Raw genomic sequence first — 115,343 nt, 5'->3', positions numbered from 1 at the left:
ACATAAAGCCTTCACCACCTTCCAAGCTAAATGGATTGCCCATGTGCGCGCCGAAGTTGGATTGCATACCGTGGAGTGTGATGTGACTGCGACCATTGATAGCTCAGATCTCAGTGAAATAACCCTGAAGACGAACGGTAGCTCGGCAGAATGTGATGTAGCCGTGACCGGCACAAACGCAGACGGCGAAACGCGCAGTTTGCCGTACCAAAAGCGCCCACTGGATATCTTGCAGTTTTATACCCAAGGCCCATTTTGCGACCCAGACTCACGCTTTCAGGGCTCTTCTACCTACTCACCACCCAGAGGAAAATAGCCCTCTAGCGGTTACTCCAAGGCGGGCCGCATCTACCCCAAGCGCGGTTTCATCTATGGCGGGTACGTTGTCCCCAAAGGCACAATCATTCAGGGCACCAATATCTATCGAGCCAAAAAAGCAGATGGCCTGCCTTATATATTGCGAGTTAACGATGTGATCGGTTTCGTCCGTCACAACTGGGGAGAGCCAGACCAAACCTTCGCGCCATCCGAACACAGCCAGCTCAATGGTCTCAAGGGGTTGATCGTAATTGATGTTCAAGGCTGGAACGACGCATCTGGCCATGTCACGCTCTGGAACGGAACAGCCACCGGCGACGGCAGCGACTACCAGAACCCCCGCAGCCATGCCTTTGACAATCCTGCAGTGTCGCCGAAACACATTTTGTACTGGGAGTTGAAATAGTGAAAAACGTCACTGTCAGCGGATGTCTGCTCGCCGCTCTGCTCATACCCCAGACTCAAGCTTTCGCGGCGACCATAGAGCAGGCTAGAACCTCACTCAAAATTATGGTTTTGTGCGCTGTCTCGACATGGCATACCAGGACAGCCAGCAGCTTGATGAAGACCTGGCCGCTGCCAGCGGCGCGTATCACTACATGGGCCGCGGTGCGCATTTCATAAAGCAAAACGAAGAGACTCTGGACGTAACCCACGACCCCTATCAAGCGACTGCAGACTTCATCGCCAAGGCCTACCCAAATACCTCAGCCCAGACTCAATCACAAGGACGCAAGAATCCCCTGATTGCTTGCCTGATCATCTACAACTCGGTTGAGTACAGTGACTTCATTGCTGGCCAGGACGCCTACATCAGCAACCCGGAAAAGTAGCGCCAAGCGGCCGTATCACTGCAAGTGCGGTTTCAAAATCTCATACAGCGCAGGGCGGTTGGCGGCGATTTCTTCGGCCGTTAGCCCCTCCAGCGAATGCGGATACTTCAGCCAAGCGTCGGTGCTGTGCAAGAAGTAATGCGGCTCCCAATCCACCTCGTTTCGGCTGGGTTTGTAGTACGGCACTGCCACCCGAATATCGTGTGGGGTATTCAGGCGCGCCTTGCTTTTCAGCTCCTGAATGATCGCCTCAACCGAACGGCCGGTATCAAACACATCGTCGACAATCAGCAGCGAGTCCTCGTGGGTCACATGCTTGACCAGATAATTCAGGCCATGCACACGCACTTCGCGGCTTTGCTGATCAATGCCGTGATACGACGAAGTACGGATTGCGATGTTGTCGGTATGCACTCCGTGGTAATCGAGGAACTCCTGCACCGCGATGCCCATAGGCACACCGCCGCGCCAGACGGCAATAATAAAGGTCGGACGAAAGCCCGAATTCAGCACCTGCGCGCCAAGATGAAAGGCATCTTCCAGCAGACTTTGTGCACTGAGGTATTGTTTATCTGCCATAAGACCGTTAGCGTTTGAGAATTCGCGACATAGTCCCACCAGACGGAGCCTTCTGGCAAGCCATGACCCAGCCCAGCGCTACACAACATCCTATCCGCACTCGCCGCTTTCTAGACGAAGACCAACTGATCGAAGACGCCTTCCGCCTCGGCGTACAGGTATTCGAGAGCGGTTTTCGACCCAATTTCATCGTGGGCCTGTGGCGCGGTGGCAGCGCCGTGGGCATTTATGTGCAGGAATGCTTGCAGACCCTGGGCGTGAAGACCGATCACATCGCCCTGCGTACGTCTTACCGAGGCATGGAGCATTACGACGCTATGGTTGCCTCGCCTGAGGCGGAAATTCGTGTACACGGCACCCACTATCTGCTCGACAACATCAATCAGGACGACCGCCTGCTGATCGTTGATGACGCCTTCGGCACCGGCCACAGCATGGCTGCGGTACTCGAAAAGCTCGGCAGCCAGCTAAAGCGCAACATGCCGAAAGACACGCGCATCGCGACGCTGTACCAACGCCTTGGCGCCAGCCAAACCAGCATAAAACCTGACTTTTGCCTGCACACCACCGAAGACTGGTTGGTGTTCCCCTATGAAATGAACGGCCTCAGCCGCGCAGACATTGATGAGCACAAACCCTATTTGAGCGAGATTTTGGATTCGGTAAAGTAACGCAGCACGCATCTCAACGACCAATACAAAAAGAAACGACGATGAAATTATTTATTGCAGCCCTACTTGTGTCTGCCCTGCCCCTTTCTGCAGCGGCCTCTGACCCTACAGCCAGTGGCACTGATACTTTCGATATTTGCCTTTTTTCAGGCACGCCAACAGCAGAAGTCCGTGTTGAGGAAATTAAATACATAAAAGTCGGTAAGGGATCGTACGGAAGCGTCAGAGATATACTTCCCGTTTTTGCGCGGCGCGCTCAGGAGACAGGAGCAAATGCCGTGATTAATTATGCAGGGTCGCAGCGATTCGGTTTTTGGCCTTGGCGCCTGGTAAGACCAGTAACACGAGGCACTGCGGTAAAACTGCACAACGATTCAAGCCTAAGCTGCGCTGAGATGGGCGGCGCTTCAGTCAGGGAAGTTATAGCGAGCAATAAAGCACCTTAAAGCGCCATTGATAACCTACACCAGCACTTGCCGCGTGTTCGCAATATAGTGATGTACTTGGCGTTCAATTTTGGTATCGATCATGGTTTCTGGTCGACGACCATTGGGGCAAGGCATGCGCGGCGTTGTGCCAAACAACCGGCAAATCAATGGGCGCTCCTCATACACCTCGCACCCATTGGGCCCCAGATGTACGCAGCTAAGCTCATTTAACGCCGCGTCATGCTCAGCGTCGGATTTAACCGGCAGCCGAGACATCTCCTCCGAAGACGTGGTCACCGGACCGCAACAATCGTGGCAGCCCTGCACGCATTCGAACGACGGAATACGCTCGCGCAATCGCGCAATAATTTCTCCGTTAGCGTACATTTTGATTCCTAATTCATTGATTCATTGATTCATTGATTCATTGATTCATTGATTCATTGATTCATACGGACTCAGAATCTAAACCCTTATCACTTGGTCGCAATTGATTTTGAAGACCCAGCAAGAAGTTTCTTAGCACCTGGTCCTTACACTCTCGATAATTCTTATTTCCAGGTTTACGGAAAAATGCACTCAACTCATGACTGCTTAAACGGAATTCTGCCAGCTCGAAAATTTCTAAAATATCTTCAGCCTTCAGATTCAGCGCGATCCGTAACTTCTGAAAAACCATATTATTGTTCAAACGTGCTTCTGGCTTTGGCTGCTCGCCCTCGCGCTTGCCACGTTTAAAGTTAATGAAGCCATTAAGAAACGCCGCAAACTCGACATCAGCCAGCTTGAGAAAAGCGTCGTCATCTTCTTTCTTTAACCAAGCAGCAACCTGTTCCTCGGTTGCGCTGAAATCTGCCATAGAGAAGATTTCAACCACAGTACTGTCTTTTAAATCAAAGACATAACGGATACGGCGCAAAACATCATTGTTAGTCAAAATATAGTTCCTAGTCTTAGGGAAACCCTGCAAAATCCGCTCAGTCGCAATTCGCTCCAGCTGGCCTTCTTCACGTACAAGGTCGCTAGCGGGGTGATTTTCACACCCCGAAATTCGCATGCCTGAGATATTGAAGAGACAGGTGAGATCAAATAGTTATGGCTAAACAGACATGAAAAATCCAATACCGCATGCTATGTGTCTGACGTTCTAGCAGGCCCAACGCAGATCCACATGCTAAACGGCCCGCATTACACCATTTACCGCGCTTTTTAAGCCAGTGTCATTTCAAGCAACACGTCAAGTTGTCTGGCAAACCCTGCATGGCGCGTTGAGACTCTCAGCAGCGTGCGCAAGCAAGGATCAGGGCGCCACCGAAACCTCGACCAGCTCACAAAATCCAGCTAGTCTTCATTTTGTAACACTCAAGACCACCTTATAAAAAATAAAAATATGATGATGCGTCGACTGCTTAAGCAGCGCTGCCGAGCATCGGCGACCGCTGCACTGACTGCCTTACTAACATGGCCTATTCCAGCCCATGCGCATGAGCCTTTACCTCTACTAAACGCGGGCTACATCACCTTTCCACCCATTGCCTATATGGATGACAACGGCAAGGCGCAAGGCACCATCATTGAGCTAACCAATCAGCTGGCTGCGGATAGTGGCTATCGGCTCAACTGGATCAACTACCCCATTAACCGTATCTACCACAGCCTAAAAAGCGGCGATATCGACTTCTGGCCCGGCTCACCCAACGTCCCTGCCCTGCAGGACTTCACCCTCTCATCCAAGCCGCTTGGCATTAGTGTCAAGCTGTGTGCGTTCTCGCTGGAAAACAGCAAAACCATTACGGCGATAGAGCAGTTGGGCGACAAACAATTGGTTCTGATCCGTGGCTACACTTACAGAGATCAGTTGAAAGCCATTTTCGAGAACAACCCACACCAACCCATAGTGGCTCCAAATCATCCGGCGGCAATGGAGCTCCTGCATCGTGGTCGAGGGGAGTACCTAATCAGCTACGGCCACCCCATGCAGGAGGCTATGAAGGATTACCCATTACAAGACGCGCACTGTGACACGCTGGATGACTGGCCGTTGGTGTATGTGATATCGCGACGCAACCCTAATGCGCAGTTGATCGCCGATACCTTTGATGCCGCCTATGAGCGGCGCTTGACGGAACACCTCTCGGCAGAAGCTGCGCCCAAAAATGACGCAGCACAGAGCTCCCTGCCCTAATTAATTCAGACGTCGCGCCGCCACACTTCCAGATTATTTATACGTTCCACGCGATAATCCCTGCCCAGGGGCACCGCCGCGCCAAGCCCTAGCTCATCCAATTGCCTCGTCAAGGCGCTGGCGGCGGTGTCCGACTGCGCGCGCACCACGTCCGTTGCTCGCTGTAGCAGGAATAGCAAATATGGCTCAACACCCACTTCTATTTCCGCTCCACGAAACTGCGTGTTGACCATGCCTATATGACGATTCTGCGGCTTATCTGTCACCGGCGTGCCATCGGCAGGATGCTGGCTGGCGACCCACTGATCCAGATACGCCAGTTTGTCGGTCAGCTCGGGAAAGATATCCGCAGAAATATGCGCAAGCACCGGCAGCAACGTGGGTGGCAACTCATCATTGGGCCAAAAATCAGCGCTGCAACCGGCGTACTCGACCACATCCAGACCCGGCGCCGTCATCCTCTCGACCCAACGATGCACCCGCGGTGCGCGGCGCTGCATAATGCCAAGCGGCACGGGGTCTCGTCCCAAATGCGCAAACATAGGACCAATCAAGCCATAGTCGGCAATCGAGGGGTGACCACCCAGCAAATAAGGCACAACGGCAAAGTGCGCCTCCAGCAGGTCCAGCAGCCGCTCAAAAGACTGCTCGATCAATGCAACGCTCTGCTCGTTAACGCCCAAGCGCGGTAGATAGGAGTTCATGCGGCCCATGATCTTCTCAGCCATGGCTTCGCCCGAGCCGCTAACAAAGGCATGGCGCAGAAAAGCTTCCTGCTCATCGCGGTAAGACCAGCGGTAATGCATGGCATGCTTAAGCATCGCCTGGCTGCCAAAGTACTCGATAATGACTGCTACCACGCTTTGCAGCGGCGTGGTCGGGTACGCCGGGTAAGGCACACCCTGCGCCTCGAAAAAGTCGATGATATCGATCGTGTCCTGGATGACCACGCCATCTGGCGTTTCTAATACCGGAATAATCCCACGACCGATCTGCGGCAAAATGCGCGCGGCAAAATCCGGGTGCGAGGTCGGCACTTCAACATAATCGATGCCCTGGTTACGCAGGTAGCAACGTGCCTTGCCGGTGTAAAGAGAGTGTGAAGCGCCGTAAAGGGTATAAGGAAGGGTGCCGGCCATAACGAATCCGTTGTTTTTGATGGGAATATAGCCAGACAAATTAACGAGGTTGTGCGATCACGGCAACCCCGCTACTGAGATACAACTATTGTCGCGTCAGAGGCCCTATTCCTTTAACTGCACCTGCCGCAAGTACGTGGCCGTCAGTACGGCAGTACTTGCCATAATGATCGCGCCGATCAGCGCATTGACATGCAATGCGGCGGCAAAACCATCTTGCACAACCAGCAACATGGCTTGCGCAGCTTCCGGTGGTAGCTGTTTGATAACGGCTAAAGCGCCGCCTAACGTGTCGCTTGCCGTCTCGATTTGACGCGGCGTGAGTCCGTCCGGCAAGCGCTCGGCGATATGCTGCTGATAAACAGCCGCGCCAACGCTGCCGATCACGGCGATGCCCAGCGCCATCCCCAGCTCAGTGGCGGTTTCTGAGGTCGCGGCGGCTGCGCCTGCCTTGGCGGCCGGTACCGAGCTGACTACGAGGTCCGTGCTCATAATCATCACCGGCATAATACCGACGCCCAACAGCATGGTGCCCAAGGCCATCAAGATAATGCCTTCTAGCCCCTGCCCCTGAACCAGCAGCAATAGCAAAAGCCCAGCAACCGATACGCCAAGCCCCACGCTCACAAAAACCGAGGGTCTGAAGCGGCGTGACAGGCGTGGCACAACCAACGAAGCCGCCGTTTGCAGGATAGCCGCTGGCAACATCACCAGCCCGGCTTCCAGCGCAGTCAAGCCAGCCACGCCCTGCAAATACTGGAAGATCATCAACCAGGCGCCAGAAAGCGCGAAAATCGCCATCAGCATGGCCAGCACTGAAACGCTAAAAGCGCGCTGGCTGAACAACGACAAGTCCAGCATCGGATCGGTAAGGCGACGTTGTCGACGGATGAAGACTACCCCCACTCCAAGGCCGATTATTACCGCGATTGCTGCACTCAGGTTAAGCCCGTCGCGAGCAGCGTCCTTCAACCCATAAATAACCAACAGCAGCGCTACGATGCAGAGCAATGCGCTCACCACATCGAGGCGCCCCGCCTGCTCGTCACGACATTCAGGCAGCAAAAACGGCCCCGCCAGCAACAGCAACGCCATCACCGGCACGCCCAGCAAAAACACCGAGCCCCACCAGAAAAATTCCAACATCAGCCCGCCCACCAGTGGGCCGATAGCGCTGCCAACAATAAAACCTGTCATCCACACGGTGATGGCCAGGGTGCGCTCGCGCTCAACATGAAACATGTTGCGGATCAGCGACAGCGTTGACGGCATCAAGGTAGCGCCGGCAATACCCAGCAGCGCGCGCGTCACGATCAACATGACCGACGAAGTGGAAAACGCAGCGGCAACTGAAGCCACGCCAAACGCCAGCGCGCCTAACAGCAACAGCCGCCGACGGCCGATACGATCACCCAGCGTACCCATGGTGATCAGAAAACCGGCCACCATGAAGCCGTAGATATCCAGAATCCACAGTAACTCTGCACTGCTTGGCTGCAAGTCGGCGCTCAGATGCGGGGCTGCCAGATGAAGAACCGTCATATCCAGCGCCAACAGCAGCGTAGGCAATACCAATACAGCCAGCCCCAGCCACTCCCGGCGGCTGGCAGGTTGCTGAGCTTGGTCAATATGCGCTGCGGTTTTCATCTAAAAGAGCTCTCTTATGTGAGCGCTTCTTATACGCTCGGGACAGGCAGGCGACAAGATACAGCTAGCCCACAGAGTTGCGGGACAGATTGGCAATGACTGAAGCTAACCAGGCAACGCTTGGATAGTCCTGACTGATGACCCCTGCCAGCCAAACAGGTATGATTACCGGCTTTCATCCGTTTACCCAATAGAAGCCGAGAACCCATGTCCAGCATTGCCCCATCTCGCCAGATCCTCGTTACCAGCGCCCTGCCCTACGCCAACGGTTCGATCCATCTGGGGCACATGCTTGAGTACATACAGACCGATATCTGGGTGCGCTTCCAGAAGCTGCGCGGCCATCAGGCTATTTATGTGTGCGCCGACGACGCCCACGGCTCAGCCATCATGTTGCGCGCCGAGAAGGAAGGCATTACCTCCGAGCAGTTGATCGACAACGTAAAGCTGGAGCATTCGACGGATTTCGCTGATTTTCTCGTCGACTTTGACAATTTCCACTCGACTCACTCGGAAGAGAACCGCGAACTCTCGTCGATGATTTACGAGCGTCTGAAAGACGCCGGTCACATCAGCACCCGCTCGGTCACCCAATACTTCGACCCGGAAAAGCAAATGTTCCTGGCCGACCGTTTCATCAAGGGCACCTGCCCCAAGTGCAGCGCAGAAGATCAGTACGGCGACAACTGCGAGAAGTGCGGCGCGACCTACGAGCCAACTGAACTGAAAGACCCGCGCTCAGCCATCTCGGGCGCAACACCCGTATTGAAGGACTCCAAGCATTTCTTCTTCCGTTTGCAAGACTTCAGCGACATGCTCAAGCAATGGACGCGCAGCGGCACTCTGCAAGAGGCGGTCGCCAACAAGATTGCTGAATGGCTCGATAGCGGTTTGCACGAATGGGACATCAGCCGTGATGCGCCCTACTTCGGTTTTGAGATTCCCGGCGAGCCCGGCAAATACTTTTACGTTTGGCTGGATGCGCCTATTGGCTACATGGCCAGCTTCAAGAACCTCTGCGCGCGTCGTCCTGAGCTGAGCTTCGATGCATTCTGGAAGGCGGACTCCACTGCCGAGCTGTATCACTTTATTGGCAAGGACATCGTCAACTTCCACACCTTATTCTGGCCAGCGATGCTAGAAGGCGCGGGGTTCCGTAAGCCGACCGCCGTGGCGGTACACGGTTATTTGACGGTGAACGGCCAGAAGATGTCCAAGTCGCGCGGCACCTTTATCAAGGCGCGCACCTATCTGGATCATCTGTCACCGGAATACCTGCGTTACTACTACGCAGCTAAACTGGGCCGTGGCGTAGAAGATCTCGACCTGAACCTCGAAGACTTTGTGCAGAAAGTGAACTCAGACCTGGTTGGCAAAGTCGTCAATATCGCCAGCCGCTGCGCCGGCTTTATTCATAAGGGCAACGCTGGCGTGATGGTCGATACCAATCCAGCCCCTGAGCTGACCGCCGCCTTTTTGGCCGGCGCGCCGTTAATCGCCGATGCGTATGAGAAGCGCGATTTCTCCCGCGCCATGCGTGAAATCATGGGCCTTGCCGACAAGGCCAATGCCTGGATCGCCGACAAGGCACCGTGGTCACTGAACAAGCAGGAAGGTAAGCACGATGAAGTACAGGCCATCTGCTCGCTGGGCATCAACCTGTTTCGCCAGTTGGTTATCTTCCTCAAGCCGGTATTGCCGCACTTGGCTGCCGATGCCGAAGCCTTTTTGAATGTGACGCCGCTGCGCTGGACTGACCACGAGACGCTGCTGGCCAATCATCAGTTGAATGCCTTCAAGCCACTGATGGCGCGAATTGAGCCAGCGAAGATCGAAGCGATGATCGACGCGTCCAAAGAAGATCTGGCCGCTGCTGCCGATGCCAGTGCGCCCGTTGCCACTGCTGGCAACGGCGAGCTGACCAAAGAGCCGCTGGAAGCCGAGATCAAGTTTGACGCCTTTGCGGCCGTTGACCTGCGTGTAGCCCTGATCGAGAAAGCCGAATTCGTTGAGGGCGCAGATAAGCTGCTGCGCCTGTCGCTGGATATTGGCGATGCCAAGCGCAATGTGTTCTCAGGCATCAAGAGCGCCTATCCTGACCCAAGCAAGCTGGAAGGCCGCCATACGCTGTACGTCGCCAACCTGGCGCCGCGCAAAATGAAGTTTGGCGTATCTGAAGGCATGGTGTTGGCGGCGGGTCCCGGTGGCGAAGAGATTTTCCTGCTTAGCCCCGATGAAGGCGCCAAGCCAGGCCAACGAGTCAAGTAAGTTAACACCTGATAACGATAAACCGGGAGCGGTTGCAAAGCCGCTCTGATTAGCCGGAGTCAGGCGCAGCTGCCATTAGAGTCGCGCGCCGAGCATTCCACACATGGGGTTGGGTAACATGGCTGAATTTGCCCTTATTCTGGTCAGCACCATTCTGGTCAACAACTTTGTGCTGGTGCAGTTTCTCGGGCTTTGCCCGTTCATGGGCGTTTCCGGCAAGCTGGAAACCGCCATCGGCATGTCGGCTGCGACCACCTTCGTGCTGACGCTGGCGTCCATCCTCAGTTATCTGACGTTCCAGTACATTCTGGTGCCGCTCGATCTGGAATTCCTGCGCACCATTTCCTTTATTCTGGTCATCGCCGTGGTGGTGCAATTCACCGAGATGGTGGTGCACAAAACCAGCCCTCTGCTGTATCGGGTGCTGGGTATTTTCCTGCCGCTGATCACCACCAACTGCGCCGTGTTGGGCGTGGCGCTGCTGAACACCAACCGCGCCGAACAAACTTTTATGAAGTCCGCCACTTATGGGTTGGGCGCGGCTATCGGCTTCTCATTGATTCTGATTTTATTTGCCGGCTTGCGTGAGCGCATCGCCATTGCCGACGTGCCCACGCCTTTCCGTGGCGCGGCCATTGGCATGATTACCGCTGGCCTGATGTCCCTGGCCTTCATGGGCTTCACCGGCTTGATAAGGTTGTAAGCATGTCGATGATCCTCACTGCCGTACTGGTACTGCTGGGCCTGGCGCTGATTTTCGGCGCCATTTTGGGGTACGCCGCTATTCGTTTTAAGGTCGAGGGCGATCCTATTGTCGATCAGATCAACGATCTGTTGCCGCAGACTCAGTGCGGTCAATGCGGCCACCCGGGTTGCAAGCCTTACGCCGAAGGCATCGCCAATGGCGAGCCCATCAACAAGTGCCCGCCCGGTGGCGAGTCCACTATTCAGGCGCTGGCGGATTTGCTGGATGTGGAAGTGCTGCCGCTGGATGCCGAACACGGCGAAGAGAAGCCCAAGATGGTCGCTTATATTCGCGAAGCTGAGTGCATCGGCTGCACCAAGTGCATTCAGGCCTGCCCGGTAGATGCCATTCTCGGCGCGGCCAAGCAGATGCACACGGTGATCACCGACGAGTGCACCGGCTGCGACCTCTGCGTTGAGCCTTGCCCGGTCGACTGCATCGACATGCTGCCCCTGCCAACCACGCCGCAAAACTGGAAGTGGGACTTCCCGCTACCGGGTGCCGCTGTGATTGCCACCGATGCCCAGCGAGGGGCTGCTTGATGAATGCTGTCAGTCCAATCCGTATCTGGGACATCCCCGGCGGCATTCACCCGGAAGAAAACAAGCATCAGTCTACGGCTCACGGTATAGAAACCGTGCCGCTGCCCAAGCAGCTGATTTTGCCACTGCAGCAACACTTGGGCGCACGAGCAGAACCTGCGATCGAGATCGGCGAACGGGTACTCAAGGGCCAGTTGATTGCCGAAGCCGCTGGTATGATCAGTTGCCCGTTGCACGCACCGACCTCAGGCACTGTGAGCGCTATCGGCCCAGCGCCCTACCCGCATGCCTCCGGCCTTGAAGAGTGGGCCATTACCCTGGAGGTAGATGGTCAGGAAGAATGGATTGAGTTGGCGCCCATTGCCGACTACCGCTCACTGGAAGCCGCCACTCTGTTGGAAGTCATCCGTCAGGCGGGCGTGAGCGGTTTGGGCGGTGCGGGATTCCCGACCTCAGTCAAACTCAAGGCGCGCCCAGAGCAGAAGACTCATACGTTGATCGTCAACGGTACCGAGTGTGAGCCTTACATTACGGCCGACGACTCTGCCATGCGCTACAAGGCTGAGCAGATAGTCGCGGGGATCGAGATACTCCAACACATCCTGCATCCCGAGCAGGTGCTGATTGGCATCGAAGACAACAAGCCGGAAGCCATCGCCGCCATGCGCAAGGCCGTCGGCGAGCGTACCAGCATGCAGGTCGTGGTATTCCCGACTAAATACCCGTCCGGCGGCGAGAAACAGCTAATCCAGATCCTCACTGGTAAGGAAGTACCCAGCGGAGGTCTGCCGGCGGATATTGGTATGGTCTGCCAGAACATCGGCACTCTGCTGGCGATTCATGACGCAGTGCTGCTAGGACAGCCGCTGATCAAGCGCATCACCACATTGACCGGCGACGCACTGCAACACCCAACCAACGTTGAAGCGCTGATCGGCACACCCATCAGCGACCTGCTGAGCTTTGCCGGGTTGCAGCCTGAACGCTTGTATCGCCTGGTTATGGGTGGCCCCATGATGGGTTTTACCTTGCAAAGCACGGCTGCGCCCATCATCAAAACCAGCAACTGTCTGCTGGCCGGCACCCAGGAAGAGCTACCCCCACCGCCGCCCGCCCAGCCCTGCATCCGCTGCGGCTTATGCGCAGAAGCGTGCCCTGCCGAATTGCTGCCACAACAGCTGCATTTCTTTGCGCTCGGTAAGGATTACGATCAACTCAAACGGCAGAACCTGTTTGACTGCATCGAGTGCGGCGCCTGTTCTTACGTCTGCCCCAGCAGCATTCCGTTGGTACAGTACTACCGCGCTGCCAAATCCGACATTCGTGCGCTGGACCTGCAGCAGCATAGATCCGATCACTCCAAACAACGTTTTGAGCACCGCCAGGAACGCCTACAGCGCGAGACCGAACAAAAAGAGCGCGACCGTCAGGCCCGCGCCGAGAAAGCTGCACGCATGAAGGCCGCCAAAGAAGCCGAAGCAGCCAAGCCAAACACGGATGCAGACGATAGCTCCAACGAACCCGATGTAGCCCGGTTGCAGGCACAGAAGCCCAGTGGCTTGAGCCCGGAACAGAAACAACTGAAGATCGCTGCGGCCACCGCGCAAATGGCGTTGAAAAAGGCCAATAAACAACTTGCCGCGAATCCTGAGAACACCGACCTGCAAGCGCAAATTCCTGAGCTGGAACAGACCGCACGTGATACCCAGGAAGCTTTCGATAAGGCGCAGGGCGAATTGGCAACGCAACCCGCTGCCGAGCCAGTCGCAGGCGCCGATGACGCCAAGAAGCTGAAAATTGAAGCCGCGATGCTGCGCGCCAATTTGCGCAAAGCGGAACGCGCAGCCGGCGACAGCCCGAGTGAAGAGCAGCAGGCAGAAATCGCCAAACTACGCGAAGAAGCCGAAGCCGCTGATGCGCGCGTGCCTGCCGCACCGGCGGTCAAGCAACCTATCGATGAGAATCTGAAGAAAGCCAAGCTGGATCTGGCCATGGCGCGTGCTGCCGTAAAGAAAACGGAACGCGAACTCACCAGTTCACCTGATGACGCCGACTTGAAAGCTCAGTTAGAAACTCAACAACAAACCTTCAACGCCGCTGAACAAGTGCTGCATGACGCTGAACTCAACAGCCTGATTCCGCCACCCGAGCGGCAAAAGGTCGATAAAAAGCCAGTAGACGAAACCGTACGCGAATTGAAAACCAACCTGGCCACTGCCAAGGCTGACTTCAAACGCGCCGAACGTGAACTGCAGGCCGCCATCGACGCAGAAACCGATACTGCACCCGCGCAAGACCAACTCACCGCTACCCGCGCCACACTCGACGCGGCCGCCAAAGCCTTCGCCGATCACATGGCCAGCAAGGAGACCCACTGATGGCGCTGGTTCGCATGACATCGCCGCACGCCAAGGGCAACAACCATACCCAGACCATCATGCTCTGGGTACTGGGCGCGACCCTACCCGGCGTATTAGCCATGACCTGGTTTTTTGGCTTTGGCACGCTGATCAACATCTGCTTTGCGAGCCTTGTAGCCCTGGCAGTCGAGAGCCTGATCCTATGGATTCGCAAACGCCCGATCAGCTTCTATCTGCGTGATGGCAGCGCCCTGGTGACCGCCTGGCTACTGGCGCTGGCCCTGCCCCCTTACGCGCCCTGGTGGTTAACGCTGGTGGCGTCAGCATTTGCTATCGTATTCGGCAAGCAGCTGTACGGTGGCCTCGGCCAGAACCCGTTCAATCCAGCAATGCTGGGTTATGCCGTGGTGTTGATCTCTTTCCCGGTAGAAATGACCAGTTGGCCTGCCTGGCGTGGCATCGAAGCTCTCATGCCCAACGTGCAGGCCACGCTGGGACTGTTTGAGGGGCTCTCGCGTATCTTCCTGCCCGCTACCCAAGCGATCGATGGCTGGACATTGGCCACGCCATTGGATGTCGTCAAGACCAACGCCAGTCTGACCATGACCGAATTACAGGCCAGCAAGCCGGTGTTTGGCAGTTTTGCGGGGCACGGCTGGGAATGGGTCAGTTTGGCTTATCTAGCCGGCGGCATCGCGCTACTCTACAAGCGCATTTACACCTGGCATGCACCAGTCGGTATGCTTGGCGCACTCGCGATCATGAGTCTACTGTTCTGGAATGGCAGCGGCTCAGGGTCTAACGGCTCGCCGCTGTTTCATCTACTCAGCGGCGCTAGCATGCTGGGCGCCTTCTTCATCGTTACTGATCCCGTCTCTGGCGCGACCAGCAAGCAAGGCAGGCTGATTTTCGGCGCCGGTGTGGGCATCCTGGTGTATTGCATTCGCGCCTGGGGTGGTTACCCCGATGCCGTCGCCTTCGCGGTATTGCTGATGAACCTGGCTGCACCGACCATCGACTACTACAGCACACCCCGCACCTATGGCCATCGCAAGGCCAAGCGCGGCATGGGCAAGACGGACTGAGCATGGATAACCCAACCACCACCCGCGGCTCCATACTGCGCAACAGCGTCATTCTGGGGCTGTTCGCAATGGCGACCGTAGGTTTGATCGCGGTGACCCAGCAAGGCACGGCCGAGCGCATCAGCGAAGCCCAGCGCCGTGTGCAACTCAGCGCCCTGAACGAAATTCTGCCGCACGAGCAACATGACAACGATCTGCTCGGTGATAGCTTCAGCGTCGATGATTATCCGCAGCTGCGTTTATCCGACGCCCGCGATGGCTATCGCGCCCGGCAGAACGGTGAGGTAGTGGCAGTGATACTGCCCGTGGTCGCCCCAGAGGGTTACAGTGGCCGCATTGACCTGCTGGTAGGCATTTACGCCGACGGCTCAGTGGCTGGCGTGCGTGCGGTCAGCCACCGCGAGACACCCGGCTTGGGTGACAAGGTCGAGATCGGTAAAAGCCAGTGGGTGCTGGAGTTTAACGGCAAAAGCCTGAGCATGCCGGTGCCCGAGAACTGGGCAGTCAAAAAGGACGGCGGTAACTTTGATCAGTTCACCGGCGCGACTATCACCCCGCGTGCAGTGGTCAAGGCGGTATACCAAAGCCTCGAGTACTTTGCAGACCACCGAAGCATTCTGCTCCAGCTGCCCGCCGAGGAGTCCACCAATGGCAACTAAAACGCTTTCTCAGATCACCGCTGACGGCCTCTGGCACAACAACCCAGGGCTTGTGCAGTTACTGGGTCTTTGTCCGCTCCTAGGCGTGAGTAGTTCGGTAGTCAACGCGCTGGGGCTGGGGATCGCCACCATGCTGGTATTGACCGGTTCGAACCTGGCCGTTTCGCTGATTCGCAGCGCCGTGACAGACGCCGTGCGCCTACCCACCTTTGTGATGATCATTGCCGCGCTGACCACTTGTATTGAACTACTGATGCAGGCTTTTACCTACGAGTTGTATCAGATACTCGGGATTTTCATTCCCTTGATTGTGACCAACTGCGTGATTCTCGGCCGCGCCGATGCCTTTGCTTCCAAGAACGCAGTGCTACCGGCAGTGGTAGACGGTTTCATGATGAGCTTAGGCTTTGGGCTGGTGTTGGTGGTATTGGGCGGTCTGCGTGAACTGATCGGCCACGGCACCCTGTTTGCCGGTATGGATTTGCTACTCGGACCTATGGCGGAAAGCTGGAAAATCGTTGTATTCCCGAACTACAAAGATGTTCTTTTCGTGATCTTGCCGCCAGGTGCCTTCCTGTTTATGGGCCTATTGATCGCCTTGAAGAATGTGATTGATGCCAAGGTCAAACAGCGCGCCGAAGCTCGGCTCACCAGACCGGCTGCGGGTAGCAAACGCGTTCGGGTAACCGGCACCATTAGCTGAGGCAAAAGGCACGGCATGAATCAGCAAAAGCGCTTTGAGATCTTCCGCCGTCTGCGCGAAGAAAACCCCCATCCGACCACTGAGCTGAACTTCAGCTCAGCGTTCGAATTGTTGGTTGCAGTCACCCTCTCCGCGCAGGCTACCGATGTGGGCGTCAACAAGGCTACCGCTAAGCTGTTTCCGGTCGCCAATACACCGGAAGCCATCTACGCGCTAGGTGTTGAAGGACTATCTGAGTACATTAAGACTATTGGCCTTTTCAACACCAAGGCGCGCAACGTAATCGCCGCCTGCAAAATGCTGGTAGAGCTGCACAACAGCACAGTACCGGACGATCGCGAAGCGCTAGAGGCACTCCCCGGCGTGGGCCGCAAGACCGCCAACGTAGTACTCAATACGGCTTTTGGTCACCCCGCGATGGCGGTTGATACGCATATCTTTCGTGTCAGTAATCGCACCGGTATCGCACCCGGTAAAAACGTGTTGGAAGTAGAGAAAAAACTCATGCGTTTTGTACCGCCCGAGTTTTTGGTGGATGCCCATCATTGGCTGATTTTGCACGGCCGTTATGTGTGCAAAGCGCGCACTCCACAATGTGGTAGCTGCCGTATTGAGGACCTCTGTGACTACAAACAGAAAACCGGCGATTAGCAATTCTCAGCGTTTATATGCATTTAATTGAAAAAATCTATTTCCGCAAAGCTCGGACTCCGTTTATAAGATGCGCAAATGGCATCTTCATTGCGGAGTTGAGTCATGGCCAAAGCAAAAAGCGACATTGAACTGGACGATGAAGACTTCATCGAAGAGGACGACACCCCCGAAACCGACAGCGCGCCCAATTCCAAGGCGAGTTTGACCAAGCGACGCTTGATCGATAATTACCTGGAAGAACGCCGCCTGCAGCGACAGCTGTCAGACCTGGATTTCGACTGAATCAATAGCCGTGGGCTGTGCCCGGCGCAACATGGCTAAACCATGCCACGCCGGGTACCTTTCACAACATCAATTTTCGTCAACTAAAAAGCGATTGAGCCGCTGCTTCAACATGCTATTTTCAGCGCGCAACTCGGTTAGCTCTTCAAGCAGCTCAAGCACCAACGGCATGTCAGCCCAATCTACCGACAGTTGATGATGCAAGCGTTCCGCCCTGCCGACGACCGTCAAGGCAATATGACTGAAACGCCACTCCTCGCGTTGCACTCCCGTTTCGGGTCTAAGCACCCCTTGCTCTACCAGGTCCATCACCTGCGCTTCACTCATGCTGACGCACTGGCAAAGCTCGCTAAAACTGATGTACACGCTGCTCATGATTGCTTGCTCCAGTCCGCGCGTGGATCGAAGTTCGCTTGCTCAGCCAACTCAGACCACAGGCGAGTCATCTGATCGTTGTTTTGTTCAGGCATGACGACCTTGAGCACGGCAAACAGATCACCACTGCCATGCTTACCCACCAATCCCTTGCCTTTAATCCGCAGCCGCTGTCCGCTCTGGCTATTGGGTTTAATGCTCAACTGAATTTTACCGGTCAAAGTTGGCACCGTAATCGAGGCACCAAGTGCCGCTTCCCAAGGGGCAAGCGGAACAGTAACGATCAGGTTATGGCCTTCCACATCAAACATCGGGTGCGGCACTAGGCGGATATGCAAATAGATATCACCGGCAGGCGCGTTGCCCGTGCCCGGAGAACCCTGGCCCTTGAGGCGAATTCGTTCGCCATCACTGACACCCGCCGGAATCTTGACCTTGAGCGATTTTTGCAGGGTCTGTAATTGGCCACGCGCATCTCGGTACTGCAACTCAAAACTCACCGGTTTGCTGGTTTCACTCAGCGTTTCTTCGAGAAAAACCGGAAGCTCAATTTCAGCGTCGCTACCTTTACGTGCACGCGGCTCATCGCGGGCTGAGCGGAAGCCACCTGAACCGCCTCCGCCAAACATGGAACTGAAGAAATCGCCGAAGTCATTATCCGCTTCCCCCGTCCCAGCATGGCCCGCACCTGCCCTGCCCTGATAACGCTGCCGCTGCTCGCGGGCCTGGAACAGCGATTCGTATTCAGCACGCTTGTCGGCGTCGTGAAGCACTTCGTAGGCCTCAGCGACTTCTTTGAACTTGTCTTCAGCCTGCGGGTGCTTACTGACATCCGGATGATATTCTCTGGCGAGCTTGCGGTAAGCGGTCTTGATCGCTTTGTCGTCTGCGTTGCGACCGACCCCGAGAACACTGTAATAGTCCTTAAAATCCATATGCAGTTCTGCCTTTTTCGGACGCCAATCATGAGTCTGGATGGCCTGAAAGCTAGGCGCCGTCTTTTCATCATAGCCGAATAGCGCGGCCAACATATCGCTGACGCACTGGTAGTTTTTGGCTGCAGATAAAACCCCGTTGCTGAGAAAAAACGCCGATTGAGTCCCACTATCAACGCAATGAGATTTTTAAGATTTGCGTTGCCAGATTGAAGCACTATCATTTGCAAATGCGAATCAGTTATATTTGTAAATACTTACTTGAGGTGTTCCATGTTAAAAACCATTACTTTCGCCTGCATGCACTTTTCCATCGCTTTTGGCGTGGTCTACTTGCTGACCGGCAGCATCTTGATTGGTGGCACGGTTGCCTTGGTGGAACCTGCGGTCAATACCGTGGCTTTTTATTTCCACGAAAAGATCTGGAAACGCTACGAGCGGCGCAAACAGCTTGTGCAGCGGGAAGATTCCTCGCTTTTGCAGGTATAACGACCCGATAGCGGTATTTAGCACTCGCCGTTACTGGCTATTTAGAGCACTTTGACAGCAATTTTAGGGAACTTTTCGACCGTTTCCGGGGTATAGTTCATGTAGCCACATGGAAATGTCTATGACCCGAATTAAGCCGTACCTCTCGCCCTACCTATTTGCAGGATTATTGTTTTCGGTTTCGCACTGCGTTGCAGCAGAACCCTTTGCCTATCCTGAAACCAATCCTTTCATGGCTACCGTCGCCGGTACCCCGGAAGACCTCAAAGCCCCCGTTCCTGATGAAATAGACGTACAGCAAGATGACCTGTCTGTGCGGGTATTACCGGATCGCAAACTACCGCCTGCGTTATCTCGTTACCGTGATCTGCAATTCAGAGTTGCCTGGCAGGATAAACCTGCGCCTTTGACATTTCTTATTGCCGGCACTGGTTCGGGATTCGACAGCGCACGCATGGATTATCTCAAGCGGCTGCTATGGCAGGCCGGCATGCATGTCATCGTGCTCTCGTCGCCGTCTAATTTTGACTTTATCGCCGCTGCTTCCAATAGCGGCATGCCAGGCGTAGGCGCAGAAGATGCGCGCGACCTGCACACTGCGATGACGCTGGCGCTGCAGGAGGCGCAGGACAAGAAAGGCTTTGAAGTGACCGAGTTCCGTCTCGCGGGCTTTAGCCTGGGTGCCTTGCATGCGGCCTTTGTTGCAGAGCTGGACTCACATCTCGGTCAATTCAACTTCAGCAAGGTGCTGCTACTGAATCCACCGGTTGATCTCTACTCCTCGGTTGGGCGATTGGACGAGTTGTCGTACACCCGTGTAGACGGCGTCAGCGACAGCGAGAGTTTTTACGAGCACATCTTCCAGAAGCTGTCCCGCCACTTTGCCCAAGGCGGCAACGGTGACATTCAGTCCAGCCTGTTTTACGAGATTCAAAACTCGCCTGAGGCGCTGACCGATCCTGAACTGGCCATGCTGATTGGCGCAGTGTTCCGTTTCTCCGCAGCCGACCTCAACTTTATGAGTGACTTGATCAATAACGGCGGCCGCTTCGCGCCCGTGGGCAAGGAAATCAAGGTTAGCACCTCGCTGACCCCTTATTTGCGCCGCGCTTTGTTTTGCGATTTTACCTGCTACATCAATAACCAGCTGTGGCCGGCTTGGGAAGCGAAGAACGCTGGACGCAGTATTGAAGACATGGCCTATGAGACCAGTCTGCGCAGTCTCAGCTCGTTTCTGCAGGGTAATCCAAATGTCGCGGCTGTCAGTAATGCAGACGATTTCATCCTGACCCGCGATGATTACCAGTTTCTCGCCGACACCTTTGGCGAGCGTGCCTACCTGTATCCGCACGGCGGACACGGCGGCAATCTCGACTACAAGCCGGTAGCAGACCGCTACATGACGTTCCTGCAAGGAGGCGCCCATGAATAAGGCTTGCCTGATCGGCCTGATGAGCTGCCTGTGTTACAACACCGCAAGCGCAGCAGAAGACACCGACTATGTATCCAGCGGCAAGAGCGCTAATGGCAGTAGCCTGAGCTTTCCTGCCTATCACGACCCGCTGACCGAGCTGGATCTCGACGAGCGTGACAACCGCTTCCAGTTCGAGCGCTCCAGCCTGGGCGCCCTCAACGTGCAAGATCCTTTGGAGGGCATGAACCGCCTAACCTATCGCTTCAATGCAGAGTTTGATCGTTTTGTTTACCTGCCGGTGGTGCGTGGTTATGTCTGGGCTACACCCGGTTTCGTGCGCACGGGTGTGTCTAACGTCACCAACAACCTGCGCGACATCCCTTACCTGGTCAACAACCTGCTGCAGCTGAAATTTGAGCGCAGCGCCCAGACCACTGCGCGTCTGTTGTTTAACAGCATCATCGGTGTTGGTGGCATGTTTGATGTGGCTAACGCCATGGGCTTGCCAGCACAGAAGGAAGACTTTGGTCAGACACTGGGGCATTACGGTGTGCCGGCTGGTCCCTATCTGGTGATTCCGTTTCTCGGCCCATCCAGCCTACGTGACGGCACTGGCTATGCAGTGGACTGGATGATCGATAACGGGGTCAACTATATGGAGCATCGCGACTACATGAGCGATCACCCCTACACCTGGGGCATTTGGGCTATCGATCTACGTTATCAAACGCCGTTCCGCTATGGCGCGTTAGACAGCCCATTTGAATATGACCAAGTGCGATATCTGTACACCAAACTGCGCGAATTTCAGGTCGAAAACTGAGTTTGCTGCGGGCGGCTGACCAGCCGTCCGCTTCTCTCAGCCTTGGAGCATCAATTTCTAACTTTCAACCCACGCGAAAGATGATGTGATCTTCCCAGTCGTCATCGTCAACACTGCCTTCAGCCAGCATCTGGCCCGACAGCGAAATACCAACCTTGTGCACTGCCTTGCGATCACCGCAGACCAGATGGTGCCAAGCCGGTAGATCAGCGCCATCAGCCACCAAACGATAACCACAGGTCGGCGGCAACCAGGCAAAATCACTTGCGGCACCCGGGGTCAGTTGAATGCAGTCCGGCACCTTGGCCTGACGATTCGGATAATCACTGCATTGGCAGCTCTGGTGATCGAGAAGTTTGCAGGCGATGCGCGTGTAATAAAACGCCTTAGGCTCGTCTTCGTCCTCCAGCTTCTGCAGGCAACACAGACCACATCCGTCGCACAACGACTCCCATTCCTGTTGGTCCATTTCGGTTAAGCTTTTACGTTTCCAGAATGGCACTACGCGCATCGCCATGCTTCAACCCTCCTCTGCCAGAACATCGTCCAGCCAGCTCATCAGACGATTCAAGTCGAAAGGGAAATCCAGCTCCGCGCCAGTATCCTCGCGGCGTAATACCGGTATCCGCAGCTGATACAGCGCCATCAGTCGCTCGGATTCAATGATGTCCACTTCGTGCAACTGTATGCCATTAGCTAACAGTGGCGTCAGCTCGGCCAAAGCCGCATCACAAAGATGGCAGGCGCTGGTGCCGTAGAGAGTAAGAAGCGTCATGCTGGGGTGCACCGCATTAGTTTGCTTGAAAAGGGCCGCCATACTACTCCTTTAGTACGCCCATGCCGACCACCACCGAGCAGCAAACAGCCTCACCTGCGGCCTTGGCAGCTGCTGCCGCATCCCACATACTCACCGCATTATTAGGGAGATCAGTATGGATTGGGAAACACTGCTTTGCCGCGAGCGGCTGGGTAAACCGCTGGCCAGCGCTGACGAGTTAGGGCGCACGCCCTTTCACAAAGACCATGATCGCGTTATTTTCTCCGGTGCCTTTCGCCGACTAGGTAAGAAAACCCAAGTACATCCGGTCTCCAGCAACGATCATATTCATACTCGTCTGACCCATAGTTTGGAGGTGGGTTGCGTGGGCCGTTCGTTGGGTATGCGCGTGGGCTCAATGCTGCGCAGCGAGTTGCCCGATTGGTGCGAGCCCGCCGACCTGGGCGTGATTGTCCAAGCGGCGTGCCTAGCGCATGACATAGGTAACCCGCCGTACGGCCACTCAGGCGAGGACGCCATTCGTCACTGGTTCCGCCAAGCAGCTGAAGGCGGTTTGCTCGATCAACTGAGCGACGCTCAACGCCAGGATTTTCTGAATTTTGAAGGCAATGCGCAGGGTTTCCGGGTACTGACGCAGATTGAGTATCACCAGGCCGACGGTGGCATGCGCCTCACTTACGCCACGTTGGGCGCTTACCTGAAATACCCCTGGACCGCGCAGCATGCCGATAGCCAGGGCTACAAAAAGCACAAATTTGGCTGTTACCAGGCTGAGTATCCTTTATTGCAGCAGATTGCCGACAAACTTGGGCTGCCCTCGCAAGGCGAACAAAGCTGGAGCCGCCATCCATTGGTGTATCTGGTCGAAGCTGCCGATGATATCTGTTATGGGCTGATCGACCTTGAGGATGGGCTGGAAATGGATCTGCTAGCCTATAGCGAGGTGGAGCAAGTGTTGCTGGACCTGGTTGGCGACGACGTGCCGGAAACGTACCGCCAACTGGGCCCTGAGGACTCACAGCGACGGCGCTTGGCAATCCTGCGTGGCAAAGCCATTGAGCATCTGGTGAATGCCGCTGCCGAGGCGTTCATCGAACAGCAGCCTGCTTTACTGGCTGGCGAGTTGCAGGGAGACCTGGTCGAGCACATGCATGGTGCTGCACGCCGTTGTGTCCTGGAGGCCAAGCAGATGGCGCGCAAACGGATCTTCCAGGATAAACGTAAAACCGTTGTCGAGATTGGCGCCTACAGTACGCTCGAGACCTTATTAAACGCCTTTTGTGGTGCGGTCAGCGAGCTCCACGCCGGCCAAAATCTGAGCTTCAAACACCAGCGCATACTGGATCTGCTGGGTCATACCATTCCGCAAGCCAACTGGGACCCCTACCGTAGTTACCTCAGAGTCGTCGACTTCATCGCCGGTATGACCGATTTATACGCCGCCGATCTGGCTACCCGCATTCGGGGTATCAATCAGCCCTAGAAGGGCTTTTCTGCATACTCATCGCCGCGCTACTGCGCTAGCAGCGCGGCAATGACCATCACCAAAACGAAGCACACACTTTTCCAAAACAGCAACGGGTTGCGCTCCATCAATGGTGGTCGCGTGCGGCTCAAAAAGGCTTGATTGGGCTTGCGCAAATCAAACACAAATTCCGACAGCGCTTCGTACCGCTTGTAAGGATTGGGTTGCAATGCGCGCTTGAGCACATCATCTATCCAGGCTGGAATCTCGCGATCCTCGTGCAGCACCGTCTGGTATACCAGCTTATTTTGCGCAGCACGGGTACGTGCCTTGGCCACCTGAGCGCCATAGGGCAATTTGCCGGTCAGCATCTGGTAAGTAATGCTGGCGAGCGAAAACAAGTCCGAACGTGGCGTGCCGCTTTCACCAAGAAAGTACTCAGGTGCTGAGTACTGCAACGTACCGAGCATCTGCTCCTGAATCTGCGGCGCTGCCATCTCAATCAAACCAGCCACCCGGGTTGAACCAAAATCAATGATCTTCACCGTGCCCGTGGTATCTATCATGATGTTCTCAGGGCGCAGATCCTGATGCAGCATTTCCATTCGGTGAAAGGCTTGCAGGCCCTTGGCGATCTGCTCGACGATGCCGCGCACCTGTTCCAGGCCGGGTGCTGGATTGTCGATCATCCATTGACACAGCGTTTGTCCTTCAACATATTCAGTGACTACGTAGAGGTAATTGCGCGGTCGCTCGACACTGCACGGCTTGAGCACGTGCGGGCTATTTAACCGCCGGGCAATCCACTCCTCCAACATAAAACGCTCGAGGTAAGCCGCATCACCGCCCAGATCGATTGACGGCGTTTTCATAATCACCTGAATGGCACTTGCCTCATCCAGCGCCAAGTACACATGACTACGACTGCTGACGTGCACTTCACGCATGATGCGATAGCCATCAAACACCATGCGGGGCTCCAGCACCGGCGGTAACGGCAACTGGGCAAAAGCCTGACTGGCCAGCCGGTTACTGGCTTCGTCCAGGCTTGGCAGGCTGTCTACTCGCACAACCTGCACGGTGAGGTTGTCGTCACTGCCTTGCGCCAGCGCCTCAACCACAATCAGCTTGGCGGCAGCGTTAAGGTCTGTCTGCTGCTCGGCAATGGTCTGAGTAATAAAGGCCGGGCTGACAAATTCGTAAACGCCGTCAGTGGCCAATAAAAAGGTATCGCCCTGCTCTACCGACAAAGCTTGGTAGTCGATTTCCAATTGTTGATTGATGCCCAGCGCACGCGCCAGGTGGCTTTGCTGCTGAGAGACCCACACGCGATGATCCTGGGTGAGTTGTTCCAGCCCTTTGCCAGCCACGCGGTAAATACGTGCATCGCCAACATGAAACAGATAGGCCGTGGTGGCCTTGAAAATCAGTGCACTAAAGGTGCACACATAGCCACGGTCTTTATCATAGCGATACTGGCTTTGCTGAGTCTGTGCATGCAGCCAGGAGTTAGTGGCAATAAGCACTCGTTGCGCCGACTTTTTTACGGTCCAGGCCTCGGAGGTACAGTAATAATCGGCGAGAAAGCCCGATATGGCGGCCTCGCTGGCAATTTGACTGACGCTGCTGCTGCTGATGCCATCGGCTAGCGCCACGGCAATACCCTTGGCGCTTAGCTGAGGCTCATCCGGAATCCAGACGCCGTGAAAGTCCTGGTTGATCTCCTTCACGCCTTTGTCTGAATACTGCCCAACACTGACCGTCAGTTGCTTTGACATACTTAAAACTCAAAAACCCCGGACCTTTTCAGAGCCGAGGTAGTTGCAAGGAAAGCGGACTTTTTACAGTACGCGCTTGGGTGCAGTACGGATGTGCGTGGTGTACAGCGTCAAACCGGTGAAGGCCAGGCCGCCAACCAGATTGCCCAGCGCAGTGGGGATTTCGTTCCAGATCATGTAATCCATGACTGAAAAATCACCACCCATGATCAAAGCTGAAGGAAACAGAAACTTGTTAACGACCGAGTGCTCAAAACCCATGTAGAAAAACAGCATTATCGGCATCCACATGGCAATCACCTTTCCGCTAACCGAGGTAGAGATCATTGCCCCGACTACGCCCATCGACACCATCCAGTTACACAACATGCCGCGCAAGAAGATCGTTGCCCAGCCGGCTGCGCCGTATTGAGCATAGCCCAAGGTACGTGCTTCACCGATATGCGAAATTTTCTCGCCAATAGCGCCCGGATCAGTTGAGAAGCCGTAGGTATAAACAAACGCCATCATGAAGGCGACGGCCAACGCGCCGCCAAAGTTGCCAACAAACACCAAGCCCCAGTTGCGCAGCATGCCGCCCACGGTCACGCCGGGACGCTTATCGAGCAGTGCCAGCGGAACCAGCATAAAAACACCGGTCAGCAAGTCGAATCCCATTAGATAGAGCATGACGAAGCCAACCGGGAACAGAATGGCGCCAATCAGCGGGTTGCCGGTCTGCACCGTGATGGCAATCGCAAATACCGCCGCCAACGCGAGGATGGCACCGGCCATAAAAGAGCGTATCAAGGTGTCGCGCGTCGACATAAATACCTTCGACTCGCCTGCATCAACCATCTTGGTGACAAACTCTGCAGGGACTAAATAGGACATGTGTAACTCTCTCTATGCATCTTTCGTTAAAGGTGGCAGCCACTTGTGCTTGGCAAGCGGCTGCCCGCCAGTACTACGCGGATTTATTCAGCCTGCATTCCCACTTCAACCAGGTCGCCGTTCAAACGCACTGGCCATACCCGTAACCGTTGCTCGGGATATTCAATACAACTGCCATCAGCCAAACGGAAATGCTGTTTGTACAACGGCGAGGCAATGACCAAGTCGCCCTTGAGATGACCCACAATGCCGCGGCCAATCACGTTGGCACCGGATTTTGGATCACGATTCTCTATGGCGAATAACTGCTCGCCGTCGCAGCTCTGTGGCAGATGAAATAGCGCAACCTGGGCGTCATCCAACAAGGCGACAACCCCTGAATTAGCAACCAGGTCTTGTCGGGTGCACAGCGGGCGCCATGCAGCAGCCACGTCATCGTGCTCAACGATTGGGGTACTTAGGGTCATCAGACAACCTCCTCAGCTACGGGAATAAGGTTCAGCTCATGGGCTTGCATAGGGCGACGTTGCTCACGCTCTTTGACGAATTGGATATCCGGATCGCCGCGCTCGTCATTGACAAAGGTACGGAAGCGCTTGAGTTTTTCCGGATCCTTAAGCGCATTGGCCCACTCGCATTCGTAACGATCGACGACTAGCTGCATCTGCGACTCCAGCTCGGCGCCCAGCGCCAGGCTGTCGTCAATGATCACGGCCTTGAGGTAGTCCAGACCGCCCTCGAGGCTTTCGCGCCAGACCGAGGTGCGCTGCAACCGATCAGCGGTGCGCACGTAGAACATCAGGAAGCGATCGATGTAGCGGATGAGGGTTGCGTCATCCAGATCAGTGGCAAACAGCTCAGCGTGGCGCGGGCGCATGCCGCCGTTACCGGCAACGTAGAGATTCCAGCCGTTCTCAGTTGCGATTACACCCACATCCTTGCTCTGCGCCTCGGCGCATTCGCGAGTGCAGCCGGATACCCCAAACTTGATTTTGTGCGGCGAGCGCAGGCCCTTGTAGCGATTCTCAAGCACCAATGCCATGCCAACACTGTCCTGCACGCCGTAGCGGCACCAGGTACTGCCGACACAGGATTTAACGGTACGCAGCGATTTACCGTAGGCGTGACCAGTCTCAAAACCGGCTTCAATTAGCTCACTCCAGATGTCGGGCAACTGGTGTAGTTCGGCGCCGAATAGGTCAATACGCTGGCCTCCGGTAATTTTGGTGTAGAGATCGTATTTCTTAGCCACCGCACCGAGCGCGATCAACTTGTCTGGGGTGATCTCACCACCAGCGATACGTGGCACAACGGAATAGGTGCCGTTGTTCTGCATGTTGGCCATGAAGGTATCGTTGGTGTCCTGCAGCGGCACCAGTGAAGGGTCGGTGATCGGCTGGTTCCAGCACGATGCCAGAACGGAGCCTACCGCCGGTTTGCAAATGTCGCAGCCGGTGTGTCCACGGCCATGCTTGGCCAGCAGCTCTTCAAAGCTAATGATGCCTTCAACCCGCACAATGCCGTACAGCTCCTGGCGGGTATGCGCGAAGTGCTCACACAGACTTTTGTCGACCTCAACGCCGCGGGCACTGAGTTCATGTTCAAACACTTGCTTGAGCAGCGCGCTGCAACCACCGCAACCAGTACCCGCTTTGGTTGCCAGTTTCAGATCACCGAGATCAGTGCAGCCGGTATCTACCTGACAGCAGATCGCTCCTTTGCTGACGTTGTGGCAGGAGCAAATAGTCGCCGTATCCGGCAAGGCATCAGCACCCAGTGCAGGAGCACCCTCGCCTGCTGGCAGAATCAGGCTGGCCGGATCTGCTGGCAGCTTGATACCGTTCTGCGCATATTGCAGCAAGGTGTCGTAGTAGCTGTTATCGCCCACCAACACCGCGCCTATCACCTGACTGCCATCCGGAGAGACCACAAGACGGCGATAGCTGGAGTTGACCTCGTCGTTAAACCGGTAACTCTTTGCACCAGGCGTTGCAGCGTGAGCGTCACCGATGGAGCCCACATCAACACCCAGCAGTTTCAGCTTGGTAGACATGTCGGCGCCGATAAAGCTTTCATGCTGCTTGCCTACCAGCAGCGCCGCCAGGTTGCGCGCCATGGTGTAGCCCGGTGCGACCAAGCCAAAGATGCTGCCGTTCCAGGAAGCACACTCGCCGATGGCGTAAATGTCGGGGTCGTTGGTGCGGTAGTCACTATCGATTACCACGCCACCGCGTTCAGCGATATCCAGGCCGGCGCTACGGCCCAATGCGTCCTGCGGGCGGATGCCAGCGGAGAATACGATTAGATCAGTTTCCAGCGACTCACCATCACTGAAGTTCATGCGATAGGCGTATTCTTCGCCAGCGACAATTTCACTGGTTGCGCGGTTGAGATGCACACGTACGCCGAGTTCTTCGATACGCGCTTTCAATGCCGCACCACCGTCTGGGTCAAGTTGCACCGGCATCAGCCGCGGAGCGAACTCGACCACATGGGCTTCAAGACCCAGCGACTTGAGTGCGTTGGCTGCTTCCAGGCCAAGCAGGCCACCACCGACCACAACACCACGACGACCGCCGTTGGCAGCAGCGCGAATGTCATCTAGATCATCCAGTGTGCGATAAACCAGCTTTGAATTACCTTCAGCGCCAGCAATCGGCGGTACAAAAGGATATGAGCCAGTCGCCAGCACCAGGCGGTCGTAGGGCTGGCGGCCCTCGCTAGTAACCACCTCTTTGCGCTCGCGGTCGATCTCCAGTACTGCCACGCCTAGGTGCATGTGCACCCCATGCTGTGTATAAAAATCGGCTTCGCACATGGCCAATGACTCGGCATCACGACCACCGAAATACTCCGAGAGGTGTACGCGATCGTAAGCGCGCTGAAGCTCCTCACCGAACACGTGCACTTGATATTGGGCAAGCGCACCTTGCTCGGTCAGTTGCTCGACACAATGATGACCGACCATCCCGTTACCAATGATGACCAGTGTTTCGTTCTTGATCGGGGTCACTTTCGAGTTCATCGCCTTTCCTCAGTCGAAGCCGCAGCCGGCACGGGCCGGCAAAAAAACAAAAAAAAAGCGCCTGGAGTCCTCTTCGGGACTCCAGGCGCCGTTGCCTGGTACTACTCAAATTGTGTTGTGGGCGCTAGCCTGAGCTTCGTTGCTCGGATCACCCGCTTCCCAGCCTTGCGGCAGATGGTCGACGATGACCACCGGAAGTTTAGGCTGCAAAAAACAGCCACTGAGCAGACAAAAGCAATTGGCGTGCCAAAGTTATACGAAGAAGGATTGAGGAGCAGATGACGGATTATTTAAATAAAATTAAATCAATTAATACATCACGCTACAGAGGAAACTTAATATTATTTATATACGAAAATTTAATGCCAACTAGGCCGTGATAAGCCAAAGCAGAATGAACCAGAAGAGTGCGGAATTGAGAGAAAACACCGTTTTGGTGCAAGGCCTCAGGCTTTACCCACGCGTTCGCGGGACGAGCCAGAAGCCACGACGAGCCGCTCGAGCAGCATGTCCACCAGCAGTAATTGAGCGCTGATCGCCCGCGTAGCAACCTGAAAGAACTCCACTGAATGCACTGCCGGAGACGGCTGGCGGTCCAGTAGTGTGCGAATGCGCTCGAGCAAGAGGTCCAGCGCATCCTCCGCGTCACGCACCGGCTGGCTGACCAGAATACGTAAATCCGGATCCGAGATCAGCCGCGCCAGAGCAGCATACGACTGCTCATTGATCTGCTTATTCAATACTTGCAATTGGTTACGCCAAATCGGCAGGTTTTGGCGATTGGCTGCGATACCGGTGCCGACAGCGCGGCTTTGACCCAGCAGCTCAATACTCTGCAGCAACTCAAACCACAACCCTTCCGCCTGCGGCGCCAAGCGCCCCAGACAGACTAAATCAAATCGGTTGGCCAAGGCTTCAATGGTCTGCAAAAGACAAGCAATCATATCGTTGTGCAGTGTCAGCAAGTGCTCGGCACTTTCGTGTTCGAAGCCACTTTCAATCTTTTGCCAGATATCCCGCGCTTGATGCCAACTGTCATACCAATACAGCGATGCCTCGTATTGGCCGATCGTCTTCAGTAACTGCAGCAGTTGCTGATGCACCGACCAGCGCCGAGGTTCCAGTGAATGCTCGCCAGACATCGCGCCGAAGGAAAGCCCACGGTGACGTTGCACCTGTTCCAGCAACTGACGCAGTAGTTGAATCTGCGTAATCGCCTGCTGTCGTTGCTCACGCGCGGCGCGCTTGCGCACCCGGCGCAAGCGAAACAAACCAATGGCAGAAAGCACTATTATAGAAATGCACAGCGTCCATATCATGCCAACACTTCCCTGAAGGCCCCGATCAGGCAGTTGAAAAAACACTCACGTTGCCGATACCGCGCTAAAAAGCGCACTACAGCAGGCGAACTGCGCTTTTTATGTTGCCCGCCTGGCCTATTTTCTCAGTAACCCGGAGGTTCTTCTAAGCTACTTTTTGCAGAGTAGCTCGATCCGATATCCGTCGGGATCTTCAACAAAGGCCAGCACACTCTGCCCGTGCTTCATCGGACCCGGCTCGCGCACCACCTTGCCGCCTGCCGATTTAATCTGCTCACAGGCTTTGTACACATCCAGTACTTCGATGGCGATATGACCATAGCCGCTGCCCAGATCGTACTCGTTGGTGTCCCAGTTATGCGTAAGCTCTAGCGCGGTGTGTTCTGCTTCGTTGCCATAGCCGACGAACGCCAGGGTAAAGCGCCCTTCCGGGTAATCCTTACGCCGCAGCAAGGTCATACCCAACACTTCAGTGTAGAAAGCGACGGATTTTTCCAGATTACCGACGCGTAGCATGGTGTGCAAAATACGCATATTCACAACCTTTAATTAGAAGCATCAAAGTAAAGCTACAAGCTTCAGACTCGTCTTGCCAGCCTGACAGCAAAACGCCCGGATGACCGGGCGTTTTGTAGATCACCGCGTAGCTCAGAGCAGCTTGCGACCCTTGTTAGCAGCAATGCGCATACGCAGCGCATTCAGCTTGATAAAGCCTGCTGCATCGGCCTGATCGTAGGCGCCCGCATCGTCTTCAAAGGTAGCGATGTTGGCATCAAACAGCGAGTCGTCAGACTTGCGGCCAACCACCATCACGTTGCCCTTGTAGAGCTTGAGACGCACGACACCGTTAACCTGTGCCTGGGATGCATTAATCATCTGTTGCAGCATCACCCGCTCAGGGCTCCACCAGAACCCGTTGTAGATCAGCTCGGCGTATTTGGGCATCAAGCTGTCTTTCAGGTGAGCGACTTCACGGTCCAGAGTGATGGACTCGATAGCGCGGTGACCTTTCAGCATGATGGTGCCGCCGGGGGTTTCGTAGCAGCCACGGGATTTCATGCCCACAAAGCGGTTTTCAACGATATCCAGACGACCAATACCGTTGTCGCCACCTACCTTGTTCAGGTAAGCCAGCACGGTAGCCGGGCTCATATCCTTTCCGTCGATGGCAACGATGTCGCCATTCTGGTAGCTGAGCTCAATGTAGGTAGCTTGGTCAGGCGCATTTTCCGGCGATACGGACCAGCGCCACATGTCTTCTTCGTGCTCGGCCCAGGTATCTTCCAGCACGCCGCCTTCAAAGGAGATGTGCAGCAAGTTGGCGTCCATGGAATAAGGCGACTTCTTCTTACCGTGACGTTCGATCGGAATATCGTGCTTGGCCGCGTAATCCATCAATTTCTCACGCGACAACAAATCCCACTCGCGCCAAGGCGCAATCACTTTAACGCCTGGCTTGAGCGCATAGGCACCCAATTCGAAGCGCACTTGATCGTTGCCTTTGCCGGTCGCACCATGCGAGATGGCATCAGCGCCGGTCTCGTTGGCAATCTCAATCAGGCGCTTGGCGATCAGTGGGCGTGCGATAGAGGTACCCAGCAGGTACTCGCCTTCATACACAGTGTTGGCGCGGAACATCGGGAACACGAAGTCGCGAACAAATTCTTCACGCAGGTCATCGATGTAGATTTCCTTGACGCCCATGGCTTCTGCCTTGGCACGCGCTGGCTCTACTTCCTCGCCTTGGCCCAGATCTGCGGTGAAGGTCACCACTTCGCAGTTGTAGGTTTCCTGCAGCCACTTGAGGATGACCGAGGTATCCAGGCCGCCGGAATAGGCGAGGACGACTTTATTGACTTCTGCCATGAGGTGCTCCCTTAACAAGACTGTACCGCCACTCACGCAGGAGCGGACGAAAGGCAGCTATTCTAGCGTCAAGGCACAAGGAATCACAGGGGAGCTACGGGGAGTTTTAGTGATACAGCAGCTGAAAAGTACGCTTATGCGCGGCTTATGCCGCGCTTAATCCTTCTCTAGACGTAACATGACCCGGCGATTAGCCGCTCGGCCTTGTGCCGTTCGATTGCTCGCGACCGGATAACGATCACCATGAAAGCGCATGGCAAACAGGTCTTCGTTCACGCCCTTTTCAACTAGATAATCTTTCACCGCCAAGGCGCGCTGACGTGACAACTCACGATTATCCAGGCGGTTACCCTGATTGTCGGAATGACCATCCAGCACGATCTCTTTGATCTCATCATCGGCCTTTATATACATAACCGCTGCGTCCAACATCGATTTCGCTTGGGCATTCAGCGTCTCGCCACCAGAACCGAAGCTAATCAAACTCTCCGAAATCTGGGCGTAACTGACTGGCAGTAAACCGCTGATACATTTTTGAAAATCTAACCACGCCTGCTGATAACCAACGCTCGACACCACCACGCGGACCGGCGCACCGCCTGCGTAGCCATTGCGCATAATCGTCGGTTGCAAGCCAGACGCCAGACCAGCAAGCATGCGACCTGCCTGCTGGTAGGGCACCTGCATCACGCCAGCACCTTGTTTCACGGTTACCTGCCCCACCGGGACAGCTGCCGTACCGGGGCGCCATGGCGGCGGCTCGTTGTAAAGTTGCGCAGCGCCAGAACTCATGGGGTTATCCCATGACGTCAACTCGAACGCAGCTGGCTCGCCCGCATGCCGCACAAAACTGGCCTCGCCATAACCAGCGACCGATTGGTTCAATCGACAGGCAAACTCATCGCCCGCAACCTGCCATTGCACATCTTCCATGCGCGTCTGAAAGGTCAGCGCCTGCGCAGGCAAAGCCAGCGCTAACAGAAGTACCGGGTACGTTCGCGTCACCACGCTTGTCACCTCTTCAACCGCCGGCTTCACGCCAGCGCAACTAATCGCTCTTGCCAGTCTCATCGGCTGCACGACGCTAATCTTTACCGGCAGATGCAGATAAATACCGAGCAATCCCCTGTACGGCGCTTAGTTCAAGGCGTTCAGACGTTGTCAAACGGTGTGAAAAAACCGCTGCTTACGGTAGCATTGCGGCATTACTCTGTTCTGGAAGCCCTACGCATGACTGACCGCCTCACGCTCACCCGGCCAGATGACTGGCATATTCACCTTCGCGATGGAGAGGTTCTCAGCCACACGGTTGCTGACGCCGCGCGTACTTTTGCTCGCGCGATCATCATGCCCAATCTGGTACCGCCGGTGAGGGATGCGCAGGAAGCCGCCAGTTATAAGTCCCGTATTTTGGCGGCTCGGCCAGCCGGCTCGCATTTTGAGCCGCTGATGGTGCTTTATCTGACCGATCACACCAGCCCCGAGATTGTGCGTGAGGCTAAGCAAAGCGGTCAGGCCATCGCCGCTAAGCTTTACCCGGCCGGCGCCACCACCAACTCACAGTCTGGCGTCACCGCACTGAATAAAATCTACCCGGCGCTCGAAGCCATGGCCGAATTAGGCATGCCGCTACTAGTGCACGGCGAAGTGACCCATGCCGCGGTGGATATTTTTGATCGCGAGAAGGCCTTCATTGATCAGCAGTTAGTGCAGCTGGTGGACCGCTTCCCTACTTTAAAAGTCGTCTTTGAACACATCACTACCGCGGACGCGGTGGAGTTCGTCAAACAGGCCCCGGACAACGTGGGCGCGACCATTACCGCACACCATTTGCTGTTCAATCGGAACCACATGCTGGTAGGCGGAATTCGTCCGCATCTATTTTGCCTGCCGATCCTCAAGCGCGAGAAACACCAGCAAGCGCTGTGCGAAGCCGTCGCCTCCGGTTCCAGTAAGTTTTTCCTGGGGACCGACTCCGCGCCCCACGCCCGCCATGCCAAAGAAGCAGCATGCGGCTGCGCTGGCTGCTACACCGCATACGCCGCCATTGAACTTTACGCCGAAGCCTTCGATGGCCTTGGCGCGCTGGACAAACTGGAAGGCTTTGCCAGCTTCCACGGACCTGATTTCTATGGCCTGCCGCGCAATACCGACCAAATCACGCTGATTCGTGATAGCTGGCAGGCGCCGGAACAGCTACCCTTTGGCGACCAGTGCGTGATTCCGCTACGCGCAGGTGAAAACCTGCAATGGCGTCTGGCCTGACCAACCCTCTTTGCGATGCTAAGGATTACGCGTGAGTGAGTTCGACTTTGACAGTGACACCGATGGCCTGGATGCCCCAACGTCCAGCAAACCCAAATCGCCTATGGCCTATCGGTTCCGGGGCTTTCTGCCGGTTGTCATAGATGTCGAAACCGGCGGATTTAACGCTGCGACCGACGCGCTACTGGAGATCGCAGCGACCACCATCAGCATGGATGATGAGGGCATGGTCTACGCTGACCAAACCCATTTTTTCCGGGTTGAGCCTTTCGAAGGTGCCAATATAGAGGCCGCAGCTTTGGAGTTTACCGGCATCAAGCTGGATCACCCGCTGCGCCAAGCGGTAAGCGAAGAGCACGCCATCACCGAGATATTCAAGCACGTGCGTAAAGCGGTGAAGTCAGCCGGCTGCAAGCGCGCCGTTCTAGTCGGCCACAACGCCTTCTTTGACCTCGGTTTTGTTAACGCGGCGGTTGAGCGCATCGATATCAAGCGCAACCCGTTCCACCCCTTCTCCTGCTTTGACACCGCTACCCTGGGCGGCCTGGCCTACGGTCAAACCGTCCTGGCCAAGGCCTGCAACGCTGCTGGTATGGACTTTGATGGCCGCGAGGCTCACTCCGCGCGCTACGACACCGAAAAGACCGCTGAACTATTTTGCACCATCGTCAACCGCTGGAGAGAAATGGGCGGCTGGCCACCGGTAGATTGAGCACTGCCTCATCTGCGCCTTTTAGCACCTCATCAGAGGGCAAAACACCCTCTGATGAGTGAGCTCCGTCGCACGTCTGTACCGCTCTGCTTGCCCATACGCAGATCGACGGGTATGTTCGGTTACAAGTGAAATCATCCACTACACTATTGATTCAGCACCTAGTCGCGCGAGTGCGGGTAAATCGATACATTGGACGTTAATTGCTTTCGGTGCTGTACAACGGCATTGAATCAACCACTTGGCTCGCAGTCTATCTGCCTGCAGTCATGAATAATCAGAAAAAAGGAGTCACTTCACATGAAGCGCAAATCCCTTGCCTTACTGTTCTCGGCCACCATTGGCTACGCCTCCCTCGCCGCAACCCCTGCCGTTGCTGAAGAATTCGTTACCATCGGAACTGGCGGACAAACCGGCGTTTATTACGTGGTAGGTCAATCTATCTGCCGCCTGCTGAATCGCAACAGCGAAGAGCACGGCATTCGTTGCAACGCCCCATCCAGCGGTGGCTCGGTTGCCAATGTCAACGCCATCCGCGGCGGTGAAATGGACATGGGCGTAGTGCAGTCCGACGTTCAGTACAAAGCCTACGAAGGCGTACAGAACTTCCAGTCAGACGGCCCCTTTGAAGGCATGCGTGCCCTCTTCGCTCTGCACGGCGAGCCGTTGACCATTGTTGCCCGCCGCGATGCCGACATCACCGGCGTCAAAGACCTAAAAGGCAAACGCGTTAACATCGGCAACCCCGGTTCTGGTCAGCGCGACACAATGGACGTGGTTCTGGAATCTCTCGGCTGGAGCGTCAAAGACTTCTCCCTGGCTTCCGAGTTAGGCGCGGCAGAGCAAGCAGCCGCTCTGGGTGACAACAACGTGGATGCCATGGTGTATGTGGCCGGCCACCCGAACGGCTCGATTCAAGAAGCCACCACGACTGTAGACTCTGTACTGGTCTCGGTCGACGGCCCAGAAATCGACAAGCTGGTTGCTGATCGCTCCTACTATGCCAAGGCAGTCATTCCCGGCGGTTTGTATCGCGGTAACGATGAAGACGTAAACACCTTCGGTGTACGCGCTACTCTGGTCGCTTCCGATGCGGTCAGCGACGAGACCGTGTATCAAACCGTGAAAGCGGTGTTCGAGAACTTCGACCGTTTCAAGCGTTTGCATCCTGCCTTCGCCACGCTGAAGGAAGAACAGATGATTTCCGAGGGTCTTTCAGCGCCTCTACATGACGGCGCAGTGCGCTACTACAAGGAACGTGGCTGGTTGTAAGCCACACCGCGAGCCGCCCCATCGGGCGGCTCGCTTGTTTCTGCACTCTTATTTTCGCTCTACATTTTTTGAAAAATTCCTTTCCGCTCGCCTTTTTTGCTAGCGGTTAATTGCAGTAACCGGTGCTCCACAAGAGCCTGCCGGTGTGCGGAGCAGACCTTCACCACGGTTCTGCCAAGTCAGCCGAAAGCGACACCATAAGATAAAAAAACAGGAGTAGCGCGCAGCCATGAGCCAATCAAGCGACGCATCAGACACTAGCAATACCAATCTTGAAGACCTGGTTGCCACCACCGATACCGGCGCCCGAAAACCAACCGGGATCGCGCGCAAACTGCTGCTATCGATTGCCGCACTCTGGTCATTGTTCCAATTATGGATCGCTTCGCCGCTCCCCTTCATGATCGGCGTCGGCGTGTTCAACAGTACCGAATCGCGTTCCATCCACCTGATGTTTGCGGTCTTTCTTGGCTTTATGGCCTACCCCGCATTCAAGCGTTCGCCACGGGATTACATCCCGATCATGGATTGGATACTGGCGTTGGTCGCGGCCTTTTGTGCGTCCTATCTGTTTTTTTTCTATGCCGAACTCTCTGAGCGTCCGGGCAAACCCATCACGCAAGATGTCGTTATCGCGGTTATCGGTCTTCTGACGCTACTCGAAGCCACGCGCCGAGCGCTGGGTCCGCCGCTGATGATAGTGGCACTGATTTTCATCGTGTACTCGGTGGCCGGCCCGCATATGCCAGGTATCCTCGCCCACCGCGGGGTAAGCGTTGAGTCACTGGCAAACCATCAGTGGCTAACCACTCAGGGCGTATTTGGTATTGCACTGGGTGTTTCTACCAGTTTCGTGTTCCTGTTTGTCTTGTTCGGCTCTTTGCTGGACAAGGCCGGCGCTGGCAACTACTTCATCAAAGTAGCCTTTTCAATGCTCGGTCACTATCGCGGTGGTCCCGCCAAAGCCGCTGTTGTGGCCTCAGGCTTGACTGGCCTGATCTCGGGTTCGTCGATTGCCAATACCGTGACTACCGGTACCTTCACCATCCCGATGATGAAACGGGTGGGCTTTTCTTCTGAGAAGGCCGGCGCGGTTGAAGTGGCGTCTTCGGTCAATGGCCAAATCATGCCGCCGGTGATGGGAGCAGCAGCCTTCCTGATGGTCGAGTACGTGGGCATTTCTTACGTAGAGGTCATCAAGCACGCCTTCCTGCCGGCCCTAATCTCTTACATTGCACTGATTTATATAGTGCATCTTGAGGCCGTTAAGGCGGGTATGGAGGGGCTTCAGAGCAGCAACCCGCCCAAGCCACTGGTACGCAAGGTGATCGGTTTTTTGACCGGCTTAATATTGCTGATGGCGCTGTCTTTTGCGGTCTATTACGGCCTCGGTTGGCTGAAACCAGCTCTCGGCGATGCCGCCAGCTGGGTTATCGCCGCAGGCCTTACGGCAATTTATGTCGGACTGCTCAAGATCGGCTCGCGTTACCCAGAACTCGAACTGGATGACCCCAACTCTCCGGTAGTACACCTGCCGCAGACCAAGCCCACGGTGATGTCCGGCCTTCACTACATTTTGCCGGTCATCGTACTGATCTGGTGTTTGATGGTGGAGCGCCTGTCACCCGGCCTATCGGCCTTCTGGGCGACCGTGTTCATGATCGTCATCATCCTTACCCAACGCCCCCTGATGGCGCTATTTCGCAAGCAGTCCAGCCTTACCGCTGACCTGCTGCAAGGTGCGGATGACCTATGGCAGGGACTAATTGCCGGCGCTCGTAACATGATCGGCATCGGCATAGCGACCGCTACCGCAGGCATCATCGTCGGCGCCGTATCGCAAACCGGTGTGGGGCTGGTATTGGCCGACCTGGTTGAAATTCTGTCGATGGGCAATCTGCTGTTGATGCTCGCGCTGACAGCGGTGCTAAGCCTGATTCTTGGGATGGGCCTGCCTACGACCGCTAACTATATTGTGGTCTCAGCGCTGTTGGCTCCGGTCATTGTTACCCTTGGGCAAGAAAGCGGTTTGCTTGTGCCGCTGATTGCGGTCCACCTGTTCGTGTTCTACTTCGGCATCATGGCCGATGTGACGCCGCCGGTGGGGCTCGCCTCCTTTGCCGCTGCTGCAATCTCTGGCGGCGACCCAATCCGAACGGGTTTCCAGGCGTTTTACTACAGCCTGCGCACCGCCGCGCTGCCTTTCCTGTTTATCTTCAATACCGATTTATTGCTGATCGACGTGAGCTGGGCGCAAGGCATCCTGATCTTCATAGTCGCGACTATTGCCATGCTCATTTTCGCCGCCGGCACTCAGGGCTGGATGGTGGTGAAGAGTCGCTGGTACGAAAGCCTATTGTTATTACTGGTCGCCTTTACCCTCTTCCGTCCCGGTTTCTGGATGGACATGGTGCACGACCCCTACCGCTCTGTACCGCCGGCGCAACTGGAACAGGCACTGGGTAACGTCGACAAAGGCAGCAACCTTAGAGTGCAAGTCAAAGGCGAGGACGACATCGGCCAGCCGCGCAGCTTCTTCGTGCTGGTCCCTGTACCCGATGGTGAAACAGCGCAAGAGCGTATGGACAGCCTGGGCCTGATGTTGATGGCCGATGGCGACCGCACCATAGTGGACATGGTCACCTATGGCAGTGTTGCTGCCGATCTGGGTTTCGAGTTCGATCAAGAGATAGTCGAGATCCTGGCTCCGGTTGATCGTTGGGCCAAGGAGTGGATGTGGCTGCCGGGTATAGCGGTCTTCCTGTTGGTTATCGGCCTGCAATGGCGTCGGCGTCCAACCGCCGGCACCAAAGCCACTCCAACCACTGCGTGAGGTAACTGTCATGTACAACAAGATACTGCTGCCGATCGACCTGAACCACAAGCAGTCGTGGAACAAGGCGCTGCCTACCGCGTTGAACTTCTGCCAGACCTATAACGCCTCGTTGCATGTAATCATGGTATTGCCTGATTTCGGTCTGCCGCTGGTCGGCGGTTTCTTCCCCAAGGAGTACGCCGACAAAGCCAAAAAAACCATGACTGATAACCTGCGTGAGTTCGTCAAGGAGAACGTTCCGAAAGACGTGAAGGTGCAGCGCATCGTGGCTGACGGCAAAGCCTATGAGGCCATACTGCGAGTAGCCAAAAAGATTGATGTTGACCTGATCATCATGGCCTCACACAAGCGCAAGCGACTGGAAGATTATCTGTTGGGCACCAACGCCCTGCGCGTGGTGCAGCAGTCCAAGCGCTCGGTCATGATAGTGCGCTGACTGGCACAGGCTTTGCTGGTGCTATACCAACATAGCCCCGTGACACGGGACACTCCACGACAACGGCGTCGTACCCTCGACTGGCAGCAGGCGGCATCTGCGGATAAGATGCGCTGCCGCCATCGGGCGTGCGGCGCTTTTTTAATGCAGCATCAGGACTGACAAATGAAGCAGACAGACAATCCGCGCGACGACGTACTCGCCTGGGTCAACGGCAGCGATGCCCCGGAAAAGCACATCTTGAACCTGGGCTTCATGCCACTGACTGATTCGGCTTCGTTGATCGTCGCTGCCACTCAGGGATTCTCTCAACCCTATGGTTTGACCCTCAATCTGCAGCGCCAACAATCCTGGTCGGCCCTGCGCGATCGCCTGCTCAACGGTGAGCTGGATGCCGCTCAGGGATTGTACGGCTTGGTTTATGGCATCCAGCTTGGGCTTGGCAGCGCGCAAACGCCTATGGCAGTGCTGATGGGGCTGAACCAGAACGGCCAGAGCATCAACTTGTCACAGCCGATGCTGGAAACCGGCGTGGATAGCAGTCAAGCGCTGGTTGAACGCGCTCTACTCGGCAATACCAAACTGTGCCTGGCGCAGACCTTCCCGACCGGCACCCACGCCATGTGGCTCTACTACTGGCTTGCGGCCAACGGCATTCATCCACTACGCGACGTTGATACCCGTGTGGTTCCCCCTTCATTGATGGTCGAACACCTGCGTGCGCGACGCATTGATGGTTTCTGCGCCGGCGAACCCTGGGGCGCTCACGCCATCGAAGACGGTATGGGTTATACCCTGGCGACCAGCCAATCAGTCTGGCCTAATCATCCCGAAAAAGTGCTCTGCGCCACCCAGCGTTTTGTTGAGGAGTGCCCAAATGCCGCCCGCGCGCTGATCATGTCGATTCTGGATGCCAGCCGTTTTATCGATGAGAGTGACGATAACCGCCGCAGCACCGCTCAGCTCATCAGCGGTGCCGATTACGTCAATGCACCATTGGCGTCGCTGCAGCCCCGCATGCTGGGCGACTACGTTGATGGTCGTGGTAACGAATGGCGTGACGCGCACCGCTTGCGTTTTCACGGTGACGGCGAAGTAAACATGCCTTACCTGTCTGATGGACTTTGGTTCATAACCCAATTCCGTCGCTGGGGCTTGCTACGTGAAGAGCCGGATTACCTGGCCATCGCTAGACAGGTGCAGCAGCTGGACCTCTATCAGCAAGCAGCCAACGCACTGGGTATAGACCTGCCGGCCAGCCCACTACGCAGCAGCACGCTGATGGACGGGCAAGTATGGGATGGCAGCGATCCAGCCGCCTACGCCAGCAGCTTCGATCTGCACTCTATGACCGACGCCGCCCCTGTACAGCAGGCTAACTGAACTTTTGTCATCAAGGATTGTTTGATAAATCATGCTGCGCATTCTGCTGATCAACGACACTGTTAAAAAAGTCGGCAAGCTCAAAGGCGCCCTGCTGGAAGCAGGCTTTGAGGTTATCGACGAATCTGGTTTGACCATCGACCTGCCGGCGCGGGTGCAGAGCGCCAAGCCCGACGTCATTCTGATTGATAGCGACTCACCCGGCCGCGACGTAATGGAGCAGGTCTGTCTGTTCAGCCGTGACCTGCCCCATCCAATCGCACTGTTTACCGACGAACAAGACCCAACGATCATGCGCCAGGCAATCCAGTCTGGCGTGAGCGCCTACATTATCGAAGGCGTGGAGAGCTCACGACTCAAGGCGATACTGGATGTCGCCATGGCGCGTTTCGAAACCGACCAGCAATTGCGTGCCGAGCTGCATGCGCGCGAGCAGCAGCTGAATGAGCGCAAGCGGGTAGAAAAAGCCAAAGGCCTGCTTATGAAAATGAAGAACTGCGATGAGTCCGAGGCACATACGTTAATGCGCCGCCAAGCCATGAGCCGCCAACAGAAGCTGATTCAGGTGGCGGAGCAAATTATCGCCATGCACGAAATGCTCGGCGAGTAGCCTGCATTCGTGCTCTGGCACATATCCTGCTTGGTCTGTAGCAGGTAGCCAACGGCGGTTACCTACACAGACAACGACGTCATCCTCAACCTGGAGTTACTCCGGGATAAGGGATGGCGTTTTTTTTTGCCCCTAAGTCGCGGGTAGTACATGCTGCAAAGTGCGCCCTGCGGCGCTGAGAGGACTGCCATATGAACAAAAGCTTCTGGAAAGCGGGACACACCCCAACGTTATTTTCCGCCTTTCTCTACTTCGATCTGAGTTTTATGGTCTGGTACCTGCTTGGCCCACTCGCGGTGCAGATTGCGACTGATTTGGACCTCAGCGCACAGGAACGGGGCATTATGGTCGCCACGCCTATTCTCGCCGGTGCACTGCTGCGGCTGGTCATGGGCTTTATGGCAGATCGTCTGTCACCGAAAACCGCCGGCATCATTGGTCAGGTAGTGGTTATCTGCACGCTTTTGCTGGCGTGGCAGCTGGGTATAGACACCTATCAGCACACGCTCATGCTCGGCCTTGGTCTTGGTTTTGCCGGTGCCTCCTTCGCCGTCGCGCTGCCGCTGGCTTCGCAATGGTATCCGCCGGAGCATCAGGGCAAGGCTATGGGCATTGCCGGTGCCGGTAACTCTGGCACTGTGATGGCAGCGATTTTCGCTCCGGGCCTCGCCTACCTGTTCGGCTGGCAGAATGTATTCGGTTTGGCGCTGATCCCGCTGGCCATTACCTTGCTCCTGTTTATCATACTGGCCAAAAATTCTCCCCAGCGCCCAGCTCCCAAATCATTGAAGGACTACTCCAAGGCGCTCAAGGATGTAGACAGCTGGTGGTTCATGTTCTTCTACAGCGTAACCTTCGGTGGCTTTATCGGCCTGGCCAGCGCCCTGCCTGGCTACTTCAGCGATCAGTACGGCCTGAGCCCAGTGACCGCCGGTTACTACACTGCGGCCTGCGTGATGGCCGGCAGCCTTATGCGTCCCCTGGGCGGCGCACTAGCGGACCGCATCGGCGGCATTCGCTCGCTGCTATTCATGTATGGCATTGCTGCCGTGTGCATCGCCATCGTCGGTTTCAACCTCTCCAGCTCGTACGCGGCACTGACCTTTTTTGTGACCGCCATGTTGGGCTTGGGCGCGGGCAACGGCGCGGTATTCCAGTTGGTGCCACAGCGCTTCTTCCGTGAAATCGGCGTTATGACCGGCTTGATCGGTATGGCAGGCGGCGTAGGTGGCTTTATCCTTGCTGCTGGCTTGGGCGCCATCAAACAGCACACTGGCGACTACCAGATCGGTCTCTGGCTGTTTGCCAGCCTCGGCATTCTGGCCTGGTTCGGCCTGCTGAACGTCAAACGCCGCTGGCGCACTACGTGGGGCGCGTCGTCCATGACCGCTGCGCGAGTCTGATATGGCGCTACAGCTGAGCATCAGCGAAGCCAGTGATAAGGGTCCGCGCGCGCAGAATCAAGATGCTGTGCGCGTGGTCACTCCCGCCCCGCGGCTGGCCGCCAGTAAAGGCCATTTGCTGGCCGTGGCTGATGGCGTAAGCCAATGCCAAGACGGTGGCTTGGCCGCCAATGCCACACTCCAAGCGTTGGCATTGGATTACTACTCAACGCCGGAAACCTGGACCATACCCCACGCATTGGACAAGCTGCTGACCGCGCATAACCGCTGGTTGCGTGCCAACGGTGGTGGACAGCCCCTGCTGACCACCCTGACTGCGCTGGTGATGCGCGGCTGCCGCTATACCTTTGCACATATTGGCGACTGTCGAGCCTACCTGCTACGGGGCGGCAAGCTGCGCCGCCTGACTACGGAACACGTATGGGAACAGCCAGGCATGGAGCACGTGCTCAAACGCGCGCTTGGCCTGGATGAACATCTACTAATGGATTACATCGAAGGTGAACTGCGCGTTAATGATCAGCTGCTGATCGTCAGTGACGGGGTTTGGGCTTCACTCAAAGACAGTGAAATCCACAGCATCCTGCACGAGCAGGCGTTTGACGAAATCTGCCGCACTCTACTGGAGCGCGCGCACCGCGCGGGGAGCCAGGACAATGCGAGTGCTCTACTGGTACGCGTGGACGCATTACCTGAATCATCGCTCAGCGACGCTTTAGCGCCGCTGGATGAACGCGCGTTACCGCCACAGCTGAAAACCGGTCAGCAATTTGAAGGCTGGGAAGTGGTTAACGTGCGCGCCGAGTCTCGGCAGTCGGTGCTTTACCGTGTGCGTGACCCACTGAACCAGACCTGGCTGCTGAAAACCCTGCCGGCCAGCCTGCACGACGACGAGCAGGCACGTCACGCTCTGGTGCTTGAAGAGTGGTTTATGCGCCGCGTTGCCAGTGCATTCACGCCTGAACTGCATCCATTGCCACAACGACGCCACCTGTACTACGTCATGCGCGAGTACGCGGGCGCAACCCTTGAGGAACAACGTCGCCAACAGGGACTGCTGAGCATTCCTGCCTGGCGCGAACTGGCAGCGCAGTTGATCAAAGCCGTCGGCAAGCTGCATCAGCGCAACTTAATTCACCGCGACATCAAGCCCGACAACCTGCTGCAGGGTGAGGACGGTCAATTGCGCGTACTCGACTTCGGTCTGACCTTTTGCCCCGGCCTGACGCAGCAGGAAAACGGCAACGCCCCGGGCACGCCAAGCTATATGGCGCCGGAAGTGTTGAATGGCGCCGAGCCAAGCACCCAGCAAGATATCTACAGTATCGGGGTAACGTTGTACTTTCTGCTCACGGGTCACTACCCCTACGGCGAAGTAGAAGCCTTCCAGCGACCCCGTTTTAGCAAGCCAACGCCACCCAGCCGCTATCGCCCGGACGTGCCGCCTTGGATCGATGATCTGTTGTTGCGCGCCGTCGCAGTGGAGGCCAAGGAGCGCTTTGAAACCGCCGAAGAGTGGCTGCTCGAACTGGCCCAGGGTGAAAGCCGGCCGCTGCACAGCAGTCATCAACCACTGCTCAATCGCGATCCGCTGCGGTTTTGGCGCTACTTCGCCCTTGGCTCTCTCGCGCTCAACCTGCTACTGGTGGTCCTGCTGCTGGATCAATAGTCCGCCCCACGGCAGTGCGAGACGCTACATGACAGTGCACCTGGCAGACCAAAAATCTTCGGAGGTGCCGCCCAAGGCCACCAATATCATTGGCGGTAGCACCTTGGCACAGAACCTGCTTTGTACTCAGCATCGTTAATCAACGAATACAATGCGGGGCTGTCAACGGCGATGACCCTGCCTTCCTGATCGAACAGGACCTGGACAAAGGCGTCCCTACTGCGTGAGCAGAAGGGGCGCCTTTTTTTGTTTTCAGCTTCAGGCGGAGCACGCACAATGCAAAAGCTCAAACTCGTATTGATCGGTAACGGCATGGCCGGGGTACGCACCCTGGAAGAACTGCTCAAACTGACCCCCGACCTTTACGACATCACCGTATTCGGTGCCGAACCACACCCCAATTACAACCGCATCATGTTGTCGCCGGTACTCGCAGGCGAGCAGGAATTCAGCGACATCATATTGAATGACCTCGATTGGTATCACAGCCACGGCATCACCCTGCACACCGGCAAACGCATCGTCACCATTGATCGCCGGGGCCGTAAGGTAGTTGCAGAGGATGGCACGGAGGCTCACTACGACCGCTTGCTGCTGGCCACTGGTTCTAATCCGTTCATGCCGCCGCTGCCTGGCAACCACCTAACGGGCGTGATTGGCTATCGCGACATCGATGATACCCAATTGATGATGGACACCGCCCTGACCCACAAGCACGCCGTTATCGTCGGCGGCGGTCTGTTGGGCCTTGAAGCGGCCAACGGTCTTACGCTGCGCGGTATGCAAGTGACCGTCATTCACAAGGGTCAATGGTTGCTCGATCGCCAACTAGACGAGCGCGCCGGCCAACAACTGCAGGCCGCCCTTGAGCAACGTGGCATTCAGTTTCGGCTTGGACTGCCGCCTGCACAGCTACACGGCGATGCGCAGGACCGTGTTTGCGCGCTGGACTTCAGTGATGGCAGCCGCATTGCCGCTGATCTGGTGGTCATGGCTGCGGGCATTCGCCCCAATATCGAGCTCGCAGAGCGAGCCGGATTGGCCTGCAATGGCGGAATCTTGGTCAACGACACGCTGCAGACCTTCGACCCGCGCATCTATGCTATCGGCGAATGCGTAAGCCACAGAGGCATAGCCTATGGTCTGGTTGCGCCGCTGTTCGAGCAGGCGAAGGTCTGTGCCAACCATCTGGCCAGACTGGGCCATCAACGCTACCAGGGTTCCATCACCTCTACCAAGCTCAAGGTCACCGGCATCAATTTGTTCTCGGTGGGTGACTTTATGGGCGCAGAAGGCACCGAAAGCATCACGCTCAGCGACCCGATCTCCGGCATATACAAGAAACTGGTGCTAAAAGACGATCGCCTGGTCGGCGTCTGCCTGTATGGCGATACCGGCGATAGCAATTGGTATCTCACGTTACTGCGCGAAGGCCAGAACGTTAGTCAGCTGCGCAATCATCTGATGTTCGGCCAGCCTGCTCAAAACGACGAAGCTCAGTATCACCAGGCTGCCGCATGACGCGCACGCAAACAACTGCCTCCACCTGCTGCTATTGCGGCGTCGGCTGCGGCGTGCTGATCGAGCATGACGGGGAGCACGTTCTGAATGTGACTGGCGATCCCAATCATCCGGCCAACCTCGGCCGACTGTGCAGTAAGGGCTCTACCCTGCATAAAACCGGTGATTTGGCTGCCCGCGCGCTCCACCCGGAGCTGCGCTTGGGCAAAGGCCTGTCACGCAGCCGCACCGACTGGGACAGCGCCATGGGCCACGCCGCTGAAGTGTTCGGCCGCACTATTGCCGAGCACGGACCTGACAGTGTCGCCTTTTATATCTCCGGCCAGCTGCTGACCGAGGATTACTACAGTTTCAACAAGCTGGCGCGTGCGCTGATCGGCACCAACAACATCGACAGCAACTCGCGCCTGTGTATGTCCAGCGCGGTGGTTGGCTACAAGCGCAGCTTGGGCGCTGACGCACCGCCCTGCTCCTACGAAGACATTGAGCAAAGCGATTGCCTGATGATCGCCGGCAGCAACATGGCCTTCGCCCATCCTGTGCTGTTTCGCCGGCTGGAAGCCGCCAAGGCGGCCGACCCTAACAAGCGCATCATCGTGGTCGATCCACGGCGCACCGACACCTGTGAAATCGCCGATCTGCACTTGGCCATAGAGCCCGGTACCGACGTGGCCCTGTTCCACGGTATTTTGCACATCATGCTGAAGGAAGGCTGGATCGACCGCGCCTTCATCGACGCCCATACCGACGGCTTTGATGACCTGAAGAACCTGGTGCGCGACTACAGTCCGGCGATGACCGCCCAGTTGTGCGGCATCAGCGAAGACGACCTGCACAGCGCCGCCAAACTGATCGGCACCGCACCCAGCTTTCTATCGCTCTGGTGCATGGGTCTGAATCAGTCCAGCTCTGGCAGTGCCAAAAACAACGCGCTGATCAATCTGCACCTGGCCAGCGGCCAGATCGGCAAGGTCGGCAGCGGTCCTTTCTCGCTCACCGGCCAACCCAACGCCATGGGCGGCCGTGAGACAGGCAGCCTGTCCAATTTGCTGCCCGGACACCGCGAAGCCGCCAACGCAGAGCATCGCGCCGAGGTTGCCGACTATTGGGGCGTAGATCATCTCCCTTCGAATGTCGGCCTGTCTGCCGTCGAGCTCTTTGAAGGCGTGCGCAGCGGCCGCATCAAAGCATTGTGGATTGCCTGTACCAATCCGGCGCAATCGATGCCTAACCAAACACTGATCCACGAGGCCCTGGCCGCCTGCCCGTTCGTGATAGTGCAGGAAGCTTTCTTTACCACCGAGACCTGCCGCTACGCCGACCTACTATTGCCAGCCGCCAGCTGGGGCGAGAAAGAAGGCACCGTTACCAATTCCGAGCGCTGCATCAGCCACGTGCGCTCTGCTGTTCCGGCGCCGGGCGATGCCCGCCCCGATTGGGCTATCGTGTGTGACTTTGCTCGTCGGCTAGAAAAACAACTGCGTCCTGGCCAACCCAGCTTGTTCGACTTCGGCTCGCCCTCGGTTATTTTCGACGAATACAAGTGGCTGACAGCAGGCCGCGACCTCGACTACAGCGGCCTTAGCTATCAGTTGATTGATGAGTTGGGTCCCCAACAATGGCCGTTCAACGCACAAACTCGCCAAGGCACGCCGCGCCTGTATACCGATGGCCGCTTTGCTACCGAGAACGGTAACGCGCGCTTTATTGCCGAACCTTACCGCGCACCGCAGGAAAAATGCGACACGCGTTTCCCGCTGATGCTCAACACCGGGCGTTTGCGCGACCAATGGCACGGCATGAGCCGTACCGGCACCGCTGCTCAACTATTTGGCCATGTTGAGCAAGCACTGCTCAGTTTGCACCCCGACGAGCTGAGCAGCCGCAACCTGAACGATGGCGATCTGATACGCGTCAAAAGTCGCCGCGGGGAACTGATACTGCCGGTGCACTCGGATGAGCAGCTTCGTCCTGGGCAAGCCTTTCTGCCAATGCACTGGGGCGACCGCTTCCTGAAAGGGTTGGGCTGCAACGTGCTGACCCAGCCGGCCTTCGACCCCATTTCCAAGCAGCCGGAGCTCAAACAGAGCAGCATCAATATTCGCCGCGCAGAACTGCCGTGGGAGCTATTTATTCTGGCAGAAGGCAAGGTACAGGAGCGCTTCGAGGCCATTCGCCCCCTGTGTGAAAGCCTTGATTATCTGGGTATGGGCCTGACCGGACGTGAGCGCCCCGCCCTGTTGATACGCGCAGCCTCCGCACAAGCGCCGGACGCCGCACTGCTGGAGCAAATTGACGCCTTGATAGGCCTGGATAGCGGTCCAGTACTAAGTTACGACGATCCCCAACGAGCTATTGGCAAACGCGTAAAAATCGAAGATGGCCGCATCACCGCGATTCGCCTGACCGGCGAAACCGCTGCACGCAACTGGTTACGCAGCGTCTGGCAGAGCGGTGAAGCCGATGCCGATCTACGCCGCTGGTTTCTTGCACCTATCAGCACCCCAACGGGTGGCTCCAGTAACCAGGTGGACAGAACCCTGTGCAACTGTATGAACGTCAGCCAAAACCAGATTTGCGCCGGTATTGAACGCGGCCTGAACCTGGACGGCCTCAAGCAGGAACTCGGCTGCGGTACGCAGTGCGGCTCCTGCGTCCCCGAAATAAAGCGCCTGCTCAACAGCGTGGCGGTGCCCGCATGAAGACCATCGAATCCAAGGAGCACACATCCATGAATCCAACAGTATGGCTGGTTGGCGCCGGCCCAGGCGACCCTGAACTGCTCACTTTGAAAGCAGCCCGAGTACTCAGTCAGGCCGAGATCGTCATGGTGGATGATCTGGTTAACCCGGAGATACTCGAACATTGCCCGCAGGCGCGCATTATCCGCGTTGGTAAACGCGGCGGCTGCCGCTCCACACCGCAGGCTTTTATCAACCGTTTGATGCTGCGTTATGGCCGCCAAGGCAAGCGCCTGGTGCGGCTCAAGGGCGGGGATCCCTGCATCTTTGGGCGTGCCGGTGAAGAGGCCATTTGGCTACGTGAACGGGGTGTGGAGTCGGAGATCATCAATGGCATCACCGCGGGGCTTGCCGGCGCAACTCAGTGCGGCATTCCGCTGACCCTGCGTGGCGTCAGTCGCGGCGTTACTCTAGTCACGGCCCATACGCAGGACGACAGCGAATTGAATTGGCAGGGTTTGGCGCAAGGCGGCACCACTTTAGTGGTCTACATGGGCGTCGCGCGCTTGCAGCAGATTCAACAAGGCCTGCTAAAAGGCGGCATGCCCGCCAGCACCCCCATTGCTATGATCGAGCAAGCTAGCTCACCCCAGCAACGGCAACACGCCTGCCGCTTGGACGACCTATGCCAGCAGGCAGCTGCCTTTGCACTGCAAAGTCCAGCGGTACTGGTGATTGGCGAGGTGGTGGCTGCTGCACTGGAAAGCGGCCAGTTGAGCAACCTGCTTGGCCAAACAGCGGTTAACGCGCCACTGGCCGTAGCCAACTGACCGCACGCTCCACTTCGTTTACGGAGCGTGCGTCGTCTAAACGAAGTCTGAGAACTCAGCCCTTGGGCTTCATCGCTTCCAGCATACGACCCATGGCAGCATGAATGGCGTTCACGGCTTTCAGCGGCCGCACCATGACTTTGAAATCAATGATCTGACCGGCGTCGTTCCACTGGATCATATCGATACCATTGATGGTAATGCCGTCGATTTCAGTCTGAAATTCCAGCACTGCGTTGTTGCCATCGACCACTTCACGCAGGTATTTGAAGTGACCCGGCGCATTCAGAGTCTGCATGGCAGCGGCCAGATACAGACTCGTGATCCGCTTGCCCACTTGTGGCGTATGCACTACCGGGGAATGGAAAACCACCTCATCTGCCAGTAATTCATCCAGGCCTTTGGCATCCTGCTTTTCAACAATGCGATGCCACTTTTCAATTACGCTGCTCATGATGGGTCCTTTTAATCTTTGTTATGTTTGCGAGTGGGACCATTCTTCAACCGAACCCTTGGCACCGCAAGTGAGATTCAGCCGGTGAATCAGGCATCAAGCGGATCAGACTGTTCGCGTTGTTGGTCTGCCCATAAACGCGCGTAAGCGCCGTTCAATGCCAGCAGTTCATGATGGCTACCCTGCTCCACTACCTTGCCCTGATCCAGCACCAGAATGCACTCAGCATGCACAATGGTCGACAGCCGGTGAGCAATCGCCAGGGTAGTACGCTTGCGCGCCACCAGATTCAAGGCATCCAGAATGCGGCGTTCAGAGTGACTGTCGAGCGATGAGGTTGCTTCATCAAGGATCAAAATCGGTGGGTCTTTGAGCAAAACCCGGGCAATCGCGATGCGCTGTTTCTCGCCACCGGACAACTTCAGCCCGCGCTCGCCCACCGGGGTAGCCAGTTGCTTCGGCAGACTGCGGACAAAATCCTCCAGCTGCGCCAGACGCAGCACCCGCCATATTTCCTCATCACTGGCGCCCGGCGCGCCGTAAGCGACGTTGTAGCCAATGCTCGCGTTGAACAGCACTGTATCTTGCGGCACCACTCCTATCGCTTGGCGCAGGCTGTGCTGAGTCACTTGGCGAACATCCTGGCCGTCGATTTCTATGCTGCCCGCCGCTGTATCGTAAAAACGAAACAGCAAGCGCGCCAGGGTTGATTTGCCTGCACCACTTGGCCCAACGATGGCCAGCGTATGGCCCGCCGGGATACAGAAACTGACGTTATGCAGAATCTCTCGGCCTGCCTCATAAGTGTGGGCAACCTGGTTAAACACCACCTCGCCACCCTGCAGCTTCAGGGCGGTTGCCTGAGGTGAATCCACTATTTTTGTGGGGGCATCCAGCAGGCCGAACAGGCGCTCAATATTGGTTAGCGCCTCACGGATTTCGCGGTAGATGAAACCGAGAAAATTCAGCGGCACAAAGAGCTGAATCATATAAGCATTGATCATCACCAACTCGCCCACCGTCATGCTGCCGCCACTCACCTCGCGCGCCGCCATCACCATCATGAGCGTCACCGCACCGGCAATGATCAGAGCTTGCCCGGAGTTAAGCGCCACCAGCGACAGCCGGTTTTTCATCCGCGCCGCTTCCCAGGCTTGCAGGTTCTGGTCGTATTGCTGCGCTTCAAAGGCCTCGTTACCGAAATATTTAACTGTTTCGAAGTTCAGCAAGCTATCGATAGCGCGGGTATTGGAGCGGTTATCCAGTTCGTTGCTCTCGCGCACAAAGCGATTTCGCCACTCGGTACACCAGATGGAAAAACCGCTGTACAGCACCACTGCACCCAGTACCGCTACCGCATACCAGACACTGAAATTGACCAGCAGAATCACCGTGATCAAGCCAATTTCAATCAGCGTTGGGAGGATGTTAAAAACCATAAAGCGCAGCAGAAAACTGATACCCGTGGTGCCGCGTTCAATGTCACGCGCCAGGCCGCCGGTGCGACGCGACAGGTGAAAGCCAAGATCCAGCCGGTGCAAGTGCTCAAATACCCGCAGAGATATACGTCGCATGGCGCGCTCGGCTACTCGCGCGAACACCGCATCGCGCAACTCGCCAAAAAACACCGACGAGAAACGGAATATACCGTAGGCCGCCAACAGGGCCACCGGCACCAAAACCAACGCATCTGTGGCCGAATCAAAATGATCGACGATCAACTTCAGCAACCAAGGCACCGCCACGCCGGCCAGCTTAGCGATCAGCATGCACAGCATGGCAATCAGCACTCGGCCACGGAATTCATTCAGGTAAGGAAGCAAGCTGAGGATGATCCGCCAGTTGGTCGGACCACCGGCATATTGACTATCAGAACTGGGGCGCACGGCGGCTCTCATTACAAAAACAGGGGGGCTGAAAAGCATGTGGGCCTGAACGCCGCAGCGCCAGGCCCACACAGTATACCGCGAGGTCGGCAATCAAGCCGTTACTGGTATTACTCCTCGCTTGGGATTGGATCGCTGTTGCGATCCCAGCCGACCATAACCAGGGTGGCAATTACACCTAGTGCCAGGCCAGTCCAGGGATCGAAGAACGCCAGGCCCGCACCGATCAGCAGCACGGTACCGCGCGAGGTGTTGTTACGTGGAATCGACATGGCCACGTAAGCGCAGGCAAACGCGGTAAGCATCAAGGTTAGTGCCAGTGCCACATACAGTAGCGGCTGCAAGCCGGTGAGCAAGGGCTTAAGAAAGAAGAGTATTGGAATACCCATCATGTAGTAGGAGATCAAGCCGCTGTGCAAACTGTCCATCGACTTTTTACCCTCTGCCCAGCGCTGCACAATGATCACCTGCACACCGGTCCACATGGCGCCCTGAGTGGGGAAGAAGGGAGCAAACAGGCCCAGCAAGCCGTTACGGATACCGACCGAAAGGTGGGTGCGCGTGGGGTTAATGTCGATGTGCTCGTCGTTACGCTTGGTCATGCCGTCACGAATGACTTCGTTGCCCGTCACAATGTCGCCGAACAGGATGACATAGGTAATGACCGCCAACGGAATGGCTTGCACAAACATCTCAACACTCGGCCAACCAATCGCAAAAGGTGACATCTTGGCAAAGGCATCGGCTACCGGTGGAAACAGAATCCCCCACTGAATGTCATAGTCGATCTCGCCCACCATGGGGCCGACCAGCGCCGCGATGAAGAAACCGGGCAACAAACCCAGCGCCGCCACCATGGCAACCGCGCGATACTTTTCTTTGAGCTTCTGCAATGGCAGCGAGAACGAAAAGATCAGGCACACGCCACAGGCGAGAATAATGCTGATGGGTTGGTGAGACAGAACCGAAGGGCTACTTTCATCGCCCACAAACACCCGGTAGACCGCAGCGATGGCGGCACCGAGAATGATGCCGGCCTTGAGCGTATCCGGCAGCCAAATGACGAACTTTTTCCCTAGCCCGGTAATGCCGAGCAAGATAAGTATCACCGCAAAATTGAGCGACAGCGCCGTCATCGCCTGAAAGCGACTGACCGGGTCTTCATAACCGGTCAGTACAAACGTTAGCACCAAGGGAAGCGCTGGAGTAATCCAGCCTGGGGCGTAGGGTTCGCCGAAGAAAATCAACGCAGAACCGATCAGCAAGGAGTGAATCATCGAGACCGCGATGGCCTCTTCAAAGCTAAGACCAAAAGCGCCAATCATGATGGGCACGAGTGCCAGGCCCGTTGCCGCAGCAACGAAGAAACCCTGTACGGCCTCCTGCCAATGAAATTTGGTGTGGTAGAAAGGCATCCGAAAGGTAAAGGGGCCCCAGCGCCAGCCGGGCTGTTCGGGTTGAGACATTGCATTCTCCGTAGTGGTCATTTTTTGTTTTTGTAATGGGCGATCAAGCCGCCCTCTTTCCCGCATTATGCCGAGTCGAAACCCTCTACGTCAGGCATTGTGGCGCATATCACCCCGCCCAATGACATGACGTTGACCGCACTTATAACAACACAGCCAAAGCAACCTATTCCGAGTGCACTTGTCCGCCCTGCTCTGCGGCTAAACGTTTAGCCGTGGCGTCTGGCGATCCAGTTCCGCGCGCGAGCAAACTGTATAGCACGGGGATGACAAAGAGCGTCAGTATCATCGACATACTGACGCCCGAAATGACCACAATACCGATCACCGAGCGGGTTTCTGCTCCCGCGCCAAAAGCCAGCACCAACGGCACTGCGCCTGCCACCGTGGTGACACCGGTCATTAAAATAGGGCGCAGACGTAACACGCTGGCTTCCATCAGCGCCTGATCAAAGTCCATGCCCTGATCGCGTAACTGATTGGCGAACTCGACGATCAAAATGCCGTTTTTAGCGGCCAGGCCGATCAGCATCACCAAGCCAATCTGACTGTAGAGATTAAGGCTGTTACCCGTCAGCCATAACCCCAGTAGCGCGCCACCGATGGCCATAGGCACACCCAGCATGATGATCAGCGGATGTACAAAGCTCTCAAACTGCCCAGCTAGCACCAAGAACACCACCAGCAAGCCCAGAACGAAAATAAACAGCATGGAGCTACCAGAATTGCGCAGATCGCGAGAATCCCCTTTGTAGTCCAGCACCAGGGTTTCAGGCAGCAGCTCACGCGCCATCTGCTCGACTTTCTCCAATGCCAAACCCAAGGGCACGCCTTCGGCCAGCGAAGCACTGATAGTGATGGCACGGGCGCGGTTGTAGCGGTTCAGCGTGGTGGAACCCGCTTGATCACGCAGGCTAATCAGGTTGGATAGCGGAATTAGTTCGCCGCTGGTATCTGAGCGCACGTAGATATTATTCAGGGCTGTAGGGCTGCGTTGGCTGTTGCGCTCACCCTCAAGAATGACGTCATACTCCTCGCCATCGTCGATGTAAGTAGTCACTCGCCGGGAACCCAGCATGGTCTCCAATGTGCGCCCCACTACGCTGACATTGACGCCTAAATCGGCGGCACGATCGTAGTCGATGTCCACCTGCAGCTGCGGCTGGTTTTCCTTGTAGTCGGTGTCGATGTTTTCCAGTCCGGGATTATCTTGCTGGATCCGCGCCAACAACATGTCACGCCACTCAGCCAGCTCGTCATAACTACCGGCGCCACCGATGACCAACTGAAACGCTTGCAGCTGTTGTCCGCCGAAGCCCTGGCGCATGATTGGGAACACCCGCACGCCCGACAGATCGGCCATATCCTGCTGCACGCTTTGCATGATTTCCCAACCGGAACGGCGTGCCTCCCAGTCATCCAGCACCACGATAACCATACCGGTGTTAAACGTGGTCACGCCGCCAAAGGAGCGCGGCGCACGCACCAGCATACGTGTCACTTCACCGCTATCGATGTAAGTCGACATGCGCGATTCGATCTCATTCATATAATCGTTCATGTACTCAAAAGTCGCGCCTTCCGGACCATTGACGATGATAAAAAAGGTACCGCGGTCTTCGCGTGGGGTGTACTCGCTGGGAAGACTTTGAAACAACCAGCCGGTACCTGCGGCCAGCAGCACGAATACCGCCAGTGCCAGCCAACGCAAACGCAGTACCATCAACAGCATCCGTCTGTATACCGCGCGACTTTTTTGCAATATATGCTCTACCGCACGACTCAAGCGGCCTTCGTCATGCGGCTTGAGTAGCTTGGCGGCCAGCACTGGCGATAACGTCAAAGCAACAAAACTGGAAAACGCCACCGCAGCAGCCATGGTCAACGCAAACTCGGAGAACAATCGACCCACATCGCCCTGCAAAAAAGCGATAGGTACGAATACTGCGATCAGTACCAAAGTGGTGGAGACCACTGCGAAAGCGACCTGCCGGGTGCCATAGAAGGCCGCCACCAAAGGCGTTTCACCTAGTTCATCAATGCGTCTGCGCACGTTCTCCAGCACTATGATGGCGTCATCCACCACCAAACCAATCGCCAGCACCAGCGCCAACAAGGTAAGCAAATTGACGGTAAAGCCGAACATCAACAGGGCAATAAAGGTCGCCATGATGGACACCGGCAAGGTCACCGCTGGCACCAGAATCGCCCGTGGACTGCCAAGAAATACGAATATAGCGATTACCACCAGCACCAATGCGATCAGCAGCGTGCTGTACACCTCTTTCACCGCGCCTTCAATAAAGATAGCACTGTCGTAACTGGGCAGAATCTGCATGCCTTCGGGCAGCGTCGGGTTAAGCTCGGCGACCAGTTGCTTGGAGCTGCGCGAGACTTCCAGCGTATTGGCGGTGGACTGTCGCGTCAGACCCACGCCCACCATAGGCACACCATTGCCGCGGAACAGGTTACGGCTTTCTTCCGTGCCACGCTCTACCCGTGCCACCTCACCCAAACGTACCAAATAGTTGTTCGCACCACGGGAAACCACCAACCGGCTGAATTGCTCGGCGTTGTTGAACGCGCGGGTGACGCGCACGGTGAACTGTCGATTGGTCGACTCTACCGAGCCTGCTGGCAACTCGACGTTCTCGCGACGTAGCGCCTGCTCCACGTCTTCGGCAGTCAGGTTACGTGCGGCCAGTGCTTCGGCATCCAGCCACACACGCATGGCAAAGCGCTGAGAACCACCGACCCGCACTCGCGCGACGCCGTCCAGCGTGGAGAATCGATCTACGAGGTAGCGTTCTGCGTAATCCGTCAGCTCGGGCAGGCTCATACGGTCGCTGGTCAGATTCCACCAGACGATCACATCTTCATTGGCATCGAGCTTTTGTACTTCCGGAGGCTCCGCTTCGACCGGCAGATTACCCGCCGCGCTGGAAACCCGATCACGGATATCATTAGCGGCTTCGTTGATATCGTTATCAATAGCAAAGCGCACGGTGATCTGCGAACGACCATCTTCACTTTGCGCTTCGATGAACTCGATGCCTTCAATTCCAGCGATGCGCTCTTCAATCACTTGGGTGATCTGTGAGTCCACCACGCTCGCCGAAGCGCCGACGTAGTTGGTTTCGATGGTCACCACCGGCGGATCTATGTCCGGATACTCGCGCAGGGGCAACTCGAAAAAAGCCACCAGGCCAAAAATCACCAACAAAATGGACAGAACTGTCGCAAAAACCGGACGCAGTACCGCGGTATCTGAAAGGATCATGGGTGAACCCGCATCATGGTGCTTCTGAGGCACTGAGCGCCGCGCGAACTGATTCGCCAGCGGCTATCTCAGCCTTTATCCGCACTGGCTGCCCCGACGCTAAACGAAAGCCGCCATGGGTCACTACTTGCTCGTCGATCGCCAAACCAGAGGTAATCTCCACTATTCCGGGCAGACGTTCGCCGATTTCAACCCGCACACGCTGAGCGTAGGGAGCATCCGCGGGGCCTTCCAGCCGCATGACAAACTGCTTATCGCCCAAGGGCAAAAGCGCTTCTTCGGGTATCACCAGCGTCTGGCGCGGTGCACTGGCCACACTCACTGACATCAACATGCCCGACCGCAGCACCCGTTCGCCGTTGTTCAATATCGCTCGCACACGAATAGCGCGGGTGACCGGGTCTACCTGGTTATCTAGCGAAATTATATTGCCTACAAAGGTGCGACCTGGGAATGCAGCTGCCGTGGCGAGTATGCCAAGACCAGGGCGCAGCTGGGCCATAAGGGTTTCCGGAATACTGAAATCCAGCTTCATGACGCTGTCGTCCAGCAAGGTCGTGACCTGCGTACCCGGTGACAGCAAGGTACCAATGCTGATCTGACGTAATCCAACTACACCAGCGAATGGGGCCTTAATCAGGCGATCTGCGAGTCGCGCTTCTACGGCACTCAACCGCGCTTGAGTCACCTCGAACTCTCGCTGGCGACCATCTAACTCCTGAGCCGACACAAAACGGTTATCCACCAATTTCTTGGTGCGCTGCAACTGCCGCTCAGCGTCAGCCAAGGCAACTCTGGCCTCCTCCAGTTCGGCAACCTGCTCATGATTGGTTAGTTCAACCAGAACCTCACCGGCCTTTACCCGTTGGCCATCATCGAAATGAATGCGCGAAATAATGGCTGAGATGTGACTAGTCAGATGTGCTGTTTCGTTCGCCTGAAGGGTGCCCAATGCTTGAATATCACTATTCAGCGTACGCTCTTCGACCGGCGCGACTATCACCGGCAGAGGCGCATCTTGAGCGGCAAGCGAGGTAGAAAAAAGGCAAGCAAGAAAGAATAACATTAGAAACTTTTTCTTATAAAACATTGGCCTGCCTATTCTTATTAATGTCTTACACTAATTTTTTTCTGCACAGAAACGCTTTATCAAGGTATCAATACTTCATTAAAGAACTGTCGCATGGCGCCAAACGCACGCTTCGCCACCAACGGGTGATACTCGGCTTTTCCGGTCATCGTTGCATAGGGATCGGAAAAGGAATGCACTGCGCCACCGTAGCTGATTAGCTGCCAGTCAACCTTGGCATTGCGCATTTCATCTTCAAAGGCGCTCACTTGCTCTTGAGGTACAAAGGGATCATCAGCGCCATGCAACACCAAAACTGGCATCTCGATCGCATTTGCATCCGCCGGATTTGGGGTATCCAAATTGCCGTGGAATGACACTACACCCTGGATCTCGGTGCCCGAACGGGCTAACTCCAAAACCACGCCGCCGCCAAAACAAAAACCAATGGCAACCAGGTTATCTGTCTGCAGAGGCACAATGTCTGCCTGGTCACGCAACACACTCAAAGCAGCACTCACGCGATGGCGCATCAGCGGGCGATCAGAACGCACCACCGTTGCAGCAGCGCCGGCTTCGTCTGCGTTTTGTGGGCGAATGTCTTTGCCATACATATCGGCGACAAACACAACGTACTCAGAACCCGCTACCTTGGCCGCCTTCTCTGCCGCCTGCTCGGTAACACCCATCCAGTTAGGCACCATCAACACACCCGGACGTGGTGTGCTCACACTGTCATCGAATACCAGCACACCCTGAAAAGGCTTGCCATCAATTTCATAAGCTACGTTTTGTACTGTCATATCAGCTTGCGCCATGGTCGCGAGGCCAGTCATAACCAGTGTGCTCAGAGTCTTTTTCATGCGCTATCCCCTTACAGCTTCACCAAGAAAGGCCCAAGCATAACCCTATACGCATAAAAAAAGCCTGCTTGCGCAGGCCTCTTTCGTAACATTCTTTCTTCGTGCTCTTTTCTCAATTTTTATCCGCTGGCAAACCACCCTAAGGTAGTTTGCCGGGGGATGCTCAGCTGCTTAATTCTACCAGCAAGGCATTGAGACGACGCACGTACGCAGCTGGATCTTGCAAAGACTCGCCAGCAGCCAGTGCCGCTTGATCAAACAGGATCTGACTGAGGTCAGCAAAGCGCGATTCATCTTGCTCGCTGTCCAGCTTGTCGAGCAACGGATGGCTGGTGTTGATTTCTAGAATCGGCTTACTCTCAGGCGCCGGTTGGCCAGTAGCTTCCAGAATCTTGCGCATCTGCAGGCCCATGTCATCTTCGTTGATAACCAGCACCGCTGGCGAGTCAGTCAGACGATGGGACACACGTACTTCTTGCAGCTCATCTTTAAGCACAGCCTGAATACGCTTAACCAGGTCAGCCTTGGCCTCGGCCTGCTTCTCCTGTTCCTGCTTGTCTTCCTCACCTTCCAGCTTGCCCAGATCCAGATCGCCACGGGCGATATCAATAAACTGCTTGCCGTTATAATCGGTCAAGTGGCTCATCAACCACTCGTCGATGCGGTCAGTCAGTAACAGGACTTCAATACCTTTCTTGCGGAAAATCTCGAGGTGCGGGCTGCTCTTAACCTGGTTGTAACGCTCACCTGTGAGGTAGTAAATCTTGTCCTGGCCTTCAACCATACGTTCGATATAGGTGTCCAAGCCGACTACTTCACTGTCATCATTTTGCTGAGTAGAGGCAAAACGCAACAGACTGGCGACCTTCTCGCGGTTGGCGAAGTCTTCCGCCGGACCTTCCTTCAATACACTGCCGAAAGCTTTCCAGAACGTGGCGTACTGCTCTGGTTCCTTCTTGCTCAGCTTGCCGAGCATATCCAGCGTGCGCTTGGTCAACGCCGACTTCATGCTATCGATGGCCGGGTCTTTCTGCAGGATTTCACGGGAGACGTTGAGTGACAGATCGTTGGAATCAACCACACCCTTGACGAAGCGCAGGTACAGCGGCAAAAACTGCTCGGCGTCATCCATAATGAAGACGCGCTGGACATAAAGCTTCAGACCACGCGGAGCTTCACGCTGGTAAAGATCAAAGGGCGCGCGGCCAGGAACGTAAAGCAGGCTGGTGTACTCAAGCTTGCCCTCAACCTTGTTGTGGCTCCAGCTCAGTGGGTTCTCAAAGTCATGGGCTACATGTTTGTAGAACTCCTGATACTCCTCGTCTTTCACCTCGGTGCGCGGACGAGTCCACAGGGCACTGGCGCGGTTGACGCTTTCCCACTCGGCTTCAGCTGGCTTATCCGCCTCTTCACCGTGATGCTGTTTAGGCAACTCAATCGGCAGAGAGATATGGTCTGCGTATTTGGTGATCACGTTGCGCAGACGGAAGCCGTCAGCAAACTCAGACTCAGTTGGCTTCAGGTGCAATACGATGCGCGTGCCCCGCTCAGGCTTTTCAACAGTGGCGATACTAAACTCACCTTCACCAGCTGATTCCCAATGCACGCCTTCCGCAGCGCTCAGGCCGGCACGGCGGGTAAAGACCTCAACATTGTCCGCAACGATGAAGGAGCTATAGAAACCCACGCCGAACTGACCGATCAGGCTGGCGTCCTTTTTTTGGTCGCCAGACAGCTGTTGCATGAACGCCGCGGTGCCGGATTTAGCGATAGTACCGAGGTGGTCGATCACTTCCTGGCGCGACATGCCGATGCCATTGTCTTCGATCGTCAGGGTGTTGGCCTTTTCGTCGGCGCTGATGCGAATACGTAGGTCAGGTTGATCTTCCAGCAGCGCTGGATTGGCAATGGCTTCAAAACGCAATTTGTCGGATGCGTCGGATGCGTTGGAAACCAGCTCGCGCAAGAAAATTTCCTTGTTCGAATACATCGAATGGATCATCAGGTGAAGCAGCTGCTTCACCTCTGTCTGGAATCCAAGCGTTTCCTTTTTGCTTTCCACTGTCATGTCGAATTGTCTCCATAGCGTTCAGTTAAAACGTGGCCCTACTATTAATAATAGTGCCGGCAATGGAGAGAAAATGGGGGCGGTATGATCTTTTTCAAGGCTCAGCATGAAACACAGCGACAAATCTATCGGCGCGGCCGCGTCTCCAAGCGTTGAATATCAACCGGGTGGAATTGAAAGTCTACCTGGTTAGCGCCCTGCGGCATTGCGAGCACGACCCGCTTCTCGGCCGTTACCGCTTTGAGCACACCGACAAATTCTTTACCTGAGGTCGTGGTCAAGCGCACCGCCTGGCCCACAAACACCCGAGGCTCATCAAGCAGTGCGAGCAGGCTGATTTCTTGCCAATCGAGTGAAATGACAGGTGCCTGAGGCAGCTGCGGCGCTTGCTCCACTGCCGCCGGGACGGCTGCCGACTTGCCAAACCACTCTGGTTGGCTGTTCAGCAGCACGCTGCCACTGAGACGAGTGCCATACTCAGCTGGCAAGTGCAGGTGCACTATCATTTGAGTTTGCTCGTCACCCTGCGCCGCCAGCGACAAACTCATACTGTAGGCACTATCCAGGCGGCGCAGGCCTGGCGGCTCAAGCGCACCTGTGTACCACTGCAATACCAGCTCTGGCCAAGGCCCAGCGTCGCCGGGCAAGAGGTCTATCGCAGTGCCCTGAAGCAACGCTTCGGCGCGATCAAATTTAACTACCAGTGATCGCCGTGTGCGCTCACCCGCCTTTTCTGAAAAAATCAGGTGGTTGCCCTGCCAGCGCACATCGTTGGGAACAAAAGGCTGCTCCATCAATGTACCGCTCAGCGCGCTGTCAGCCGGTTGCTCAACCCAGCGGCCAGATACCAACTGATCAAACTGTTCCGGCTGCTCTCGGTACAGCAGCCCCAAACCACTTAAGCTGATCACTATCCCCAAGAGCAACAACAGCCGTGCTGGCCTTGAATAACCCTTGCGGCGCAGCACCAGGGTCAAAACGGGAGCGACCAGCGCCACTACAAAAAGACCGACCGACATGGCGCGGCTAGCTACCGCCAGCCAAACCCAGGCACACAAAAAGACGACCACGCCACCCAGTATCAACAAGGCTTCCATGTCTCTGCACTACTCCTTCCGGATACTAATCGAGTTTGAAATGCGCCCGTGCAGTAGCAATTGGCTCTTTGGAGCGCGTCTGCCAAGCCGTGATCGCCACGTTTCCAACACGCCGGCCCTGCCGCCAAACCTGGCACGTAGCGTAGGTATCACGGTACAGCCCGGCACGCAGGTAATCTACCGAGAAGTCGATGATTTTTGGAAATACCGCACTGTTCATAAAGATCATCAGATGCAGCATGGCCGACTGCTCCATAAAGCCCGCAATGACTCCGCCATGCAGTGCGGGTAAAACCGGATTGCCGATGTTGTCTTCTGATTTGGGTAGATGAAAAACAGCCTCATCACCCAAGCGGGTTACGTGCATACCAATCATGCTGGCGTAGGGAATCAGTTTTACCAGAGGACTGTAATCGCCGCTTTGATGCGAGCTGGCAACCACCTGCTGAACTTCCAGTTCATTAAGACTCATACTTTGCCCCCGTCTACCTTGCCGCCCAACTCAGCTTGCCCGGCCGCTTTTCCCATACGCATAAAAGTGCCCACCACATGGGCAATCGGTTGTTCACGATCTTCCTGATAGGCCACACCACGGGTGAAAATGATGGTCGGCGTCACGCGGTAGCATTCTGCAAAGCCGAATATCGGCTTGCCCGGTTCAGCGGGGCGCATGTAATCGATGCGCAGGTCCAGCGTGGGACAAATTTCAAAGGTGGGTAGGTAACAGACGGTGGAAATACCGCAGCACGTATCCATCAAAGTGGTTATAGCCCCGCCGTGGATTAACCCCGTCACTGGGTTACCGACGATTTTGTCACTGTAGGGCAGCTTTATGATGAGCCCCTGCTCATCGGCCTGCTCTATTTGCATGCCAAGGTGCTGACAATGCCTCAGCACCGATAAGAAGTTGTGCGCCCGTTCTCGAATACTACTCATCTTTTATCCCGCTTCCCGATGTGCCAATAGCGACTAAGCTGAGCATAGTACCCAGATCACAAGTTCTACTCCAGAAACCGCAGCCTATGGAACTTCCCATAAAAAGTGCGGCCTATATACCTGACATTCAATATCGATATCATCAGTATGGAGAATTACGATGAAAAAATTAGCCGCAGCAGCTATCTTATTGGCGGGTATGGGTCTGTTGGTAGGTTGCCAGGACGAGCCGGAAGACAAGATGGAAGATGCATCAGATTCCATGTCTGACGCTATGGACAACATGGGCGATGCCGCCGAAGAAACTGGCGACGCTATCGAACAGAAAGCCCAAGAAGCACAGTAATATTAATAACAACCGAAAAGATGAGCCTATTTTCATCATCAAGGAGATTTAGATGAAAAAACTGTTAGCAGCTGCAATGCTGGTCGGCGCCTTTGGCCTGGTAGCAGGTTGTCAGGATGAGCCGGAAGACAAAATGGAACGCGCTAAGGAAGACGTCTCCGAAGCTATGGACAACATGGGCGACGCCGCCGATGAAGCCGGCGCAGCAACAGAGCAAAAAGCTCGTGAAATGACCGGCAACGAAAAAACCACTGGCGAAGTCATTGAAGACAAGATGGACGCCGCCGGTGAAAATATCGAAGAAGCCTATGACGCTTCAGCCGATTATGTTGAAGACAAAGGCGAAGCAGTCAAGGATTCTGCGGTAGAGTCCAAGAATTCGATGGAACGCGCCATCGAAGAGTAAGACTCACGGGCATGCCTTAGGGCATGCCCGTTTTCTCTTTATGTTTCACGCGCGGGACCCTGCGCTTCCAGACTGAATTTTCATTGCTTCCCCGCTCGGCCTATCAAGTCTGCCATCCCAATCAACTATCCCCGAACGACTCAGCGTCTTAACGCAGTGCTGGCAGTATCAGCATCACCAAACAACTGATAAATCCTAAGCCCCAAACCAGGCTTCTCAGCGTTGGGCGGTCAGCCAGATACAGCAACGTGTAGATTACTCGCGCGACGATAAACACCCCGGCAAGCAGATTCGCTAGCATGCCGATGCTGCCTGATACCTGCACGACTAGAACCGCCGCCGCAAATAACGGAAAGGCTTCAAACATATTAGCGTGCGCTGCCATAGCGCGAGCCCCCCAACCGGTCAGGGCAGCCTGTTGTGCACGTGGATGAGCATTGTCGTAGCCCTTATCGCCACTACGCGCCATGGCTAAAGCAACAGGCACTTTGGTCAACACCAGTAACAAAGCCGCAAAAAACAAACACCAAAGCGGAAAACTCATTCGGTTTTCTCCTGAACAATAGGGGGCGCAATAGGGGCCGGACTGAACATCATAATTTCCAGCACCTTCGAATGAAACTCGCGCCTGTAAAGTACTAGCACCACGCCTGCCGTAGTCAAAATATATAGCAGCGGGTTGATAAACCAGGTAAGCGTACCCAACGCAAAATAATAAGCTCGCAGCCCGAGGTTGAACTCATTGCCGGCAAGCGACAGCACTCTGGCCATACGCTCGGCGTAGGCTTTTTTCTCTGCCTCCGTTACATTTTTCTCCCCAAGCAGTGGCGCCGACCCCAACAGTACAGATGCAAAGTTATACTGCCGCATGCCCCAGGAAAAAGTAAAAAAGGCATAAACGAAGATAGCCATTAACACCAGAAGCTTGAGCTCAGAAATCTCACGGCTCACCGGTGCTACAAAAGGCAGTTCATGGAGTAGATTTTGCGCGCGATCGGTTGCGCCCAAAACGGTAATCAAACCCGCCAGAATAAGTAACGTGCTGGACGCAAAAAACGACGTATTGCGCTCCAGATTACCAATCACGCTGGCATCCGACATACGCTGCTCGCGCAGTAAAAGGCGGTTCATCCAATCACGGCGGTAGAGGTGTAACACGCTGGCCAAGCATGCCGTGTCACGACCTTTATGCTGTGCGTAATAGGTATAGCCTACCCAGCAAAGCAGAAACCAGCTAATGGCCAACAAGTTGACCCAAAGACTACCCGCATCCGGAAACGACAGCATTTACACTCCCTGCGATTGATTAAAATAGCGTTCCTACTGTGTTAAGTCCGCCTCTGCTAAGTGCTGTCTGCTCTGTGCAGGAGCACTACGCGGGTCAATCGACCTTGGCCCGCAAGCGGCCGAAGCGCAAGTACTCTGTCAGTATAGCCAGCACTAGCGTAAAGAGAACCGGCACCAGCCAACCAAGGCTCTGACCAGCCAAAGGCAGTGCATCAAGCCAGGTAAGTTCAGTCGCCAGCAAACCTGCCGCCTTTAACCCATCGATCACGCCGAACACCAGAGTAACCAGCATCACCGGGCGCAGAATATTTTGCGGTCTCGCCCAGCTCTTACCCAACAGGCTCAAACAGACCAGCACAATTGCCAACGGATACAGACCCACCAGTACCGGGATAGACACCCGAATCAAGGACTCTAGCCCTTGGTTGGCCGCCAGCATGCTAAAAATGCCGAACATCCATACTACCTGCGCATAACTCACCGGCAGTAGCTTACTAAAGAACTCACCACAGGCAGTCAGCAACCCTACCGCCGTTGTCATACAGGCCAGGATAATCACCACGGCAAGCAGCAAACTGCCCGCCGTACCAAAGCGAAATTGCACATAAGCGGCCAAAATTTCACCGCCGTTGGCATCTGCACCCACCAACTCAGCACTGGTCGACCCCAGATAGAACAGCGCCAGGTAAACCAGAGACAAGCCCAGCGCAGCGATCAGCGCGGCCATCACCGTGTAACGAGTAATCAGACGCTCGGTGTCGACCCCCCGGTCACGGATAGCCGTAGTGATAACGATGCCAAACACCAAGGCGCCTAAGGTATCCATTGTCAGATAACCCTGCACAAAGCCCTTGATCAAAGCGCCATCGCGATATTCACTCGCCGCGCTAGCCATTTCACCCGCCGGGAAGAAAATAGCTGCCGCGCCCAGCAGCACCAGGCCTACTAACAGGATGGGGGTAATGTACTTACCTACGCGATCAACCAACTGTCCCGGTTTCAACGCAAGGAAAATCACCGCAGCAAAATACAGCAGACTATAAAGCAGCAATGTCTGCCAGCTGTCTTGCACGAAAGGCGCCACGCCAAGCTCATAGGACACTACCGCAGTGCGCGGTGTAGCGAACAGCGGTCCGATAGCCAAATAGACCGCTACGCTAAGCAGCAACCCGGGCCAATATCCCAGCGGGGCAGTTAATTCCGCCATACCGCCGCCTACCCGAGCCAATGCGATCAGGGTCAACAGTGGCAACCCCACAGCAGTAAGCATGAAGCCGATGGCTGTTGGCAGCATCTGCTGACCAGCAGCCAGTCCGGCACTCGGTGGAAAAATAACGTTCCCAGCACCCAGAAACAAAGCGAAGGTCATAAAGCCCAACGCCATCACATCGAACGATTTAAGTGTCTTAGTCATAAGTGATCAATTATCTGTTCGCAGCACGAGCCAACCATCCCTGCGCCTCGAACGCATTAAGTAAAACCCGGCCTAATTACAATTATCCTGCTGCCAGGTCGTGGTAGGAATTCGTACCCCATTCACCATCAGATCGCGCTGTTGCTTCACCTGCATCTCAACCTGTCCTTTGATCAGCGCCTCAAATAAGATTTGAGCACCGCTCCTAGGTGGGCATCCTATGGTGTTCAGATCGATACGCCCGAGGGAGTCCCAATCTCCATCGCCTGTCTGCTGCCATAAAACGCCAAAGGGATGCGCAACTGGCGGTCGGCGGCTCAGGAGCACGTACTCGTCGGGGCCTTCCGGACGCAGCTTCAGTTGCCAGATCAGACAGGCGTTCGTCGCCGCAAGATCAACTGAACAGTCGGAGAGCTCAGGGTATGTCGCCAGTTGCTCCTGCAACCCGCGCGGCAGGCTAACCCCGGCAGGAAATATCGGCAAGTTGGCGATCACTGCGTCGGCATCGCCAACTTGATTGTCAGGCCTCTCCAGCGCCCGCTGGGCCATCGCGGCGCGCTCAGCTTCAAGGCTCCCCGCAACTCCCTCTTGCTTGGCTAACTGCCACAAGGCTTCCGTGCCAAAGCGGCCGCCATCGCGGGCCAGAAAGCCAATCAATGCGACGGCATCCACCGTGGAATCATGCTGCAGCCGAGCGATCTGGCTGGCGACACTAATACGCCGTGGATCCAGTGGTCCAGCCAGCATGAGCAAGATGCCAAGCACCACTACTACCGCGGTGAATGCATTAGTCGATGCAATCCACGAGCGCGATGCATCACGCACCTGCTGCACCGAATGCAGCAAGTAACCCAACACCATCAACATCAGCACCAGATTGACAAAGGCCGCCCAGACACGCGTCGGAGTCAGACCGTACTGGTCAATACGCAAACCCAGAGCATAGGCGGCCACCAGCGTCATCGGCAGCAGTGCGAGCGTACCCAGCAGCGCAAGCCAACGGAGCCAGCCGGCGCTCTGACTGGACTGCACTCCACCTTGATTCGCCATATTGAGCAGCAACAGGCTGAGCGTGGCAAACCACAGCAACAAGTTGGCGGCATGCCCTGTCGCCAACAGGGTATCAAGCCCCTGTACCAACCAACTGAGCACAAAGCCTAATCCCAGTATGGCGGCCATTGGATAAAGCCAACTGCATAACTGCCCTGCTCGCTCAGACAGGTAGTCCACAACATTATGGTTGCGCACTGCCAAGGATACGCCATGGGAGAAAACCAACACACTGAGTGGTATGGAAAACCAACTGCGTTCAATCAGGTTCTGCATGAAGTGCAAATCGATCAACCCAAACAACGCCGCCGCCGTCAGCAACAAAGCCCAGAAGAGCCCGAGCACCAAACTGGCTTGCAACAACAGCTGCGCATTCTGATGCAGTGATAGCATCCAGCGCCGATAATCCACGCGCCACGATCCTTGGTAAAGCGCAAGCGCGGGCACCAGCAGAAACAAAGCCAGACCCAGAATCAATGCTGGGATCAAGTAATCACCCAGGCTAACAGGCGACCAATTGGGCTCCATAACTGTGCCACCGGACGCCCAACCACTGACTGTCAGGCCCTGATACAACCCGACACCGGCCGCCAACAGCGCAATAGCAAAACTGATCAACCATCGCCGTACAGTCAGGGCGTTGTTCGCGCAGTAGAACGCAAAAGGAAAGAACAACATCAACATGAACAGAGGGATAAAGGCCGCTGCGTGAGTTGCCGGCCACACCCCGTGATCCGCTGCTTCATACAAGCCATAGGCAAGTACAGCCTGAAAGCTGCCAACCATCAGATGCAAACTGTTGATGCGATCAAAACTCTGCATAACGTCGTCCTTGCCTGTCGATCCGCTGCCACGGCTGCAGTATCTGCTCGTTACTCTGGCAGTTCGGCACAAACCGCACTGCAACTTGAAATTCGCTTGGCGAAAAAACAAAACCCCGCCTTAGCGGGGTTTTGCGTAACAACTGATTAAATCAGATGTTTACTTCATTGCCCAACCGGTCAGCTCAGACAGAGCCTTGCCGATATCAGCCAAAGAACGCACGGTTTTAACACCGGCATCTTCCAGCGCGGCAAACTTCTCATCCGCAGTACCCTTACCACCGGAGATGATCGCACCAGCGTGACCCATACGCTTGCCTGCCGGAGCAGTTACACCAGCGATGTAAGACACAACCGGCTTGGTGACGTTGGCCTTGATGTACGCAGCGGCTTCTTCTTCCGCGCTACCACCAATCTCACCGATCATGACGATCGCTTCAGTGGCTGGGTCTTTCTCGAACATTTCCAGAATGTCGATAAAGTTGGAGCCAGGAATCGGGTCGCCACCGATACCGACGCAAGAGGACTGACCGAAACCAGCATCAGTAGTCTGCTTGACCGCTTCGTAGGTCAGAGTGCCGGAACGAGAAACGATACCAACCTTGCCTGGCAAGTGAATGTGACCGGGCATGATGCCGATTTTGCACTCGCCTGGGGTGATAACGCCTGGGCAGTTAGGCCCGATCAAACGAACGCCCAGCTGGTCACAGACGACTTTGCAGTCGAGCATGTCCAACGTAGGGATGCCTTCGGTGATGCAGACGATCAGCTCGATGCCGCCGTTGGCTGCTTCCAGGATCGAGTCCTTGCAGAACGGAGCAGGAACGTAGATCACGCTGGCAGTAGCGCCGGTTTTCTCGACCGCTTCGCGAACGGTGTTGAATACAGGCAGGCCCAGGTGCGTAGTGCCACCCTTGCCTGGAGTTACGCCGCCGACCATCTTGGTGCCGTACTCGATGGCTTGCTCAGAGTGAAAAGTACCCTGTGCGCCAGTAAAGCCCTGGCAGATAACTTTGGTGTCTTTATTGATCAGGATGCTCATTATTTACCCTCCGCGGCCTTGACGACTTGCTGGGCAGCGTCGGTCAGACTGGTTGCTGCGATGATGTTCAGACCACTTTCCTTCAATACCTTGGCGCCCAGTTCGGCATTGTTGCCTTCCAGACGTACAACTACAGGTACTTTCACACCCACTTCTTTCACTGCGCCAATGATGCCTTCGGCAATCATGTCGCAACGAACGATACCACCAAAAATGTTAACCAGAACGGCCTTAACATTGGTGTCGGACAGGATGATCTTGAATGCTTCGGTAACGCGCTCTTTAGTAGCGCCGCCGCCCACATCCAGGAAGTTGGCAGGCTTGCCGCCGTGGTGGTTGACGATGTCCATGGTACCCATGGCCAGGCCAGCACCGTTGACCATGCAGCCGATGTTACCTTCCAGCGCAACATAGTTGAGCTCGAACTTGGCAGCGTGGGCTTCACGCGGATCGTCCTGTGACGGGTCGTGCATGCCACGTAGCTTAGGTTGGCGGTACATGGCGTTGCCATCGATGCCAAGCTTGGCGTCCAGGCAATGCAGGTTACCGTCTTCCTTGATCACTAGCGGGTTGATTTCCAGCAGAGCCAAATCATAGTCGGCAAACAACTTGCCCAAACCAACGAAGATGTTGGTGAACTGCTTGATTTGGTCGCCTTTCAGGCCCAGCTGGAACGCCAGGTCACGGCCCTGGTATGGCTGTGCGCCAACCAGTGGGTCAACAACGGCTTTGATGATCTTCTCGGGAGTCTCTTCAGCAACCTTCTCGATTTCTACGCCACCTTCAGTAGAAGCCATGAAAACGATGCGGCGGCTGGAGCGATCAACAACGGCGCCCAGGTACAATTCCTGAGCGATATCGGTGCAGGACTCAACCAAAATTTTGGTTACGGGCTGACCAGTAGCGTCTGTCTGATAGGTCACCAGACGCTGACCAAGCCATTTTTCTGCGAAAGCCTTGGCTTCTTCTTTACTCTTGATCAGCTTAACGCCGCCAGCCTTACCACGGCCGCCTGCGTGAACCTGAGCCTTGACGACCCACATGTCGCCGCCGATCTTGTCACAGGCTTCTGCCGCGTCTTCCGGAGTGTCAACCGCAAAGCCCTTGGATACTGGAAGACCGTATTCAGCGAACAGCTGCTTCCCCTGATATTCGTGAAGATTCATGCTTATCTACCGTTTTGATCGTGTAGGAATTACTTTCTAGCCGCCACTCTGCGAGTTGCCGCCACCAATGCCGCCCTGCCGGAAGCCTGTCAGCCAGAACATGGTAAACACTGCGTGCCATTGTAGGGTTACATTTTGTAACCACTGGTGCAGTACTCGCTCCGGGAAAACCAGTTTCCAGTCAGACGGGCTGACCACCTCGTTGTGGCCTGACCGATCTCTCGGTCAAAGTTGTTCTTTGCGCGAAAGACCCAACGGTCAACTATTAACCGTTGGGTCAACTGGTCGCTATATTAACGCTTCTTGCGGTTAGCCACATGGATCGCGTGACCATTGACTGCCAAAGCGGCCTCGTGCAGCGCTTCCGACAGCGTAGGATGCGAGAACACCATCATGCCCAAATCTTCGGCACTGGTGCCAAACTCCATGGCAATCGCACCTTGCTGTACCAATTCTGCAGCGCTTGGCCCAATCACGTGCACACCGAGTACGCGGTCGGTTTTAGCATCAGCAATCATTTTCACCATACCGCCGGTGTCATTGGCTGCGACCGCACGACCATTGGCCGCAAAAGGGAAAACGCCGACGTTATATTCGATGCCTTCAGCCTTGAGCTGCTTCTCGTTCTTACCAACCCATGCTATTTCCGGGTGGGTATAAATGACCGAGGGAACGAGATCGTAGTTCATTGCCGCCTTGTGGCCTGCAATGCGCTCGGCAACCATTACGCCCTCTTCCGAAGACTTGTGGGCCAGCATCGGACCACGGACCATATCGCCCACGGCGTAGACACCGGGAACGCTGGTTGAACAGTAGTCATCCACAAACACCATGCCACGCTCGTCCAGATCAACGCCGCAATCGGAAGCCAGCAGGTTCTCGGTATACGGACGGCGGCCAACGGCCACGATCAACTTGTCAAACGTCAGTTGCTGCTCGCCTTCAGAATCAGAGAAGGACACGACAACCTGCTTACGCTTGATCTCGGTACCCGTAACACGGGCACCCAGTCGAATTTGCATACCCTGCTTGGTAAAGGTCTTGAGAGCTTCTTTGGCAACTTGTTCGTCAGCCAAACCGAGGAACGTATCCAGCGCTTCAAATACCACCACTTCCGCGCCCAAACGACGCCATACCGAGCCCAGCTCCAGGCCGATAACGCCAGCGCCAATGACGCCCAGCTTCTTGGGTACTGAGGCAAAGTCGAGCGCACCGGTGGAATCAACGATGATCTCGTCGGTCAGCGGCGCAGGCGGAATGCTGATAGGCACTGAGCCGGAGGCCAAAATCACATTTTCCGCATCGATAACAGTAGTGGTGCCATCGGGTGCAGTGACTTCCACTTTCTTACCGGTAAGCAGCTTGCCGTGGCCTTCAATGCTGGTCACGCCGTTCGCCTTGAACAGCGTGGAAACGCCACCGGTGAACTGCTTAACGATCTTGTCTTTGCGATCAACCATCGCCGGGACGTCAATACTGATGCCTTTGACATCAATACCGTGGACTTTAAAGCCTTCTTTGGCTTCATGGTACTTCCAGGTACTGTCGAGCAGCGCCTTGGATGGGATGCAACCGACGTTCAAACAGGTACCGCCGAGTGCTTGCTTACCGTCCTTACCGATATATTTTTCGATACAAGCGGTTTTCAAACCCAGCTGTGCTGCGCGAATAGCCGCGACATAGCCGCCGGGACCCGCACCAATGACTACCACATCGTATTTCTGACTCATAAAAAAATCCTCTGTTGGCAGCAATAATCCGAAGGCTGCTCAGCGCATTTCTGCGTAGAGCAGCGCCTAGTTGCCGCTGAAAGCGTGCAGCTTTATCAGACGTCCAGAATCAAACGTGCTGGGTCTTCCAGCAAATCTTTGATGGCGACCAGAAAGCTAACCGCTTCTTTGCCATCGATCAGACGGTGATCGTAGGAAAGGGCCAAATACATCATCGGCAGAACAACCACCTGGCCATTCTCGGCCATCGGCCGCTCCTGGATCTTGTGCATGCCAAGAATCGCAGCCTGCGGCGGATTGACGATAGGTGAAGACAGCAGAGAACCAAACACGCCGCCGTTAGAGATGGTGAACGTACCGCCCGTCATCTCTTCCATAGTCAACTTGCCGTCACGCGCCTTGCGGCCGTATTCGGCAATAGTGCCTTCAATCTGAGCCAGGCCCATGTGTTCAGTATTACGCAGAATCGGCACAACCAGGCCACGGTCGCTGGAAACGGCAACGCCGATATCCTGATAACCGTGATAAACAACGTCGTTGCCATCGATCGAGGCGTTAACTGCAGGGTAGCGCTTCAGCGCTTCGGTTGCCGCCTTGACGAAGAAGGACATGAAGCCCAGACGCACACCATCGTGCTTCTTCTCAAACAGGTCCTTGTACTTCTTGCGCAGATCCATGATCGGCTTCATGTTGACTTCGTTGAAGGTCGTCAACATCGCCATGCTGGACTGAGCATCAACCAAGCGTTCGGCGATGCGCGCACGCAGACGAGTCATGGGCACGCGCTTCTCAACACGATCCCCTTCAGCGGTAGTAACGGCTGCTGCAGGCGCTGCAGCTGGCTTGGCAGCCGGCGCCGCTGGCGCGTTCTTCTCGGCTTCGATGGCGTTAAGCACATCTTCCTTAGTGACGCGACCACCCTTACCAGTGCCGCCGATGTCTGTCGGCGCAAGGCCGTTTTCTTCTGCCAGTTTACGCGCAGCAGGCGACAGCATGGGCTCTTCAGCTGACTCTGTCGGTGCAGGCGCGGCCTCGGCCTTGGCGTCTGCCGACTTGGCTGCAGGTGCTGCAGCGGCTTCGCCATCTTTCAGAGTACCCAGCAACTCACCGCTCAGTACGGTTTCACCTTCGGCTTTGGCAATATCGCCCATCACGCCGTCGGCTTCGGCCAATACTTCCATCACCACTTTGTCGGTTTCGATATCGACGATCAATTCATCGCGCTTTACTGCATCGCCCGGTTGTTTGTGCCAGGTAGCGACTGTGCCGTCAGCAACCGATTCCGGAAAAGTAGGGGCCTTGATTTCAATAGCCATTGTAGATCCTTATAAATTCTCTGTTGTCGCCGGTGCTCAGGCAGTAAAAGCGTCTTGCAGGAGCTTTTCCTGCTGTTCCGCGTGCATTGAAGGATGGCCGCAGGCCGGCGCGGCAGAAGCCTCCCGTCCAGCGTAGTCCAGATACAAATTTTTGGTCTTGTGTTCAGTGAGCACACGACGCATATGGTGCTGACTGCAATACCAAGCGCCTTGGTTCATTGGCTCTTCCTGGCACCAGACCATCTTCTTAAGATGCTTGTACGGCGCCAGAACCTCGGCCAAATCGTCCTCCGGGAAGGGATAGAGCTGTTCAATCCGCACGATGGCGACGTTATCCAGCTCTTCCTTACGACGCTTCTCGAGCAGGTCGTAATAAACCTTGCCGCTACACATCACAACACGGTCAACTTTTTTAACATCAAGACTGTCGACTTCTGGGATCACCGTCTGGAACGAGCCATCGGCCAGTTCTTCAAGAGTGGAGGTAGCCAGTTTATGGCGCAGCAACGACTTAGGCGTCAGCGCGATCAGCGGCTTACGCAGCGGACGAATCACCTGACGACGCAGCATGTGATAAACCTGCGCTGGCGTCGATGGAACGCAGACTTGAATATTGTGTTCCGCAGATAGTTGCAGGAAGCGCTCCAAACGGGCTGAGGAGTGCTCAGGGCCCTGCCCTTCATAGCCGTGTGGCAACAGCATAGTCAGACCGCACAAGCGACCCCACTTGTGCTCGCCGCTGGTAATGAACTGATCCACAACCACCTGAGCGCCATTGAAGAAGTCGCCAAACTGGGCTTCCCAAACAACCAGCACGTTCGGCATCGTAGTCGCGTAGCCATATTCGAAAGCCAGTACGGCCTCTTCAGATAGCAGCGAATCATAGATATCGAAGCGTGGCTGGTTATCGCTCAATTTGCGCAATGGCACATAGGCGCGGCCGTCGTTCTGGCTGTGCAATACCGCGTGACGGTGGGAGAAAGTACCGCGACCCACGTCCTGACCGGTAATACGAATCGGGTGGCCTTCGTGCAACAACGTGGCATAAGCCATCGTTTCGGCGAAGCCCCAGTTCAATGCCAATGCGCCGGCGGCCATCTTACGACGGTCCTCAACGATCTTGTTAACTTGGCGCTGCAATACCAGACCATCAGGCAAATCGGTCAGATTATTGGCCAACTCCTGCAGGGTCTTGAGGTCAAAACTGGTGTCATGACGCGCGGTCCACTTGTGATTCAGGTAAGGCGCCCAGTCGACAAATGAACTGCTATCCGGTTCTTTAACCAGGCTCTTAACTACGTGATCACCGTTATCCAGCGCGTCACGATACTCTTCGAAGTAACCCTGCACTTCATCTTTGGTCAACACGCCCTCACCGATCAGGCGCTCGGCGTAAATGTCGCGCGTCGTCGCATGCTTGGTGATGATGTCGTACATCAGCGGCTGGGTGCCAGACGGCTCGTCAGCTTCGTTGTGACCACGACGGCGATAACAAACCAGATCGATCACCACATCGCGCTTGAACTGCATGCGATAGTCGACGGCTAACTGAGTAACAAACAACACGGCTTCCGGATCATCGCCATTAACGTGGAAAATTGGCGCCTGAATCATCTTGGCAACGTCGGTGCAGTACTCGGTTGAGCGCGCATCGTCCTGACGGCTGGTGGTAAAGCCGACCTGGTTATTGATAACGATGTGAATGGTGCCGCCCGTTTTGTAAGCACGGGTCTGTGACATCTGGAAGGTTTCCATGACCACGCCCTGCCCAGCAAAAGCAGCGTCGCCATGAATGCTGATCGGCAGCACTTTGTCACCAGCAGCGTCTAGACGGCGGTCTTGACGTGCGCGTACAGAACCTTCCACCACCGGAGAAACGATCTCCAGGTGCGAAGGATTGAACGCCAGCGCCATGTGTACTTCGCCACCAGAGGTCATAACGTTGGATGAGAAACCCTGGTGGTACTTGACGTCACCGGAGCCCATATCAACTTTCTTCTTGCCTTCAAACTCGTCGAACAAATCGCGCGGGTTCTTGCCAAGGGTGTTGACCAGTACGTTCAAGCGGCCACGGTGGGCCATGCCCAACACCACTTCCTGGGTGCCGTAGGAGCCCGAGCGCTGGATAATCTCGTCTAGCATGGGGATCAGGCTCTCGCCCCCTTCCACACCAAAACGCTTGGTGCCGGGGTACTTGGTACCCAGATACTTTTCCAGACCCTCTGCAGCAGTCAGACGCTCCATCAGGTGTCGCTTGGTATCTGCACCTAATTGTGGACGTCCGCGCACGCTTTCCATGCGTTGCTGAAACCAGCGACGCTGGCTGGAATCAACGATGTGCATGTACTCGGCGCCGAAGGTAGAGCAGTAAGTCGACTTAAGACCTTCCAGCGTGTCGCGAAGGGTCGCTTCGCCAGTACCGAACTGCAGTTCACCGGTACGAAACACGGTGTCCAGATCAGCTTCAGTAAGGTCATAGTCAGACAGCGTAAGGTCCGCAATTTCTTCCCGCTTCCACAGCCCAAGCGGATCTAGCTTGGCAGCTTGGTGACCGCGCATACGGTAGGAATGGATCAGGCGAAGAACGTCGACCTGTTTTTTCTCGTGTTCACGGCTGACCTGACCAGCGGACGCTTGGGGCCGGCGGTTGCTTTTGGATAGCAGAAGAAAATGGTCGCGTATAGCGGAATGAGGAACATCTGATCCGGCATGGCCATTGATCTGAGGCAGCTTTTGGAAATAGCTGCGCCATTCTTCGGCAACACTGTTCGGATCTTGCAGGTAGAGCTCATAAAGCTCTTCAACATAGGAGGCATTCCCACCGGATATGTGAGACGTGCTCCACAGCTGCTGCATTTCGCTGTCTGGCATGCTTGGTCACCCTTAAGTAGGGGACACCATCTGGCGCGAAGACCATTAATTGGCAAAGGGTAACTCTGCCATCCGCGCAGAATATGTTGGGTGGTCTCGGGGGCAGTGTCGCTGCCTCCTACCTTGCTGCCACATATTCCGTCATACGGAAAATTGCCGGCCCCGACAGATAGTTCGGGTGTTACCCGATTGCCCCTGTTGGTTTAGGTACATACGCGCCGCGGCTTTTTGAGCTAGCGGCTCGTCTTTAAAACTGTCCGACTCCCTATAGCAGGAGTCAGTTCAGTCCAACTTAATGCAATTACAGTCGATCAGGTACCGCTCTGCAGCAACATGTTACGAATATGGCCAATGGCACGGGTCGGGTTAAGACCTTTAGGGCAAACATTGACGCAATTCATGATGCCACGGCAGCGGAATACGCTGAACGGGTCATCCAATGACGCTAAACGCTCATCAGTCTTCTCGTCACGGCTATCCGCTAAAAAGCGGTAAGCCTGCAACAGACCAGCAGGACCGATAAATTTATCGGGATTCCACCAGAATGAAGGGCAGGAAGTGGAGCAGCATGCACAGAGAATACACTCGTACAGACCATCCAGCTTTTCCCGCTCCTCAGGAGACTGCAGACGCTCAATTGCCGGCGCCGGCGTGTCATTCTGCAAATACGGCTGAACTTTTTCGTATTGCTTGTAGAAGATGCTCATATCTACAACCAAGTCACGAATTACTGGCAAACCAGGCAAAGGACGCAAAACCAGCTTGTTGTTTTTGACAACATCGGACAGCGGTGTAATACAAGCCAAGCCGTTTTTACCGTTGATATTCATACCATCGGAACCGCACACACCTTCACGGCACGAGCGACGGTAGGCCATACCTACGTCTTTTTCTTTAACCAGAGCCAGCACGTCAAGAACCATGATGTCCTTGCCGCCGGTATCGATCTGGAAGTCCTGCATGAACGGCGCGCTGTCCGTTTCGGGGTTATAGCGATAAACACTTACTTGCAACATATCGGTCACCCTTAGTAGGTACGCACTTTAGGTTCAAAGGTCGGAACTGTCTTCGGCGAGAAGTTAACTGCCCGCTTTTCCAGCTGCTTGGTTTCAGGCATGTACAGGCTGTGGCACAACCAGTTCACGTCATCGCGATCTTCGTAGTCTTCACGTGCATGTGCGCCGCGGCTTTCGGTACGGGCTTCTGCAGCAATCGCAGTGGCTTCAGCCACTTCCAGCAGGTTTTGCAGCTCCAGAGCTTCAATACGCGCAGTGTTGAACGCCTGGCTCTTGTCGTCGATCTTGGCGTTAGCAATACGCTCGCGCAGATCAGCCAGCTGCGTGATGCCCTTCTGCATGAACTCACCGGTACGGAAAACACCGAAGTAGTTCTGCATGCAGTTTTGCAGTTCTTTACGCAGCGGTGCAACGTCTTCGCCTTTAGTTCGCTCGTTCAAGCCAGACAGGCGTGAGAGCGAAGCTTCAATATCGGATGCCGAGGCATCGCGGAGTTCGATGCCATCTTTCAAAGAGCTTTCCAGGTGAATACCAGCAGCACGACCGAATACGACCAGGTCAAGCAGGGAGTTACCGCCCAGACGGTTAGCACCGTGCACAGAGACGCAGGCCACTTCGCCAACCGCAAACAAACCTTCAACGATCTTGTCGTTGCCAGCCGCATCACGGCTGATTGCCTGACCATGAATATTGGTAGCAACGCCACCCATCATGTAGTGACAAGTCGGTACAACCGGGATAGGCGCAACCACGGGATCAACGTGAGCAAAGGTCTTGGATAGTTCACAGATACCTGGCAGGCGGCTGTGCAGCACTTCTTCACCCAAGTGATCCAGCTTCAGCATCACGTGGTCGCCATCGGGACCACAACCGTTACCGGCAAGAATTTCCTTAACCATGGAACGGGCCACAACGTCACGACCGGCAAGGTCTTTCGAGTTGGGCGCGTAACGCTCCATGAAGCGCTCGCCGTGCTTGTTGATCAGATAGCCACCTTCACCACGGCAACCTTCGGTCACCAGGGTACCCGCGCCGGCAATACCGGTCGGGTGGAACTGCCACATCTCGATATCCTGGACCGGCACACCAGCGCGTAGCGCCATGCCGATACCGTCACCGGTGTTGATTAGGGCATTGGTAGTAGAAGCGTAAATACGACCCGCGCCGCCAGTCGCCAGCACAGTGGCCTTGGCACGGATGTAAACGGTCTCGCCGGTTTCAATGCAGATCGCAATCACACCAACAATCGCGCCGTCCTGGTTCTTGACCAGATCAACCGCGTACCACTCATTAAGGAAGGTAGTGTTGTGCTTAACGTTGTTCTGATACAGCGTATGCAGTAGCGCGTGACCAGTACGGTCAGCAGCTGCGCAGGTGCGTGCCGCCTGAGTAGGGTTATCCGGACCTTTAGACTGGCCACCGAATGGACGCTGATAAATACGGCCCTGCTCGGTACGGGAGAACGGCAGACCCATATGTTCAAGTTCGAATACCGCTTCTGGACCTACAGAACACATGTACTCGATAGCGTCCTGGTCGCCGATATAGTCGGAGCCCTTAACGGTATCGTACATGTGCCAGCGCCAATCATCGTTTGGATCAGCCGAGGCAATCGCGCAAGTGATGCCACCCTGAGCAGATACAGTGTGCGAGCGAGTCGGAAACACCTTGGTTACGACGGCTGTCTTGTGGCCGCCTTGAGCCAGTTGCAGCGCAGCGCGCATACCAGCACCACCACCACCGATGATGATCGCGTCAAAGGTCAAAGTACGCATATTAGACATTTATCGAATTCCCCACAGAATCTGCACGCCCCAAGCGAAAAACACAAACATGGCAAGACCGCAGACCGCCTGGAACAGGAAGCGGACGACAGTGGCAGATTTGCCTAGAGCCATGGGAGTCAGGTAGTCGGTTGAAATGGTCCACATGCCAACCCAGGCATGTACGCTCAAAGCAACCAGCGTGAGCAGACTGAAGATGCGCATCCAGCTCTGACTGAACAAACCCTGCCATTCGGCGTAGGTCAGGCCAGGGTGAGCGATCAGATAGCCGAGCAGAAACAACACGTAAGCAGCCAATAGGACGGCGGACACACGCTGCGCCATCCAATCATAAAGGCCGCTGCGAGAAAGGTTGGTGACGTTAGTTACCATATCCACACCCCCAGAAGAACAATCAAAATGGCAGAAACAACAAGTACTATCTGTGAGCCACGCTTACCACTTTCGAGCCCTTCACCCACGCCAGCATCCATTACCAGGTGGCGCACGCCGGCGACCAGGTGATAAAGCAGTGCAGCGAGGATACCCCAGACGACCAATTTGGCCAGGGGGTGCTGAAGGCAGCTTTGAACTTGCTCGAAACCGCTTTCCGAACTCAACGAGGTGTCCAGCATCCATAGCAGAATCGCGATGGAAACGAACAGAATCACGCCAGAAATGCGGTGGAGAATTGACGTATAGGCTGTGACAGGAAGTTTGATTGTCCTGAGGTCTAGGTTGACGGGTCTTTTGCTATTCACGGCTATATTCACACTCATGGCCCTGTGGGCAGGGCTTGGATTATAGGAAGGTGCGTAACCCTGTGCTGCAGCCCCTGCGAGAGGCCCTCTGAGTCACTTTGCCGGTCAAGGAGTATAGAGACTTAGGTCATTAATTACAATGCAACAACGTGTTGCAAAGCGCTCTAAATCACGCATGCCGGCACGTGGCAAAGCACATTTACCTATGTAATTAAAGCTTTTAATTACCCCTATTCCCTTTCACTATAAGTACAATTGACAAACCAATTTATCACCTTATAGTGATGCGGGCCCTGCGTGGGGGGTCACCTTTTCGATACAGCAAAACAGGAGGCCATCAATGGCTGACAAAAAAGCGCAATTGATCATCGAGGGCGCTGCCCCCATTGACCTACCAGTCTATTCCGGGACCATGGGTCCCGACGTCGTGGACGTTCGTGGCCTCACTGCAGAAGGCGTGTTCACTTTTGACCCTGGCTTCATGGCCACTTCATCTTGTGAATCCAAGATCACCTATATTGATGGCGACAAGGGTATATTGCTGCATCGCGGCTATCCCATTGATCAGCTTGCGGAAAAAGCGGACTTCCTGGAAACCTGCTTTCTTCTGTTGAAAGGTGAACTTCCCACCGACGAAGAAAAAATCAAGTTCGATAGCACCATCAAGAACCACACCATGGTGCACGAGCAACTGAAAACTTTCTTCAACGGCTTCCGCCGTGACGCACACCCAATGGCCATCATGTGTGGCGTAGTTGGCGCATTGTCTGCCTTCTACCACGACTCGTTGGACATCAATAATCCCAACCATCGTGAAATTTCTGCAATCCGCCTGATCGCTAAAATGCCGACATTGGCAGCCATGGTGTACAAATATTCCATGGGGCAGCCCATGATGTACCCACGCAACGAATTGAGCTATTCAGAAAACTTCCTGCACATGATGTTCAATACACCATGTGACGAGAAGCCAATCAGTCCGGTTCTCTCCAAGGCTATGGACCGTATTTTCGTGCTGCATGCTGATCACGAGCAGAACGCGTCAACCTCTACTGTCCGCCTGGCAGGCTCCTCCGGCGCCAATCCTTTCGCCTGTATCGCAGCTGGCATCGCTGCTCTATGGGGCCCGGCTCACGGCGGCGCAAACGAAGCAGTATTGCGTATGCTGGATGAAATTGGTGATGTTTCCAACATCGACAAATTCGTTGCCAAAGCTAAAGATAAAGATGACCCGTTCAAGCTGATGGGCTTTGGTCACCGCGTCTACAAGAACTTCGACCCGCGCGCCAAAGTAATGAAAGAGACCTGCGACGAAGTACTGGCTGAGCTGGGTATCAATGACCCGCAGCTGGAGCTGGCGATGAAACTGGAAGAAATCGCCCGGAACGATCCTTACTTCAAGGAACGTAACCTGTACCCGAACGTCGACTTCTACTCCGGCATCATCCTTAAGGCAATCGGCATTCCAACTGAGATGTTCACCGTCATTTTCGCCACCGGCCGCACACCAGGCTGGGTAGCGCACTGGAACGAAATGATCAGCGGCCCGTACAAGATTGGTCGTCCTCGCCAGTTGTACACCGGTCCAGCTCAACGCGATTACCCTTCCAAGTAAGTCGCCGTAAGCTAATAAAAAACCCGCCTAGGCGGGTTTTTTATTAGCTGCAATTGCAACACTGTACAGGTCAATCCTAACTTGGCTGTACCGCTTCAGCCGCGTGAAAACATGTTTGTATGGGCTGCCTACTTTTATACGCCGGAGCCCGTTACACCATGTCCCCCAGAGATCTCGGATTCGCCATGCTGGTTATTCTGGTGTGGGGACTTAACTTTGTGGTTATCAAAGTTGGCTTGAATGATCTACCGCCGATGCTGCTGGGTGCCATGCGGTTCACTTTGGCCGCTATTCCTGCGGTATTTTTTATTCGCCGTCCAAAGATTCCCCTGCGCTGGTTACTGGCCTATGGCTTGACCATTTCTTTCGGCCAATTCGCTTTTCTGTTTTCTGCCATGTCTGTCGGCATGCCGGCCGGCCTGGCGTCTCTGGTTCTGCAGTCACAGGCATTCTTCACCCTGCTGTTCGCTGCCATGGTATTGGGCGAACAGGTACGCATACATAATCTGGTCGGACTCTGCGTCGCTGCAGGGGGCTTGCTCTTGATCGGCCTGAACAGCGGCGTTGGCATGACGTTGGCAGGCTTTGCACTGACCATTTGCGCAGCCGCAATGTGGGCCATGGGCAACATCATCACCAAGCGTGTAGGTAAAGTAGACCTGGTCAGCCTGGTGGTCTGGGGTAGTCTGGTGCCACCCCTGCCCTTCTTTGCCATGTCACTGCTGCTGGAAGGGCCGCAACAAATCGGCAACGCGCTGGAAAACATCAGCCTGAATGCGGTCCTGGCGCTGTTTTATCTGGCCTTTGGCGCCACTTTGCTGGGCTACAGTCTATGGAGTCGCTTGCTGTCGCGTTACCCAGCGGCCCAGGTAGCGCCGTTCTCGATGCTGGTACCAATCATTGGCTTGAGTTCGGCAGCCTGGCTACTGGACGAGCAACTCAGCCAACTGCAGATGCTCGGCACGCTGCTGGTAATGGCCGGACTGGCGATCAACGTGTTTGCCGGGCGACGACGCAGGCTCGCAATTGCCGCTGGGCAAAGTAGCTAAAAGCAGCTCAGGCGGTTTCGCCTTCCAGCCAACCAATAATCCGCAGCGCCTCTTCAGCGTTATCGCCGCAAACACTGGCTTCCGCTTTGAAGCCAGCACAGACTGCAGGGCGCTCCGACGAATAGAAGATTGCGCAGCGCATATCTGACTGTAAATGCAGGCAGCGCTCACCCGCTGGCTTGCCATTCGGCATGCCCGGTAGCGGCGAACTGATGGATGGCGCGATACAACACGCGCCACAAGCCTCTCGGCACTGCATGGTTAATCCCCTGAAATGCACACCTACGGTGTGCCGGCGCGCATTCTAGCAGGCTGTTGAAAATTATCAGCGCTTGAGTCGCGCAATCAAACTGGACGTGTCCCAGCGCTTGCCGCCCATGGCCTGCACATCAGCATAAAATTGGTCCACCAATGCGGTAACCGGCAACTGCGCACCATTGCGCTGCGCCTCAGCCAAGACTATCGCCAGATCCTTGCGCATCCAGTCCACCGCAAAACCGTGCTCAAAATCACCTGCCAACATGGTTTTATGACGATTCTCCATCTGCCAGGATTGCGCTGCGCCTTTGCTGATAACCGAGACCACCGCCTCACCGTCCAGACCCGCTTTCTGCGCGAAGTTTAGCGCTTCCGACAAGCCCTGTACTAACCCGGCAATGCATATCTGGTTAACCATTTTGGTCAACTGTCCGCTGCCAACCGGCCCCATCAACTGCACCATACGGGCGTAGTTCTTGATAATCGGCCGCACCAAATCGAATACCGATTCATCACCGCCAACCATGATGGTTAATTGGCCCTTTTCCGCACCGGATTGACCACCCGATACAGGCGCATCCAGGAAGCCCACGCCTTGCTTTGCCGCTAGCGCAGCCAGTTCACGCGCCACATCCGCCGATGCCGTCGTGTGATCCACCAAAACCAGGCCACTGCGCGCGCCTTGAAGCACGCCATCTTCCCCGGCGATCACTGCACGCAGATCATCATCGTTACCCACGCAGAGTAATACATAGTCCTGATCGACCGCCGCCAGCGCAGGCGTATCTGCGGCGCTGCCGGCGTGCTCGGCTACCCACTGGCGCGCCCTGCTAGCGGTGCGGTTATAAACGGTGACGTTGTGTCCGGCACGCTGCAGGTGCCCGGCCATGGGATAGCCCATCACACCCAAACCAATAAAACCGATATTCGCCATGTTGTTACTCCTACCCTAAAAGCCGCCAACGCGAGCTGTATTCGATTCAAGATAAATTAGTGCCGCTGGTAATTGCGAGAACCATTGCCCGCTCGGCATAATGGCGGCCCTTTTCCTTCCAGGAGTATGCGCCGTGTTTCAGGTAAATCAGTATTTTGACGGTAAGGTCGCTTCTATCGCTTTTCAGCAGCCCGAAGGCAGCGCCACCGTTGGCGTTATGGCTCCAGGTGAATACGAGTTTGGTACCAGCCAACTGGAAATCATGCACGTCATCAACGGCGCTTTGGTCGTTAAGCTGCCAGACAGCGACACCTGGACTACCTACGCTGCCGGCGAGCAGTTTACGGTTGCCGCCAACAGCCGTTTCAACCTCAAAGTTGAGCGCGATACTGCGTATTTGTGCGAGTACCGCTAAGCGCTAATTAGGGCTGTCTTCGGTCAGCCCTTTGCCATACTGATCGATGAATATTTGCGGCATCCGCTTCGGACGCCCAGTCGTCAACTCGATACACACAAAGGTAGTACGTGCACGCAACAGCGTCACGCCATCAGCCTTGCGGCATAGCTGGAAATGGCGCGTCATGCGTAGTTTTTTGTCCCAGTGAACGATCCAGGTTGCCATCACCAGCTCATCGCCTTCGTAGCCAGCAGCCAGGTAGTCGATCTCATGGCGTAACACCGCCATGGCACGATTCAGCTCCCGATACTGCTCAAACCCCAGACCCAGCGATTGGGAGTGCTCCCAGGCGCAGCGCTCCAGCCAGCTGACATACACCGTATTGTTGGCATGTCCCAGCTCGTCGATATGCTCGGCACCGACCAGAATATCCACCGTGTGTGGGTTTTGTAGATCCCAGTTCAAAAGCACGTCTCCTCAGCTGTTACTTTGGTATGGCTGTATTGGCCTGACTACCTTGACCGAATCACCTTGGTTGGATGTTCGATGGTACTACAAAGACACAGCCAAACATCCAGCGACGTAGGCAAGATAAGGCAATCTGGCTTAGGCTGGGGGCTCACTCACAGGTACACAGGGAAGCCATGTTCAAACATCTGAATTTTCCCATTTTGGTGATCAATCCCGCCATCGGCCTGCATAACGTGGCGGGCACCCAGCTCGATGCGTTGTTCAAGGCGCTCGACGGCGAAGGGTTTGAGGTGCTGGGCGCCGAATCACTCGATGAAGGGCGGCTGATTGCCGAAGCGCATCGCGGGCTGTCTTGCATTCTTTTCACGCCAGATGCCGAGGTATCACTGCACGAGGTTGAAGCCCTGTTTAGCGCAGCCCATAGCCGCTCGCCGGAGTTGCCTATCATGGCGCTCAGCACGCGCCAGTCGATAGCGCCCGAACTGCTGGCACAACTACGTGAATTGCACCAGATACGCGGCATCATCTATTTGTTTGAAGATACATTGCCGTTTATCGCCGGCCAGATTGCCCGCACCGCGCGCAGCTACCTGAACCAACTACTACCCCCCTTTTTCAAAGCGCTACTCGATTACACCGCAAGCTCCAGCTACTCCTGGCACTCGCCCGGCCACGGTGGCGGAGTCGCGTTTCGTAAGAGCCCGGTTGGACGTGCTTTCCATGATTTTTTTGGTGAAAACACGCTGCGCTCGGACTTATCGGTCTCTGTGCCGGGGCTAGGCTCGTTGCTCGATCACACCGGCCCGGTGGCCGAAGCCGAAGCCAATACAGCACGCACCTTTGGCGCTGATCACAGTTTTTACGTAGTTAACGGGACTTCTACTTCAAACAAAATTATCTGGCACGCGTACGTCACACGAGACGATCTGGTACTTGTCGATCGCAACTGCCACAAATCTATTCTTCACGCCATCATCATGACCGGCGCTATCCCTATTTACCTCAGCGGTTCGCGCAATGATTACGGCATCATCGGGCCAATCGGTCGCGAAGCATTTGCGCCAGCAGCGCTACAACAGTTGATCGATGAGCATCCGCTGCTCGACGGCAGCAAGCGGCAGATTAAGCTGGCAGTGCTGACCAACTCCACCTACGACGGTCTCTGCTACAACACCGAGATGATCAAGGATCAGTTACAAGATAGCGTCGATGTGCTGCATTTTGATGAAGCCTGGTACGGTTACGCCGCCTTTCATCCCTTCTACCACGGGCGTCACGGTATGAGTGAAAAGGTGGCAGCACCGCGTGCCAAGCACCCGCTGGTGTTCGCCACCCAGTCACCTCATAAGGTTCTGGCAGCGCTGTCGCAAGCTTCAATCATTCTCGCCAAAGACAGTGCCGAGCAGCAGCTGGACCGCGAGCGCTTCAACGAAGCCTACATGATGCATACCTCAACATCGCCGCACTACGGCATCATCGCCTCAATCGACGTCGCCACCGGCATGATGGCTGGCCCGGCGGGTAAATCGCTGGTACAGGAAACGCTCGACGAGGCGTTATCGTTCCGCCGCGCCATGCAGCAGACTGCCGAACAATTGGCCGAGGAGGAATGGTGGTTTGATGTCTGGGAGCCGGAAGTCGCATTGGCACAACCAGAACTGAAGGCCAGTGACTGGACACTGGATGACCATGCCGAATGGCATGGCTTCGGGCATATGAGCAATGACTTTGCCATGCTCGATCCAATCAAAGTCAGCCTGCTCACACCTGGCGTAGAAGAAAAGGGACGGCTGGCCAAAAGTGGCATTCCCGCCGCTCTGGTTACCCGCTTTCTGGCCGAACGCGGCTTAGTGGTCGAAAAGACCGGCCTCTACTCCTTTCTTATTCTATTTTCGCTGGGCATCACCAAGGGCAAATGGAGCACGCTGCTGTCCGAGCTGCGTGAGTTTAAGCGCTTGTATGATCAGGACGCGCCACTGGAGCTCACCTTGCCCAGCTTGGCGCAGCACCCGCGCTATCAAGGCCTCGGCTTGCGTACCCTGGGGGAGAGACTGCATCAATGCTACAAGAAGCACAGCCTGATTAAGCTGATGCGGCAAATGTACACCACTCTGCCGCAAATCAGCCTGCGCCCCGCCGACGCGTACCAGCAGATGGTGCGTGGAGAAGTCGAGTCCGTACCGGTCAGCGCACTGGCCGGGCGCCTGAGCGCGGTAATGCTGGTGCCCTACCCACCTGGCATTCCAGTGATCATGCCGGGCGAACGCTTTCCGCATGACAACAACAGCATTGTCGATTATCTAGCCGCCGCGATTGAGCTGGAGGAGCAGTTTCCCGGCTTTGCCAACGATATTCATGGCCTGCGTATGGAGAGGTTTGAAGGCCAGCTGAATTGGCGCGTGGATTGTTTGGTGGAGACGCCTTAAACCGCGTCATTGAGACAGGTCGGATCGGCAGCAAGCTGCAACCGATCCGACCTGACCAAACGCAATGACATGACCTTACTCAGCTACGCGGCCGGCCAGTTGCTGATATGCCATTGTGCCCCACAGCGGCACCGTTGAGAGGCTGTGTTTAAAGCTGCCTGAAGTCTCTTTGGTGGAGTACGAGAGGTACATCAAGGTCTGATTCTCAGAGTCAAAGATGCGCCGCACTTTCATCGTTTTGAAAAACACACTTTTGGATTTTCTGAAGACTATTTCGCCGGAATCGCTCTTATCAATCTGCGCGATCATGTCGGGCGTTATCTCACCCGTTTGGCGGCAAGAAATAGCGCTATCACTGGGATCAGAAAAACTAAGATTGGCTTCAACTGAGGCGATATGACAGGTGACGCCCGTCACAACCGGATCAACCAAGGTGTTGAGCTTGATGTCCTTCAGAGTGAAAACACCTAAAGACACATCGCCCACTTCATTATCAGAGCAGCCTGCAAGCAGGGTAACTACGCCTACGGCCGCGAGTAATTTCTTCATTTATCACCCCAGTTTTTACATTAATAAAAGAACGTAGCCAATTGAATTAAATCATTTTAAAAAGCAGTGCTCAGTTCCGATAACGTTATCGATAAGACCCTTACATGCAGCATTTGTTAGTTAGTCGGCCTGCATCTTAAAACAAAAAAGCTGTGCTCCGATCTCCGGAGCACAGCTTTGAGTGAAGCCAGCCGAGCTTACATGCTTAGCGCCATGCTCACACCCGCCATGCTGATCAGCGCACCCAGAATCTGGACCGCACGCTGCCAGTGACGCGCCTGCAGCCACTGGCCACCGACCAAACCCATGCCATGCAGCGCGGCAGTAGCCACCGCAAAACCCAAGGCGTAGGCCGCAGCACCGGCTGCGGCAGGCATCTCTGCTCCGTGCGCATAACCGTGGAACAACGCGAAGCCGCTGACCAGCAGCGCGGCAGGCAGAGTAGCGCCGCTGCGGGCAAAAATCAGCAACATACCCAGAACGATGACCGAGGCAACAATCCCCAACTCAACGCCCGGCAGATGCACACCAGCCATCGCCAAACCACCGCCCGCAAGCATAACGCCAACAAATAGCAGCGGCAGCAACCAGCGAGCCATACCACCCAGTTTGGCAGCGCACAGCCCTACGGCAACCATTGCCAGCAAGTGATCCAGGCCAAGCAACGGATGACTTAGGCCACTGACCAGCCCTGAGGTGTCATGGCCTGGATGTGCTTGCGCCAGTGAAGGCACCAGAACCAAACCGACAAACAATGCGAGATTATTGCGAAGTGAAGACATGTCAGGCTCCTTGCTGAGTTTTGTCAGTGTCTGGCAGGGCTTTAAGCATGCCCTGCCGAACGATGAATTCAATGATGTCTTCCACACCCTGACCACTTTTCAGGTTGGAGAAAACGAACGGCCGCTCGCCACGCATCTTCTTGGCATCGCGGTCCATAACCCCTAAATCAGCCCCTACTAAAGGCGCCAGATCGGTTTTATTGATGATGAGCAGGTCGGAGCGAGTGATACCCGGCCCGCCCTTGCGTGGAATCTTGTCACCAGCAGAGACGTCAATTACATAGAGCGTGAGATCAGAGAGTTCCGGGCTAAAAGTTGCGGCCAGGTTGTCGCCGCCGCTTTCCACAAATACCAGCTCCATCTCGGGATGCGCTTGTTGTAGTTCAGCAATAGCCGCCAGATTCATCGATGCATCTTCGCGGATTGCCGTATGCGGGCAGCCACCAGTTTCCACCCCCAGAATGCGATCTTCCGGCAAGGCGTCATGGCGCAGCAGGAAGTCGGCGTCTTCACGGGTGTAAATATCGTTGGTAATCACGCCCAGGTTGTAATGCGGATACAGGCGCTCGCAAAGAATACGTACCAAAGCAGTCTTGCCGGACCCAACCGGTCCGCCGATGCCTACGCGCAAAGCAGGTCTGGAAGTCATGGGGTTATAGCTCCTTATGATCGAAACAATCGGGTGTATTGGTTTTCATGCCGGGCGCTGGCAAAGGCCAACCCTGGCAAGCCGGCGCCGAGCTCATCACCGGGGAGCTCGCGTGCTATTTCAACAACAGCAGGCAAGCTCGGCAAAATACGGTCAAGCAGACGCTGGGCATCGGTTTGCCCCAGCGGTATCAATTTGGTGGCTGCGCCAACCTGGTTTTCCAGCCAACTCCAGAGTGCTCCCAGCGCCAGCGCGTGCGCGCCGGTATGCCAGTGCTGGCCCGCCATGGCCAGGCCGGTCATCAGCGCCAAGGGTTCGCCAGTTGGCCACTCTTGCGCCGCAGGCACGCCGAGCGAGCACATCAGCCTTAACAAAGCGCCGCCTTGCTGGCTGTCTTCGAGATACAACTCAGCCGTCTCGCGGTTGGCCAACAGCCAGTCATTCCAGGAAAACAGCGCACCATCGTCGGCACGCTCCAGCGCATCGTACTGACGCAGCAGCACGGGCAGGTCCAGGCGCGCCAAGGAATGCTCAAGCAAGCCGCCTAGCCAACCGGCAGCACTGTCGATATCCGTTACCCAGCCCTGCTCGATGGCGTATTCAAGCCCTTGCGAGTAGGCATAACCACCAATCGGCAACGCCGGGCTAGCCAGCTGTAGCACGCGCAGCAGCGCCAGGTCAGTCATCACTCTGGCTTCAACCACGATCATGCCCTGCCAGGCGCAGGAAAGGGGCTGCCGGTGTAGCAACACTGTGACTGTGGTTGTGATAAGCACCAGACTCAGGGTTAAAGGGTGCAGTCACCTCTTCTACTTCCAGGCCAAAGCCGCGCAGCATGGCGTCCAGCACGTGATCACAGAGATAGCGCAGCTCGCCCGTACGCACCTCCAATGCCACATGGCGATTGCCCATGTGGTAGGCCGCACGCGCCAGCAGCAACGCATCGTCGCACTGCACGCGGGAGAGCTTTTCCGGCGCAGCGCTGATCATCAGCACGCTGCCGTCGCTGCATTGCAATCGCTCGCCCTGCGCCAGCACACGGCCACGTGGCAAAAACAGGCCGACATCCAGCCCCGCTTCGGTAACGGCACGCAGGCGGCTGCGGGTGCGCAGCTCGTAGGTCAGTTCAAGCACATGCTCGTGACCACCCTCGCCCTCCAGCCATTCATGACATTCCAGCATTCAGTCCTCCTGAAACAGTTCGAATCCAAATCAAAAAAGGTAGTAACGCTGGGCCAACGGCAGCTCGGTTGCTGGCTCGCACAGCAGCTCGACGCCGTCCGCCTTAACCACATAGGTCTGCGGATCAACGCTGATATCGGGCAGATAATCATTGAGTTTCATATCGGCTTTGCTGATGGTGCGGGTATTACGCACTGCTTCCAGCCGACGGCTCAGGCCTAGCTTGTCGGCAATCCCGGCGTCGATGGCAGCCTTGGAGACAAAGGTCACACAAGTGGTATCCATCCCCTTACCAAAAGCACCAAACATCGGCCGGTAATGCACGGGCTGAGGTGTCGGGATCGAAGCATTGGGGTCACCCATGGGCGCCGCAGCAATCGAGCCACCTTTGAGAATAAGGCTGGGTTTGGTGCCAAAGAAAGCCGGTTTCCACAGCACCAGGTCGGCCAGCTTGCCAACCTCTACTGAGCCCACTACATCCGACAGCCCCATGGTGATAGCCGGATTGATGGTGTACTTGGCGATATAACGCTTGGCCCGCGTGTTGTCGGACCATTCATCATCACCCTCCAACGGGCCACGCTGCACTTTCATCTTGTGCGCGGTCTGCCATGTACGCGTGACCACCTCACCCACGCGGCCCATGGCCTGCGAATCAGACGAGATCATGCAGAAGGCACCGAGGTCATGCAGGATGTCTTCAGCGGCAATGGTTTCGCGGCGAATACGCGAGTCAGCAAATGCCACGTCTTCCGCGATGGCCGGATCAAGGTGGTGGCAGACCATCAGCATGTCGAGATGCTCGTCCACCGTATTGACCGTGTAGGGCCGCGTTGGGTTGGTCGACGATGGCAGTACATTGGGCTCGCCGCAGGCCTTGATAATATCCGGCGCGTGGCCGCCACCGGCACCTTCGGTGTGGTAGGTATGAATCACCCGGCCCTTGATGGCCGCCAGCGTATCTTCCACAAAACCCGACTCGTTCAGGGTGTCGGTATGAATCGCGACTTGCACATCGTAGGCGTCTGCCACGCTCAGGCAGCAGTCAATCGCTGCAGGCGTGGTACCCCAGTCTTCGTGCAGCTTGAGGCCCATCGCGCCGGCTTCAATCTGCTCTTCCAACGCATCCGGCAGACTCGCGTTGCCCTTTCCAAGAAAGCCGAGGTTCATCGGGAAGCATTCAGCGGATTGCAGCATTTTGCCGAGGTGCCAGGCACCCGGCGTGCAGGTAGTGGCATTGGTGCCGGTCGCCGGGCCGGTGCCACCGCCAATCATGGTGGTAATCCCCGACATCAGCGCCTCTTCGATCTGCTGAGGGCAGATAAAGTGGATGTGCGCATCAATGCCGCCAGCGGTAAGAATCATGCCCTCACCAGCAATAATCTCGGTGCAAGGTCCGATGATGATATCGACACCCGGCTGAATGTCTGGGTTACCGGCCTTGCCGATCGCTTGGATGTTGCCATCCTTGAGCGCGACATCCGCCTTGATAACGCCCGACCAGTCGAGGATCAGCGCATTGGTGATCACGGTATCCGGGGTTTCTGCACGGGTGCGCTGGCTCTGCCCCATGCCGTCGCGGATGACTTTGCCGCCGCCAAACTTCACTTCTTCGCCGTAGCGTGTCATGTCCTTTTCGACGCTGATCCAGAGTTCGGTATCACCCAGGCGTACCCTGTCGCCGGTGGTTGGGCCATACATTTCGGCGTAGGCCTGTCTGCTGATTTCCATTGTTCGCTCCTGTCAAAACTCGCTATCAGAGACTGCCCATGACGTCGCCACGGAAGCCATACACCTTGCGCTCGCCAGCCAAGGCAACCAGTTCTACTTTGCGACTCTGCCCCGGCTCAAAGCGCACCGCCGTTCCGGCTGCAATATTCAAACGAAAGCCGCGCGCGACAGCACGGTCAAACTGCAGCGCTGGGTTAGTTTCAGCAAAGTGATAATGCGAGCCGACCTGCACTGGCCGGTCACCGCCATTAGCGACACTGATCACGACGGTTTCGCGCCCTTCGTTAAGCTGCAATGAACCCGGCTGGGTCTGCACTTCTCCTGGAATCATATTGGCTCTCCTCAGGGAATCGGGTTATGAACAGTGACCAGCTTGGTGCCGTCCGGGAAGGTTGCTTCTACTTGCACTTCGGCCAGCAGTTCCGGAATACCAGACATCACCTGCTCGCGGGTCAGCAGCGTGCGGCCGTAGCTCATCATTTCCGCCACACTGCGGCCGTCACGGGCGCCTTCCATAATGGCGGCGCTGATGTAGGCCATGGATTCGGGGTAATTCAGTTTCACCCCACGCGCCAGACGACGCTCGGCCAGCAGGGCTGCGGTAAACAGCAAAAGTTTATCTTTCTCGCGCGGGGTCAGCTCCATGAAACGGGCTCCATTCAGGTATTCCAGATACGGGGTGGGCAGGCATCACGGCCGTTGATCAACGGTCGAAGGTGCTGCCACAAACGAATAAAAGTATTACGTGCATGTTCGGCCTCAGCGCCGATATAACGGCCAATCAACAAGCCATTGCGCTGGGTCAATGCCAGCTGGGGATAATCGGCAAAAGTCTCACGCAGCTCATCCATCTGCTGACGACCCAGCTGCAGTGTAGCCAACCAAGTGCCACTCACGCCGGCGCCAGCCAAACCCCAGTGGGCGTCCAGCAGCGGATCGCCACCGACAAAATGATTACGTTCAATATAGATCGGGCGACCATCGCGCCACACATCAAGCCGCTGCTCTACCGAGCCGTAGCTGAAGCGCTCGTCCGCTGCGGGGCGGCCGAGGCAGAGCAAATCCCAAGCGCAACAACGGGCGTCCTCGCCGAGATCAATACGGGTGATCAGCTTGGCGTTACAGCCAGCAAAGGCGATAGTGTCCTGCGGCAAATACTCCAGACTGCTGCCAGCAGCGAGAGTAAAGCGGTTGTGCTGCACCTGAAAAGTGCCGTTGTCGCGGGCGCGGTAACATTTACCTGAGGACGGCGTGGTCAGCAGCGCATTGGCGCCCTCTCCCACATCAGCCTGCAATCGCAGCGTATCGCCACTCACCAGCCCACCGGGGGGGTGCAGAATGTAAAGATGCGGGCAATCTGCACCTTCAGGGTAAAAAGGCCGCTGTATGCGTAACGGTCCACGATGGCTCATGTGCGCCAACTGGGTGCGTTCTCCACTACGGGAGAAACCCAGGCTCAGCCCAGCCTGCCAGTTGAGCGGGCTGTCGTGTTGTTCAAGGTGCCAGGCTACGGTCATATCCTACGGGTTTCCAACCATGCGATTAGCCAATTACAGAGCAAGTGCCATGCCACCAAGCCGTGCTGACTTTTCGCGGCGTGCCCGACAACAGAACACGGCCTTGCGCACCAAAATGGATCACTGACCATTTGGACAGCATTTCAGCGCACCGATATCGGGCATAATTTGAAACCTATTGGCGGTTGTAACCAGCCCCCGATCTGGTAACGTCAGCTGACCAGCGTCCTGCTGGGCAAACATTTTAGTAACCCCAAAATAGTTTTAATTAGACTCTAATCAAGGAGTAATGCCGCTCGCCATGAACAAATCACCTGCCATCGTAATGACACGTCTGGATGTACAGCGCCTGGAGAAGGTGCTCGACAACATGCAGGCGCCACTGGACCTGCTCGAAGCGCTTGAAGATGAAGTGCTGCGCGCCCGTGTGGTCAGCCACAAACGCATTGCTAGCGATGTGGTTACAATGAATTCCACAGTGCGATTTACCGATGAGGCCAGCGAGCGGGAGTTCGTGCTGACACTGGTCTACCCCGAGCAGGCGGGTCGGCCGGGCACCATCTCCATTCTAGCGCCGGTGGGTATTGCCCTGCTGGGTTTGAAAGTAGGCCAGAGCATCAATTGGCAGGGGCCGCAGGGCCGCCCGTTAAAGCTAAAAATCATGGATATTGTGTATCAGCCGGAAGCCAGTGGTGACTATCACCTCTAGGCAAAATAGCGCTCGCGGCCGTCTGCGAGCGCTGCTTGCAGAATGAGTTATTTGCTGGGGTCAGGGCTATCGTGTCCTAACTCCAGACTTGCACGATCAGTCCACTCTTCACCCAATTCCGCTTTAACTGACACTCCCAACTCTTTGAAATCATTAACTTGCTTAACAAGGTTCGCGCGCCCGCCTAACAGCTGGTCCTTGGCTTTTTTATAAGCATCCGAGGCCTTGTCGAGGCTTTTCTCGATGTTATCCATACTACCCAGGAAGGTACGCAGCTTGTCGTGAATCTTGCTTGCACGTTCAGCCAGTTCAGCCGTATGGCGATTCTGATCTTCAAAGCGCCAGAGCTGACGCACTATGTTAAGACTAGTCAGCAGCGTGGTTGGTGTGGCGACGAGTACGTTCTGCTCGATGGCTTTCTGAAACAGGGTTTCATCTGCCTTGAGTGCCTCAACAAAAGCCGACTCGATCGGGATGAACATGAACACCATCTCCGGTGCATTCAGACCCGGCAAATCAAAATAGTTGCGATCCGACAGCTCACGAATACGCTGGCCAATGGCGTGTACATGCTCGCTCAAGGCTATGCGCCGCTCGGTATCGTCTTCACTGTTGATATACCGCGTATAGGCATTCAACGACACCTTGGCATCGATGATCAGGTGTTTGTCTTGCGGCAGGTAAACCAGCACGTCTGGCCGCTGGCGCTGCCCTTCGCTATTGGTCATGCTGACTTCCCGCTTGAAGTCTACGCCCGCACGCAAGCCGGAGCGCTCCAGCACGTTCTCCAGAATCAGCTCGCCCCAGTTTCCTTGAGTCTTTTTCTGGCCGCGCAGAGCTGTACTCAGATCATGCGCTTCTTGAGTGATCTGGCGGTTAAGTTCTTTGAGGTTATTCAGTTCTGCAGCCAAGGTCGCCTGCTGCTGAGTATCCTTGTGGTGAATGTCTTCCACCTTGCTGCGAAACTGGTCGATCTGCTCACGGAAGGGTTTGAGCAGCGCGTCCAGCGATTGCTGGTTCTGCAGAGAGAAGGCTTGGCCCTTAGCGTCGAATATCTTGCCGGCCAACTGCTCAAATTCCATTTTCAGCTGATCACGGCTGTCTTTAAGCAGTTGCTGCTGCTCGCTGAAATGCTGTTGCCGATGCTCGAGGCTGCTTTGCAGGGTGGAATGTTCAACCTTTAACTGCTCATGCTCGTGTTGCAGCGCATCCAAACGCACGCGCAGCTGATCGCGTTCACCACGCAGGTCGTCCACCTGCCTGCCTTGCTCGCGGCTCAGCGTCTGCGCACGCTCAGCTTGCAACTGCCATTCCTGGCCCTGACTTTGCGCGCTACTCAAGCGCTCTGCTTGCTGCAGTTGCTGCTGACGCGACTCCTGCTGAGTTTCCTGCAGATGCTCGATCCGTGCATACAATCCACTGTGCTGTGCGTTTTGCTGGTGCAGCTCTAGTTGTGCTTCCTGCAGTTGCTCACGCAAAACATCCTGCTGCTGTTGTGCCTGCTCCAATGCATTGCGCAGTGCAGTCTGACGTCGCAGCAGCAGCGTGGCGGTCAGCGCCCAACCGACCAACAGGGCGAGACCGATAATAGGATAAAGATTAGGTAGGTCAGACAGGGGCATGCACTTCTCCGTTTAAGCTCGGCATATTATCCACGCCCCGCCACCGCAATGAAAACGCTGTGAGATAAATGGGCTGGCGATCAGCGATGGCCAGTCCGCTGTTACTTACTACGCAACGAACCCAAAATCCCCCGCACGATAGCCCGGCCTGCCTGCGTGCCCACCGAACGCATGGCGCTGCGACCAAAGGAGCTAAACATCTCACTCAGCTCCTGCCCAACCGACTTGCCACCACCGGAACGCTTTCGTGCCTTGCTCTGCGGTTTGACCGTCGGCTTCTCGGCTGAGAGTGACTTATCCGCTCGCTCCTGCAACACCTCATAGGCCGATTCGCGATCCACTGCCTGATCGTAGGCGCCAGCTAGCGGCGACGCCTTGATCAGCTCGGCGCGCTCAGTCTCATTGATCGGCCCCATTTGGCTATCCGGCGGGCGAATCAGCACCTGCTGCACAATGCTCGGCGTGCCTTTGGCATCCAGCACCGACACCAAGGCCTCACCCACACCCAGCGCCATAATTACGCTTTCTGTGTCCAGTTCAGGGTTGGCACGGAAGGTTTGTGCAGCCGCCCTTACCGCTTTCTGATCGCGCGGGGTAAAGGCACGCAGCGCGTGCTGCACGCGGTTACCGAGCTGCCCCAAAATGCTATCGGGAATATCCAGCGGGCTCTGGGTTACAAAGTAAACGCCTACGCCCTTAGAGCGAATCAACCGCACCACCTGCTCGATGCGATCGACCAGCGCTTTGGGGGTGTCGGTGAACATCAAATGCGCTTCATCAAAGAACAGTACAAAGCGCGGCTTATCGGCATCGCCCACTTCGGGCAGTTGCTCGAACAGCTCTGACAACAGCCACAACAGAATGCAGGAATAGGCCAGGGGGCTTTCCTGATACAGCTGTGCGGCGTGCAACACATTAACCACGCCCTGGCCGTTCTCATCAGTTTGCAGAAAGTCATCCAGGCTAATGGCCGGCTCACCAAATAATTTCTCGCCGCCCTGCCCGTCCAGCCGCAGCAACGAGCGCTGGATGGCGCCCAGGCTGGCGGCCGAGACATTGCCGTATTTGGCGCCGAGCGCCGAGCGTTGTTCGTGCAGATAGATCAGCATGGAACGCAGGTCTTTCAAATCCAACAATAACCAACCGTTGTCATCCGCCACCCGAAACAGAATGTCGATGATGCCGCTCTGGGTTTCGTTGAGATTGAGTAACCGCGACAACAATACCGGTCCCAGCTCAGCAATGGTGAGCCTGAGCGGATGGCCCTGCTCGCCAAACACATCCCAGAATACCGTAGGCGCACCGCATAAAGTCATGGGTCCCAAGCCTACTTTATCGGCCCGCTTCTGCAGTTTTTCACCCGCCTTACCCGCCTTGGCGATCCCGGAAAAGTCACCCTTGATATCCGGCACCAACACCGGCACACCCATTTGCGAGAAGCTCTGCGCCAGCACTTGCAGGGTAATGGTCTTACCGGTGCCCGTAGCCCCGGCAATCAGGCCGTGTCGATTGGCCATGCTGGGCTCAATGGCCAGGCTGGTCACTCCATTGCCGCCAATCAGCAGTGGCGGTACGTGCAAATCTGGCATTAGCCATCTCTCCTTGGGTTGCCTTGAAAGCCGCGGGTTGGGCTAAAGCATTATGGTCGGCCACACACCCCTTGCAAGCACCTCATCTGAGCCTCCCCCCCATTAGGGGGGTATAGCAGGCAAGAGCACAGACATAGAGTCGAGCAATGTGAGTACTGCCAGCGCCAGCGCTGAGTAGCACCACTTGCCAGGGATTATTAATAACAACAAGCGCCCGGCGCGAGGAACGTGATGACAAACATAACAAGAAATACCTTAAAAGGTACGCTCAAACCGCTGGTTATTGCGGTGGCCATGGCCTCGGCACTGCCGGCCCATGCAGTGCGTTTTGATCTGGGAGAGGTGCAAGGCCAGTTCGATTCGCAAATGTCCATCGGCGCTAGCTGGGGTACCAGTGACATCGACGATGATCTGGTCTGGGCGGGTAACGGTGGTAACGCCAATGCCGGCAACTCCGACGACAACCGTCTGAACTTCGACAAGGGTGAAACCTTCTCAAAGATCTTCAAGGGCATTCACGACCTATCATTGCAATACGGAGACACCGGCGTATTCCTGCGCGGCAAATACTGGTACGACTTCGAACTGAAGGACGAACATCGCAACCTGTACGACATCAGCGACGATAACCGTAAGGTGGGTTCCCAATCCTCCGGCGTTCAGTTGCTCGACGCCTTTCTCTACCATAACTACAGCATCGGCGATAAACCCGGCTCGGTGCGGGTCGGTAAGCAGGTAGTGAGCTGGGGCGAAAGCACCTTTATCCAGAACGGCATCAATGCCATCAACCCGATTGACGTTGCTGCATTTCGCCGTCCGGGTGCGGAAATCAAAGAAGGCCTGATTCCGGTCAACATGCTTTTCCTGTCCCAAAGTCTGACCGAAAACCTGGGCATGGAGATGTTCTATCAGCTGGAATGGGACCAAACCGTACTGGATAACTGCGGTACCTTCTTCTCTTTCACCGATACCGTGGCTGATGGCTGTGATTACGTCGGTGTTCAGGGCAGCCAGAATGGCGCTGACGGCAGTCCCGTATTTGCCTATGTGCCGCGCGGACCAGATCGTGATGCACGTGATGACGGCCAGTTCGGCGTATCTTTCCGCTATTACGCAGAAAGCCTGAACCAGACCGAGTTCGGCGCTTACGCGATGAATTATCACAGCCGCAACCCGGTCTACAGCACCAGTTTGAATGCAGTCGGCGCGCCAGCGGGCCTGCACAGCGTACCGGTATCTCAGTTACCCGCAGTGGTCGCCGGCTCTTCCTACTTTATCGAGTATCCAGAAGACATCCGCCTGTACGGGGTGAGCTTCCAGACCAACCTGGGTACCACCGCGGTATCCGGTGAGGTCAGCTACCGTCCCAACCAACCTTTGCAGATCAACAGTAACGATCTGACCGGCGCAGTACTGGGTGTACCCAACCCGGCTGTGGCAGAAATCGGCGCTGATGGCGATCTGCATGGCTACAAGCGGCTGCCAGTAACCCAGGCGCAAGTGACCGTCATCAATTTCATCGACAACGTGTTGGGCGCTGAACGGCTGACGCTGGTGGGGGAAGCGGGTTACAACTACATCAGTGGCATTGATACCGGTCCTGGCGAGCTTCGTTACGGGCGTGATTCAGTCTACGGCTCCGGCGAACTAACCACGCCCGGAGTTTGTGAAGCGGGCGCAGTCAATCCATCTGAGTGCAACGATGATGGGTTCTACACTGACAACTCTTGGGGTTATCGCCTCGTCGCCGCTCTGGACTACAACGGCTTTGCCGGTATCGCTCTTAAACCCGCTTTCGCCTTCTCCCATGACGTTGACGGCTATGGCCCCAACTTCAACGAAGGCGCAATGGCTGCCAACCTCGGTCTAACCGCGGTATACAACAACAAATACAACGCGAGCATCAACTACACCAATTTCTTCGGTGGCGATTACAACGCCAACACCGACCGGGATTTTGCTGCAGTTAGCGTTGGCGTGAACTTCTGATCACAACGGAGAACTCCATGACCTCAATAAAAAAACTAAAACTCCAGACGATCGGCGTACTGGCTCTCAGCAGCCTGGCGCTGTCGGTATCGGCAGCGGTGACGCCGGAAAAGGCAGCCACTCTGCAAACTACTTTGACCCCTATTGGCGCCGAGCGCGCCGGCAATGCCAGCGGCACCATTCCTGAATGGACCGGTGGTATGGCGCGCGACGCGGCAGCGGTAGATAGCGACGGTTTTTATGGCGACCCCTTTGCCGGTGAGCAACCGCAGTACGAGGTAACTGCTGCCAACATGGATCAGTACAAGGACATGCTGACCGACGGCCAAAAAGCCATGCTTCAGCGTTATCCTGATACCTATAAACTGCGCGTATTCCAGACTCGCCGCACCGCCACAGTACCGCAGGAGGTATTTGATGCAGTCGCGCGTAACGCGGTTAATACCAATCTGGCCTCGGGTGGCAACGGACTGGAAAACTTTGATACTGCCTACCCTTTCCCAATCCCCCAAAGCGGTGTTGAAGTCATTTGGAACCACATCACCCGTTACCGTGGCGGTAGCTTCACGCGCACCATCGCCCAAGCCACACCACAGGCGAACGGCTCCAACACCTACGTCGTGCTGCAGGATGCGTTTAGCTTTGCCACCGCATTGAGCGACTACGGCCCGAAGATCTCCGACAACTTGATGTTCTACTTTACCCAGCGGGTACTCTCGCCTTCTCGTTTGGCCGGTGACGTATTGCTGGTACACGAGAACATCGACCAGGTTAAAGAACCCCGTGCAGCATGGCTGTATAACGCCGGCCAGCGTCGCGTACGTCGCGCGCCTCAGGTTGCCTATGACGGCCCAGCATTGAGCGCAGACGGTACTCGCGTCTCAGATAACTACGACCTCTATAACGGCTCTCCGGATCGCTACGAATGGAAACTGGTAGGCAAACGCGAACTGCTGATTCCGTATAACAACTTCGCCATTGCATCACGTGACGTCAAGTACGACGACATCATCCAGAAGGGTCACATCAACCAGGACATGGTTCGTTACGAGGCACACCGGGTTTGGGAAGTGGAGGCGACTCTGCGCGAAGGCCAGCGCCACATCTATGCCAAGCGTCACTTCTTCATTGACGAAGATAACTGGCAAGCTGGCGAAATCGACCATTACGATGGCCGTGGCGGTCTCTGGCGGGTGGCCGAAGCAGTTGCTCTGCAACGCTTCGACAAACAGGTACCGGGTTACGCTATCGAAACCCTATACGACCTGCAGAACGGTCGCTATATGGCACTGGGCATGACTAACGAGGAACGTAAAAACTACGACTTTAGCTTTACCGCGTCTTCAGCGGACTTCACCCCGAACGCACTGCGTGCGGCGGGTATCCGCTAACTCAGAGCACTACAAGCCCCTGTCGTTTCCGCTGCTCCGGGCGACAGGGCACCCTTTCTTTCTATGCTGCAAACGATGATTTTCAAGCGGCAAATCAACTCAAATACCCGCTCCGCGTTTGGCTTTAAGTTTAACGCTTACCCTTGCTGCAACATCACCGCCGCTTGCGCGCGACTGTCGACCTTAAGCTTGGCAAAAATACTCTTCATGTGCGACTTGATCGTCTCGGGGGTTACACTCAGATCCTTGGCGATTTGCTTGTTCGATTTACCCTCCGCCACCAACTGCATCACCTGACGCTCTTTTACGGTCAGGGCCAACAGAGCCGGGCAAACGCTGCTGGCTTCTTCGAGTACTGCACTTCGACCAAACAGAGCCGTTACTTCTGCACGCCAACCAGCCGGAATATAGTCCGAAAGCGATCCACACGCCTGCGCAACTCCGATATCACGTAGTAACGCCACTGCGCCGCTGTCGCGAATTAAGCCCAACGACTCAGTCAATATATCCTCGCCTTGCCGGTTCTTTTGCATCGCCAAATAAAAGCCCAGTGCCAGGCCAAGTTCAGCCACCATCAGCCAATATTGGCGACGGCGCAGATCAACCAGCAGAGTCTGCGCGTCGCTAACCAATTCAGCCCGCACCGCCTGCCCACTCAGCCCCAGCCATAGTTCAGCCAGTAGCGCAAACTGGTCACGATCGACCCCCCCGTCATCCAGCGTCATAGCGCGAATCTGCTGCAATTCCCGCAGACAGCCGGCGGCTTCACGCACGCGGCTATCCAACAGACATATCCTTACCCGCTCCATCAACGCCCAGGATTGCAGGCGCGGCCACTCTCGTAGTTGAGCCAGCGCCGACATCTGCTCCAGCGTGCGTCGAGCCCGTGCGCCCTGCCCTTGCTGCCACTGCAAACGGGCTGAGGTAACAAAAGCGTGAGCGATACAATCGAGAAAGCCGCCCATGTTGACGTAATCCAGGCAGCCCTGCAGATACTGCGTAGCGTGCGGGATATCCCCGCGCAGATAATGAAAGTGCGCCAATAGCGCATTCGGCAACGCCAGCAACACCGGATTGGGAGTAGCTAACCCATCCGAGAAGCTGTGATCAATACGTTCCACCAACGCCTGCAAACCATCAACCGCGCAACCGATACGCCCTTGCAGCCCCTCCGCCAGCCCTGTCAGCGACTGTCGATAACACTCATGCAAAAAATAACCTCGATTGCCATCTTGCGCATCGACAGTGGGCGGCAGTTGATAGAAATCTTCCCAGTTTGCCTCCCGCAGCAAGCTGCCACTCATCAAATTTAGCAATACATTGGTTACCCAAGGCCGAGCTTCACTAGAGCGATGGCAAGCTCTAGCTAAGGGCCCGGAACGCATATTGTGATCGGCAAGCCCCAGCAACATAGCTTGCAGCGCTTGCACCTCCCAGTAAATGGAAGAGCTTTGTCCCTTGTCGGATACACCCCAGAGTTCAGCTTCAATCTGTTTAGCCAGTTTGTGCGCAGAACCGTTTTCTAACGCCAATCCCATGGCCCAGGCACGCGCCATTTTCAATGGCAGCGGGCATTCGGTTGACTGTAGTTTCCAGCGCTGTTCGAGCACTACTAGCGTGGTGAAGTCGCCTTGCTCTACCAAGGTGGTAGCGCAATGCTCAATCCACACCTTGACCTGCCAAACCTCTCCGCTCTCCAAACCCAGCCGAATCGCATCGAGCCATAGTTTGCGCTCGGCAAACCAATGCGCAGCTTGCACCATCACTTCGCGTGCTTCGGTTTCATGTTGCCGCAAATACGCTTTTTTCAGATGATCACGAAACAGTGGATGCAGGCTGAACCAGGTCTCTTCTGGATCCAGCGCGGTAAAGAACAGTTGGCGCTGTTGCAGCATATCCAACAATTCACTGGCAGCCCGATGGCCCAACAGTCTATTTAGCAGGCCGGCACTAAACTTCTCCAGCAGACCCAAAGGATAAAGATTCTGTCGTATTGGCTCGTCCAGATGGCGAATCACATCATCAAAAAGGTTGCAGATACTGCGCGGCGTAATACGCGCAACCATATGAGCAGGCGTCAACAAGAACGCCCGCAACGCAGCAATCCAGCCCTCAGCAGACTCCTGAATGCACAAAATATCGCTGGATTGCTGCGGCTCATAGCCGGCTTTGCGCAACAGGTCTCGGGTTTCTTCCAGTTCAAAACGCAACTGGTGGCTGCCAATTTCCAGCAAATCATCGGCGTACAAATGCGTTAATAGTTCTGCTGGCAGCTCGTTGCGGCTGATAAACACCAAATGAAAATGTGACGGGGCGCGCTGCAGTAAAAAGTGCAGCCCTTCAACCAACACCACATCATCAATGCAGTGCAGATCGTCAACAAACAGCGTAATAGGCTGGTTGCTACAACTGAGCTCATTGATCAGCAGGCTCGCCAGCGTCTCGGTAGAAAAAAAGGTTAATTCGGCACGTAAACCAAGACAGGATAACCCTAAGGTCGGGTTAGCTTGATTCAACGCAGCTGCCAGATAAAACAATAGCCGCTGTGCCGAGTTATCCTCGGCATCCAGTGATAACCAAGCCACCGCGTGTGACTGCGCAAGCAACGCTTCGGCCCAGATACTGGCTAGGGTGGTTTTGCCGAATCCCGGCGGGGCTTTAAGAATGGCTAACCGACGCTCGTTGAGCAACGCGGCGTATTGCTCAAGCCGCGGTCGCGGCAAAATCCCGCGCCCACGCCGTGGCGCCGTGATCTTGGTCTTAAGAAGAAGCGGGACATCGTTGCCAGGCCCCGAAGGTGAAGCCTTGGCGGATTGCTGAACACCGAATCTTATGCTCATGAACTATCCATGCTGAACACGGATCGCTGGGCGCTGCGTGAAGTGCGCCGTTTGAGCAGGCGACCTCAAGCTGATCCGCGATCTATTGTTATTGTTTTCACAAAAGCGGCTCGTTCAGTCGCTTCTGGGTCAGCATAGCAGGCAAAAATAAAGCAGCGCGCCGGAAACCGGCTGACGCAGCCATCATAAGAGTTGGTGATATTAGAGTAAAGACTCTAGACCGGCTTCGGGTCACGCTCCGACCCGAAGCCGAATCCGGTTCTGATTTACTGCTTTGCGCTTTGAAGCCAGGTATCGTACTCACGTTGCATGATGTACAGCCGAATTTGCTTGGCCTCTTCGCTGCTCAAGCTGTCACCAAAGGCTGCCATGCCATTGGTTTGATAGGCGCCGTGCAACACAATGGCATCCCACGCCTCACGTACCGCATCCGTGCTGTGACGCAGGTCAGGTATCACACCGCCGCCCACTACGCCGACGCCGTGACAAACCGCACAGTATTGTGAATAAATTTTCTCGCCAGCAGCCAAATCCTTTGCCGCAGCGACTACGGGCTCAGGTGTGCGCCCGCTCTCAGCCACAGCGGCCAAGGCTGGCAGTTGCTTATCTCCGCCCAACTTGAATACCAGCATGCGGCTAACGTTACGCACTCCGGTCGCAACTGCAGCGTCACCGCCGATCAGCGCACCAGAACCACCCCAACCGGCCATCAGAGCAACATACTGCTCACCCTTGTGTTCATAGGTCATAGGCGCAGCGATCACCCCGGTTTGTGCATCGAACTTCCATAGGGGCTGGCCCTTGTCAGCACTGTAAGCTTCCAGCTGACCGGCAGAAGTCCCCTGAAAGACCAGGTTACCGCCGGTCACCAGCGTGCCACCATTCCAGTGATTCGGACGCTCAACCCGCCATGCGGCCTCCTGCTTGACAGGGTCCCAGGCTAGCAACGCACCAGACGTATATTCACGCGGCAACTCGGTGATCTCGGATGAACCCGCGGCAGTATTAAAAGCGCGCTTGCGCACAAAGCTGCCGGCCTCGTTGGAGTAAGTACCGGGTATCTCCTGATACGGAATATAAACCAGGCCGGTCAGCGGGCTGAAAGACATCGAATGCCAGTTATGCGCGCCTAGCGGGCTTGGCCACATCACCAGCGTTTCTTTCTGATAACGCGCATCTGCTGTCTCAACCGGACGACCGGTTGCCATATCGACACGTTCAGCCCAGGTCACCTTACCGAATTTCTCTGCTGACAAAAGTTCGCCACTGGCGCGATCGAGCACATAGAAGAAGCCGTTTTTCGGCGCCTGCATGATGACTTGGCGTTCCTTACCGTCAATTTCCAACTCAGCCAGCGTCAGCTGTTGAGTGGCGGTGAAATCCCACGAGTCACCCGGGGTCGTTTGATAATGCCAAACCAGTTTGCCGGTTTCTGGCTTGAGCGCCAGGATCGACGACAGGTACAGGTTATCTCCGCCGCCAGGGCTGCGCACCTCGCGGTTCCAGGGCGAACCATTACCGGTGCCGACATACAGCAGATCCAGATCAGGATCGTAGGCCATGCTGTCCCAAGCGGTGCCACCGCCGCCCAGCGACCAGTCGGTGTCCTTGCTCCAGGTGTCCAGTGCGGCAGTCAGCTCCGGGTGCTCCTGTGGCTGCGCCGGATCACGCGGCACTGTGTAGAAGCGCCAGCGCAACTCACCGGTTGTTGCGTCATAGGCTGAGAAGTAACCCCGTACGCCAAACTCGGCGCCCCCGTTGCCGATCAACACCATATCCTTGAGCACCCGTGGCGCACCGGTGATGGTGTAGGGCTTGCTGTTGTCGGTGGTTTGTTGAGTCCAGACCGGCTTACCGGTTTTTGCATCCAGAGCAATCAAGCGGCCGTCGAGTGTGCCGACGTAGACCTTACCTTCCCAAAGCGCTACGCCACGGTTAACCGCGTCACAGCAAGCATCTCGCCCCTTGGCCTTGTTTACCTCAGGGTCAAAACTCCAAAGAATTTGACCAGTACCAGCATCCACCGCCATCACGCGGCTCCAAGACAGTGAAGTGTAAAGCACACCATCGTGATAAAGCGGTGTGGCTTCCAATCCTCGCTTGTTGTCCAGATCTATCGACCAGGTGAGTCCCAGTTTTTCGACGCTCTCGGTGTTGATCTGCTGCAAAGGGCTGAAGCGCTGTTGCGCCCAGGTACGGTCGTAGCTCAACCATTCTGTGCCGTCAGTCTCTAGCGCCTGCATCGCGGCGGCATCCACCTCGGCAGCCTGTGCGGTAGCCGCCCAGCTAAGGCTGGCCAGGCTCAAGCCGGCCAGACGCAGCAAAGGGCCGATGCCCTTGGTCAAATGAGTCATGGTGTTCTCTTTATTATTTTGCTGTACATGACTCAGATGCTAGCCAGCCACCCCCGCAATAATTACCCCCCTTGTGGGGGGTATGCCGAATGAGGCTTTAGCGAGGGCGTGCTCGACTCAGTTCATTGAAGGGCGCCACATGCGAAATAGCGACTCAGGGCCAGGCTGAAAATAGTCCGCCGGGCCGCCGCCGCGCAGCACAGGTTCAGCTGCCGCAGTATCGTAAATACCGTCTTTGAGCAGCGCCTTGGCAATGTGTACGGCCACCACTTCACCCAATACCAGCCACGTTGGGACTGTGTCGCCATTGGCACCTTGCAACTGCAAAATCTGGGTGACTTTGCACTCGAAGCTGACGGGGCTCTGCGCCACTCGGGGCACCGCAATCCGTCGTGAGGCCACCGGCGTCAGGTTACTCAGTTCAAATTCATCTACTTCCGGCGAGACTGCAGCGCAGCTCTGATTCATGGCCTCGGCCAGCGGCCGAGTAACCAAATTCCAGGCAAACTCGCCAGTCCGCTCAATGTTGTTGAGGCTATCTTTGCGTCCCACACTGGCGAAACCAATGATCGGCGGTGTGTAATTGAAGGCATTGAAAAAGCTGTAAGGCGCCAAGTTCAAGCGACCTTCAGCATCCTGCGAGGAAATCCAGCCGATGGGACGTGGCCCGATAATGGCGTTAAACGGGTCGTGCGGCAGGCCATGCCCCTGCGCGGGTTCGTAGTAGTACTGATCGTCAGACATCAAGGTTTCCCGGCGAATAAAACAAGCCGTATTTGTAGCCTATCCAGGTTCATCCGCCAACCACCGAAGTTCATCCTGCAGCGCGCAGGCGAACCCTATAGCAGCCAGAACTGCTCGCTGCTTTTGTCGCAACCACAACAAAACGGAAAAAATAAGCGATTTGGTATCTAACTTGAAACAAAAACAGCACAGGAACAAATTAAAAACATATGACACTTTAATCGACCGACACAAAAAAACGATACTAGTTAGCCATCAAGTTGCGCTCACTTCGATGCCAAAACTAAAAATCAAAACCAAACCCGCCGCACAACTTACAAAACAAAAGCGGACCCACTTCACGAAACCCTGCCACCTCACCCATTCAGGTTAGTTCAATAACACGCGATGAAAGTTAGCGTCCTCACACGGGCAAAGTTCTGCATATTAGAAATTTGCTCATAACACTGAACGAACAACATCAATAACAAGGGAACTACCATGAACGCATCTGCACTCAAGTTGACTGCCCTCGCTCTGGGCATGGCCCTTTCATCCGCAGCACTCGCAACCAACCCAGGTGGCGGCGGCGGTGGCAGCAGCGATCCAACTGGCACTGGCTTCCCCGGCGTAAGCGACTTTGCCGCTACCGGCTCGTTTGCCACCACTGATGGCAGCGCTGGTCTGAGCTGCACCGTATTTCGCCCGAGCACCCTAGGCGCCAATGGCATCAAGCACCCGATCATCGTCTGGGGTAACGGCACCACTGCCTCGCCCAGCACCTACGCGGACCTGCTGGAACACTGGGCAAGCCAAGGCTTTGTGGTGATCGCAGCCAATACCTCTAACGCCGGCACCGGCGAAGAGATGCTTGATTGCCTCGACTATCTCACCACGCAAAACAACCGCAGCAGCGGCACCTATGCCAACAAACTGGACCTGAACCGCGTTGGCACCGCTGGCCATTCACAAGGCGGCGGCGGCACCATCATGGCTGGACAAGATCCGCGCATTAAGGCGACCGCACCCTTCCAGCCTTACACCATTGGCCTGGGCCACAACACCTCCTCGCAAAGCAACCAGAGCGGCCCGATGTTCCTGATGTCCGGCAGCAGCGACACTATTGCCACGCCCAGCCTGAACTCACGGCCAGTCTATAACCGCGCCAACGTGCCGGTATTTTGGGGTGAGCTGGATGGGGCCAGCCACTTTGAACCGGTCGGTAACGCTGGTGATTTCCGTGGCCCGTCTACCGCTTGGTTTCGCTATCACCTGATGGATGACGCTGCGGCTGGCGAGCTGTTCTATGGCAGTAACTGTGATCTCTGCACCGACAACGATTGGGAAGTTCGTCGCAAAGGCATTAACTAAGTTAAAGCTGAAAGCATAACTAAAGCGGAGCACGCTGCATGTGCTCCGCTTTTTTTATAAAAAAACGATCCCCATGCGGGTGATTCCTACAAAAAGATATTACTAATAAATCGCAACAAAACCAGCAACACAAACAAGATCATAAAGTTACAGCGCACTTCCCACGCAACCAGCCTCCCGCCAATAAAACTACAACTTTTTCTGACACCCAAATAGGCGAGTTTATTTAGCAAAAATAATAACTATCGTTCATTTCCAGCGTGCCTTATCCAGTCAACTGGATTGACTCGCCCAGTACAAAAATAATGCATCGATAAAAGGAATACTTCAATGAAAGCACCTGCACTCAAGCTCGCAGCGGTGGCCCTAGGCTTAGCAATTTCTTCTGCCGCATTAGCAACGAATCCCGGCGGTGGCGGTAGTGGTGGCGGCAGCAATCCAACCGGCACCGGCTTCCCCAGCGTTTCCAGCTTCAGCTCTAGCGGCTCTTTTTCCACCACCAGTGGCAGCGCTGGTTTTAGCTGTACCGTGTATCGTCCCAGTACGCTCGGCGCTAACGGACTCAAGCATCCCATCATTACCTGGGGTAATGGCACGGGTGCGTCACCCAGCACTTACTCTGCACTGCTGAACCACTGGGCGAGCCAGGGCTTCGTGGTCATCGCTGCTAACACCTCCAACGCCGGCACCGGCCAGGATATGCTCAACTGCGTAGACTATCTGGTAGACCAGAACAACCGTAGCAGCGGCACCTACGCTGGCAAGCTGGACCTCAACCGCATTGGCGCAGCCGGTCACTCGCAGGGCGGCGGCGGCACCATTATGGCCGGCCAGAACTACCGCATCAAAGCCACTGTACCCTTCCAGCCTTACACCATCGGCCTGGGCCACAACAGCTCTTCCCAGAGCAACCAGAACGGCCCTATGTTCCTGATATCTGGCGGCTCCGACACCATTGCCACTCCCACATTGAACTCGCTACCGGTGTATAACCGCGCCAACGTGCCCGTGTTTTGGGGTGAGCGACGCGGTGCGAGCCACTTTGAACCGGTTGGTAATGCCGGCGACTTCCGTGGCCCGTCCACTGCCTGGTTCCGTTACCAGCTGATGGATGATCAGGCAGCCGAAAGCACCTTCTATGGCAGCAACTGTGGTCTGTGTTCCGATCGCAACTGGACTGTTCGCCGCAAAGGTATCAACTGAAATTAAGATGCAAGCGTAATGGAGGCGGAGCAAACCCTGTTTGCTCCGCTTTTTTTATACCGGCGCAAAACCCATTCGGGTGAAATTCACCAAATACGGCACTGACCAACAAAGCCCGCAATCACCCAGCAACCCAAGCGGATTCATAAGGTTACAGCACATCAGTCAAACCACCTCGCAGTCGCATTCCGCTTCACTTTTTTGCAGCCCCCCCCGAATAGGCGAGTTTATTCAACAAACAGAATAACTATGGTGGTTCTTCAGCGTGATTGAGCCACGCAACAGGCTTGACCCGCCCAATACAAAAAAAATGCACTGAAAAAGGAATTCCCCAATGAACGCACCTGCAATCAAAATCGCAGCCGTAGCCCTTGGCCTTGCCATCTCTTCTGCCGCCCTGGCAACCAACCCAGGTGGCGGTGGTGGTAGCAGCAACCCAACCGGTACCGGATTCCCTGGCGTGTCTAACTTCAGTTCTGGCGGTTCATTTTCTACCACCAGCGGTAGTGCTGGTTTTAGCTGCACCGTATTTCGCCCCAGCACCCTGGGTGCAAGTGGCCGCAAGCATCCGATCATCGTGTGGGGTAATGGTACTGGCGCGTCACCGACGACCTACCGCTCGCTACTAAACCATTGGGCCAGCCATGGCTTTGTGGTTATCGCGGCCAACACCTCCAACGCCGGTTCCGGTCAGGACATGCTCAATTGCGTCGACTACCTAGTGGACCAAAACAACCGCAGCTCTGGCACCTATGCCGGCAAGCTTGATGTAAACCGCATAGGCGCAGCCGGACATTCGCAAGGCGGCGGCGGAACCATCATGGCTGGTCAAAACAATCGCATTAAAGCGACTGCACCTTTTCAGCCATACACCATCGGTTTAGGTCATCGCAGCTCTTCACAAAGTAATCAAAACGGCCCCATGTTCCTGATGTCCGGCAGCTTCGATACCATCGCCGCACCAACATTGAATGCACTGCCGGTTTATAACCGCGCAAACGTACCAGTATTTTGGGGTGAGCTACGTGGCGCCAGCCACTTCGAACCCATCGGCAACGCCGGTGACTTCCGTGGGCCTTCAACCGCTTGGTTCCGCTATCAGCTGATGGACGACCAAGGTGCCGAAAACACGTTCTACGGCAATAACTGTGATTTGTGCTCCGACCGCAGCTGGACCGTGCGCCGCAAAGGCATCAACTAAGTAGTATCAACACCGGCCTAACATAACAGCCCCGAAAGCAGCAGATCAGCGGCGAACTACCTGTTAGTTCGCCGCTTTTTTATGCCCGCGCCTGTCTCAATGGCGACAGATCAGCACTATTGCCTGTTGTATGCTTGCAGCAAAATAAATCACAGGAGTGCTGCAATGACAGAGCAAGTTAATAAGGTTGCGTTAGTTACCGGTGCGGGCAGTGGTATTGGCCGCGCTACGGCTCTGGCCCTGCTGCGCGCGGGGTATCAGGTTGTCATGACCGGGCGCCGCTTGAGCACTCTAAAGACGTCCCTCGAGGATGCAGGTTCTCAGGCAAACAATGCTTTGTTGATCGAGTGCGACGTGCGCGACCCTGAGTCAGTTGCTGCACTGTTTACCCAAACGCGAGAACACTTTGGCCGCCTCGATGTGTTGTTCAACAACGCGGGTACCGGCGCGCCGCCAGTGCCACTGGAAGATGTCGCATTCGAACACTGGCGTGCGACCATAGACACCAACCTGACCGGCGCCTTTCTCTGTACCCAGCAGGCTTTCAAACTGATGAAGGCCCAAAGCCCGATGGGCGGCCGTATCATCAACAACGGTTCTATCTCAGCCCACGCGCCACGCCCCAACTCCGCGCCTTACACGGCGTCTAAACACGCTATGACCGGCCTGACCAAATCCACCTCACTCGACGGTCGTAAGTACAACATCGCCTGCGGTCAGATCGACATCGGCAACGCCGCAACTGATATGGCAGCACCCATGCAACGCGGCGTACCGCAAGCCCACGGTGACATCGCTGTAGAAGCGGTGATGGATGTAGAGCATGTGGCGCAAGCGGTGGTGCAGATGGCCGAGCTACCGCTGGAGAGCAATATTCAGTTCATGACCATCATGGCGACCAAAATGCCGTTTATTGGTCGGGGATAGCCGCTCGACAAACTTGAAGGCAGGGTGATGCCAGCCTGGCGGGTGAGTTAAACCTCTTCGGCCAGCCGGTTATCGCTTTCGCTTCTTTGTCCAACCCCGATACAAATCAGCCTGAAACAAAAAACCTGCTACCAGCCTCCGCAGCTCATCAAGTTAAAAATTGCACAAAGAATGAGCATAAAGTCGTATTTACCCACGAATACCGTCTGATTCACCATCGGGACACTTTCTTTCTTGGTATCGCAATTGTTACCATACTTGACTCATAACAAGAGTCACACTGGCTAGGCAGGTATAAAAATGAGCACGCAACAGACGCCCTTGGCGATGGCACTATCCAAACGCAAGTCCGACGAACGCGCCACTCCGCTTAGCGCTTTTCGCATGGCACGCAGTTGGTGGCTTGAGGGGCGCCGTTTGAATCTATCGCTGCTCGCCGAAGAGCTGGGCATCGGCCGTGCAACACTGATGCGCTGGGTCGGTAACAAGGACCTGCTGATGGGTGAGATTCTCTGGTCGCTGTACAAGCGTATCTATGATGAGGCGATCGCCCGTGCCGATCAAACTCCCGAACTAGACGGTATTGATTACCTGACCCAGATTTACACAGATATCAATATTGCGCTGATCAACGCCAAGCCCATGCATGACTTCCTCCAGGCTGAACCGCAGTGGGGCCTGCAGCTGCTGACCTCCCGCGTATCAGGCCTGCACGAGCGTCTGATGGAAACCTGGCGCAAGATGTTCGACGAGCAGATCAAAGCCGGCAAGATCAATCCTGAGATGGATGCCGAAAGCCTGGCGCTATACATCGTCAAAATCGGTGAAGGTGCGATTTATTGTGACCTGATTTGCGCCCGAAAACCTGATCCAACCCCTGCCGCTACAGCGTTCCGGTTGTTAGTCAACGGTCATCAGGCCTGAGTTAAGCGCGTGTGAGACCTACTGTCGGCGTAGCGGCCAATCGATTTCAAAAGCCGCTCCGCCGAGCCCTTCCGAAGCTTTTACTCCCGCATGCCCGCGGTGCCAATAAGCTACTCGGCGCACGATCGACAGGCCTAAACCATAGCCACCGGACGCTCGTGTGCGGCTATCATCCAATCGCAGAAAAGGCGTAAAGATACGTTCTCGGTAGGCTTCGGGAATGCCCGGACCATCGTCTTCTACTATGATGCGGCAACGCCCGCCCAGTACTCGCGTACTGACTTGCACCCGGCTGGTGGCGTGTCGTGCGGCGTTGCTTACAAGATTAGTTATCGCACGATGCAAATAACGCTTTTCTGCATCCACCCAGCCTGCCCGCCCGCGTGAACGATCATTGTGCTCAATCCGCACTTGCGGGTTAATTGGCGCTAGCTCAGCCAGCACTTGCTCAACCACAGACGGCACATCCACCGGCTCCAGCACCAGCGCCGGTGCGCCCTGCTCCAGCCGTGCGTAGGTAAGGATTTCATCGACCAGTTTATCGAGCTCGGTCAGGTCACCGTCCATGCTGTCCAGATAACGCTTCAGCGCCGCTTCGTTGTCGGCCGTCTCCACCATCTCCAGGCCGAAGCGCAGACGCGCCACGGGCGTGCGCAGCTCGTGAGAGATAGCGCCAATCATCTCCTGCTGAATGTTCATCAACCGTTGCAGGTGTCGCGCCATATCGTTAAAAGCACGCGCCAGACTGCCTACCGAATCGTTACCAATCACCTCGGCACGGGCATTCAGATTGCCGCGGGTAATGTGCAAAGCCGCCGACTCCAGATTCATTAAACGCTGTTCCAACTGCCGCACCAGCAGGTAAATCAACAAGCCGCTGAGGGACAGCGCCAGCAGGCCAGTAATCAGCAACATTTCTGTTGGATAATCCTGCATCTGATAAACCGGACCCATGCTCAACAGCCACTCGGTATCAGGGATCTTCATATACATCATGACCGAGTTGCCTTCCGGGCCTAAACTCAGCACTGTGTCAAACTCGTCTAGCCTGCGAAGCTGGTCGGCATCCAGGTCGGCCTCGCCCAGCCGGGTCAAGCGCAGCGGATAACCGAAGCCTTTGTCACGCCTTAACTCAGACAACCAGCGCGGCATCTCGGAGTCCGGATGGCGCACCAGTTCATCAGCGATCAGAAACAGGGTGGCGCGGCCCAACTGTTCAGATATACGTTGAATGTCGGCGGTTAACACCACCTCGTCCGCCAGATCAACCAGACTAAACACCCGCACATCCCCTGGCCCCCTTGCCCGTACCATCACGCGGCCGCGAATCAACCGCGACCAGCTACTGGCTTCCATGCCCAACGAATCAAGGGAGTTAAGCTCCAACGGCACGCCGATTAGCCGCGACCACACCGCCAGCGCTTTTTGGCGCTCGGCGGTATCCATAGGTTCAAGGTTGTCGGCCATCAGGCGGAAAGTGCCGGTGGCCATGCGCTCGCGGTAATCCTCTGCGCGCACATCGTTGACCATACGAATGCTGATCAAGGCCAGGCAAGATACGGCAATCAACACCAACAACATGCCGCCATAAATGCGGATAAAAATGGAGTTCACTGCTGATCTGGGCCCGGTGCGACGAACAGGTAGCCCTTACTACGGACCGTTTTGATGATGCGCGGTATATCGGGATCGTCGCCAATCTTGGGTCTGATGCGCGAGATGCGTACATCAATGGAACGATCCTGGCCGTCGTACTCAATGCCGCGTAGCGAGGTAAAGATCTCTTCTCGGCTGAGGATGCGGCCGGCATTGCTGGCCAGCAGCCAGAGCAAGTCAAACTCGGCGCCGGTCAGCTCAATCAGATTATCGCTCAGCCAGGCTTCACGTCGATCGTTGTCGATCAGCAGGTTGCCAAAGTTCAGCCTTGGCGTGGCGCCGCTGGCTTCAGGCTCGACGGAACGGCGCAGCAAGGCACGAATACGCGCGAGCAACACCTGCGGGCGCACCGGCTTGGTGACGTAGTCATCCGCGCCCAGCTCCAAGCCATGAATATGGTCCTGGTCTTCGCTACGGGCCGTTAGCATAAGAATCGGCCGCGCAAAGCCCGCTTCGCGCACCCGTTGGCAAATAGACAAACCATCTTCACCCGGCAGCATCAGATCGAGTACTACCAATGCCGGTTGCGTATCCAGAATACGCTGAACTGCCGAGCCGCCATCTGCTTCATGCTCGACCGAAAGCCCCTGCTGCTGCAGGAAATCACTGATCAGGCCCGCCAGTTTTTGATCGTCTTCGACAATCAAAATAGTGCCACTATCTATTTCCATCCCACCACCTTGCCATGACTACTGACCGCAATTGGTGCGCGATTGTAACACTGGCGAGACAGCACCGGGACAACCTACAGACAGCAGTCCTGCAACAGTATTTTGCGACCATCAAGCCGCAACCTGTGGCATAGCTCACATAAATCACAACATCTAGTGATTTGGCTTAGAACCCTGCAGGCAGCGCTCTGACTCGTTGCGCAAGCGGGTCAACCCTTTACGCAAAAAAAACAGTTAGAAAATCGGCTTGCCACATATCGGAATGCACACTATCTTGTGCCAATACCGTTTCACGCAACCACATGTATGGTTATGACTCACGGCAACCAAGCTTGCGTCAAGCGCTGAAACCATGCCGTATTTGGGTGTTGCAAGGCCAAGTCATGCTGACAAGCCTTCAGAAGCATCTACTACATATTGTGTTAGTGACGACAAAGGAGCCAGTCATGCACGTTTCATCCTCATCCAGCGCCACCCTCGCCACCCCCGTGCATGCAGAGGGCGATCACCAGAACGACCTGAACATGAGCGCCCCGGGCCAACTCCGCGTTATCAAGCGTAACGGTACGCTAGTCCCCTATACCGACGACAAAATCCGCATAGCCATGACCAAGGCGTTTCTAGCCGTGGAAGGCGCTGAGGCAACGGC

105 protein-coding genes (2 of these 105 cut by a window edge) are annotated in these 115,343 nt (G+C 55.7%); 46 read left to right on the top strand and 59 right to left on the bottom strand.

Going from position 1 to position 115,343, the window contains the following annotated elements:
- The 3 genes from AC1XYH_RS06740 to AC1XYH_RS06730 form a co-directional block, all read left to right on the top strand.
- Nucleotides 1-316 carry the 3' portion of a hypothetical protein gene (locus AC1XYH_RS06740; protein WP_483325865.1) on the top strand. The gene continues 239 nt to the left of window position 1, outside the view, so only the last 316 of its 555 coding nucleotides appear in the window; its start codon lies beyond the left edge, outside the window; the stop codon is at nt 314-316.
- 156 nt (nt 317-472) lie between these two features.
- Nucleotides 473-724: a T6SS effector amidase Tae4 family protein gene (locus tag AC1XYH_RS06735; protein ID WP_483325864.1), complete on the top strand. Its 252-nt coding sequence runs from the start codon at nt 473-475 to the stop codon at nt 722-724.
- Between the two features lie 127 nt (nt 725-851).
- Nucleotides 852-1,151 carry a hypothetical protein gene (locus AC1XYH_RS06730; RefSeq protein ID WP_483325863.1) on the top strand — a complete coding sequence of 100 codons (300 nt, stop codon included), beginning with the start codon at nt 852-854 and terminating at the stop codon, nt 1,149-1,151.
- Nucleotides 1,152-1,166: 15 nt separating this feature from the next.
- Here the strand turns inward: AC1XYH_RS06730 and AC1XYH_RS06725 are convergent, their stop codons facing one another.
- A complete protein-coding gene (locus AC1XYH_RS06725) occupies nt 1,167-1,730 on the bottom strand; it encodes a phosphoribosyltransferase (protein ID WP_483325862.1) in 564 nt (187 codons plus the stop codon).
- A gap of 62 nt (nt 1,731-1,792) precedes the next feature.
- On the opposite strand from AC1XYH_RS06725, the gene AC1XYH_RS06720 reads away from it, so the two are divergent.
- Nucleotides 1,793-2,401 carry a phosphoribosyltransferase gene (locus tag AC1XYH_RS06720; RefSeq protein ID WP_483325861.1) on the top strand — a complete coding sequence of 203 codons (609 nt, stop codon included), beginning with the start codon at nt 1,793-1,795 and terminating at the stop codon, nt 2,399-2,401.
- 41 nt (nt 2,402-2,442) lie between these two features.
- Nucleotides 2,443-2,847 carry a hypothetical protein gene (locus tag AC1XYH_RS06715; protein WP_483325860.1) on the top strand — a complete coding sequence of 135 codons (405 nt, stop codon included), beginning with the start codon at nt 2,443-2,445 and terminating at the stop codon, nt 2,845-2,847.
- A 15-nt stretch (nt 2,848-2,862) separates the two neighbouring features.
- Here AC1XYH_RS06715 and AC1XYH_RS06710 read toward each other — a convergent pair whose 3' ends face one another.
- Together AC1XYH_RS06710 and AC1XYH_RS06705 are read right to left on the bottom strand one after the other, a co-directional pair.
- Nucleotides 2,863-3,216 (bottom strand): YkgJ family cysteine cluster protein, encoded by a 354-nt coding sequence (locus AC1XYH_RS06710; RefSeq protein ID WP_483325859.1) that lies wholly within the window; start codon nt 3,214-3,216, stop codon nt 2,863-2,865.
- Nucleotides 3,217-3,277: 61 nt separating this feature from the next.
- Nucleotides 3,278-3,766: a YehS family protein gene (locus tag AC1XYH_RS06705; protein WP_483325858.1), complete on the bottom strand. Its 489-nt coding sequence runs from the start codon at nt 3,764-3,766 to the stop codon at nt 3,278-3,280.
- Nucleotides 3,767-4,219: 453 nt separating this feature from the next.
- Here AC1XYH_RS06705 and AC1XYH_RS06700 point away from each other — a divergent pair, with 453 nt between their 5' ends.
- The gene (locus AC1XYH_RS06700; RefSeq protein ID WP_483325857.1) at nt 4,220-5,014 is read left to right on the top strand and encodes a substrate-binding periplasmic protein; all 795 of its coding nucleotides are present in this window, start codon (nt 4,220-4,222) and stop codon (nt 5,012-5,014) included.
- A 5-nt stretch (nt 5,015-5,019) separates the two neighbouring features.
- On the opposite strand, the gene AC1XYH_RS06695 is transcribed toward AC1XYH_RS06700, so the two are convergent.
- Nucleotides 5,020-6,153 carry a glutathione S-transferase family protein gene (locus tag AC1XYH_RS06695; RefSeq protein ID WP_483325856.1) on the bottom strand — a complete coding sequence of 378 codons (1,134 nt, stop codon included), beginning with the start codon at nt 6,151-6,153 and terminating at the stop codon, nt 5,020-5,022.
- Nucleotides 6,154-6,258: 105 nt separating this feature from the next.
- Nucleotides 6,259-7,800, bottom strand: coding sequence for an MFS transporter (locus tag AC1XYH_RS06690; protein WP_483325855.1), 1,542 nt, complete (start codon nt 7,798-7,800; stop codon nt 6,259-6,261).
- Nucleotides 7,801-8,007: 207 nt separating this feature from the next.
- Here AC1XYH_RS06690 and metG point away from each other — a divergent pair, with 207 nt between their 5' ends.
- From metG to AC1XYH_RS06645, 9 genes are all read left to right on the top strand, one after another.
- A complete protein-coding gene (gene metG / locus AC1XYH_RS06685; RefSeq protein WP_483325854.1) occupies nt 8,008-10,068 on the top strand; it encodes a methionine--tRNA ligase in 2,061 nt (686 codons plus the stop codon).
- A gap of 118 nt (nt 10,069-10,186) precedes the next feature.
- Nucleotides 10,187-10,771: an electron transport complex subunit RsxA gene (gene rsxA, locus AC1XYH_RS06680; RefSeq protein ID WP_092288309.1), complete on the top strand. Its 585-nt coding sequence runs from the start codon at nt 10,187-10,189 to the stop codon at nt 10,769-10,771.
- A 2-nt stretch (nt 10,772-10,773) separates the two neighbouring features.
- Nucleotides 10,774-11,355, top strand: coding sequence for an electron transport complex subunit RsxB (gene rsxB / locus AC1XYH_RS06675; RefSeq protein ID WP_483325853.1), 582 nt, complete (start codon nt 10,774-10,776; stop codon nt 11,353-11,355).
- Entirely contained in the window at nt 11,355-13,733 is a 2,379-nt protein-coding gene (gene rsxC, locus AC1XYH_RS06670; protein WP_483325852.1) for an electron transport complex subunit RsxC, read from the top strand. The genes rsxB and rsxC overlap by 1 nt, the downstream gene beginning before the upstream one ends.
- On the top strand, nt 13,733-14,800 hold the full coding sequence (gene rsxD, locus AC1XYH_RS06665) for an electron transport complex subunit RsxD (RefSeq protein ID WP_483325851.1): 1,068 nt from the start codon (nt 13,733-13,735) through the stop codon (nt 14,798-14,800). The genes rsxC and rsxD overlap by 1 nt, the downstream gene beginning before the upstream one ends.
- Before the next feature lie 2 nt (nt 14,801-14,802).
- On the top strand, nt 14,803-15,459 hold the full coding sequence (gene rsxG / locus AC1XYH_RS06660) for an electron transport complex subunit RsxG (protein ID WP_483325850.1): 657 nt from the start codon (nt 14,803-14,805) through the stop codon (nt 15,457-15,459).
- The gene (locus AC1XYH_RS06655) at nt 15,449-16,162 is read left to right on the top strand and encodes an electron transport complex subunit E (protein WP_483325849.1); all 714 of its coding nucleotides are present in this window, start codon (nt 15,449-15,451) and stop codon (nt 16,160-16,162) included. The genes rsxG and AC1XYH_RS06655 overlap by 11 nt, the downstream gene beginning before the upstream one ends.
- 15 nt (nt 16,163-16,177) lie before the next feature.
- A complete protein-coding gene (nth, locus tag AC1XYH_RS06650; protein ID WP_483325848.1) occupies nt 16,178-16,813 on the top strand; it encodes an endonuclease III in 636 nt (211 codons plus the stop codon).
- Nucleotides 16,814-16,918: 105 nt separating this feature from the next.
- Entirely contained in the window at nt 16,919-17,098 is a 180-nt protein-coding gene (locus AC1XYH_RS06645; RefSeq protein ID WP_483325847.1) for a PA3496 family putative envelope integrity protein, read from the top strand.
- A 69-nt stretch (nt 17,099-17,167) separates the two neighbouring features.
- Here the strand turns inward: AC1XYH_RS06645 and AC1XYH_RS06640 are convergent, their stop codons facing one another.
- Together AC1XYH_RS06640 and AC1XYH_RS06635 are read right to left on the bottom strand one after the other, a co-directional pair.
- A complete protein-coding gene (locus tag AC1XYH_RS06640; protein ID WP_483325846.1) occupies nt 17,168-17,473 on the bottom strand; it encodes a chaperone modulator CbpM in 306 nt (101 codons plus the stop codon).
- Nucleotides 17,470-18,408: a DnaJ C-terminal domain-containing protein gene (locus tag AC1XYH_RS06635; RefSeq protein ID WP_483325845.1), complete on the bottom strand. Its 939-nt coding sequence runs from the start codon at nt 18,406-18,408 to the stop codon at nt 17,470-17,472. Before AC1XYH_RS06635 ends, AC1XYH_RS06640 begins: the two co-directional genes overlap by 4 nt.
- Nucleotides 18,409-18,681: 273 nt before the next feature.
- Between AC1XYH_RS06635 and AC1XYH_RS06630 the strand changes: the two genes are divergently transcribed.
- The 3 genes from AC1XYH_RS06630 (at nt 18,682) to AC1XYH_RS06620 (ending at nt 21,134) form a co-directional block, all read left to right on the top strand.
- Nucleotides 18,682-18,897: a DUF2061 domain-containing protein gene (locus tag AC1XYH_RS06630; RefSeq protein WP_483325844.1), complete on the top strand. Its 216-nt coding sequence runs from the start codon at nt 18,682-18,684 to the stop codon at nt 18,895-18,897.
- A 121-nt stretch (nt 18,898-19,018) separates the two neighbouring features.
- The gene (locus tag AC1XYH_RS06625; RefSeq protein WP_483325843.1) at nt 19,019-20,329 is read left to right on the top strand and encodes a serine/threonine protein kinase; all 1,311 of its coding nucleotides are present in this window, start codon (nt 19,019-19,021) and stop codon (nt 20,327-20,329) included.
- Nucleotides 20,322-21,134, top strand: coding sequence for an MlaA family lipoprotein (locus tag AC1XYH_RS06620; protein WP_483325842.1), 813 nt, complete (start codon nt 20,322-20,324; stop codon nt 21,132-21,134). The genes AC1XYH_RS06625 and AC1XYH_RS06620 overlap by 8 nt, the downstream gene beginning before the upstream one ends.
- A gap of 64 nt (nt 21,135-21,198) precedes the next feature.
- Here AC1XYH_RS06620 and AC1XYH_RS06615 read toward each other — a convergent pair whose 3' ends face one another.
- Nucleotides 21,199-21,651 (bottom strand): YcgN family cysteine cluster protein, encoded by a 453-nt coding sequence (locus AC1XYH_RS06615; protein ID WP_483325841.1) that lies wholly within the window; start codon nt 21,649-21,651, stop codon nt 21,199-21,201.
- Between the two features lie 3 nt (nt 21,652-21,654).
- A complete protein-coding gene (locus AC1XYH_RS06610) occupies nt 21,655-21,951 on the bottom strand; it encodes a glutaredoxin family protein (protein WP_483325840.1) in 297 nt (98 codons plus the stop codon).
- 115 nt (nt 21,952-22,066) lie between these two features.
- Here AC1XYH_RS06610 and AC1XYH_RS06605 point away from each other — a divergent pair, with 115 nt between their 5' ends.
- Nucleotides 22,067-23,395: a deoxyguanosinetriphosphate triphosphohydrolase gene (locus tag AC1XYH_RS06605; protein WP_483325839.1), complete on the top strand. Its 1,329-nt coding sequence runs from the start codon at nt 22,067-22,069 to the stop codon at nt 23,393-23,395.
- Nucleotides 23,396-23,424: 29 nt separating this feature from the next.
- Here the strand turns inward: AC1XYH_RS06605 and AC1XYH_RS06600 are convergent, their stop codons facing one another.
- From AC1XYH_RS06600 to AC1XYH_RS06565, 8 genes are all read right to left on the bottom strand, one after another.
- Nucleotides 23,425-25,155 carry a bifunctional protein-serine/threonine kinase/phosphatase gene (locus AC1XYH_RS06600; protein WP_483325838.1) on the bottom strand — a complete coding sequence of 577 codons (1,731 nt, stop codon included), beginning with the start codon at nt 25,153-25,155 and terminating at the stop codon, nt 23,425-23,427.
- A 63-nt stretch (nt 25,156-25,218) separates the two neighbouring features.
- A complete protein-coding gene (locus AC1XYH_RS06595; RefSeq protein WP_483325837.1) occupies nt 25,219-26,028 on the bottom strand; it encodes a formate/nitrite transporter family protein in 810 nt (269 codons plus the stop codon).
- A gap of 83 nt (nt 26,029-26,111) precedes the next feature.
- The gene (gene nirD / locus AC1XYH_RS06590; protein WP_483325836.1) at nt 26,112-26,495 is read right to left on the bottom strand and encodes a nitrite reductase small subunit NirD; all 384 of its coding nucleotides are present in this window, start codon (nt 26,493-26,495) and stop codon (nt 26,112-26,114) included.
- Entirely contained in the window at nt 26,495-29,053 is a 2,559-nt protein-coding gene (gene nirB, locus AC1XYH_RS06585) for a nitrite reductase large subunit NirB (RefSeq protein WP_483325835.1), read from the bottom strand. The genes nirD and nirB overlap by 1 nt, the downstream gene beginning before the upstream one ends.
- A 446-nt stretch (nt 29,054-29,499) precedes the next feature.
- Nucleotides 29,500-30,372, bottom strand: a complete 873-nt coding sequence (locus AC1XYH_RS06580; RefSeq protein ID WP_483325834.1) for a hypothetical protein — start codon at nt 30,370-30,372, stop codon at nt 29,500-29,502.
- A gap of 150 nt (nt 30,373-30,522) precedes the next feature.
- Nucleotides 30,523-30,906: a lactoylglutathione lyase gene (gene gloA, locus AC1XYH_RS06575; RefSeq protein WP_483325833.1), complete on the bottom strand. Its 384-nt coding sequence runs from the start codon at nt 30,904-30,906 to the stop codon at nt 30,523-30,525.
- Nucleotides 30,907-31,020: 114 nt separating this feature from the next.
- Nucleotides 31,021-32,238 (bottom strand): argininosuccinate synthase, encoded by a 1,218-nt coding sequence (locus AC1XYH_RS06570; RefSeq protein WP_483325832.1) that lies wholly within the window; start codon nt 32,236-32,238, stop codon nt 31,021-31,023.
- Nucleotides 32,239-32,394: 156 nt separating this feature from the next.
- On the bottom strand, nt 32,395-33,243 hold the full coding sequence (locus tag AC1XYH_RS06565; protein ID WP_483325831.1) for a flagellar protein MotY: 849 nt from the start codon (nt 33,241-33,243) through the stop codon (nt 32,395-32,397).
- A gap of 225 nt (nt 33,244-33,468) precedes the next feature.
- Here AC1XYH_RS06565 and pyrC point away from each other — a divergent pair, with 225 nt between their 5' ends.
- The 12 genes from pyrC (at nt 33,469) to cobA (ending at nt 49,856) form a co-directional block, all read left to right on the top strand.
- The gene (pyrC, locus tag AC1XYH_RS06560) at nt 33,469-34,503 is read left to right on the top strand and encodes a dihydroorotase (protein ID WP_483325830.1); all 1,035 of its coding nucleotides are present in this window, start codon (nt 33,469-33,471) and stop codon (nt 34,501-34,503) included.
- Nucleotides 34,504-34,534: 31 nt separating this feature from the next.
- Nucleotides 34,535-35,215, top strand: coding sequence for a ribonuclease T (gene rnt, locus AC1XYH_RS06555; RefSeq protein WP_483325829.1), 681 nt, complete (start codon nt 34,535-34,537; stop codon nt 35,213-35,215).
- Nucleotides 35,216-35,515: 300 nt separating this feature from the next.
- Nucleotides 35,516-36,487, top strand: a complete 972-nt coding sequence (locus AC1XYH_RS06550) for a TAXI family TRAP transporter solute-binding subunit (RefSeq protein ID WP_483325828.1) — start codon at nt 35,516-35,518, stop codon at nt 36,485-36,487.
- Nucleotides 36,488-36,716: 229 nt separating this feature from the next.
- Nucleotides 36,717-39,320 carry a TRAP transporter permease gene (locus AC1XYH_RS06545; RefSeq protein ID WP_483325827.1) on the top strand — a complete coding sequence of 868 codons (2,604 nt, stop codon included), beginning with the start codon at nt 36,717-36,719 and terminating at the stop codon, nt 39,318-39,320.
- A gap of 10 nt (nt 39,321-39,330) precedes the next feature.
- Entirely contained in the window at nt 39,331-39,759 is a 429-nt protein-coding gene (locus tag AC1XYH_RS06540; protein ID WP_483325826.1) for a universal stress protein, read from the top strand.
- Nucleotides 39,760-39,924: 165 nt separating this feature from the next.
- Nucleotides 39,925-41,142, top strand: coding sequence for a CmpA/NrtA family ABC transporter substrate-binding protein (locus tag AC1XYH_RS06535; protein ID WP_483325825.1), 1,218 nt, complete (start codon nt 39,925-39,927; stop codon nt 41,140-41,142).
- A gap of 31 nt (nt 41,143-41,173) precedes the next feature.
- Nucleotides 41,174-41,752 (top strand): ANTAR domain-containing response regulator, encoded by a 579-nt coding sequence (locus tag AC1XYH_RS06530; RefSeq protein ID WP_483325824.1) that lies wholly within the window; start codon nt 41,174-41,176, stop codon nt 41,750-41,752.
- Nucleotides 41,753-41,943: 191 nt separating this feature from the next.
- Nucleotides 41,944-43,155: a nitrate/nitrite transporter gene (locus AC1XYH_RS06525; RefSeq protein ID WP_483325823.1), complete on the top strand. Its 1,212-nt coding sequence runs from the start codon at nt 41,944-41,946 to the stop codon at nt 43,153-43,155.
- Nucleotide 43,156: 1 nt separating this feature from the next.
- Nucleotides 43,157-44,824: a bifunctional protein-serine/threonine kinase/phosphatase gene (locus tag AC1XYH_RS06520; protein ID WP_483325822.1), complete on the top strand. Its 1,668-nt coding sequence runs from the start codon at nt 43,157-43,159 to the stop codon at nt 44,822-44,824.
- A 276-nt stretch (nt 44,825-45,100) separates the two neighbouring features.
- A complete protein-coding gene (locus tag AC1XYH_RS06515; protein ID WP_483325821.1) occupies nt 45,101-46,345 on the top strand; it encodes an NAD(P)/FAD-dependent oxidoreductase in 1,245 nt (414 codons plus the stop codon).
- Nucleotides 46,342-49,047: a nitrate reductase gene (locus AC1XYH_RS06510; protein WP_483325820.1), complete on the top strand. Its 2,706-nt coding sequence runs from the start codon at nt 46,342-46,344 to the stop codon at nt 49,045-49,047. Before AC1XYH_RS06515 ends, AC1XYH_RS06510 begins: the two co-directional genes overlap by 4 nt.
- Nucleotides 49,048-49,076: 29 nt before the next feature.
- The gene (cobA, locus tag AC1XYH_RS06505; protein ID WP_483325819.1) at nt 49,077-49,856 is read left to right on the top strand and encodes a uroporphyrinogen-III C-methyltransferase; all 780 of its coding nucleotides are present in this window, start codon (nt 49,077-49,079) and stop codon (nt 49,854-49,856) included.
- A 55-nt stretch (nt 49,857-49,911) separates the two neighbouring features.
- On the opposite strand, the gene AC1XYH_RS06500 is transcribed toward cobA, so the two are convergent.
- The 10 genes from AC1XYH_RS06500 to AC1XYH_RS06455 form a co-directional block, all read right to left on the bottom strand.
- Complete coding sequence (locus tag AC1XYH_RS06500) at nt 49,912-50,310, bottom strand: nuclear transport factor 2 family protein (RefSeq protein WP_483325818.1); 399 nt, start codon at nt 50,308-50,310, stop codon at nt 49,912-49,914.
- A gap of 89 nt (nt 50,311-50,399) precedes the next feature.
- Nucleotides 50,400-52,196 (bottom strand): ABCB family ABC transporter ATP-binding protein/permease, encoded by a 1,797-nt coding sequence (locus AC1XYH_RS06495; RefSeq protein ID WP_483325817.1) that lies wholly within the window; start codon nt 52,194-52,196, stop codon nt 50,400-50,402.
- A gap of 110 nt (nt 52,197-52,306) precedes the next feature.
- Complete coding sequence (locus AC1XYH_RS06490) at nt 52,307-53,662, bottom strand: hypothetical protein (RefSeq protein ID WP_483325816.1); 1,356 nt, start codon at nt 53,660-53,662, stop codon at nt 52,307-52,309.
- A gap of 166 nt (nt 53,663-53,828) precedes the next feature.
- Nucleotides 53,829-56,942 (bottom strand): efflux RND transporter permease subunit, encoded by a 3,114-nt coding sequence (locus AC1XYH_RS06485; protein ID WP_483325815.1) that lies wholly within the window; start codon nt 56,940-56,942, stop codon nt 53,829-53,831.
- 13 nt (nt 56,943-56,955) lie between these two features.
- A complete protein-coding gene (locus tag AC1XYH_RS06480) occupies nt 56,956-58,008 on the bottom strand; it encodes an efflux RND transporter periplasmic adaptor subunit (RefSeq protein WP_483325814.1) in 1,053 nt (350 codons plus the stop codon).
- A gap of 83 nt (nt 58,009-58,091) precedes the next feature.
- Nucleotides 58,092-58,874, bottom strand: a complete 783-nt coding sequence (locus tag AC1XYH_RS06475) for a dienelactone hydrolase family protein (RefSeq protein ID WP_483325813.1) — start codon at nt 58,872-58,874, stop codon at nt 58,092-58,094.
- 163 nt (nt 58,875-59,037) lie between these two features.
- Nucleotides 59,038-60,942 (bottom strand): molecular chaperone HtpG, encoded by a 1,905-nt coding sequence (gene htpG, locus AC1XYH_RS06470; RefSeq protein WP_483325812.1) that lies wholly within the window; start codon nt 60,940-60,942, stop codon nt 59,038-59,040.
- Between the two features lie 125 nt (nt 60,943-61,067).
- Nucleotides 61,068-62,039 (bottom strand): hypothetical protein, encoded by a 972-nt coding sequence (locus tag AC1XYH_RS06465; RefSeq protein WP_483325811.1) that lies wholly within the window; start codon nt 62,037-62,039, stop codon nt 61,068-61,070.
- Nucleotides 62,040-62,064: 25 nt separating this feature from the next.
- The gene (locus tag AC1XYH_RS06460; RefSeq protein ID WP_483325810.1) at nt 62,065-62,511 is read right to left on the bottom strand and encodes a PaaI family thioesterase; all 447 of its coding nucleotides are present in this window, start codon (nt 62,509-62,511) and stop codon (nt 62,065-62,067) included.
- Nucleotides 62,508-62,975, bottom strand: coding sequence for a PaaI family thioesterase (locus AC1XYH_RS06455; protein WP_483325809.1), 468 nt, complete (start codon nt 62,973-62,975; stop codon nt 62,508-62,510). The genes AC1XYH_RS06460 and AC1XYH_RS06455 overlap by 4 nt, the downstream gene beginning before the upstream one ends.
- Before the next feature lie 160 nt (nt 62,976-63,135).
- Between AC1XYH_RS06455 and AC1XYH_RS06450 the strand changes: the two genes are divergently transcribed.
- Nucleotides 63,136-63,321, top strand: coding sequence for a hypothetical protein (locus AC1XYH_RS06450; protein ID WP_483325808.1), 186 nt, complete (start codon nt 63,136-63,138; stop codon nt 63,319-63,321).
- 52 nt (nt 63,322-63,373) lie between these two features.
- Nucleotides 63,374-63,727: a hypothetical protein gene (locus tag AC1XYH_RS06445; protein WP_483325807.1), complete on the top strand. Its 354-nt coding sequence runs from the start codon at nt 63,374-63,376 to the stop codon at nt 63,725-63,727.
- Nucleotides 63,728-63,875: 148 nt separating this feature from the next.
- Here the strand turns inward: AC1XYH_RS06445 and AC1XYH_RS06440 are convergent, their stop codons facing one another.
- The 13 genes from AC1XYH_RS06440 to sdhC form a co-directional block, all read right to left on the bottom strand.
- Nucleotides 63,876-64,271 (bottom strand): MAPEG family protein, encoded by a 396-nt coding sequence (locus AC1XYH_RS06440; RefSeq protein WP_483325806.1) that lies wholly within the window; start codon nt 64,269-64,271, stop codon nt 63,876-63,878.
- Nucleotides 64,268-65,014: a DUF599 domain-containing protein gene (locus AC1XYH_RS06435; RefSeq protein ID WP_483325805.1), complete on the bottom strand. Its 747-nt coding sequence runs from the start codon at nt 65,012-65,014 to the stop codon at nt 64,268-64,270. Before AC1XYH_RS06435 ends, AC1XYH_RS06440 begins: the two co-directional genes overlap by 4 nt.
- Before the next feature lie 94 nt (nt 65,015-65,108).
- Complete coding sequence (gene brnQ / locus AC1XYH_RS06430) at nt 65,109-66,428, bottom strand: branched-chain amino acid transport system II carrier protein (protein ID WP_483325804.1); 1,320 nt, start codon at nt 66,426-66,428, stop codon at nt 65,109-65,111.
- 72 nt (nt 66,429-66,500) lie between these two features.
- Nucleotides 66,501-68,300: a DUF4153 domain-containing protein gene (locus tag AC1XYH_RS06425; RefSeq protein ID WP_483325803.1), complete on the bottom strand. Its 1,800-nt coding sequence runs from the start codon at nt 68,298-68,300 to the stop codon at nt 66,501-66,503.
- Between the two features lie 159 nt (nt 68,301-68,459).
- A complete protein-coding gene (sucD, locus tag AC1XYH_RS06420) occupies nt 68,460-69,341 on the bottom strand; it encodes a succinate--CoA ligase subunit alpha (RefSeq protein WP_483325802.1) in 882 nt (293 codons plus the stop codon).
- Nucleotides 69,341-70,507 (bottom strand): ADP-forming succinate--CoA ligase subunit beta, encoded by a 1,167-nt coding sequence (gene sucC, locus AC1XYH_RS06415; RefSeq protein ID WP_335606210.1) that lies wholly within the window; start codon nt 70,505-70,507, stop codon nt 69,341-69,343. Before sucC ends, sucD begins: the two co-directional genes overlap by 1 nt.
- A 293-nt stretch (nt 70,508-70,800) precedes the next feature.
- Nucleotides 70,801-72,237 (bottom strand): dihydrolipoyl dehydrogenase, encoded by a 1,437-nt coding sequence (lpdA, locus tag AC1XYH_RS06410; RefSeq protein WP_483325801.1) that lies wholly within the window; start codon nt 72,235-72,237, stop codon nt 70,801-70,803.
- A 95-nt stretch (nt 72,238-72,332) separates the two neighbouring features.
- Nucleotides 72,333-73,553, bottom strand: a complete 1,221-nt coding sequence (gene odhB, locus AC1XYH_RS06405) for a 2-oxoglutarate dehydrogenase complex dihydrolipoyllysine-residue succinyltransferase (protein ID WP_483325800.1) — start codon at nt 73,551-73,553, stop codon at nt 72,333-72,335.
- Between the two features lie 36 nt (nt 73,554-73,589).
- Entirely contained in the window at nt 73,590-76,424 is a 2,835-nt protein-coding gene (locus AC1XYH_RS06400; protein ID WP_483325799.1) for a 2-oxoglutarate dehydrogenase E1 component, read from the bottom strand.
- A 311-nt stretch (nt 76,425-76,735) separates the two neighbouring features.
- Nucleotides 76,736-77,440, bottom strand: coding sequence for a succinate dehydrogenase iron-sulfur subunit (locus tag AC1XYH_RS06395; protein ID WP_483325798.1), 705 nt, complete (start codon nt 77,438-77,440; stop codon nt 76,736-76,738).
- An 11-nt stretch (nt 77,441-77,451) separates the two neighbouring features.
- Nucleotides 77,452-79,224: a succinate dehydrogenase flavoprotein subunit gene (gene sdhA, locus AC1XYH_RS06390; RefSeq protein ID WP_483325797.1), complete on the bottom strand. Its 1,773-nt coding sequence runs from the start codon at nt 79,222-79,224 to the stop codon at nt 77,452-77,454.
- Nucleotides 79,225-79,596 (bottom strand): succinate dehydrogenase, hydrophobic membrane anchor protein, encoded by a 372-nt coding sequence (gene sdhD / locus AC1XYH_RS06385; RefSeq protein ID WP_483325796.1) that lies wholly within the window; start codon nt 79,594-79,596, stop codon nt 79,225-79,227. It lies immediately after the preceding gene.
- Nucleotides 79,590-79,976, bottom strand: coding sequence for a succinate dehydrogenase, cytochrome b556 subunit (gene sdhC / locus AC1XYH_RS06380; protein ID WP_483325795.1), 387 nt, complete (start codon nt 79,974-79,976; stop codon nt 79,590-79,592). Before sdhC ends, sdhD begins: the two co-directional genes overlap by 7 nt.
- Nucleotides 79,977-80,304: 328 nt before the next feature.
- Between sdhC and gltA the strand changes: the two genes are divergently transcribed.
- Nucleotides 80,305-81,579 (top strand): citrate synthase, encoded by a 1,275-nt coding sequence (gene gltA, locus AC1XYH_RS06375; RefSeq protein ID WP_483325794.1) that lies wholly within the window; start codon nt 80,305-80,307, stop codon nt 81,577-81,579.
- Nucleotides 81,580-81,737: 158 nt separating this feature from the next.
- A complete protein-coding gene (locus tag AC1XYH_RS06370) occupies nt 81,738-82,628 on the top strand; it encodes an EamA family transporter (RefSeq protein ID WP_483325793.1) in 891 nt (296 codons plus the stop codon).
- Between the two features lie 7 nt (nt 82,629-82,635).
- On the opposite strand, the gene AC1XYH_RS06365 is transcribed toward AC1XYH_RS06370, so the two are convergent.
- Complete coding sequence (locus AC1XYH_RS06365) at nt 82,636-82,887, bottom strand: YkgJ family cysteine cluster protein (protein ID WP_483325792.1); 252 nt, start codon at nt 82,885-82,887, stop codon at nt 82,636-82,638.
- A gap of 66 nt (nt 82,888-82,953) precedes the next feature.
- Nucleotides 82,954-83,820, bottom strand: a complete 867-nt coding sequence (locus AC1XYH_RS06360; RefSeq protein ID WP_483325791.1) for an NAD(P)-dependent oxidoreductase — start codon at nt 83,818-83,820, stop codon at nt 82,954-82,956.
- 133 nt (nt 83,821-83,953) lie between these two features.
- On the opposite strand from AC1XYH_RS06360, the gene ppnP reads away from it, so the two are divergent.
- Nucleotides 83,954-84,235, top strand: a complete 282-nt coding sequence (gene ppnP, locus AC1XYH_RS06355) for a pyrimidine/purine nucleoside phosphorylase (protein ID WP_483325790.1) — start codon at nt 83,954-83,956, stop codon at nt 84,233-84,235.
- Between the two features lie 3 nt (nt 84,236-84,238).
- Here the strand turns inward: ppnP and AC1XYH_RS06350 are convergent, their stop codons facing one another.
- The gene (locus AC1XYH_RS06350) at nt 84,239-84,682 is read right to left on the bottom strand and encodes an acyl-CoA thioesterase (RefSeq protein WP_483325789.1); all 444 of its coding nucleotides are present in this window, start codon (nt 84,680-84,682) and stop codon (nt 84,239-84,241) included.
- 179 nt (nt 84,683-84,861) lie between these two features.
- On the opposite strand from AC1XYH_RS06350, the gene AC1XYH_RS06345 reads away from it, so the two are divergent.
- Nucleotides 84,862-87,114 (top strand): Orn/Lys/Arg family decarboxylase, encoded by a 2,253-nt coding sequence (locus AC1XYH_RS06345; protein ID WP_483325788.1) that lies wholly within the window; start codon nt 84,862-84,864, stop codon nt 87,112-87,114.
- Nucleotides 87,115-87,189: 75 nt separating this feature from the next.
- Here AC1XYH_RS06345 and AC1XYH_RS06340 read toward each other — a convergent pair whose 3' ends face one another.
- The 9 genes from AC1XYH_RS06340 to AC1XYH_RS06300 form a co-directional block, all read right to left on the bottom strand.
- A complete protein-coding gene (locus tag AC1XYH_RS06340; RefSeq protein WP_483325787.1) occupies nt 87,190-87,663 on the bottom strand; it encodes a CreA family protein in 474 nt (157 codons plus the stop codon).
- A 197-nt stretch (nt 87,664-87,860) separates the two neighbouring features.
- Entirely contained in the window at nt 87,861-88,445 is a 585-nt protein-coding gene (locus AC1XYH_RS06335; protein ID WP_483325786.1) for a HupE/UreJ family protein, read from the bottom strand.
- Between the two features lies 1 nt (nt 88,446).
- Complete coding sequence (ureG, locus tag AC1XYH_RS06330; protein WP_483325785.1) at nt 88,447-89,094, bottom strand: urease accessory protein UreG; 648 nt, start codon at nt 89,092-89,094, stop codon at nt 88,447-88,449.
- Between the two features lie 14 nt (nt 89,095-89,108).
- Nucleotides 89,109-89,783: an urease accessory protein UreF gene (locus AC1XYH_RS06325; protein WP_483326319.1), complete on the bottom strand. Its 675-nt coding sequence runs from the start codon at nt 89,781-89,783 to the stop codon at nt 89,109-89,111.
- 7 nt (nt 89,784-89,790) lie between these two features.
- Complete coding sequence (gene ureE, locus AC1XYH_RS06320; RefSeq protein ID WP_483325784.1) at nt 89,791-90,276, bottom strand: urease accessory protein UreE; 486 nt, start codon at nt 90,274-90,276, stop codon at nt 89,791-89,793.
- Nucleotides 90,277-90,306: 30 nt separating this feature from the next.
- The gene (gene ureC / locus AC1XYH_RS06315; RefSeq protein WP_483325783.1) at nt 90,307-92,007 is read right to left on the bottom strand and encodes an urease subunit alpha; all 1,701 of its coding nucleotides are present in this window, start codon (nt 92,005-92,007) and stop codon (nt 90,307-90,309) included.
- A 25-nt stretch (nt 92,008-92,032) separates the two neighbouring features.
- A complete protein-coding gene (locus AC1XYH_RS06310) occupies nt 92,033-92,338 on the bottom strand; it encodes an urease subunit beta (protein ID WP_483325782.1) in 306 nt (101 codons plus the stop codon).
- Nucleotides 92,339-92,349: 11 nt separating this feature from the next.
- Nucleotides 92,350-92,652: an urease subunit gamma gene (gene ureA / locus AC1XYH_RS06305; RefSeq protein ID WP_483325781.1), complete on the bottom strand. Its 303-nt coding sequence runs from the start codon at nt 92,650-92,652 to the stop codon at nt 92,350-92,352.
- Nucleotides 92,653-92,666: 14 nt separating this feature from the next.
- A complete protein-coding gene (locus tag AC1XYH_RS06300) occupies nt 92,667-93,524 on the bottom strand; it encodes an urease accessory protein UreD (RefSeq protein ID WP_483325780.1) in 858 nt (285 codons plus the stop codon).
- 301 nt (nt 93,525-93,825) lie between these two features.
- Here AC1XYH_RS06300 and rnk point away from each other — a divergent pair, with 301 nt between their 5' ends.
- Nucleotides 93,826-94,233, top strand: coding sequence for a nucleoside diphosphate kinase regulator (rnk, locus tag AC1XYH_RS06295; protein ID WP_483325779.1), 408 nt, complete (start codon nt 93,826-93,828; stop codon nt 94,231-94,233).
- Between the two features lie 47 nt (nt 94,234-94,280).
- On the opposite strand, the gene AC1XYH_RS06290 is transcribed toward rnk, so the two are convergent.
- Nucleotides 94,281-95,855, bottom strand: a complete 1,575-nt coding sequence (locus AC1XYH_RS06290) for a DNA recombination protein RmuC (RefSeq protein WP_483325778.1) — start codon at nt 95,853-95,855, stop codon at nt 94,281-94,283.
- Nucleotides 95,856-95,956: 101 nt separating this feature from the next.
- Nucleotides 95,957-97,444 carry a helicase HerA-like domain-containing protein gene (locus AC1XYH_RS06285; RefSeq protein ID WP_483325777.1) on the bottom strand — a complete coding sequence of 496 codons (1,488 nt, stop codon included), beginning with the start codon at nt 97,442-97,444 and terminating at the stop codon, nt 95,957-95,959.
- Between the two features lie 231 nt (nt 97,445-97,675).
- Between AC1XYH_RS06285 and AC1XYH_RS06280 the strand changes: the two genes are divergently transcribed.
- Entirely contained in the window at nt 97,676-99,433 is a 1,758-nt protein-coding gene (locus tag AC1XYH_RS06280; protein ID WP_483325776.1) for a DUF1302 domain-containing protein, read from the top strand.
- Nucleotides 99,434-99,450: 17 nt separating this feature from the next.
- The gene (locus tag AC1XYH_RS06275) at nt 99,451-100,824 is read left to right on the top strand and encodes a DUF1329 domain-containing protein (protein WP_483325775.1); all 1,374 of its coding nucleotides are present in this window, start codon (nt 99,451-99,453) and stop codon (nt 100,822-100,824) included.
- 137 nt (nt 100,825-100,961) lie between these two features.
- On the opposite strand, the gene AC1XYH_RS06270 is transcribed toward AC1XYH_RS06275, so the two are convergent.
- The 3 genes from AC1XYH_RS06270 to AC1XYH_RS06260 form a co-directional block, all read right to left on the bottom strand.
- Complete coding sequence (locus AC1XYH_RS06270) at nt 100,962-103,664, bottom strand: LuxR C-terminal-related transcriptional regulator (RefSeq protein WP_483325774.1); 2,703 nt, start codon at nt 103,662-103,664, stop codon at nt 100,962-100,964.
- 266 nt (nt 103,665-103,930) lie between these two features.
- Nucleotides 103,931-106,018: a PQQ-dependent dehydrogenase, methanol/ethanol family gene (locus AC1XYH_RS06265; RefSeq protein WP_483325773.1), complete on the bottom strand. Its 2,088-nt coding sequence runs from the start codon at nt 106,016-106,018 to the stop codon at nt 103,931-103,933.
- A 117-nt stretch (nt 106,019-106,135) separates the two neighbouring features.
- The gene (locus AC1XYH_RS06260; RefSeq protein WP_483325772.1) at nt 106,136-106,762 is read right to left on the bottom strand and encodes a flavin reductase family protein; all 627 of its coding nucleotides are present in this window, start codon (nt 106,760-106,762) and stop codon (nt 106,136-106,138) included.
- 480 nt (nt 106,763-107,242) lie between these two features.
- Between AC1XYH_RS06260 and AC1XYH_RS06255 the strand changes: the two genes are divergently transcribed.
- The 5 genes from AC1XYH_RS06255 (at nt 107,243) to AC1XYH_RS06235 (ending at nt 112,367) form a co-directional block, all read left to right on the top strand.
- Nucleotides 107,243-108,112: an alpha/beta hydrolase family protein gene (locus AC1XYH_RS06255; protein WP_483325771.1), complete on the top strand. Its 870-nt coding sequence runs from the start codon at nt 107,243-107,245 to the stop codon at nt 108,110-108,112.
- A gap of 330 nt (nt 108,113-108,442) precedes the next feature.
- Nucleotides 108,443-109,315: an alpha/beta hydrolase family protein gene (locus AC1XYH_RS06250; protein ID WP_483325770.1), complete on the top strand. Its 873-nt coding sequence runs from the start codon at nt 108,443-108,445 to the stop codon at nt 109,313-109,315.
- 334 nt (nt 109,316-109,649) lie between these two features.
- Nucleotides 109,650-110,516, top strand: a complete 867-nt coding sequence (locus tag AC1XYH_RS06245; protein WP_483325769.1) for an alpha/beta hydrolase family protein — start codon at nt 109,650-109,652, stop codon at nt 110,514-110,516.
- 165 nt (nt 110,517-110,681) lie between these two features.
- Nucleotides 110,682-111,443 (top strand): SDR family oxidoreductase, encoded by a 762-nt coding sequence (locus AC1XYH_RS06240; RefSeq protein WP_483325768.1) that lies wholly within the window; start codon nt 110,682-110,684, stop codon nt 111,441-111,443.
- Nucleotides 111,444-111,743: 300 nt separating this feature from the next.
- Nucleotides 111,744-112,367, top strand: coding sequence for a QsdR family transcriptional regulator (locus AC1XYH_RS06235; protein ID WP_483325767.1), 624 nt, complete (start codon nt 111,744-111,746; stop codon nt 112,365-112,367).
- An 18-nt stretch (nt 112,368-112,385) separates the two neighbouring features.
- Here the strand turns inward: AC1XYH_RS06235 and AC1XYH_RS06230 are convergent, their stop codons facing one another.
- Together AC1XYH_RS06230 and AC1XYH_RS06225 are read right to left on the bottom strand one after the other, a co-directional pair.
- Nucleotides 112,386-113,981 carry an ATP-binding protein gene (locus tag AC1XYH_RS06230; RefSeq protein WP_483325766.1) on the bottom strand — a complete coding sequence of 532 codons (1,596 nt, stop codon included), beginning with the start codon at nt 113,979-113,981 and terminating at the stop codon, nt 112,386-112,388.
- Complete coding sequence (locus AC1XYH_RS06225) at nt 113,978-114,694, bottom strand: response regulator (protein WP_483325765.1); 717 nt, start codon at nt 114,692-114,694, stop codon at nt 113,978-113,980. The genes AC1XYH_RS06230 and AC1XYH_RS06225 overlap by 4 nt, the downstream gene beginning before the upstream one ends.
- 446 nt (nt 114,695-115,140) lie before the next feature.
- Between AC1XYH_RS06225 and AC1XYH_RS06220 the strand changes: the two genes are divergently transcribed.
- Nucleotides 115,141-115,343, top strand: the 5' end (the start) of a protein-coding gene (locus tag AC1XYH_RS06220) for a ribonucleoside-diphosphate reductase subunit alpha (RefSeq protein WP_483325764.1). 2,677 nt of this gene lie beyond the right edge of the window; 203 of the gene's 2,880 nt are visible here — the first part of the coding sequence; its start codon is at nt 115,141-115,143; its stop codon lies beyond the right edge, outside the window.

The organism is Pseudomonas sp. GW-45, from assembly GCF_056896675.1.
The sequence above is the reverse complement of the archived record's forward strand: the minus strand, read 5'-3'. Positions and strand labels throughout refer to the sequence as shown.

Coding starts and splice junctions, on each gene's coding strand:
- AC1XYH_RS06625 (WP_483325843.1), top strand. CDS start 19,019: ATGACCCGAATTAAGCCGTACCTCTCGCCCTACCTATTTGCAGGATTA.
- AC1XYH_RS06475 (WP_483325813.1), bottom strand. CDS start 58,874: ATGAAAAAGACTCTGAGCACACTGGTTATGACTGGCCTCGCGACCATG.
- AC1XYH_RS06225 (WP_483325765.1), bottom strand. CDS start 114,694: ATGGAAATAGATAGTGGCACTATTTTGATTGTCGAAGACGATCAAAAA.
- AC1XYH_RS06595 (WP_483325837.1), bottom strand. CDS start 26,028: ATGTCCTATTTAGTCCCTGCAGAGTTTGTCACCAAGATGGTTGATGCA.
- AC1XYH_RS06310 (WP_483325782.1), bottom strand. CDS start 92,338: ATGATTCCAGGAGAAGTGCAGACCCAGCCGGGTTCATTGCAGCTTAAC.
- AC1XYH_RS06465 (WP_483325811.1), bottom strand. CDS start 62,039: ATGGAAGCCTTGTTGATACTGGGTGGCGTGGTCGTCTTTTTGTGTGCC.
- AC1XYH_RS06365 (WP_483325792.1), bottom strand. CDS start 82,887: ATGCAGTGCCGAGAGGCTTGTGGCGCGTGTTGTATCGCGCCATCCATC.
- pyrC (WP_483325830.1), top strand. CDS start 33,469: ATGACTGACCGCCTCACGCTCACCCGGCCAGATGACTGGCATATTCAC.
- AC1XYH_RS06395 (WP_483325798.1), bottom strand. CDS start 77,440: ATGTTGCAAGTAAGTGTTTATCGCTATAACCCCGAAACGGACAGCGCG.
- AC1XYH_RS06290 (WP_483325778.1), bottom strand. CDS start 95,855: ATGCCCCTGTCTGACCTACCTAATCTTTATCCTATTATCGGTCTCGCC.
- AC1XYH_RS06610 (WP_483325840.1), bottom strand. CDS start 21,951: ATGGCGGCCCTTTTCAAGCAAACTAATGCGGTGCACCCCAGCATGACG.
- AC1XYH_RS06255 (WP_483325771.1), top strand. CDS start 107,243: ATGAACGCATCTGCACTCAAGTTGACTGCCCTCGCTCTGGGCATGGCC.
- AC1XYH_RS06240 (WP_483325768.1), top strand. CDS start 110,682: ATGACAGAGCAAGTTAATAAGGTTGCGTTAGTTACCGGTGCGGGCAGT.
- AC1XYH_RS06360 (WP_483325791.1), bottom strand. CDS start 83,820: ATGGCGAATATCGGTTTTATTGGTTTGGGTGTGATGGGCTATCCCATG.
- AC1XYH_RS06245 (WP_483325769.1), top strand. CDS start 109,650: ATGAACGCACCTGCAATCAAAATCGCAGCCGTAGCCCTTGGCCTTGCC.
- AC1XYH_RS06600 (WP_483325838.1), bottom strand. CDS start 25,155: ATGTCAAAGCAACTGACGGTCAGTGTTGGGCAGTATTCAGACAAAGGC.
- rsxG (WP_483325850.1), top strand. CDS start 14,803: ATGGATAACCCAACCACCACCCGCGGCTCCATACTGCGCAACAGCGTC.
- AC1XYH_RS06445 (WP_483325807.1), top strand. CDS start 63,374: ATGAAAAAACTGTTAGCAGCTGCAATGCTGGTCGGCGCCTTTGGCCTG.
- AC1XYH_RS06265 (WP_483325773.1), bottom strand. CDS start 106,018: ATGACTCATTTGACCAAGGGCATCGGCCCTTTGCTGCGTCTGGCCGGC.
- nth (WP_483325848.1), top strand. CDS start 16,178: ATGAATCAGCAAAAGCGCTTTGAGATCTTCCGCCGTCTGCGCGAAGAA.
- AC1XYH_RS06630 (WP_483325844.1), top strand. CDS start 18,682: ATGTTAAAAACCATTACTTTCGCCTGCATGCACTTTTCCATCGCTTTT.
- ureC (WP_483325783.1), bottom strand. CDS start 92,007: ATGGAAATCAGCAGACAGGCCTACGCCGAAATGTATGGCCCAACCACC.
- AC1XYH_RS06655 (WP_483325849.1), top strand. CDS start 15,449: ATGGCAACTAAAACGCTTTCTCAGATCACCGCTGACGGCCTCTGGCAC.
- AC1XYH_RS06615 (WP_483325841.1), bottom strand. CDS start 21,651: ATGGCGATGCGCGTAGTGCCATTCTGGAAACGTAAAAGCTTAACCGAA.
- nirB (WP_483325835.1), bottom strand. CDS start 29,053: ATGAACTCGAAAGTGACCCCGATCAAGAACGAAACACTGGTCATCATT.
- AC1XYH_RS06250 (WP_483325770.1), top strand. CDS start 108,443: ATGAAAGCACCTGCACTCAAGCTCGCAGCGGTGGCCCTAGGCTTAGCA.
- sdhA (WP_483325797.1), bottom strand. CDS start 79,224: ATGTCTAATATGCGTACTTTGACCTTTGACGCGATCATCATCGGTGGT.
- sucD (WP_483325802.1), bottom strand. CDS start 69,341: ATGAGCATCCTGATCAATAAAGACACCAAAGTTATCTGCCAGGGCTTT.
- nirD (WP_483325836.1), bottom strand. CDS start 26,495: ATGACCCTAAGTACCCCAATCGTTGAGCACGATGACGTGGCTGCTGCA.
- AC1XYH_RS06285 (WP_483325777.1), bottom strand. CDS start 97,444: ATGCCAGATTTGCACGTACCGCCACTGCTGATTGGCGGCAATGGAGTG.
- rsxB (WP_483325853.1), top strand. CDS start 10,774: ATGTCGATGATCCTCACTGCCGTACTGGTACTGCTGGGCCTGGCGCTG.
- AC1XYH_RS06510 (WP_483325820.1), top strand. CDS start 46,342: ATGACGCGCACGCAAACAACTGCCTCCACCTGCTGCTATTGCGGCGTC.
- AC1XYH_RS06435 (WP_483325805.1), bottom strand. CDS start 65,014: ATGCTGTCGTTTCCGGATGCGGGTAGTCTTTGGGTCAACTTGTTGGCC.
- AC1XYH_RS06235 (WP_483325767.1), top strand. CDS start 111,744: ATGAGCACGCAACAGACGCCCTTGGCGATGGCACTATCCAAACGCAAG.
- ureG (WP_483325785.1), bottom strand. CDS start 89,094: ATGACTTCCAGACCTGCTTTGCGCGTAGGCATCGGCGGACCGGTTGGG.
- AC1XYH_RS06715 (WP_483325860.1), top strand. CDS start 2,443: ATGAAATTATTTATTGCAGCCCTACTTGTGTCTGCCCTGCCCCTTTCT.
- AC1XYH_RS06640 (WP_483325846.1), bottom strand. CDS start 17,473: ATGAGCAGCGTGTACATCAGTTTTAGCGAGCTTTGCCAGTGCGTCAGC.
- AC1XYH_RS06480 (WP_483325814.1), bottom strand. CDS start 58,008: ATGTTATTCTTTCTTGCTTGCCTTTTTTCTACCTCGCTTGCCGCTCAA.
- AC1XYH_RS06645 (WP_483325847.1), top strand. CDS start 16,919: ATGGCCAAAGCAAAAAGCGACATTGAACTGGACGATGAAGACTTCATC.
- AC1XYH_RS06440 (WP_483325806.1), bottom strand. CDS start 64,271: ATGAGTTTTCCGCTTTGGTGTTTGTTTTTTGCGGCTTTGTTACTGGTG.
- odhB (WP_483325800.1), bottom strand. CDS start 73,553: ATGGCTATTGAAATCAAGGCCCCTACTTTTCCGGAATCGGTTGCTGAC.
- ureE (WP_483325784.1), bottom strand. CDS start 90,276: ATGCTGGAATGTCATGAATGGCTGGAGGGCGAGGGTGGTCACGAGCAT.
- rsxC (WP_483325852.1), top strand. CDS start 11,355: ATGAATGCTGTCAGTCCAATCCGTATCTGGGACATCCCCGGCGGCATT.
- gltA (WP_483325794.1), top strand. CDS start 80,305: ATGGCTGACAAAAAAGCGCAATTGATCATCGAGGGCGCTGCCCCCATT.
- AC1XYH_RS06535 (WP_483325825.1), top strand. CDS start 39,925: ATGAAGCAGACAGACAATCCGCGCGACGACGTACTCGCCTGGGTCAAC.
- AC1XYH_RS06345 (WP_483325788.1), top strand. CDS start 84,862: ATGTTCAAACATCTGAATTTTCCCATTTTGGTGATCAATCCCGCCATC.
- AC1XYH_RS06280 (WP_483325776.1), top strand. CDS start 97,676: ATGACAAACATAACAAGAAATACCTTAAAAGGTACGCTCAAACCGCTG.
- AC1XYH_RS06490 (WP_483325816.1), bottom strand. CDS start 53,662: ATGTCTCAACCCGAACAGCCCGGCTGGCGCTGGGGCCCCTTTACCTTT.
- AC1XYH_RS06300 (WP_483325780.1), bottom strand. CDS start 93,524: ATGACCGTAGCCTGGCACCTTGAACAACACGACAGCCCGCTCAACTGG.
- AC1XYH_RS06550 (WP_483325828.1), top strand. CDS start 35,516: ATGAAGCGCAAATCCCTTGCCTTACTGTTCTCGGCCACCATTGGCTAC.
- AC1XYH_RS06275 (WP_483325775.1), top strand. CDS start 99,451: ATGACCTCAATAAAAAAACTAAAACTCCAGACGATCGGCGTACTGGCT.
- sucC (WP_335606210.1), bottom strand. CDS start 70,507: ATGAATCTTCACGAATATCAGGGGAAGCAGCTGTTCGCTGAATACGGT.
- AC1XYH_RS06340 (WP_483325787.1), bottom strand. CDS start 87,663: ATGAAGAAATTACTCGCGGCCGTAGGCGTAGTTACCCTGCTTGCAGGC.
- AC1XYH_RS06520 (WP_483325822.1), top strand. CDS start 43,157: ATGGCGCTACAGCTGAGCATCAGCGAAGCCAGTGATAAGGGTCCGCGC.
- AC1XYH_RS06690 (WP_483325855.1), bottom strand. CDS start 7,800: ATGAAAACCGCAGCGCATATTGACCAAGCTCAGCAACCTGCCAGCCGC.
- AC1XYH_RS06540 (WP_483325826.1), top strand. CDS start 39,331: ATGTACAACAAGATACTGCTGCCGATCGACCTGAACCACAAGCAGTCG.
- AC1XYH_RS06635 (WP_483325845.1), bottom strand. CDS start 18,408: ATGGATTTTAAGGACTATTACAGTGTTCTCGGGGTCGGTCGCAACGCA.
- AC1XYH_RS06515 (WP_483325821.1), top strand. CDS start 45,101: ATGCAAAAGCTCAAACTCGTATTGATCGGTAACGGCATGGCCGGGGTA.
- AC1XYH_RS06725 (WP_483325862.1), bottom strand. CDS start 1,730: ATGGCAGATAAACAATACCTCAGTGCACAAAGTCTGCTGGAAGATGCC.
- AC1XYH_RS06710 (WP_483325859.1), bottom strand. CDS start 3,216: ATGTACGCTAACGGAGAAATTATTGCGCGATTGCGCGAGCGTATTCCG.
- gloA (WP_483325833.1), bottom strand. CDS start 30,906: ATGCGTATTTTGCACACCATGCTACGCGTCGGTAATCTGGAAAAATCC.
- rsxA (WP_092288309.1), top strand. CDS start 10,187: ATGGCTGAATTTGCCCTTATTCTGGTCAGCACCATTCTGGTCAACAAC.
- AC1XYH_RS06400 (WP_483325799.1), bottom strand. CDS start 76,424: ATGCCAGACAGCGAAATGCAGCAGCTGTGGAGCACGTCTCACATATCC.
- AC1XYH_RS06545 (WP_483325827.1), top strand. CDS start 36,717: ATGAGCCAATCAAGCGACGCATCAGACACTAGCAATACCAATCTTGAA.
- AC1XYH_RS06570 (WP_483325832.1), bottom strand. CDS start 32,238: ATGGCAGAAGTCAATAAAGTCGTCCTCGCCTATTCCGGCGGCCTGGAT.
- rnk (WP_483325779.1), top strand. CDS start 93,826: ATGAACAAATCACCTGCCATCGTAATGACACGTCTGGATGTACAGCGC.
- AC1XYH_RS06695 (WP_483325856.1), bottom strand. CDS start 6,153: ATGGCCGGCACCCTTCCTTATACCCTTTACGGCGCTTCACACTCTCTT.
- AC1XYH_RS06450 (WP_483325808.1), top strand. CDS start 63,136: ATGAAAAAATTAGCCGCAGCAGCTATCTTATTGGCGGGTATGGGTCTG.
- AC1XYH_RS06580 (WP_483325834.1), bottom strand. CDS start 30,372: ATGATATGGACGCTGTGCATTTCTATAATAGTGCTTTCTGCCATTGGT.
- rsxD (WP_483325851.1), top strand. CDS start 13,733: ATGGCGCTGGTTCGCATGACATCGCCGCACGCCAAGGGCAACAACCAT.
- AC1XYH_RS06720 (WP_483325861.1), top strand. CDS start 1,793: ATGACCCAGCCCAGCGCTACACAACATCCTATCCGCACTCGCCGCTTT.
- ureA (WP_483325781.1), bottom strand. CDS start 92,652: ATGGAGCTGACCCCGCGCGAGAAAGATAAACTTTTGCTGTTTACCGCA.
- AC1XYH_RS06370 (WP_483325793.1), top strand. CDS start 81,738: ATGTCCCCCAGAGATCTCGGATTCGCCATGCTGGTTATTCTGGTGTGG.
- AC1XYH_RS06605 (WP_483325839.1), top strand. CDS start 22,067: ATGGATTGGGAAACACTGCTTTGCCGCGAGCGGCTGGGTAAACCGCTG.
- AC1XYH_RS06730 (WP_483325863.1), top strand. CDS start 852: ATGGCATACCAGGACAGCCAGCAGCTTGATGAAGACCTGGCCGCTGCC.
- AC1XYH_RS06525 (WP_483325823.1), top strand. CDS start 41,944: ATGAACAAAAGCTTCTGGAAAGCGGGACACACCCCAACGTTATTTTCC.
- AC1XYH_RS06700 (WP_483325857.1), top strand. CDS start 4,220: ATGATGATGCGTCGACTGCTTAAGCAGCGCTGCCGAGCATCGGCGACC.
- AC1XYH_RS06620 (WP_483325842.1), top strand. CDS start 20,322: ATGAATAAGGCTTGCCTGATCGGCCTGATGAGCTGCCTGTGTTACAAC.
- lpdA (WP_483325801.1), bottom strand. CDS start 72,237: ATGAGTCAGAAATACGATGTGGTAGTCATTGGTGCGGGTCCCGGCGGC.
- AC1XYH_RS06425 (WP_483325803.1), bottom strand. CDS start 68,300: ATGCAGAGTTTTGATCGCATCAACAGTTTGCATCTGATGGTTGGCAGC.
- AC1XYH_RS06530 (WP_483325824.1), top strand. CDS start 41,174: ATGCTGCGCATTCTGCTGATCAACGACACTGTTAAAAAAGTCGGCAAG.
- cobA (WP_483325819.1), top strand. CDS start 49,077: ATGAATCCAACAGTATGGCTGGTTGGCGCCGGCCCAGGCGACCCTGAA.
- AC1XYH_RS06455 (WP_483325809.1), bottom strand. CDS start 62,975: ATGAGTAGTATTCGAGAACGGGCGCACAACTTCTTATCGGTGCTGAGG.
- AC1XYH_RS06335 (WP_483325786.1), bottom strand. CDS start 88,445: ATGTCTTCACTTCGCAATAATCTCGCATTGTTTGTCGGTTTGGTTCTG.
- AC1XYH_RS06260 (WP_483325772.1), bottom strand. CDS start 106,762: ATGTCTGACGATCAGTACTACTACGAACCCGCGCAGGGGCATGGCCTG.
- AC1XYH_RS06460 (WP_483325810.1), bottom strand. CDS start 62,511: ATGAGTCTTAATGAACTGGAAGTTCAGCAGGTGGTTGCCAGCTCGCAT.
- sdhD (WP_483325796.1), bottom strand. CDS start 79,596: ATGGTAACTAACGTCACCAACCTTTCTCGCAGCGGCCTTTATGATTGG.
- metG (WP_483325854.1), top strand. CDS start 8,008: ATGTCCAGCATTGCCCCATCTCGCCAGATCCTCGTTACCAGCGCCCTG.
- brnQ (WP_483325804.1), bottom strand. CDS start 66,428: ATGACTAAGACACTTAAATCGTTCGATGTGATGGCGTTGGGCTTTATG.
- htpG (WP_483325812.1), bottom strand. CDS start 60,942: ATGACAGTGGAAAGCAAAAAGGAAACGCTTGGATTCCAGACAGAGGTG.
- AC1XYH_RS06500 (WP_483325818.1), bottom strand. CDS start 50,310: ATGAGCAGCGTAATTGAAAAGTGGCATCGCATTGTTGAAAAGCAGGAT.
- AC1XYH_RS06270 (WP_483325774.1), bottom strand. CDS start 103,664: ATGAGCATAAGATTCGGTGTTCAGCAATCCGCCAAGGCTTCACCTTCG.
- AC1XYH_RS06485 (WP_483325815.1), bottom strand. CDS start 56,942: ATGATCCTTTCAGATACCGCGGTACTGCGTCCGGTTTTTGCGACAGTT.